Source organism: Shewanella marinintestina (assembly GCF_023283845.1).
GTDB lineage: Bacteria > Pseudomonadota > Gammaproteobacteria > Enterobacterales > Shewanellaceae > Shewanella > Shewanella marinintestina.
In genome coordinates, this window is record NZ_JAKILC010000005.1 from 57672 (window position 1) to 173014 (window position 115343).

Annotated in this window: 104 protein-coding genes and 1 riboswitch (1 of these 105 only partly in view); of the genes, 74 read left to right on the forward strand and 30 right to left on the reverse strand. The window is 41.1% G+C overall.

The features are described from left to right. The 3 genes from sucD to L2747_RS06990 all read left to right on the forward strand — a co-directional run. Positions 1–119, forward strand: the end of a protein-coding gene (gene sucD / locus L2747_RS06980) for a succinate--CoA ligase subunit alpha (RefSeq protein ID WP_220781978.1). It extends 754 nt beyond the left edge of the window; 119 of the gene's 873 nt are visible here — the last part of the coding sequence; its start codon lies beyond the left edge, outside the window; its stop codon occupies positions 117–119. 240 nt (positions 120–359) lie between these two features. Then, entirely contained in the window at positions 360–668 is a 309-nt protein-coding gene (locus L2747_RS06985) for a hypothetical protein (RefSeq protein WP_248998359.1), read from the forward strand. Positions 669–1060: 392 nt separating this feature from the next. Continuing rightward, positions 1061–1990: an AEC family transporter gene (locus L2747_RS06990; protein WP_248998360.1), complete on the forward strand. Its 930-nt coding sequence runs from the start codon at positions 1061–1063 to the stop codon at positions 1988–1990. A 162-nt stretch (positions 1991–2152) separates the two neighbouring features. On the opposite strand, the gene L2747_RS06995 is transcribed toward L2747_RS06990, so the two are convergent. Continuing rightward, a complete protein-coding gene (locus tag L2747_RS06995; protein ID WP_248998361.1) occupies positions 2153–3817 on the reverse strand; it encodes an FMN-binding glutamate synthase family protein in 1665 nt (554 codons plus the stop codon). A gap of 144 nt (positions 3818–3961) precedes the next feature. Here L2747_RS06995 and L2747_RS07000 point away from each other — a divergent pair, with 144 nt between their 5' ends. Next, complete coding sequence (locus tag L2747_RS07000) at positions 3962–4465, forward strand: GNAT family N-acetyltransferase (protein WP_248998362.1); 504 nt, start codon at positions 3962–3964, stop codon at positions 4463–4465. A gap of 85 nt (positions 4466–4550) precedes the next feature. On the opposite strand, the gene fur is transcribed toward L2747_RS07000, so the two are convergent. Then, positions 4551–4982 (reverse strand): ferric iron uptake transcriptional regulator, encoded by a 432-nt coding sequence (gene fur / locus L2747_RS07005; protein WP_220781983.1) that lies wholly within the window; start codon positions 4980–4982, stop codon positions 4551–4553. A 268-nt stretch (positions 4983–5250) separates the two neighbouring features. Here fur and cobB point away from each other — a divergent pair, with 268 nt between their 5' ends. Both cobB and L2747_RS07015 read left to right on the forward strand, forming a co-directional pair. Continuing rightward, positions 5251–5973 carry a Sir2 family NAD+-dependent deacetylase gene (cobB, locus tag L2747_RS07010; protein ID WP_248998363.1) on the forward strand — a complete coding sequence of 241 codons (723 nt, stop codon included), beginning with the start codon at positions 5251–5253 and terminating at the stop codon, positions 5971–5973. Positions 5974–6023: 50 nt separating this feature from the next. After that, positions 6024–6482 (forward strand): AAA family ATPase, encoded by a 459-nt coding sequence (locus L2747_RS07015; RefSeq protein WP_248998364.1) that lies wholly within the window; start codon positions 6024–6026, stop codon positions 6480–6482. Between the two features lie 150 nt (positions 6483–6632). Here the strand turns inward: L2747_RS07015 and L2747_RS07020 are convergent, their stop codons facing one another. Together L2747_RS07020 and fusA are read right to left on the reverse strand one after the other, a co-directional pair. After that, entirely contained in the window at positions 6633–7058 is a 426-nt protein-coding gene (locus L2747_RS07020; protein WP_248998365.1) for a GNAT family N-acetyltransferase, read from the reverse strand. Positions 7059–7336: 278 nt separating this feature from the next. Then, complete coding sequence (gene fusA / locus L2747_RS07025) at positions 7337–9421, reverse strand: elongation factor G (protein ID WP_248998366.1); 2085 nt, start codon at positions 9419–9421, stop codon at positions 7337–7339. Between the two features lie 791 nt (positions 9422–10212). Here fusA and L2747_RS07030 point away from each other — a divergent pair. Beyond that, the gene (locus L2747_RS07030) at positions 10213–11019 is read left to right on the forward strand and encodes a M61 family metallopeptidase (protein WP_248998367.1); all 807 of its coding nucleotides are present in this window, start codon (positions 10213–10215) and stop codon (positions 11017–11019) included. Positions 11020–11065: 46 nt separating this feature from the next. Here L2747_RS07030 and bioA read toward each other — a convergent pair whose 3' ends face one another. Next, a complete protein-coding gene (gene bioA, locus L2747_RS07035) occupies positions 11066–12412 on the reverse strand; it encodes an adenosylmethionine--8-amino-7-oxononanoate transaminase (protein WP_248998368.1) in 1347 nt (448 codons plus the stop codon). 248 nt (positions 12413–12660) lie between these two features. Here bioA and bioB point away from each other — a divergent pair, with 248 nt between their 5' ends. The 21 genes from bioB (at position 12661) to L2747_RS07140 (ending at position 37266) form a co-directional block, all read left to right on the forward strand. After that, entirely contained in the window at positions 12661–13713 is a 1053-nt protein-coding gene (gene bioB, locus L2747_RS07040; RefSeq protein ID WP_248998369.1) for a biotin synthase BioB, read from the forward strand. Between the two features lie 145 nt (positions 13714–13858). Beyond that, positions 13859–15052: an aminotransferase class I/II-fold pyridoxal phosphate-dependent enzyme gene (locus tag L2747_RS07045; RefSeq protein ID WP_248998370.1), complete on the forward strand. Its 1194-nt coding sequence runs from the start codon at positions 13859–13861 to the stop codon at positions 15050–15052. A 49-nt stretch (positions 15053–15101) separates the two neighbouring features. Beyond that, on the forward strand, positions 15102–15872 hold the full coding sequence (locus L2747_RS07050; protein WP_248998371.1) for a methyltransferase domain-containing protein: 771 nt from the start codon (positions 15102–15104) through the stop codon (positions 15870–15872). Between the two features lie 26 nt (positions 15873–15898). Further along, on the forward strand, positions 15899–16564 hold the full coding sequence (bioD, locus tag L2747_RS07055; protein ID WP_248998372.1) for a dethiobiotin synthase: 666 nt from the start codon (positions 15899–15901) through the stop codon (positions 16562–16564). Between the two features lie 660 nt (positions 16565–17224). Continuing rightward, complete coding sequence (htpX, locus tag L2747_RS07060; protein ID WP_220781993.1) at positions 17225–18088, forward strand: protease HtpX; 864 nt, start codon at positions 17225–17227, stop codon at positions 18086–18088. 291 nt (positions 18089–18379) lie between these two features. Further along, a complete protein-coding gene (gene cctA, locus L2747_RS07065; RefSeq protein WP_220781994.1) occupies positions 18380–18727 on the forward strand; it encodes a tetraheme c-type cytochrome CctA in 348 nt (115 codons plus the stop codon). Between the two features lie 500 nt (positions 18728–19227). Next, positions 19228–22194 (forward strand): nitrate reductase, encoded by a 2967-nt coding sequence (locus L2747_RS07070; protein ID WP_248998373.1) that lies wholly within the window; start codon positions 19228–19230, stop codon positions 22192–22194. A gap of 98 nt (positions 22195–22292) precedes the next feature. Beyond that, positions 22293–23249, forward strand: coding sequence for a uroporphyrinogen-III C-methyltransferase (gene cobA / locus L2747_RS07075; protein ID WP_248998374.1), 957 nt, complete (start codon positions 22293–22295; stop codon positions 23247–23249). Further along, positions 23242–24678 (forward strand): glycosyl transferase, encoded by a 1437-nt coding sequence (locus L2747_RS07080; RefSeq protein WP_248998375.1) that lies wholly within the window; start codon positions 23242–23244, stop codon positions 24676–24678. The genes cobA and L2747_RS07080 overlap by 8 nt, the downstream gene beginning before the upstream one ends. Further along, positions 24665–25228, forward strand: coding sequence for an ANTAR domain-containing protein (locus tag L2747_RS07085; protein WP_248998376.1), 564 nt, complete (start codon positions 24665–24667; stop codon positions 25226–25228). The genes L2747_RS07080 and L2747_RS07085 overlap by 14 nt, the downstream gene beginning before the upstream one ends. A 385-nt stretch (positions 25229–25613) precedes the next feature. Continuing rightward, a complete protein-coding gene (gene nirB / locus L2747_RS07090) occupies positions 25614–28223 on the forward strand; it encodes a nitrite reductase large subunit NirB (protein ID WP_248998377.1) in 2610 nt (869 codons plus the stop codon). Then, on the forward strand, positions 28220–28606 hold the full coding sequence (gene nirD / locus L2747_RS07095) for a nitrite reductase small subunit NirD (protein WP_248998378.1): 387 nt from the start codon (positions 28220–28222) through the stop codon (positions 28604–28606). The genes nirB and nirD overlap by 4 nt, the downstream gene beginning before the upstream one ends. A gap of 1 nt (position 28607) precedes the next feature. Continuing rightward, positions 28608–30074, forward strand: coding sequence for a NarK family nitrate/nitrite MFS transporter (locus L2747_RS07100; RefSeq protein WP_248998379.1), 1467 nt, complete (start codon positions 28608–28610; stop codon positions 30072–30074). Between the two features lie 4 nt (positions 30075–30078). Next, positions 30079–31956 carry a bifunctional protein-serine/threonine kinase/phosphatase gene (locus L2747_RS07105; protein ID WP_248998380.1) on the forward strand — a complete coding sequence of 626 codons (1878 nt, stop codon included), beginning with the start codon at positions 30079–30081 and terminating at the stop codon, positions 31954–31956. Between the two features lie 207 nt (positions 31957–32163). After that, on the forward strand, positions 32164–33309 hold the full coding sequence (locus tag L2747_RS07110) for a tetratricopeptide repeat protein (protein ID WP_248998381.1): 1146 nt from the start codon (positions 32164–32166) through the stop codon (positions 33307–33309). A 296-nt stretch (positions 33310–33605) separates the two neighbouring features. Continuing rightward, complete coding sequence (locus tag L2747_RS07115) at positions 33606–34157, forward strand: curlin (protein ID WP_248998382.1); 552 nt, start codon at positions 33606–33608, stop codon at positions 34155–34157. A gap of 128 nt (positions 34158–34285) precedes the next feature. Beyond that, positions 34286–34921, forward strand: a complete 636-nt coding sequence (locus L2747_RS07120; RefSeq protein WP_248998383.1) for a LuxR C-terminal-related transcriptional regulator — start codon at positions 34286–34288, stop codon at positions 34919–34921. Beyond that, positions 34918–35376 carry a curli production assembly/transport protein CsgE gene (locus L2747_RS07125; RefSeq protein ID WP_248998384.1) on the forward strand — a complete coding sequence of 153 codons (459 nt, stop codon included), beginning with the start codon at positions 34918–34920 and terminating at the stop codon, positions 35374–35376. The genes L2747_RS07120 and L2747_RS07125 overlap by 4 nt, the downstream gene beginning before the upstream one ends. A gap of 12 nt (positions 35377–35388) precedes the next feature. Further along, positions 35389–35802, forward strand: a complete 414-nt coding sequence (locus L2747_RS07130) for a curli assembly protein CsgF (RefSeq protein WP_248998385.1) — start codon at positions 35389–35391, stop codon at positions 35800–35802. Between the two features lie 2 nt (positions 35803–35804). Beyond that, positions 35805–36653 carry a CsgG/HfaB family protein gene (locus tag L2747_RS07135; protein WP_248998386.1) on the forward strand — a complete coding sequence of 283 codons (849 nt, stop codon included), beginning with the start codon at positions 35805–35807 and terminating at the stop codon, positions 36651–36653. A gap of 256 nt (positions 36654–36909) precedes the next feature. Next, positions 36910–37266, forward strand: a complete 357-nt coding sequence (locus L2747_RS07140) for a hypothetical protein (protein ID WP_248998387.1) — start codon at positions 36910–36912, stop codon at positions 37264–37266. Between the two features lie 541 nt (positions 37267–37807). Here the strand turns inward: L2747_RS07140 and L2747_RS07145 are convergent. Next, entirely contained in the window at positions 37808–38221 is a 414-nt protein-coding gene (locus L2747_RS07145; protein WP_248998388.1) for a helix-turn-helix domain-containing protein, read from the reverse strand. A 195-nt stretch (positions 38222–38416) separates the two neighbouring features. Between L2747_RS07145 and hinT the strand changes: the two genes are divergently transcribed. The 25 genes from hinT to L2747_RS07270 all read left to right on the forward strand — a co-directional run bounded on the left by hinT (position 38417) and on the right by L2747_RS07270 (position 64097). After that, complete coding sequence (gene hinT / locus L2747_RS07150; protein WP_248998389.1) at positions 38417–38773, forward strand: purine nucleoside phosphoramidase; 357 nt, start codon at positions 38417–38419, stop codon at positions 38771–38773. Next, positions 38770–39273: a PaaI family thioesterase gene (locus L2747_RS07155; RefSeq protein WP_248998390.1), complete on the forward strand. Its 504-nt coding sequence runs from the start codon at positions 38770–38772 to the stop codon at positions 39271–39273. The genes hinT and L2747_RS07155 overlap by 4 nt, the downstream gene beginning before the upstream one ends. After that, positions 39263–39736 (forward strand): PaaI family thioesterase, encoded by a 474-nt coding sequence (locus L2747_RS07160; protein WP_248998391.1) that lies wholly within the window; start codon positions 39263–39265, stop codon positions 39734–39736. Before L2747_RS07155 ends, L2747_RS07160 begins: the two co-directional genes overlap by 11 nt. A gap of 58 nt (positions 39737–39794) precedes the next feature. After that, positions 39795–40184: a YcfL family putative periplasmic lipoprotein gene (locus tag L2747_RS07165; RefSeq protein WP_248998392.1), complete on the forward strand. Its 390-nt coding sequence runs from the start codon at positions 39795–39797 to the stop codon at positions 40182–40184. A gap of 132 nt (positions 40185–40316) precedes the next feature. Further along, positions 40317–40447, forward strand: a riboswitch (TPP riboswitch). A gap of 52 nt (positions 40448–40499) precedes the next feature. After that, entirely contained in the window at positions 40500–42638 is a 2139-nt protein-coding gene (locus tag L2747_RS07170; RefSeq protein WP_248998393.1) for a TonB-dependent receptor, read from the forward strand. 74 nt (positions 42639–42712) lie between these two features. Next, positions 42713–42973 (forward strand): hypothetical protein, encoded by a 261-nt coding sequence (locus L2747_RS07175; RefSeq protein ID WP_248998394.1) that lies wholly within the window; start codon positions 42713–42715, stop codon positions 42971–42973. Between the two features lie 121 nt (positions 42974–43094). Next, positions 43095–43754, forward strand: a complete 660-nt coding sequence (pnuC, locus tag L2747_RS07180; RefSeq protein WP_248998395.1) for a nicotinamide riboside transporter PnuC — start codon at positions 43095–43097, stop codon at positions 43752–43754. Beyond that, complete coding sequence (locus L2747_RS07185; protein WP_248998396.1) at positions 43755–44885, forward strand: phosphotransferase; 1131 nt, start codon at positions 43755–43757, stop codon at positions 44883–44885. A 285-nt stretch (positions 44886–45170) separates the two neighbouring features. Continuing rightward, positions 45171–46016: a DUF6279 family lipoprotein gene (locus tag L2747_RS07190; RefSeq protein ID WP_248998397.1), complete on the forward strand. Its 846-nt coding sequence runs from the start codon at positions 45171–45173 to the stop codon at positions 46014–46016. A gap of 258 nt (positions 46017–46274) precedes the next feature. After that, a complete protein-coding gene (locus L2747_RS07195; RefSeq protein WP_248998398.1) occupies positions 46275–46871 on the forward strand; it encodes an HvfX family Cu-binding RiPP maturation protein in 597 nt (198 codons plus the stop codon). A 228-nt stretch (positions 46872–47099) separates the two neighbouring features. Continuing rightward, positions 47100–47648 (forward strand): NAD(P)H nitroreductase, encoded by a 549-nt coding sequence (locus L2747_RS07200; protein ID WP_248998399.1) that lies wholly within the window; start codon positions 47100–47102, stop codon positions 47646–47648. 180 nt (positions 47649–47828) lie between these two features. Then, complete coding sequence (locus L2747_RS07205; protein ID WP_428848512.1) at positions 47829–48437, forward strand: GNAT family N-acetyltransferase; 609 nt, start codon at positions 47829–47831, stop codon at positions 48435–48437. 454 nt (positions 48438–48891) lie between these two features. Then, positions 48892–49296 (forward strand): hypothetical protein, encoded by a 405-nt coding sequence (locus L2747_RS07210; protein WP_248998401.1) that lies wholly within the window; start codon positions 48892–48894, stop codon positions 49294–49296. A 402-nt stretch (positions 49297–49698) separates the two neighbouring features. Then, on the forward strand, positions 49699–50088 hold the full coding sequence (locus tag L2747_RS07215; RefSeq protein WP_248998402.1) for a hypothetical protein: 390 nt from the start codon (positions 49699–49701) through the stop codon (positions 50086–50088). Positions 50089–50613: 525 nt separating this feature from the next. After that, positions 50614–51300, forward strand: a complete 687-nt coding sequence (locus L2747_RS07220; RefSeq protein WP_248998403.1) for an ABC transporter ATP-binding protein — start codon at positions 50614–50616, stop codon at positions 51298–51300. Then, on the forward strand, positions 51290–52459 hold the full coding sequence (locus L2747_RS07225) for an HlyD family secretion protein (protein ID WP_248998404.1): 1170 nt from the start codon (positions 51290–51292) through the stop codon (positions 52457–52459). The genes L2747_RS07220 and L2747_RS07225 overlap by 11 nt, the downstream gene beginning before the upstream one ends. Next, the gene (locus L2747_RS07230; RefSeq protein WP_248998405.1) at positions 52456–53622 is read left to right on the forward strand and encodes an efflux RND transporter periplasmic adaptor subunit; all 1167 of its coding nucleotides are present in this window, start codon (positions 52456–52458) and stop codon (positions 53620–53622) included. The genes L2747_RS07225 and L2747_RS07230 overlap by 4 nt, the downstream gene beginning before the upstream one ends. 89 nt (positions 53623–53711) lie before the next feature. Beyond that, entirely contained in the window at positions 53712–54893 is a 1182-nt protein-coding gene (locus tag L2747_RS07235; protein WP_248998542.1) for an efflux RND transporter periplasmic adaptor subunit, read from the forward strand. A gap of 101 nt (positions 54894–54994) precedes the next feature. Beyond that, entirely contained in the window at positions 54995–56191 is a 1197-nt protein-coding gene (locus L2747_RS07240; RefSeq protein WP_248998543.1) for an ABC transporter permease, read from the forward strand. A gap of 1150 nt (positions 56192–57341) precedes the next feature. Further along, a complete protein-coding gene (locus L2747_RS07245) occupies positions 57342–58637 on the forward strand; it encodes a sensor domain-containing diguanylate cyclase (protein ID WP_248998406.1) in 1296 nt (431 codons plus the stop codon). A 654-nt stretch (positions 58638–59291) separates the two neighbouring features. Next, a complete protein-coding gene (locus tag L2747_RS07250; RefSeq protein ID WP_248998407.1) occupies positions 59292–59960 on the forward strand; it encodes a potassium channel family protein in 669 nt (222 codons plus the stop codon). Positions 59961–59970: 10 nt separating this feature from the next. Further along, positions 59971–61122: an AI-2E family transporter gene (locus L2747_RS07255; RefSeq protein ID WP_248998408.1), complete on the forward strand. Its 1152-nt coding sequence runs from the start codon at positions 59971–59973 to the stop codon at positions 61120–61122. A 188-nt stretch (positions 61123–61310) separates the two neighbouring features. Next, entirely contained in the window at positions 61311–62384 is a 1074-nt protein-coding gene (locus tag L2747_RS07260) for a DUF2157 domain-containing protein (protein ID WP_248998409.1), read from the forward strand. Beyond that, complete coding sequence (locus L2747_RS07265; RefSeq protein WP_248998410.1) at positions 62371–63516, forward strand: DUF4401 domain-containing protein; 1146 nt, start codon at positions 62371–62373, stop codon at positions 63514–63516. Before L2747_RS07260 ends, L2747_RS07265 begins: the two co-directional genes overlap by 14 nt. Then, positions 63513–64097 (forward strand): GDYXXLXY domain-containing protein, encoded by a 585-nt coding sequence (locus tag L2747_RS07270; RefSeq protein ID WP_248998411.1) that lies wholly within the window; start codon positions 63513–63515, stop codon positions 64095–64097. The genes L2747_RS07265 and L2747_RS07270 overlap by 4 nt, the downstream gene beginning before the upstream one ends. A 161-nt stretch (positions 64098–64258) precedes the next feature. Here the strand turns inward: L2747_RS07270 and L2747_RS07275 are convergent, their stop codons facing one another. The 3 genes from L2747_RS07275 to L2747_RS21475 all read right to left on the reverse strand — a co-directional run bounded on the left by L2747_RS07275 (position 64259) and on the right by L2747_RS21475 (position 68221). Continuing rightward, complete coding sequence (locus L2747_RS07275; RefSeq protein WP_248998412.1) at positions 64259–64579, reverse strand: YdbL family probable chaperone protein; 321 nt, start codon at positions 64577–64579, stop codon at positions 64259–64261. Positions 64580–64602: 23 nt separating this feature from the next. Then, a complete protein-coding gene (locus L2747_RS07280) occupies positions 64603–64764 on the reverse strand; it encodes a YnbE family lipoprotein (RefSeq protein WP_248998544.1) in 162 nt (53 codons plus the stop codon). Positions 64765–64945: 181 nt separating this feature from the next. Beyond that, positions 64946–68221: an intermembrane phospholipid transport YdbH family protein gene (locus L2747_RS21475; RefSeq protein ID WP_248998413.1), complete on the reverse strand. Its 3276-nt coding sequence runs from the start codon at positions 68219–68221 to the stop codon at positions 64946–64948. Positions 68222–68567: 346 nt separating this feature from the next. Between L2747_RS21475 and L2747_RS07290 the strand changes: the two genes are divergently transcribed. Next, on the forward strand, positions 68568–68918 hold the full coding sequence (locus L2747_RS07290; protein WP_248998414.1) for a hypothetical protein: 351 nt from the start codon (positions 68568–68570) through the stop codon (positions 68916–68918). A gap of 94 nt (positions 68919–69012) precedes the next feature. Here the strand turns inward: L2747_RS07290 and L2747_RS07295 are convergent, their stop codons facing one another. Next, on the reverse strand, positions 69013–69861 hold the full coding sequence (locus tag L2747_RS07295) for a D-hexose-6-phosphate mutarotase (RefSeq protein WP_248998415.1): 849 nt from the start codon (positions 69859–69861) through the stop codon (positions 69013–69015). Positions 69862–70312: 451 nt separating this feature from the next. Between L2747_RS07295 and L2747_RS07300 the strand changes: the two genes are divergently transcribed. Together L2747_RS07300 and yjjG are read left to right on the forward strand one after the other, a co-directional pair. Then, a complete protein-coding gene (locus tag L2747_RS07300) occupies positions 70313–72103 on the forward strand; it encodes an acyl-CoA dehydrogenase C-terminal domain-containing protein (protein ID WP_248998416.1) in 1791 nt (596 codons plus the stop codon). Between the two features lie 250 nt (positions 72104–72353). Further along, the gene (gene yjjG / locus L2747_RS07305) at positions 72354–73043 is read left to right on the forward strand and encodes a pyrimidine 5'-nucleotidase (protein ID WP_248998417.1); all 690 of its coding nucleotides are present in this window, start codon (positions 72354–72356) and stop codon (positions 73041–73043) included. Between the two features lie 32 nt (positions 73044–73075). On the opposite strand, the gene L2747_RS07310 is transcribed toward yjjG, so the two are convergent. Further along, positions 73076–73687, reverse strand: a complete 612-nt coding sequence (locus L2747_RS07310; RefSeq protein WP_248998418.1) for a DUF938 domain-containing protein — start codon at positions 73685–73687, stop codon at positions 73076–73078. A 195-nt stretch (positions 73688–73882) separates the two neighbouring features. Here L2747_RS07310 and L2747_RS07315 point away from each other — a divergent pair, with 195 nt between their 5' ends. The 3 genes from L2747_RS07315 (at position 73883) to L2747_RS07325 (ending at position 74989) form a co-directional block, all read left to right on the forward strand. Beyond that, complete coding sequence (locus L2747_RS07315) at positions 73883–74248, forward strand: hypothetical protein (RefSeq protein ID WP_248998419.1); 366 nt, start codon at positions 73883–73885, stop codon at positions 74246–74248. A gap of 34 nt (positions 74249–74282) precedes the next feature. Further along, on the forward strand, positions 74283–74588 hold the full coding sequence (locus L2747_RS07320; RefSeq protein ID WP_248998420.1) for a Fis family transcriptional regulator: 306 nt from the start codon (positions 74283–74285) through the stop codon (positions 74586–74588). Positions 74589–74815: 227 nt separating this feature from the next. Next, the gene (locus L2747_RS07325) at positions 74816–74989 is read left to right on the forward strand and encodes a hypothetical protein (protein ID WP_248998421.1); all 174 of its coding nucleotides are present in this window, start codon (positions 74816–74818) and stop codon (positions 74987–74989) included. A 229-nt stretch (positions 74990–75218) separates the two neighbouring features. Here L2747_RS07325 and L2747_RS07330 read toward each other — a convergent pair whose 3' ends face one another. Beyond that, positions 75219–77405 (reverse strand): M3 family metallopeptidase, encoded by a 2187-nt coding sequence (locus tag L2747_RS07330; RefSeq protein WP_248998422.1) that lies wholly within the window; start codon positions 77403–77405, stop codon positions 75219–75221. Positions 77406–77615: 210 nt separating this feature from the next. On the opposite strand from L2747_RS07330, the gene L2747_RS07335 reads away from it, so the two are divergent. Then, entirely contained in the window at positions 77616–79166 is a 1551-nt protein-coding gene (locus L2747_RS07335) for a dipeptidase (protein ID WP_248998423.1), read from the forward strand. Between the two features lie 410 nt (positions 79167–79576). After that, the gene (locus L2747_RS07340) at positions 79577–81151 is read left to right on the forward strand and encodes a methyl-accepting chemotaxis protein (protein ID WP_248998424.1); all 1575 of its coding nucleotides are present in this window, start codon (positions 79577–79579) and stop codon (positions 81149–81151) included. 131 nt (positions 81152–81282) lie between these two features. On the opposite strand, the gene L2747_RS07345 is transcribed toward L2747_RS07340, so the two are convergent. Further along, entirely contained in the window at positions 81283–83598 is a 2316-nt protein-coding gene (locus tag L2747_RS07345; protein WP_248998425.1) for a TonB-dependent receptor domain-containing protein, read from the reverse strand. A 262-nt stretch (positions 83599–83860) separates the two neighbouring features. Next, positions 83861–84868 (reverse strand): catalase family peroxidase, encoded by a 1008-nt coding sequence (locus tag L2747_RS07350; protein WP_248998426.1) that lies wholly within the window; start codon positions 84866–84868, stop codon positions 83861–83863. Between the two features lie 450 nt (positions 84869–85318). On the opposite strand from L2747_RS07350, the gene L2747_RS07355 reads away from it, so the two are divergent. Continuing rightward, positions 85319–87253: a B12-binding domain-containing radical SAM protein gene (locus L2747_RS07355; RefSeq protein WP_248998427.1), complete on the forward strand. Its 1935-nt coding sequence runs from the start codon at positions 85319–85321 to the stop codon at positions 87251–87253. 96 nt (positions 87254–87349) lie between these two features. Here the strand turns inward: L2747_RS07355 and rihA are convergent, their stop codons facing one another. After that, positions 87350–88309, reverse strand: coding sequence for a pyrimidine-specific ribonucleoside hydrolase RihA (rihA, locus tag L2747_RS07360; protein WP_248998428.1), 960 nt, complete (start codon positions 88307–88309; stop codon positions 87350–87352). A gap of 203 nt (positions 88310–88512) precedes the next feature. Continuing rightward, positions 88513–90228: a gamma-glutamyltransferase gene (gene ggt / locus L2747_RS07365; RefSeq protein ID WP_248998545.1), complete on the reverse strand. Its 1716-nt coding sequence runs from the start codon at positions 90226–90228 to the stop codon at positions 88513–88515. A gap of 414 nt (positions 90229–90642) precedes the next feature. Between ggt and L2747_RS07370 the strand changes: the two genes are divergently transcribed. Then, a complete protein-coding gene (locus tag L2747_RS07370) occupies positions 90643–91845 on the forward strand; it encodes a GNAT family N-acetyltransferase (protein WP_248998429.1) in 1203 nt (400 codons plus the stop codon). Positions 91846–91900: 55 nt separating this feature from the next. Here the strand turns inward: L2747_RS07370 and L2747_RS07375 are convergent, their stop codons facing one another. The 4 genes from L2747_RS07375 to L2747_RS07390 form a co-directional block, all read right to left on the reverse strand. Beyond that, positions 91901–92287 carry a hypothetical protein gene (locus L2747_RS07375; RefSeq protein WP_248998430.1) on the reverse strand — a complete coding sequence of 129 codons (387 nt, stop codon included), beginning with the start codon at positions 92285–92287 and terminating at the stop codon, positions 91901–91903. A gap of 60 nt (positions 92288–92347) precedes the next feature. Then, positions 92348–92968: a LysE family translocator gene (locus tag L2747_RS07380; RefSeq protein ID WP_248998431.1), complete on the reverse strand. Its 621-nt coding sequence runs from the start codon at positions 92966–92968 to the stop codon at positions 92348–92350. Between the two features lie 175 nt (positions 92969–93143). Then, the gene (hppD, locus tag L2747_RS07385) at positions 93144–94184 is read right to left on the reverse strand and encodes a 4-hydroxyphenylpyruvate dioxygenase (RefSeq protein WP_248998432.1); all 1041 of its coding nucleotides are present in this window, start codon (positions 94182–94184) and stop codon (positions 93144–93146) included. An 82-nt stretch (positions 94185–94266) separates the two neighbouring features. Beyond that, complete coding sequence (locus tag L2747_RS07390; RefSeq protein WP_248998433.1) at positions 94267–95427, reverse strand: homogentisate 1,2-dioxygenase; 1161 nt, start codon at positions 95425–95427, stop codon at positions 94267–94269. A 155-nt stretch (positions 95428–95582) separates the two neighbouring features. On the opposite strand from L2747_RS07390, the gene L2747_RS07395 reads away from it, so the two are divergent. Next, the gene (locus tag L2747_RS07395) at positions 95583–96494 is read left to right on the forward strand and encodes a LysR family transcriptional regulator (RefSeq protein ID WP_248998434.1); all 912 of its coding nucleotides are present in this window, start codon (positions 95583–95585) and stop codon (positions 96492–96494) included. A 158-nt stretch (positions 96495–96652) separates the two neighbouring features. Here the strand turns inward: L2747_RS07395 and L2747_RS07400 are convergent, their stop codons facing one another. Next, positions 96653–97060: a hypothetical protein gene (locus L2747_RS07400; protein ID WP_248998435.1), complete on the reverse strand. Its 408-nt coding sequence runs from the start codon at positions 97058–97060 to the stop codon at positions 96653–96655. 452 nt (positions 97061–97512) lie between these two features. Here L2747_RS07400 and L2747_RS07405 point away from each other — a divergent pair, with 452 nt between their 5' ends. After that, a complete protein-coding gene (locus L2747_RS07405) occupies positions 97513–97872 on the forward strand; it encodes a DUF6508 domain-containing protein (protein WP_248998436.1) in 360 nt (119 codons plus the stop codon). Between the two features lie 220 nt (positions 97873–98092). Here the strand turns inward: L2747_RS07405 and L2747_RS07410 are convergent, their stop codons facing one another. Both L2747_RS07410 and L2747_RS07415 read right to left on the reverse strand, forming a co-directional pair. Then, positions 98093–99085: a cytochrome-c peroxidase gene (locus L2747_RS07410; protein ID WP_248998437.1), complete on the reverse strand. Its 993-nt coding sequence runs from the start codon at positions 99083–99085 to the stop codon at positions 98093–98095. A 269-nt stretch (positions 99086–99354) separates the two neighbouring features. Then, positions 99355–99582 (reverse strand): PGPGW domain-containing protein, encoded by a 228-nt coding sequence (locus L2747_RS07415; RefSeq protein WP_248998438.1) that lies wholly within the window; start codon positions 99580–99582, stop codon positions 99355–99357. 586 nt (positions 99583–100168) lie between these two features. Here L2747_RS07415 and L2747_RS07420 point away from each other — a divergent pair. Continuing rightward, positions 100169–100909 carry a substrate-binding periplasmic protein gene (locus L2747_RS07420; RefSeq protein ID WP_371985761.1) on the forward strand — a complete coding sequence of 247 codons (741 nt, stop codon included), beginning with the start codon at positions 100169–100171 and terminating at the stop codon, positions 100907–100909. A 143-nt stretch (positions 100910–101052) separates the two neighbouring features. Here L2747_RS07420 and L2747_RS07425 read toward each other — a convergent pair whose 3' ends face one another. Further along, the gene (locus L2747_RS07425; protein WP_248998439.1) at positions 101053–101460 is read right to left on the reverse strand and encodes a YccF domain-containing protein; all 408 of its coding nucleotides are present in this window, start codon (positions 101458–101460) and stop codon (positions 101053–101055) included. Positions 101461–101805: 345 nt separating this feature from the next. Between L2747_RS07425 and L2747_RS07430 the strand changes: the two genes are divergently transcribed. Further along, on the forward strand, positions 101806–102726 hold the full coding sequence (locus L2747_RS07430) for a pyridoxal-phosphate dependent enzyme (RefSeq protein ID WP_248998440.1): 921 nt from the start codon (positions 101806–101808) through the stop codon (positions 102724–102726). A gap of 224 nt (positions 102727–102950) precedes the next feature. Here the strand turns inward: L2747_RS07430 and L2747_RS07435 are convergent, their stop codons facing one another. Continuing rightward, positions 102951–103124 carry a hypothetical protein gene (locus L2747_RS07435; RefSeq protein WP_220781468.1) on the reverse strand — a complete coding sequence of 58 codons (174 nt, stop codon included), beginning with the start codon at positions 103122–103124 and terminating at the stop codon, positions 102951–102953. Positions 103125–103641: 517 nt separating this feature from the next. On the opposite strand from L2747_RS07435, the gene L2747_RS07440 reads away from it, so the two are divergent. Next, positions 103642–105246 (forward strand): mechanosensitive ion channel family protein, encoded by a 1605-nt coding sequence (locus L2747_RS07440; protein ID WP_248998441.1) that lies wholly within the window; start codon positions 103642–103644, stop codon positions 105244–105246. A gap of 96 nt (positions 105247–105342) precedes the next feature. Here L2747_RS07440 and L2747_RS07445 read toward each other — a convergent pair whose 3' ends face one another. The 3 genes from L2747_RS07445 to L2747_RS07455 all read right to left on the reverse strand — a co-directional run bounded on the left by L2747_RS07445 (position 105343) and on the right by L2747_RS07455 (position 107363). Next, on the reverse strand, positions 105343–106005 hold the full coding sequence (locus L2747_RS07445) for a ChrR family anti-sigma-E factor (RefSeq protein ID WP_248998442.1): 663 nt from the start codon (positions 106003–106005) through the stop codon (positions 105343–105345). After that, positions 105998–106642, reverse strand: a complete 645-nt coding sequence (locus L2747_RS07450) for a sigma-70 family RNA polymerase sigma factor (RefSeq protein ID WP_248998443.1) — start codon at positions 106640–106642, stop codon at positions 105998–106000. The genes L2747_RS07445 and L2747_RS07450 overlap by 8 nt, the downstream gene beginning before the upstream one ends. A 169-nt stretch (positions 106643–106811) precedes the next feature. Continuing rightward, complete coding sequence (locus L2747_RS07455; protein ID WP_248998444.1) at positions 106812–107363, reverse strand: LON peptidase substrate-binding domain-containing protein; 552 nt, start codon at positions 107361–107363, stop codon at positions 106812–106814. Positions 107364–107569: 206 nt separating this feature from the next. Here L2747_RS07455 and L2747_RS07460 point away from each other — a divergent pair, with 206 nt between their 5' ends. Next, entirely contained in the window at positions 107570–108514 is a 945-nt protein-coding gene (locus L2747_RS07460; protein ID WP_248998445.1) for a chemotaxis protein CheV, read from the forward strand. 33 nt (positions 108515–108547) lie between these two features. Here the strand turns inward: L2747_RS07460 and L2747_RS07465 are convergent, their stop codons facing one another. Both L2747_RS07465 and L2747_RS07470 read right to left on the reverse strand, forming a co-directional pair. Continuing rightward, a complete protein-coding gene (locus tag L2747_RS07465) occupies positions 108548–109192 on the reverse strand; it encodes a hypothetical protein (protein WP_248998446.1) in 645 nt (214 codons plus the stop codon). A gap of 150 nt (positions 109193–109342) precedes the next feature. Beyond that, positions 109343–109702 (reverse strand): DUF2750 domain-containing protein, encoded by a 360-nt coding sequence (locus tag L2747_RS07470; RefSeq protein WP_248998447.1) that lies wholly within the window; start codon positions 109700–109702, stop codon positions 109343–109345. A gap of 375 nt (positions 109703–110077) precedes the next feature. Here L2747_RS07470 and L2747_RS07475 point away from each other — a divergent pair, with 375 nt between their 5' ends. From L2747_RS07475 to L2747_RS07495, 5 genes are all read left to right on the forward strand, one after another. Beyond that, a complete protein-coding gene (locus L2747_RS07475; RefSeq protein WP_248998448.1) occupies positions 110078–111265 on the forward strand; it encodes a lytic murein transglycosylase in 1188 nt (395 codons plus the stop codon). 189 nt (positions 111266–111454) lie between these two features. Beyond that, positions 111455–112318: a helix-turn-helix transcriptional regulator gene (locus L2747_RS07480; protein WP_248998449.1), complete on the forward strand. Its 864-nt coding sequence runs from the start codon at positions 111455–111457 to the stop codon at positions 112316–112318. 149 nt (positions 112319–112467) lie between these two features. Further along, positions 112468–112950: an FKBP-type peptidyl-prolyl cis-trans isomerase gene (locus tag L2747_RS07485; protein WP_248998450.1), complete on the forward strand. Its 483-nt coding sequence runs from the start codon at positions 112468–112470 to the stop codon at positions 112948–112950. Positions 112951–113045: 95 nt separating this feature from the next. Continuing rightward, on the forward strand, positions 113046–113264 hold the full coding sequence (locus L2747_RS07490) for a DUF3389 family protein (protein WP_248998451.1): 219 nt from the start codon (positions 113046–113048) through the stop codon (positions 113262–113264). A gap of 1075 nt (positions 113265–114339) precedes the next feature. Next, positions 114340–115020 (forward strand): alpha/beta hydrolase, encoded by a 681-nt coding sequence (locus L2747_RS07495; RefSeq protein WP_248998452.1) that lies wholly within the window; start codon positions 114340–114342, stop codon positions 115018–115020. The last annotated feature ends 323 nt before the right edge of the window (positions 115021–115343 follow it).

The following is a 115343-nucleotide window of genomic DNA, read 5'->3' on the forward strand; positions in this document are numbered from 1 at the left end:
TCGCTGGTGGTAAAGGTACTGCTGAAGATAAGTTTGCCGCTCTTGAAGCTGCAGGCGTAACGACTGTACGTTCACTTGCTGACATCGGTAAGGCGTTACGTACTAAAACGGGTTGGTAATTTCTAACCTCGTGTAAAAAGGCGCTTCGGCGCCTTTTTTGTTGGCAGCAGAAATGTTTAGTAAGGAAGTTTGAGTGTAAAATTTACAAGCCTGCTGACTATTTTTAGATTTTAGTTTCACATTTATGATTCTAACTAGAACTAATGGCGATAAATGCGGCTAATTTAAGCGAAAATATGGCGTAGTTTTAACAATCTGTTATACCTAATTTATCTATAGGGAACTTGTAGGTAACTTTTATGTCTATGGTAAGCGCGAAAGAGTTTTCTGATTGGTTACGATTAAGATTTGGTGATCTTAACGAGGGGGTTGCACTCACTCGTAAAGATATCAATCAGTTAACTGGTCGTCAGAACTTTTCATCAGACTTTGTAAATGATATTCACTTTGAGTTAATGCGTCATGGCTTGGCGTTTGTTACTGATACATCAAGAGAGCATTTTTATCTTGTACCGATTAATAAGCAATCTTGGCGTGACAGATTAGAGCTGCAATTCGAAAAAGAGATTTTCTGCAATATCATTCCACTCAATATCTCCAGTCAGTAGGGCAAGTGAGTAAGGGGTAGCAATACTTGCTAAACCTTCATCTATCTAAAAAATTCTCGTAGTTAGCTCTTTTCTGCTCGCTTCATAGCCCTTGTTAGCATTTATTTGGTTAGGCGTTCATTTCAAGTGAGGTGGGTTGCGTATAGTTCGAGATTTTAGGCGACATGGATGTCACTAGGGTGCCGATACGTATTCCTAAATGCGCTGTGTAATAGCCAAATTTACTCTCAACAAGTGCATCTCGCCAATAGTGCAAGTTGAGTACTAACATTTTACTATTGATTTTGTTAATAAAAGCATACTTTGTTATCATCCCCGTGAAAAACTCATTTCAATTCTTATTTTACCGACGGTTCTAGGAAATCTTAGAAGTAGCAGTAAGGATCTCCGCTATGTCGACGCTTTCAATCATTTTTCCGCTATTGTTTATGGCTATACTCGGCTATGGTTTTACAGCTAAAGGCACGTTTACCAAGGAGCGTATTGCTGGTATTAGTCAGTTTACGTTTTACTTGTCGATCCCCGCCTTTTTGTTTATCAATATGTACCAAGCAGATTTGGCTAAAAGTTTTCAGATTAAAAGCTTAGCGAGTTTTTATCTTCCTGTACTGGTAACCTATTGTATTGGTGGTGTGCTATACGCTTGGCTTAACCGCCAGCGAAAACCTTTACTGGGGCCTAGTGCAGTATTTGGTTTAGGGTGCAGTTATTCGAACACGATTCTCGTAGGCTTACCTGTTATTGTTGGCGCACTTGGCGACGAAATGATTGGTAACGTATTTGCTATTATTACCTTCCATAGTGCACTGTTATTTTCGCTGACACTTTTGCTAGGGCATAAGCAAGATAGGGCCAGTTTTGACTTATGGTTATTGCTAAAGGGAATTGTGTTTAACCCTATAGTATTGAGTTTGTCAGGCGGCTTGGTTCTAAATTTATTGCAAGTGCCTTTATTCGATGATCTAGTCAGTGGGTTAACTTTATTAAGCACCCCAGCATTAGCCTGCGCCTTATTTGTGTTGGGGGCTAATTTAAGTTTTTATAAAATCTCACAAGATTGGCAACTTGCCTTAGCTGCCTCGTTTATTAAGCTGGTTTTATTACCTTTTAGCGTCTATTTGATAGGGCGGTATATATTTGGCTTAGAGGGGGATAATTTGGCGGTATCAGTACTTCTAAGTGCTTCACCACTCGGCGTTAATGCTTATCTTATTGCGATGCAAGTGAAACAACAACAAGCCATTATTGCCAGTACCGTTGTGTTATCGACAATATTATCAGTGATCACGATGAGCGTATGGTTGGCTATTTTGATGTCATAGTCGCTTTGATTTTTAGATTTAAGATTTGGCTTGCTGAACTTTCAATAAGTCGTGCTAGTACTGTTTTGATTCGTGAACCTTTGGACACTTTACTTTGCTTTACTTGCCCAAAGGTCATCACCATGATTTAAACGCATGGGAGCACTGGGAATATAGCTGCAGCTATCTAATAGTTGTTTCTCTATTTACAGAACGAGACAATTCCGCGGGTGAGAGGATATAGACGTCTTCTGAATAAAAGTCTTCAGCTTGCGCCATACTCCACCAGTCATTCCATGGTCCCGCGATCTTTTCACCCTTGAGAAGTTCATTTGGCTTAAGTGGCTCAATTAAACTACCTACAGACATCAATAGTCCATAAGGCGTCCGCCGTTTTAACATGTGAGGTTGTAGTTTTTCAGGACTATCTAATCCCATACTACCTACTAACTCAAAAAAGCTTTTTAATGTATTTTGATGATAATTTTTAACCCGTTCACTTTTTTCACTCACATTAATTGCTTTACTACGAGCAGGATCTTGTGTGGCGATACCTGTCGGGCATAAGTTAGTATTGCAGTGCCTTGACTGAATACACCCAAGTGACAACATCATGGTTCTTGCAGCGTTAACGCTATCGGCGCCCATGGCTATTTTAGCTAGCAGATCAAAACTAGATGCAGTTTTACCTGAAGCAATAATTTTAATTTTATCGCGAAGACCCGTGCCAGTTAACGCATTATGAACGAAATAAACGGCTTCAAGACACATCATGCCTAGGCGATTAGTGAATTCTACTGGTGCGGCCCCAGTGCCACCTTCGGCGCCATCTACGGTAATAAAGTCGGGTGTAATACCTGTTTCTATCATGGCCTTACACAAGCCTAAAAATTCGACAGGGTTACCAAGGCATAACTTAAAGCCTATTGGTTTTCCATTACTGAGTTCTCTAAGCTTAGCAACAAAATTGAGTAAATCTTTTGGTGTTGTGCACTCAGGGTTTACTGCTGGTGATACACAATCAACACCTTTGGGAATATGACGGATCTGGGCAATTTCATCAGTTATTTTAGCCGCTGGTAATACGCCACCATGCCCTGGTTTAGCACCTTGGCTTAGCTTTATTTCAATCATTTTAATTTGTGGCCGTGTCGCCATTGCTTTAAAACTATCAGGATTAAAATTACCCGCGTCATCTCTACAACCAAATAAACCTGAACCAATTTGCCAAACGATATCGCCTTGATGCTTTAGATGATAAGGACTAACGCCGCCTTCACCAGTATTGTGATAACAGCCTGCTTTGAGAGCGCCTAGATTAAGCGATTCTATAGCGTTGGCGCTAAGAGATCCAAAGCTCATGGCTGAGATATTAAAGTAACATGCTTGATAAGGCTGCGAACAATCAGGCCCGCCGATAGTGATTCTTTTCGCTGTATCTAATACCTCTTTTGGGTGCAGAGATTGCCAAAGGCTAAGGTAATTATCTTCAAGTAGGTCTCTTTGAGTACCAAAGGCGATGGTATCTCTTACGTTTTTGGCTCGCTGATATACTAGCGATCGTTGTTCACGGTTGAAAGGAGTTTCTTCTGTATCATTAGCAATAAAGTATTGCTGTATTTCGACGCGATAAGATTCGAGAAAGTAACGCAGGTAAGCAACAACTGGATAGAGACGGTTTAGCGTGTGTGGGCTATGGTTAATATCGTAATAGCCTACCAAGGTGTAGATAAAAGTGAAGGTAAAGATGGCCGTGGGAAATATCCCTGTATTGCTTAGCATATAGTTTATTGCTAACAAGTTTCCTAAGCTGGCAATGATCCAATAGACCTTTTGCATTATCGTCATAAAGCATTCCTTTATTGCTGACTTTTATTTGGCTTAAAGCTATTGAACGCTATCATTGCCATTTAAGCAAACATGTTTTAATACTTTCTAAACTAAACAAAATATGGGTATATTAGAGAGATAGGGACATAAGAGGACATTATTGTGATTATCACAGAAACCGACAGGTTGGTATTACGGCATTTTGAGGAGAAAGATACCAAGGCGATTTTTTTACTCAATAGCATTCCTGAGGTACTGAAATATATTCCTGGAGAGCCAATGACATCAATTGCCCAGGCTGAACAAATTTTTGAAAATGTGATTACCAAAAGTTATCAAGAACGTGGTTATGGTCGCTGGGCGGTAGAACATAAAGCAGATGGTAAGGTTATTGGTTTCTGTGGACCTACATTTATTACTGAGTTTAATGAAGTCGAGTTAGGCTATCGATATTTGCCACAATATTGGGGGCAGGGGATAGGATATGAAGCAGGTGTAGCGGCATTAGAACGATTTCAAGATTATGATATCAATGAAGCTATCGCGCTAATCCTGCTCGGTAATAAAGGCTCTGAAGGTGTTGCACGCAAAGTCGGGATGGCCGAACGCAACAGAGCTAAATTTATGGGCCATAAAGTGAACGTATTTCATAAGGTATTGGCGTAAATATATTGTAGCTAATACTATTTGCAATTATATTTAGAAACAAAAAAACCAGCTTAATGCTGGTTTTTTGTCTAAGGACGCCAATTTATGCGTCGCCGTGATCACACTCATCGTTAGTGCATACACCATATAGATATAAACTGTGATTAGTCAGTTTAATGTTGTGTTTCATTGCTATTTCATCTTGACGACGTTCAATCATTTCGTCTGAGAATTCGATAACTTTACCGCAAGATAAACACACTAAGTGGTCGTGATGATGCTGAGACGAAAGTTCAAATACCGCTTTACCACTTTCAAAATGATGTCGGGTCACAATACCGGCATCGTCAAACTGGTTAAGTACGCGGTATACAGTAGCAAGACCAATCTCTTCACCCATGTCGAGTAACTTCTTATAGAGGTCCTCAGCACTAATATGTTGATTCTCTGGCGCTTGCATCAATTCTAGAATTTTGACTCGTGGTAAGGTCACTTTCAAACCCGCTTTCTTTAGCGCTTGATTTCCATCTGTCATTATTGATCTCTTGATTGCAGAACGATTAGCCATAAGTTAATCAGTTCATTTGTGGGTATTCAATCCATTATATGTGTACAAATTGAAAACTTAAACCTTTGATCTAGCAATAAAGCGTCATAAGCAAATAAAAGGCCTTAACTAGATATAAAACAAGCAATTTAAGCATACTTTTTGTATTGTTATTGCCCATTTATACTAACGCCTAATGTCATATCTGCCTACAAACAGGCAAAATAATAACAAAGACCAACAAAAAGGACTGTAGATGTACCAACAGATTGTAATATTGACAGGAGCTGGGATCTCTGCCGAATCTGGGTTACGTACCTTTCGAGATCAAGATGGTTTGTGGGAAGAGCATAAAATTGAAGAGGTAGCGACTCCTGAAGGTTATGCAAATAACCCTGAGTTAGTGGAAGGTTTTTATAACGATAGATGGCAACAGTTTCATAATGGTGATATTGAACCTAATGCTGGCCATATAGCCTTAGCTAAATTAGAGAAGGAATTTACCGGTGAGCTGCTGGTTATCACCCAAAATATTGATGATTTGCACGAAAGAGCAGGATCAAGACGGTTATTGCATATGCACGGTGAATTGTCTAAAGGGCGCTGTCCTCGCTCGCAACAGACTTTTTTGCTAAGAGAGCCTTTTGGTCCCAAACATTGTTGTACTTGTTGCATCCCGGCTCAGCGTTTAAGGCCACATGTGGTTTGGTTTGGCGAAATGCCTTTTGGGTTAGATAGAATTCAATATGCACTTGATACCTGTGACCTATTTATAGCTATTGGCACCTCTGGGACTGTATACCCCGCAGCGGGTTTTGTTGATACCGCAAATCATCATGGTGCACAAACCGTAGAGGTTAACTTAGTTACTGCTGACCGCCATAGTCAGTTCCAATATCATTTGGAAGGTAAAGCGAGCGAGTTAGTGCCAAAATTGGTTGATGATATTCTTAGCGGGAAAATAATCAGTAATGCCTAATTAAATTGACGTTTGCGGGCTTTAGCAAAATAAGCGTTGGAGTAAAAGAGATGACACAAACAACAAACTACAATGGCATTGCTATTATCATGCGTGGTCTACCGGGTAGCGGTAAAAGTTACTGGGCAGAAGAGTATGTTAAAGCGTTACCAAAGTTAGAACATGCCGAGCAATTCAAAATCTGTTCTACAGATGAGTTCTTTTATCATGAGGGGCAATACCGTTTTAATTCAAAAAACCTTTCTAAGTATCACAAACTTAACTTAACTCGGTTTATTCATGCCATAGCGAATAGAGTGCCAGTGGTTATTTGTGATAACACTAATATGGCGCAGTGGGAGTTTGAAGGTTACTGTGAAGCGGCAAAAGCAGAAGGTTATCAAGTACAGATTCAGCAAGTCGGTGAGCCAAAAGATAAGCAGCATCAACTACTGTGTGCTGATAGAAATAAGCACAGGGTTCCTTTAAGTAGCATCAGCCGTATGGCGAAGGGTTTTGAGGCTATATAGCCGAAAAGATATAAATCAAGTAAATGAGTTATGCCGCTGAAATGTCAATTTTTAGCGGCTATGCTATGTCGCTCAGTATTTGTAGACTGAGCAACTCACTAAGTTGACTCTAATTGATACTTGGCTAATATTGAAACTAATTTTTTTACGCTAACTGAGCTGCTTTCTTAGGCCTATTCGGCTGTAGCCTGAAGGGAAGTTGTCAAAGCGCGTAAATTCTTTAAATCCGAGGTTTTGGTAAAATAATGGTGCTTGCCAGCTTTGAGTCCATAACCATAAACCTGCCAATTGCTGTTCTTTTGCGTAAGTTTCAGCCTGCATCATCAACTGTTTACCAATGCCTTTGCCTCGACAACTTTCATCGACCCAAAGTTCATCTACATACAACCATTGCCATAATAGGTCGGCAGTGAGTGCAGCTATAAGTCCACCTTGTTCATTGGTGACTGTCCAGTTTAACCGCTCCGTTTGATAAGTTGGAGCGCACTGAATTTGGCCGTGTGATTTAAACCCAGCATTAAGCTCTTCTTGTTGGCGGACATTTAATGCTCCATTACTAAAATCTATTTTCAGCATTGCTGATCTCTTATTTATGAGCAAAGCTTATTGGCTATGCTGGACTCTTAGATATTAATAATAAACAAATTATGAATAAAATAAATCAAGAATAGCTCGGAAGAGTCTAAATAGTTATGGGGTTATTGAGAGGCAAGAATGGTGATGGTGTTTTGAGCTAAAGGTTTGGTAATAAAAAATTTTAACTGTAGAAAGGGTAATAAAAAAGCCTATAGATTTGCACCTATAGGCTTTTCGTTAAAGTTTGAAACTCTAAAGAGTCATAACTAAATTAATAGTTACTTCTTAGCAGCTCTTTCTTTAACTTCAGCGATAACTTTCTCAGAAACACTGTTTGGACACTGGCTGTAGTGAGCAAATTCCATAGAGAATTGGCCACGACCAGAAGTCATAGTACGTAGTGAACCGATGTAACCGAACATTTCTGAAAGCGGTACGTCAGCCTTAATACGAACACCAGTAACACCAGCGTTTTGGTCTTTGATCATACCACGACGACGGTTAAGGTCACCAATTACGTCACCAACGTTGTCATCTGGGCTGAATACGTCAACGTTCATGATAGGCTCAAGAAGTTGCGCGCCAGCTTTTGGCATAGATTGACGGAATGCGCCTTTAGCAGCGATTTCGAACGCGATAGCTGACGAGTCAACTGCGTGGAAAGCACCATCTTTAAGTTCGAATTCAACGTCTAACACAGGGAAACCAGCAACAGTACCGGTGTTCATCATGCTAGCGAAACCTTTCTCAACTGCTGGCCAGAATTCCTTAGGAACGTTACCACCAACAACTGAAGATTTGAACGTTAGGCCAGTGTTAGCTTCGCCTGGACGGATAACGTAGTCGATCTTACCGAACTGACCAGAACCACCAGATTGCTTCTTGTGCGTGTAGCTATCTTCGATTTCACGAGTAATAGTTTCACGGTATGCAACTTGAGGCTCACCTACAATTAGCTCAACGCCGTATGTACGCTTAAGGATATCTACCTTAATGTCTAGGTGAAGCTCACCCATACCTTTAAGGATAGTTTCACCTGAGTCTTCGTCAGTTTCTACGCGGAAAGATGGATCTTCTGCGATCATTTTACCGATAGCGATACCCATTTTCTCAGAACCGCCTTTATCTTTTGGCGCTACAGCGATAGAGATAACTGGCTCTGGGAATACCATTGCTTCAAGAGTACAAGGGTGCTTAACATCACATAAAGTGTGACCAGTTTGTACGTTCTTCATACCAACGATCGCGATGATGTCACCAGCTTGTGCGTAATCAAGTTCGTTACGCTCATCAGCTTGCATTTCACACATACGGCCGATACGTTCAGTCTTACCAGTTGCACTGTTAAGAATCGTGTCGCCTTTACGTAGCTGACCTGAGTAGATACGTACGAATGTTAGTGCACCAAAACGGTCATCCATGATTTTGAATGCTAGTGCTTTTAGTGGCTCGTCGATAGAAACTAAAGCAACTTCACCAGTCTCGTTACCTTCTTCGTCAGTTAGAGGCTGTGGATCAACTTCAACTGGGTTTGGTAGGTAATCAACAACAGCATCAAGAAGAAGCTGCATACCTTTGTTCTTGAAAGCAGAACCACAGTATGTTGGGAAGAAAGTCATGTCACGAGTACCGGCACGGATACAACGCTTAATGTCTTCCATAGATGGCTCTTCGCCTTCCATGTAAGATTCCATTAGGTCATCGTCCATCTCAACCGCAGTCTCGATTAGCATTTCACGGTATTCTTCAACAAGATCTACCATGTCAGCTGGAACGTCGTTTACTGTGTAGTTTTCAGCTTCGCCAGTATCATCCCATACGTATGCTTTACGAGTCAGTAGGTCAACAACACCACTGAACTCATCTTCGATACCGATTGGAAGAACCATAACTAGTGGGTTAGCAGCTAGTACGTCTTTAGTTTGCTTAACAACGCGTAGGAAGTCAGCACCCATACGGTCTAACTTGTTTACGAAAATGATACGTGCAACTTCAGATTCGTTAGCATAACGCCAGTTAGTTTCTGATTGTGGCTCAACACCACCAGAACCACAGAATACACCGATACCGCCATCAAGAACTTTAAGAGAACGGTAAACTTCTACTGTAAAGTCAACGTGACCAGGGGTGTCGATAACGTTGAAACGGTGATCTTTCCAGAAACAACTAACAGCAGCAGACTGAATGGTAATACCACGCTCAGCTTCCTGTTCCATGAAGTCAGTTGTTGATTCGCCGTCATGCACTTCACCTAACTTATGGATTTTACCAGTAAGCTTTAGGATACGCTCAGTTGTAGTAGTTTTACCCGCGTCAACGTGAGCAAAGATACCAATGTTTCTGTACTTTGATAAATCAGTCATTTTTCTACTCTATTGGAGTTACGTTCTAAAATTCCGCGCAAGTATAGCAATACTTTTCAATTTATTTTATCGATTTTTATCATTCAGGGCTAAATTAAACGAAATATCATAAAAAAATCACATTTTATAGCCAAAATTAAGGTCGAAAATCTGATAGCCAAGTTAGGAAAATAGCTATCTCTGGCTTTTCTGATAGTTTTTTATCTTAGCTACAGAATAATTGGGTATGCGATTGCGCGAAGCTTGACCCAGTTTAGTCAAATTTGGGCTAAATGGATACCTGTAAACAATGCTTACATCCACTTAAGTTTTGCTGACTAGATAATGATATCGGTTGAAGGTAAAAGGGTAGGGGTTTTAGTTTGGGACGACTGTTTAAGGTGGTGTTTTATTTGCTTTGAAGTAAACGTTTTATGGGGTTTGTACGTATAGATGGTTGATCGTTGATAATAATCGCTGGCTAATCGAGCTTTGCTTTTAAAGCATAAAGAATTTGATTATGTGTCAAATGATTAACTCTACACATTAACGTCACATCGACGAGGTTATAGTTAAAGACTCAGCAGTTCAGACTAAATATAGTGAGTTTTGAGTTTCATGAAGTGATTGATAGAGCCATGTAGTGGACGATAAGCGTTATTGAAATAGAGGCTAAGAATATGGCGAACGTTAAGAGTATCACTAAAGGACCTGCTTGCAGAAGGTTTAATTCGTTACCTCTTGGAATTCGTTTTACGTTCAAAGTAAGCCAAAAGATATTTTGTAGAGCGTTTTTTCTCATCACATTCACTATGTCATTTGCTTTTTTTATACCGGATAAAGTCTTTGCTACAGAAATAGATATTTTAGAGCAAAATATTTCGGATTCAGAAAAAGTAAAATTAAATAAATGGCTTTCTTATGGTGTCGAGGCCGTTACCGAAACATTAGGTGAACTTCCACAAGATAAAATTGAAATTGAGCTTGTGCATAAACGCAGTACTGGCGAACCCGTGCCGTTTGGACAAGTAATAAGAGGTAGCCCTGTGAAAGTTAGACTACAAATTAATGCTTATGCCACTTTCCCCGAGTTTGTTGATGATTGGACGCTATATCATGAGTTATCGCATCTCTACATACCCTACCTTGACTATCCGTCGTTTTGGCTAAATGAGGGGTTTGCTACTTATATGCAATATGTTGCGATGCTCAATAGCGACACTATTAATGCTCATCAGTTTGTTAACCGAGTCAGTAATGGGCTAATAAGAGGAGAGCAAAGAACAAAGCAGTCTCCAGGGCAACTTGCAGAAGTGTCTGATGATATGTGGCGTAAACGAGCATTTAAGCGAGTCTATTGGACTGGCGCTGCATTTTTTATCGAAGTGGATAACTTACTTATCACTCAAGGTCAAAGTATGGTTAAAGTGATAGCAGCTTATACTGAATGTTGTCTTACTGCAGAGAGTACGGGTATCAAGCTGATGCAGGACTTTGATCAAATCGCCAAAACAAGAGTGTTTACTGATACTTATAAACAGTATTATATGAGAACAGATTTTCCGGTTATCACTCAAGCGCAAATAAAGCTCGTTAGCCGTTATTACGCTAATAACTGAGTAGCCTGTTTATAAAGAGCCAATCATTGTTGGCTCCTTATTGATACTAACCGTGACTGATAAAAGCGCTAGCACTCGCACTCGCTTTCGGACTAATTCCCTTTGCAACCGTTTTCATCGCATGAGTCAATTTGCTTAGCTGCTCATTAGTAACGCAGTAAGGCGGCATAATATAAATAAGATTAGAAAAAGGTCTGATCCATACGCCTAGATTAACAAATTCTTGCTGCAGCTCTGCGGTATTTAATGTTGAACTCATTTCAAGCACACCTACAGCACCAAGTACTCGCACATCGTGTACATGTTCATAGTCGATAGCGTCGGCTAACTCTGTTTTTAGTTGCGCTTCAATTGCACTGACTTGAGCTTGCCATTGGTTTTCTTTAATCAGTTCAATACTGGCAATGGCTGCAGCGCAAGCTAACGGGTTACCCATAAATGTTGGGCCGTGCATAAAGACACCTGCTGGCGAGTCACTTACACCTTGTGCGACTTCATCACTACACATAGTCGCAGCTAAGGAAATATAACCGCCAGTAAGGGCTTTACCAAGGCACAAAATATCTGCTTCGATATGGCTATGCTCATAGGCAAACAGCTTACCTGTTCGGCCAAACCCTGTGGCGATTTCATCTAAAATAAGTAACACATTATATTTGTCGCATAATTTGCGCAGCGCAGCTAGATAATCTGAGTGGTAAAAACGCATACCGCCAGCGCCTTGCATTATAGGCTCAACCAGTAACGCCGCTATTTGCTGATGATTGTCTTCAAAAATACTGGCAATTTCATTGAGCTCTTCGGGATCAAACTCACCATCAAATCGAGACTGCGGTGCAGGGGCAAATAGCTGCTTGGTGACTAACTCGCCAAACATGGTGTGCATCCCCCCCTCTGGATCACATACGCTCATCGCGGCAAAGGTATCGCCATGGTAACCATTTTTAATCGTAAGAATTTTCTGCTTGTCGGTATTGGCTTTACCTTGCCAATATTGCAACGCCATTTTCATTGCCACTTCAACGGCAATAGAACCTGAATCGGCTAAGAATACTTTGGTTAATTTAGGACTGGTGAGCTCGACGAGTAGTCGCGCCAGTTCAACGGCGGGTCGATGAGTGATCCCGCCAAACATGACATGACTGAGCTGGGCTGTTTGTTGCTGCATAGCTGCAACGATTTTTGGGTGACTATACCCATGTACACATGCCCACCAAGAACTCGTACCATCGACTAATTTGCTACCGTCTTGTAATTGCAGTTCAACACCTTCAGCAGCAACTACACCATAAGCCGGCAGTGAATTGGCCATTGAGGTGTAAGGATGCCAAAGGTGTTTTCTATCAAATTGAAGGTCGATGCTGTTTATCGTAGACTGGTCTTGTGTGTTCATAAATTAACCGTTAGTAAACCTTTTAATTCCGATGGCGTTGACAGGTTACGGCTTGCAGGTATCCTAAGCAAGCAAAATATTTACTTTTAAAGCTAACTAATTATTTGTAGTTACTTGTTTTTTATATAAAATAGTTTGCACTCTCAAACTCTTGTCAATGCGGTTGTTGGTATAAGAGCTGAGTTTAAATGACTGGTGTACCAATAAAATAAACAATAAATTGAACGAGTGAGCGAAAAGGGAACAAGATGTCTGAAGTACAGCTAAGAAATAACTGGAAGCGCGAAGAGATTGAAGCCTTATTTGCACTTCCTATGAACGATCTTCTATTTCAGGCGCAGAGTATCCATCGCCAAGAGTTCGATCCTAATGAAGTGCAAATTAGTCGTTTACTGTCGATAAAAACGGGTGCTTGCCCAGAAGACTGTAAATATTGTCCACAGAGCGCTCGTTACGATACAGGCCTTGAGAAAGAGCGCCTTATGGCAATGGAAACCGTATTAACAGAAGCACGCAGCGCAAAAGCGGCAGGTGCTTCACGTTTTTGCATGGGGGCTGCATGGCGTAACCCTAAAGAGCGTGATATGCCATACCTAAAGACCATGGTTGAAGAGGTCAAGGCATTAGGCATGGAAACCTGCATGACGTTAGGTATGCTTTCTGCTGATCAAGCAAATACGCTAGCAGATGCGGGCTTAGATTATTACAACCACAATTTAGATACATCACCAGAGTATTATGGCGATGTGATCACCACTCGTACCTACCAAAGCCGTTTAGATACATTAACTAATGTGCGCGCATCAGGTATGAAAGTCTGCTCAGGCGGTATTGTCGGTATGGGCGAGAAGGCAACTGACAGAGCTGGCCTTATTCAACAGTTAGCTAACCTGGAACAGCATCCTGATTCTGTACCCATTAATATGTTAGTAAAGGTTGAAGGCACACCGTTTGAAAAGCTTGACGATCTCGACCCACTAGAGTTCGTGCGCACTATCGCAGTAGCACGTATTACTATGCCTAAGTCTCGGGTGCGCTTATCGGCGGGCCGTGAGAATATGACTGAAGAGTTGCAAGCAATGTGCTTTTTTGCTGGCGCAAACTCAATTTTCTACGGTTGTAAGTTGTTAACAACGCCGAACCCTGAAGAAAATGATGATATGGCATTATTTAAAAAGTTAGGTTTACATCCAGAGCAAGGCATAGCAGCAACGAAAGAGCAAGATGAAGCAATGCTTGCCAAAGCGGCTGCACAGCAAAATAAAAAGCAATCAGCATTTTATGATGCTGGTGCACTCTAGGTATTCTATAAAACGTGAATAAGCCAATAAAGTTCAACTTGTTAAATAGATAGAATCTGAAGCAATCTAACCATAATAGTCATTTATGCCTTACTTACACATTGTGGGGCATAAGGACTAAACGCTTTTAAATTGAGCAAAATCAATGTCAGAAAGTTCCAATCAAGAACAACAGAACGAAACTCTCGCCACTCGTATTGCTAATCGCAATCTAGCACTTCATGAGCAAGGTTTACTGAGAAAACGTACTAATTTAGTACTCGATCCCAGTCAGTCAAACTATTTTGAAGTCGACGCCTTACCCTATGTTAATTTTAGTAGTAATGATTATTTAGGCTTATCAACTTCAAACGTTTTAATAGATGCTCTACATCAAGGTGCTAAAGATTATGGCGTGGGTAGCACTGCATCACCTCTTGTTGTTGGTTACACGGAGGCGCATATCAAGCTTGAAAAAGCACTCTGTGATGTAACGGGGCACGAAGCTGCATTACTATTCTGCTCAGGTTTTAGTGCTAATACTGCATTGATGAAAACCTTGTTTGAACCGAACGATCTGGTTGTTGCAGATAAGTTCATTCATGCATCGGTTATTGATGGTATTCAAGACAGTGGTGCAAAACTAAAGCGCTTTAGTCACAATGACATTGACAGTGCGAAGTCCTGCTTTGAACGTTTTAAACCAAGTGCACTGGTTACCGAAAGTGTATTTAGTATGGATGGAGACATCGCACCGTTAGCAGAGATGTCAGCGCTTTGTCAGCAACATGGTGCATGGTTTATTGTTGATGATGCCCATGGTTTTGGTGTGATTGGTGAAGATGGCTTTGGCGCTACGAGACTAACTGATGATATTAAGATTGATGCGCAATTAGTCACATTTGGAAAGGCTCTCGGTGGGCAAGGTGCTGCAATTCTCGGTAGCCGCGAGTTAGTTGACTTTCTCGTTGCTAATGCACGGCACTATATTTATTCCACGGCATTATCTCCTGCAAGCGCAGTGGCAGCCTTTACCGCATTGACAGTGATAGAGCAGCAACCAGAGCTAAGGGAAAAGCTTAAAGAGAACATCAGTTATTTTCGCGAACAGTGTGAAAGTAAAAATATTGAGTTAACTGATTCGTTAACTGCAATACAGCCTATTATTTTAGGCGATAGTGCTAAAACGATGGCTGTGGCTCAGCGCCTTAAAGAGCATGGCTTTTGGTTAGGTGCAATAAGACCACCAACTGTTCCACAAGGTAGTGCAAGGCTAAGATTGACGCTAAATGCCAATCATTGCCAACAAGATATATCAGCCTTAGTGAATGTGTTGGCTGATATCCTTAATAACGATTAATAATCAAATTAATGAATAACAATATTTTAATTGTTCGGGATCCAATGTTGTGAATAAAGGATCAAATGGGCTAAGTCAGCAAGTGGCGGCACGTTTTTCAGCCGCAGCGGATAATTACCATAGTTATGATGTATTGCAACAACAAACGGCTCAACGTTTGTTAAAGCAAACTGAGGTCAGTGGTCGATTATTGGATATTGGTGCCGGCCCCGGCACATGCTTTGCGCATTTACCAAGCGTTAAGCAGGTCATTTGCCTGGATATCGCCGAGGGTATGTTAAGCACTCTGACTGCGAATTATCCACACTACCAAGCGATATGTGCAGATGCTCAAAACCTGCCTTTGCTCGACAACAGTGTGGACGGCATCTACTCCAATGTTGCTCTGCAATGGTGTCAACAACTGCCTCAAGCAATAACAGAAGCTAATCGAGTGCTAACTGCGGGCGCAGAGTTCAATATGAGCATCGTCGCCAAAGATAGCTTGCAGCAATTGGCTGCTCTGGGTTTTAAAATAAATCAGTTTATTGAACAGAGCACACTGTTAGCGGGCTTTGATAAATCACAATGGGATATTGAGCTGTGTGAAACGCAGGCGATCAGCTTACATTTTGACACTCTGAAATCAATGTTGCAGTCGATTAAAGGAGTTGGTGCATCAATTGTTAAGCAACAACAAGATGTTAACTTGCCTCAGGTCACATTGAGAGGACGTAAAGATTGGCAAGCATTACAAGCTAAGGCAGAGTTGAGCCGAGCCCCAGAGGGCCTTCCTTTAACTTATAACATTTGCTTTATTAAGGCGCGCAAAAAGCGCTAATTGCAGCTGAGCGACTTGGAGATAACATGACATTTTTTGTAACCGGTACCGACACTGATTGCGGTAAGACGCTTATTTCATCTGCATTATTGACGGCTGCCAAAGGCGAAACTGTTGGTTTTAAGCCTGTAGCATCGGGTTGCGCTGAGACAGAAGCGGGTCTACGAAATAGTGATGCGTTAGCATTAATGGCTGCATCGACGATTAAGCTTCCTTATGAAGATATTAACCCTTTTGCATTTTTACCTGCTATTGCTCCGCATATTGCAGCCGAGCAAATGGGCGTACAGTTAGCCCCTAACCGCATTGCGGCTATGATGAAAATGTCTGAATTTGTCGGTGCGGACTTTTGCTTAATCGAAGGTGCTGGTGGCTGGCGTTTACCATTAGGGGACGGGCATTATTTATCTGAAGTGGTGCAAATGATGCAGCTGCCGGTTATTTTAGTGGTTGGTATGAAGCTTGGTTGTTTAAATCATGCATTACTCACTGTGGAAGCGATAAAAGCTGATGGCCTCAACATTGCTGGTTGGGTCGCTAATCAGGTTGATCCTGACATGGCGCATCCAGAAGAAAACCTAGCAACATTAAAAGCGGCAATTACAGCGCCTTTCTTAGGTTTTGTACCACACCTATCGGAAGCAACAGCAGAGCAAGCTGCCAGTCATCTTGATATAAGCGTGCTGGGCTAATACCAATCAGTATAAACATTTGGTCGCTCAGCGAGAATTTAGCGGCTTTGAGGCAAGGTCATTAAATGCTCCTGCATTAATGACATTCACCACATCCATGTGGTTTGCAACGAGTGAAGAGCATAGTTATTCTACGTTCAAGCTCGTTAACACAGCATCAAAGCCGCTAAAACTCGCCATTCTGGAGCGTTTTTGGCTGCCTACTTCTACGTTGAATAACTTCAAAAGGGAGCGACCATTCTTTCAATTATTCGCCTTGAATTAGTTTGCCAAAAACACTCTGAGTAGATCAAATTCTTGTACTGATTGGTATAAATCTTCGTTCGAGCTATCCCTATTAATCTAGTTCAGCAAAGCCTAGTTATGCCGTTTTTCTATGGTGGTTAATTAGGCTTATCTTTTTGTTAAAAAAGATTAATCTCACGTCTTTTACAATTACCCCTGTTAGGCAATTAAATTAATCTTGGGTTAATGAAACCGACCTAGACTTGGCGTCACTTGATATAAAGTGGATTCGAGTCGTCTATTATTGAAGCAATAAGCCATAAATTGAAGCGACAAGGCAAAATTTTTGCCGTCTCCCCTTGAAATCTCGTTTGCCGGACATATTATGTCTTTTAAGAGTGTATATCAGGTACTTTGTATCCTACAGGAGCTTAAATGAAGCGTATATTTTTACTGATTGCCACCAACATGGCGATCTTATTAGTGGCATCAATTGTGATGTCTATTTTAGGTGTTAACACCTCTACTATGGGTGGTTTACTGGTATTCGCTGCGATCTTTGGTTTTGGTGGCGCATTTATCAGTTTAGCAATCTCTAAGTGGATGGCTAAAAAGACTATGGGTTGTGAAGTGATCACAACACCACGTGATAATACTGAACGTTGGTTAGTTGAAACGGTTGCCCGTCAAGCTGAGCAAGCTGGTATTAAAATGCCTGAAGTGGCAATTTATCAGTCACCAGAGCTAAACGCATTTGCGACAGGCCCAAGCAAGAATAACTCTTTAGTGGCAGTGAGTAGTGGTTTGCTATATGGCATGAACCAAGACGAGATTGAAGCGGTTCTAGCCCACGAAGTCAGCCACGTTGCCAACGGCGACATGGTGACATTGACGCTAATTCAAGGCGTAGTGAACACATTTGTCATTTTCGCTGCTCGCGTCGTTGCAGGCATCATCAATAACTTCGTTGCAAGTAATGATGAAGAAGGTGAAGGCCTAGGCATGTTTGCCTATATGGCAGTGGTTTTCGTTCTTGATATGTTATTTGGTATTTTGGCTTCAATCATCGTTGCTTATTTCTCACGTATTCGTGAATACAGAGCGGATGAAGGCGCAGCAAAACTTGCAGGTAAAGAGAAGATGATTGCTGCACTTGATAGATTACGTCAAGGTCCAGAAACTGGTGCAATGCCAGCATCTATGTCTGCACTTGGTATCAATGGTAAAAAGTCTATGGCGGAATTGATGATGAGTCATCCACCATTAGAAAAGCGTATCGCAGCATTACGCGCTAGCTAATATAACGTTTTACTAAACAAAGCGGTTTGAGCTTATAAAGCTCAAACCGCTTTTTTATTGCTCAAAATCAAAGCGATAAATGGTGAAAACGAGCAAATTCCAAGAGTTAATTTGATTGAGCGCACGTTTTGCGAAAATCCACAATGATATGATCTTTCAGCTAAATTAGTTGCGAATTAGATAATGCTTAGCTAAATTAATCTAAGTCGTGCTAAAAAAATAATGATCGCAAGATGAAAACAACCTGACATATAAGTTTTCACTATGTGAACATCTAATGAGGATACAATTGTGAGCAATAAACTACTAAGCGTAATCTTTGGTGCGGCTTTCGCTGCGCTAGCACTATCTCCATCAGCTTTCGCTGAAGGTCAAGAACTTGCAGAAATGCATGCAGAAATGGACGGTTGTGAAGCGTGTCACGCTGACGGTTCTCCATCTGCAGACGGCGAATATGAGTTTGAGCAGTGCCAAGCTTGCCACGGTACATTGGCAGAAATGGACGCAGTTCACCAACCACATGATGGCATGCTAATGTGTGCAGATTGTCACGCGCCACATGAAATGAACGTGGGTGACAAGCCAACTTGTGACAGCTGTCACGATGACGGCCGTACAGCAGAGTCAGTACTTAAGTAATTTTGAATTAATTCAGAATTCTAAATTGAGCCAGCTAAATAGCTGGCTTTTTTGTGGCTAAAATTTGCATATTATATCAAGTCGTTAGGCGCTCAAGTTTTTGAAAAAATTTAAGTGATTACCACTATTTTGCGTGTTAGTGTTGAGCAATTATGCTGCTCTATATCTCGCCATTTTTGATGTTTTTAGCTTATTTACCAACCATCGAAGAGTAGTGAAACGCGATATTACGGCGTGAAATCGCGTATTTACTCCGGCTATTTGTACTAAAATTCACCTTATCCCGCCTGTATTTGTGATTAGAATACGAACTCCCGCCTAAAAAAATACAAGCTGTGTGCGCCTTTAGTGCATATAAATGCACTTTTTTTGGGCGTTATTTAGTTTGTATTCTTATCAGTCACCCTTCAGCAGCAAATTTTTACTATTAAAACAGTTGTTTAAATTTTGGCTTGGTATTTGCTTTATCTCTTATAAGACTTTCATGGAGGAGCGAGCAAATGCCAAGCTGTAGAACCACTTGTGCTTACTGTGGTGTCGGCTGCGGGATAGAGATCCACCGCGGGACATCTGACGAAATTATGCAAAAAGCTTCGATTGTTAAAGCGGATAAGCTTATTCAAAAGGCTAGTTTACCGCAGGCTAACGAGAGCAATCACAAGCATATCGAGCTATGTGGTGACGTAACCCATCCTGCCAATGTTGGTGAGTTATGCCTCAAAGGCATGAGTTTGCTTGAAGGGGTAAAGGTCCCTAATAAACTGCTTTATCCTAGGTTGAACCAAAGGCTGAGCTCTAGAGGCCATGACAAGGCAAACACTGAAACAGTACAAGCCAATGCCAGCAAAACGATTGGCTGGGATGAGGCGATTGATAAAGTTGCATCGAAATTTAACAGCATTATTGCAGAGCATGGCAGTAATTCGGTGGCATTTTATTTATCGGGCCAACTGCTTACAGAAGATTATTACGTAGCAAATAAATTGGCTAAAGGTTTTTTAGGCTGCGCCAATATCGATACCAATTCACGCTTGTGCATGTCTTCAGCGGTAACGGCGCATACTCGCGCTTTTGGTGAAGATGTTGTTCCTGGCTGTTATCAAGATTTTGAATTGGCCGATGTCGTTGTACTTGTTGGTGCCAATACCGCTTGGACACACCCGGTATTGTTTAAACGCATTCTTGCAGCAAGAGAACAAAAGGGAACCAAGTTGGTGGTTGTCGATCCACGTAAAACAGCTACGGCGTCTTATGCAGATCTGCATCTGCAATTACTACCGGGATCCGATCTCGCTTTATTCAATGGATTATTAAGCGCAATTAGTCACTCGAAGCGGCAAAACCTTGATTACATTCAAAGCAGTACCAGAGGGTTTTTAGAAGCAATTTACGCTGTAAGTGCATGTGATTCTCTTGAGAAAGTTGCTGTTAAAACAGGATTGTCGGTTGAGGATATTAGCAACTTTTATCAGCTCTATACTGCAACTGATCCCATCGTTCCAGTCACAAATAAAGTTGTTACAGCCAGTGGTCAAGGTGTAAATCAATCACTCATCGGCACTGACACCAGTAATGCCATTATTAATTGTCACTTGGCAATGGGGGATATAGGTCAACCAGGCTGTGGACCCTTTTCATTAACTGGTCAGCCAAATGCAATGGGCGGACGTGAAGTCGGAGGCATGGCAACTCAGCTTGCAGCTCATATGGGATTTACCTTGCAAGAGCGAAGTCTGCTAAGTGAGTTTTGGCAATCAGAGTCAGTAGTAAAAAGCAAAGGGCTCACCGCGACAGAAATTTTCAGCCAGATGGCGTCGGGGGAAATCAAGGCCATATGGATAATGGGTACTAATCCATTAGTGTCAATGCCCGATAGGGCTTTAGTTAAACGAGGACTTAAGCGCTGTGAGTTTGTGGTGATGTCAGATATTACTGCTGACACCGATACAGCTAAATACGCAGACTTACTTTTGCCTGCCCAAGGTTGGTCAGAAAAGTCTGGAACGGTGACCAATAGTGAACGTACCATTAGTCGTCAGCGTCGTTTTGTTACACCACAAGGAGAATCAAAAGCAGACTGGTGGGCCATTTGTGAAGTGGCGAAAGCGCTTGGATTCAAACAAGGCTTCAATTTTTCCAATAGTCATCAAATTTTTACCGAGCACGCGATGCTTACCGACAAAGTGGTTAGTCACTTTCCCAATCAGCAATATACCTTAGCTGGTCTAAGCAATATTAGCGAGCAGGAGTACGACGAGCTTGAGCCGATCCAGTGGCCTATTGCCAAAAGGTGCGAGCAATTTAATAGCTTGCAAACTAAGGCGTTAGTTAAAGATAAGGCTGAAGATCTGCCAAATAATCTCCTAGAACAAAAAACACTGCAATCGTCTCAATATTTATCTCAAGAACGCTTATATCAAGATGGTCGCTTCTCAACGACCAATGGTCTTGCCAACTTCATCGCGACTCCTTTGTTAGCACAAGAAGTGGATAAAAAGTCTGCGCCAAATGGAATATGGCTTAACTCTGGCAGATCGCGAGATCAGTGGCACACCATGACGCGAACGGGTCATATTGCCAGCCTATCGGCAAGTGATTATCAACCTACGGTTTTGCTTAACCCTTTTACCTTGGAGCAATTGCAGATTGCTTCTGGAGATCTCGTCAAACTTACCGGGCTTAATTCAAATGAAAACATGTTAGCAAGAACGGTTGCTGATGAGGCTATTTTACCGGGTTCAGCTTTCTGTTCGATGCATTGGTCAACTCAATTTAGTAACAGTGCGGGTGTCAATCAGCTACTGGAAAGTCATGTAGATCCTTGGTCTTTGCAACCAGGGTTTAAGCACCAACGGGTGCAAATTGAGGCTTATCCCGTCGTGGTTCAAGGGATCATCTGGGGGACGTCTGTTGTGGATGTCAGACAGCATATTTGGTGTGTAAAGCAAACCATTAATGATGGCGTTTGTCATCATTTTGCGGCGGCAAAGGCTGAGCTTGTTAGTAAAGCATTTAGCGATGTGGTTGGCTTTTCAAATATCCCTGCGCAAACATTGGAGTGGCAGTTTTCAGGTTACACAATTACCTGTTTTCTCAAGCAAGGCTCTGTCATTGGTCTATGCATTAGTGATAGCAGAGAAGTCAAAGTAGATGTTAATGCAGTACAAGCTCTGCTTAATCAGTGCGTTGATAATGATTGGCTTAGAAAGCTATATAGGCTTATTCGAGCGGGAGGGAGTCCGTTAATTTGTGCTTGCAACGGCGTAACCGAAGCTGCGATCTCCGCCAATATGCTTGAGACAATACAAAGTCTTGGCAGTGAGCAACTTGGAGTAACTCAATTGGTAAATGATGCTAAGCAAGCACTGGGCTGTAGCGCTGCTTGTGGCAGTTGCCTTAATCAAGTCACTGAGCTGGCGAGAGCGTTGCTAACGGCCGAAGATCTGGCGACACAGGAGGTGGCATGATGCAGGGAATAGAATTTATCAAGCAGATGCTATTTAAGCCTCTGAGCAATATGAAATTTATTAATCCTGAGACGGTCGAGGAGTTTAGGGATCAAAAATTGACAACTTCTCAACGTAGTGGGCAGCTGAACACTGACGAGTTTTGCTCGCTCAAGCGAGTTAGCGATGAAAAGATAAACACAGAGACAAGAACTCAGCAACTAAAGCAATTTGCTTTACAGTGCCTTAAGAGCACTGAGCAAAATAAAGTCATAAATAACCAACATCAGACTGTAAAAATTGTAGGAGCAGGCTGTGGTGACATTGAGTTACTCACTTTAAAAGCGGCAAAGATGATAACTGAAGCGGATGCCATTGTTTATGACAATTTGGTATGTGCGGAGATTTTACAATTGGCAGCTACTCATTGCCGTCTTATCTACATGGGTAAGCGTTTTGCACAAAAAAGTCGTACTCAAGATGAGATTAACCAAAGACTTTATCATTTGGCTATCTCAGGGGTAAAAGTGGTACGACTCAAAGGCGGCGACCCAAATGTTTTTGGCCGCGGAGGTGAAGAAGCACTATTTCTAGCTAAACGGGGTGTTAAGAGCGAGTTCATCGCGGGTGTCACGGCGGCTTTGGGCTGCGCAGCAAGTAGTGGCATCCCACTGACCCATAGAAAAGTGGCCAGAAGCGTCACCTTTGTCACTGGCAGAATCTGCGATAACAAAAGAGAGCAAGCTGTTATAGATGAATGGCAAGGCTTACTTTCAGCTAATAGCACCTTAGTGTTCTATATGGGTAAAGAGAAGGCATTAGAAATTGCAACGGGATTAATGTTAGCTGGCGCAGTAGGCAGTTTACCTGTTGCTTTTATTACCAATGGTGCAAGGCAATCACAGACAATAAAGTTCAGTCGTGTTGATCAAATGGCGCAAGATGCACTAAGCCTCAAGCAAGCTGGGCCGACACTCATCATAGTGGGAGAAGTGGTCACTATTGGTGCAGAGCTTGAGCATTGCCTGGCGTTTTGTTCACAATCTATTGCAGCTAATGAGAGTCTATATGGATAAAGCAAACCTAAGTGCAGCATCTACAAGCAAGTTACTAATGGGACATATAGGTAGCAGCAAACTCGATAATCATATTGATAAGGCCGGTTATATAAAACTTATTAAGGCGCTGGGACGCGGAAAAAAAGGCTCACGAAGCTTAACCGTTAATGAAAGTTTTCAGCTTATACATGGATGTAAACTTGGCGTTGGTACGACCGCTCAATTAAGTGCGGCGCTTATGTTAATGCGAGTTCGTGGTGAAACTGCCGAAGAGATCGCAGGGGTAACACTCGCGCTAAAGCAAAGCGTTGACCCCCTGTGGCAATCGTTAAATATTACCCTTGATTGGCCCTGTTACGCAGGTAAACGCGATCAGTTACCGTATATGCTCTTCTGTGCCAAAGCTTTGGCAAAGCAAGGTGAGCGAATACTTATCCATGGTGATAATCGTATATTGCGTCATCGTCATCATGTGGGCGATGTCATTCAAGCTTTAGGCATAGCGGAGGTCAACTCAGCTGCTGAGGCTCAAGTTATATTAGACCGCGATGGGCTTTGTTATGTCAATGCAGACAAGCTCACCGTGTTTGCCGATAACTTTAGAGAGCTTCATCAACAATTGGGACTAAGAAGCCTTTATCAAACGGCGATACGTTGTTTGAACCCCGCTAATGCTCAATTAGGCATACGCAGCTATTTTCACAGTGGTTTAGCATCGCAACACATTAAGGTTGCGCAACTTTTGGCGCAGCATGTGCCAGCATCAAGAGTGTTGATTTTTAAAGGTTATCAAGGCGAAGCTGAAATTAACCCAAGGTGCAGTACTAAGCTGTTTATTAGTCCGTGGCAGGATATAGATTCTCAATCTTTTGGCGTTAATGACGCTAATCAGGTGTTAAGCATCAATATACCGACAAGGCTAGATATGCTGCAAGGCGACAAGTTACTTGCTAAACACTTGTGCGCAAACTGGTTAACAGCGTTGGTTGGAAGCAATACACGGGACTTGCCTGCAAAAGTAGATGGTCTTGATTCAATGATCGAAAGTGCTATTGATATAAACGAGCGCATACGTGCAAAGGCTGCCATTGAAAGTACGCTAACCGCACTTAACTTACTAAAAAATCCATCACTTGTCTTAAATGATGCACGTAGCCAGGCCGAGCATTTAACTGATCAAATCTTTGCCTATTTAATTCGAGATATTTGCAGCCTTGAGCAAGTAAATAACCCTGAGCGGATAGACAGCCCTGATCTGATAGATAGCCCTGAGCAAGTAAATAACCCTGAACGGATAGACAGCCCTGATCTGATAGATAGCCCTGAGCAAGTAAACAGCCTTGAGCAGACAGACAGTTCTGACAGTATAAATCGCTCTGAAACCAAGCAATACCAAAAGCTAACGAGTCGTAATAAGCAAGAGGAGCCTGCAAATGCGCATTATTAGCTTTACGGAATCGCAACAAATTAAGTCAAGGTATCGCGGCGAATGCTATGTGAGCGAGTTAAGTCATGCAGGCCATCAACTAGTGCCAGTAACGAGTTTATTAGAATGTGAACGTATTCATTTTGAAGCACAGTCCGATCTGTTGCTGTTAAACCTTAAAAAAATCACTGAGAGTCATTTAGCGTTTATTGCTCGCTTAATGGAATTCTCCCCTGTGAGCTTGATTGTTTGTAGTGAGAAGATTAGCGAAAACCAATTAACTTGTTTACTGGAATGTGGGCGCATAACGTATACGCCGCAAACATTATGCGTGAGCCGTATTAATGCTGTGATAGATCTGGCGTTACTGCGTTTTAAAGCGGCTAATCACACATTATCTAAAATTGAGCATCTTGAGCAGAAATTAGCTACTGAGCAAATTATTTATCAAGCGAAAAGTAAGTTGCAATCAGTTGGGCTTAATGAACAGCAAGCACATCAACAATTGCAGCAATATGCTATGCAGCAGGGAACAAGCCTTATTGCTGTGGCAAAAGCGTTGTGTAAATAGCCTTGCACTGTCGATGTTCTACAATGAACCAAATAAGTGCAAGTAAAGTGAGTCAGTGAGTAAAGTAGAAAAAATACGACAAGATAATAAACATCTTAACTCATTTAAAACAGTTAGTTGCATAATTTTTAATACGGGTGTTTAAGCTGGCATAAGCTTTGCGAAAGATAGAGTGACACGAGCTTAGTAAAATTAGTTTAGTCAGTACGAACTGAGTGACACTGAGTTAGTGATTATAATGCGATTTAAAAATAGCTTGTTATAAAAAGCGGTAATCAAAATTTAATGGATATCGGGCAAAGGCGCCATCTTCTTTAGGGAAGTGGCGCCTTTTTGTTTTTCTAAAAGTCAGTAACTCTAAAACTCTGGAATACGGGGGCGCTAAATGGAACAAACAAAACAAAAACTGCTGGTGGTTGGGAACGGCATGGTAGGCCATTATTTTGTCGAGCAACTGTGCCGTCAAAATATGAGTCAATATTTAGATATTCAAGTGTTAGGGCAAGAACAGATTGCAGCCTATGACAGAGTGCAATTGTCTAAATATTTTGAGGTAGGTAACGCTGATAATTTGATGTTGGCAAGTCAGGTTGAATATCAAGCCAATGGTGTGACACTACATTTGGGCCAAGAGGTCATAGAAATTGATGTGGTTAATAAGCAGGTTTTTACTCAAGATGCTGATTTTAGTTACGACAAGTTGGTGCTCGCTACAGGTTCATATCCGTTTGTTCCACCGATACAAGGCAATGATAGAGCCGACTGTTTAGTCTACCGAACGATTGATGATTTAAAAGCCATTGAACGGGCAGCTAATCGCGCACGCTCAGGTGTTGTTGTAGGTGGGGGATTATTAGGTCTAGAGGCCGCCAACGCGCTGCTATCACTCGGTATCGATACGCATGTTGTTGAGTTTGCGCCACAGCTGATGTCTGTTCAGCTGAATAAAGAAGGTGGTGAGTTGCTCAAGGAAAAAATTGAAGCACTGGGAGTGCAGGTTCATCTCAATAAAGCCACTACGGAGATTGTTGATGGCGAAGAGGCTCGGCATCGAATGACTTTTAGTGACGGAAGTTTCCTAGAAGCTGACATGTTGGTGTTTTCTGCGGGGATCCGCCCTCAAGATAACTTGGCAAGAAAGGCCAATATCAATGTAGGAGATAGAGGAGGGATTATCATTGATGATCAGTGCCTTACTTCTAATGAGGATATTTTTGCAATTGGAGAGTGCGCATTATGGCAACAAAAAATATTTGGATTAGTAGCGCCTGGTTACCAAATGGCAAATGTCGTTGCATCGCAAATCACAGCTGATTATTTACACAATCAACCAAGCCAATTTTATGGCGCAGATATGAGCACCAAACTTAAACTTCTTGGCGTAGATGTGGCTTCGATAGGCGAAAGCCGTGGCTTTGAGAATGCTCAATATGTTGAATTGATAGACCAACAAGCAGGTATTTATAAAAAGTTATGGCTTGATGAAACTGGCTTATACCTAAGAGGAGCGGTACTGATTGGTAATGTTGATGAGTATAGCCACTTACTGAGTTTATATTTGGCCGCAGAGCCTTTAGAACTACCCGCGGTCAGCCTGTTAACTGCAGATAATTCTGCTCCAATTCTATTAAAAGATAACGCTATCGTTTGTTCGTGCCATCAGGTAACTAAATCAGAGATCTGTGAGCAAGTGTTAGCGGGGAATCATACTCTAAGTGATATTAAAAGCTGTACTAAAGCCGCTTCAGGTTGTGGTGGCTGCGCTGCAGTGGTTGAGCAAATTATTGATGATGCGCTAGTTGAGCAAGGGATAGAAACAGAGCAAGGCGTGTGTCGCCACTTTGAATATGATAGACAAGCCTTGTTTCATCTGTGCCAAGTTGAAAGCATTAAAGATTTCAACACTCTTTATCAGCAACACGCTAAATCTGGTGCGTCAAGCTTAGCGCTTGGCTGTGAGATCTGTAAGCCATTAGCGGCGTCGATTTTTGCCACACTAGAAAACGACTATGTGCTTTCAGAGCAACATGTGGCACTTCAAGATACTAACGATGCTTACTTAGGTAATTTGCAAAAAGATGGCAGTTACTCGGTTGTGCCACGTATTGCTGGTGGTGAAATTACCCCTGATAAATTGATTGCGATAGGTGAAATTGCCAAAAAATATAACCTTTACACCAAAATCACTGGTGGCCAAAGAATTGATATGTTTGGGGCGCAATTATCAGAGCTACCACGAATATGGCAACAACTGATCGCTGCTGGGTTTGAAACGGGTCATGCCTATGGTAAGTCGTTACGCACGGTAAAGTCCTGTGTTGGTGATACTTGGTGCCGTTACGGCGTACAAGACTCGGTTAGCTTGGCCATCGCATTAGAGAATCGTTATAAGGGCCTGCGGGCCCCCCACAAAGTTAAAATGGCCGTATCAGGCTGTACGCGTGAATGTGCCGAAGCCCAAAGCAAAGATATTGGTGTGATTGCATCAGAAAATGGCTGGAATCTTTATGTTTGTGGTAATGGTGGCATGCGCCCACGACATGGTGACTTGTTTGCGACTGACTTATCGACAGAGCAGTTGGTCAGTTATATCGATAGGATCTTGATGTTCTACTCGAAAACAGCAGGCAGATTACAACGCACCTCTGTGTGGATGGAATCATTAGCTGGTGGCCTCGAATATCTGCAATCTGTGATTATTAGTGATGAACTTGGACTCGCTGCGGAGCTTGAAGCGCAGATGCAAAAAGTGGTGGCGAGTTACCAGTGTGAGTGGCAGACTAGTTTAAATGATAAACATTTTCTCAGTCGTTTCGATGAGTTTGTCAACCCTAAAGATGCGCCTGCACCAAGTCAAAACCCCTACCAATATCTGCGCCAGCAGAAATTTCCAATCCAATCGCAAGTACAGCGATTTTCTGAAATCACTCAAGCAAATAAAGGGGCAGGGAATATTGCCGTCACTATTTTAGACGAACAGGAGACAAGTCTATGAGTTGGGTAACATTATGTGAAGAAAAAGTATTACCAACGAATCGAGGTGTGGCAGCTTGGTTTTGTGGGAGAGCCATTGCCTTGTTTAATCTCGGTGATAAAGGCATATTCGCAGTTGATAATATTGATCCAGCTACGGGCGTAAGTGTACTTTCAAGAGGCCTATTATGTGAGCTCAATAATGAGCTTTACGTGTCATCTCCGCTCCATAAACAGCACTATCATTTGCAAAGCGGGAAATGCTTTGAAAATTCAGAGCTTAACGTTAGTTGCTTTGAGGTCAAAAAGTACCAAGGTAAGGTAATGGTTCGAAAAAATAAGCCTAAAATAGTGCAAGGTAGACGACCAACAGAGACTAAATCAGCTTTTAGTAAGGAGGCATAATATGACTAACCAAAATTTCAGCCTCTTTAGCTTTAGTGGCAAGATGAAAGTGATGCACTTAAGCTGGATGGCATTTTTTATCACATTTGTTGTGTGGTTTAACGCGGCGCCACTAATGAGTGTGATTGCAGAAAGCATTGGCTTAACTATTGCGCAGATCAAAACCTTATTGATTTTAAATGTGGCATTAACCATTCCTGCACGCGTCATTATTGGCATGGTCACTGACCGTTATGGTCCAAGACGAGTCTATTCTTTGCTATTGGGTTTATGTTCCATTCCTTGCTTTATGTTTGCTTTAGGCACCACGTTTGAGCAACTCGCATTGGCTCGTTTTTTACTTGGGTTTATTGGCGCTGGTTTTGTGATTGGTATCCGTATGGTAAGTGAATGGTTTCCAGCGAAAGAGCTAGGTGTAGCTGAAGGCATATATGGTGGTTGGGGAAACTTTGGCTCAGCAGCTGCAGCCTTTACCTTACCCGCTGTGGCACTGGCTTTTGGTGGCGAAAATGGTTGGCGTTACGCTATTGGTTTAAGTGGATTAATGAGTCTAGCTTTCGCCTTTGTTTATTATTTTAATGTCACCGATACGCCAAAAGGCTCAACCTATTTTAAACCTAAAAGGGCTGGAGCTCTTGAGGTTACAAGTAAAGGAGACTTTGTGTTGCTGGTGGTAATGAAATTACCAATGTATGCCACCTTAGCGCTCCTCGCCTGGAAACTATCACCGGCAGGTGTTGCAATGCTATCTGCAAATATGGTCAATGGGATTTATCTATTCTTATTTGCGATTTTAGCTGCCGATTTGCTACAAACATTTAATGTAAATAAGGCTGTATTTAAAGGCGGCGTTCCCGAATTTGAACGTTACGAATTTAAGCAAGTTGCAGTGCTTAACGTCCTTTACTTTTCAACTTTCGGCTCAGAGTTAGCTGTTGTATCCATGTTGCCTTTGTATTTTGCAGAGACGTTCGAGTTAGGTTTGGCTCAAGCAGGTATGGTCGCATCTTCCTATGCGTTTATGAATTTGATGTCTCGTCCCGGCGGGGGCTGGCTAAGTGATCGTTTTGGACGGAAATCGACACTACTGATTTTGACTGCTGGATTAGCATTAGGTTACTTAGGTGTGGCACAAATAGATAGTAGTTGGGGATTACCTGTTGCTATTGCGATGGTCATGCTTTGCTCTTTCTTTGTTCAAAGTGGTGAAGGTGCAGTGTTTGCCGCTGTGCCGTTAATTAAACGGCGACTAACAGGGCAAATAGCGGGCATGACTGGTGCGTATGGCAATGTGGGGGCGGTGTTTTTTTTAACCGTTTACTCGATGGTGTCAACACAGACTTTTTTCTATGTCATAGCGGCTAGTGCTGTATTTGGTTTTATTACATTGTTTTTTATGGCTGAGCCCAAAGGGCATATTGCGGAGGTCAATGATAACGGTGAAGTCACACTTATTAGTGTGAGTTAAGCAAATGGTAAACCACACTTTTACAGGAAAAAACTGGCCTGTTCGAGAGTCGCTCGCGTTGAAAAAAGCGGGCGACAACCAATCAAGCATTGGCATAAATAAGGCGCAACCTCTGCCGTTTATGCCTGATTCGAATTTATCGCTTTGTGTTGGTCAATATTCAGATAAGGGCGTAAAGTCAGAAAATGAAGATGCTATCGGGATCCGGATCCCTACAGGGCATGTTCTTACAACAAAAGGCGCAGTAGCTGCGATTAGTGACGGAGTTAGTTTAGCGGAAAAGGGCGGCGCCGCATCGGCAATAAGTGTGAGCAATTTTTTAGCTGACTATTATTCAACCCCAGACCTTTGGTCGGTAAAACAGGCAAGCGCTAAAGTGCTAACAGCCTTAAACCGGTGGCTTTACGGATTAGGACAAGATTATCGGGATGCAAGGCGGGGCTATGTGTGCACGTTTAGTGCATTAGTATTTAAGTCGAATCATTTGCATATGCTACATATAGGCGATTCTCGGATTTATCGATATCGAAACGACCGCTTACAAAAGCTATCTAACGATCATATTAGTTTGGTTGGGAAAAGTGATAGGTACCTTGCAAGAGCCTTAGGGCTAGACTTGAACATTGACGTAGATTACTGCTGTTTATCTTTACAAGTTGACGATATATATCTGTTGATGACTGACGGCGTGCACGATGTATTAGCTGATCACGATATCGTAAAGATTATAGATACTCAGCTTTCATCGGCCTCCAATAACGTTAGTGATAACGACTGTGATAACGACTGTGATGTGATTAGCTACCAGCTTGTTAACAATGCCATTATCCAAGGTTCAAAGGATAACGCTAGCTGTCAGTGCATTAGTGTAACGCAATTGCCTGATGCATCAATCGATGACTTGTATAGAAGTTTAACTCATTTACCGTTTCCACCTGCGTTAAGTAAAGGTATGAAGCTGGATGGTTACACAGTGCTTAAAACCTTGTACCAAAGTCAGCGTAGCCAAGTTTACCTTGTTAATAATGAACAGGGTCAGCTGAGGTGCATGAAAACGCCATCAGTTAACTATCAAGATGATGCCGCTTATATCGAGCGTTTTATACTAGAAAGCTGGGTGGGTGAACGGATCAATAGTGCGCAAGTTATCTCGATAAAAGACAGAGGCCAACCTAAGTCTGCTCTGTACTATTTAACTGAGTATATAGAGGGAGTAACGTTACAGCGATGGATGCAGCTTAACCCAAAGCCTGACATACAAGCCGTACTCGCTATTTTGAATCAAATAGAGGCTGGTTTACGAGCTTTTCACCGCAAAGAGACATTACACCAAGATCTGAAACCAGAAAACATACTTATCGACCCAGATGGACAGGTTAAGATCATCGACTTTGGCGCTTGCTACATAAAAGGTATTGCTGAGATCTCAACTCCGTTAGTACGAAATAGTGTTCTTGGTACCGCAGAATATTCAGCTCCTGAAGTGCTGTTACGTTATAACGTGACCCATCAAGCGGATTTATATTCATTAGCTGTTATTGCGTTTGAGATGCTGACAAGTCAATTGCCTTTTAGGGGGAAGCAAGCTGAGTGTTTGTTAGAAACAGATTTTAAGCGCCTGCGTTATACACCTAGCTATACATTAAATCCATTGGTACCTATTTGGATGGATAGCGCATTAAAAAAATCATTACATTTTGACCCTAATGCGCGTCATAACGACATCAGTGAATGGCTCTATGAAATGAATACTCCTGTACGCCAATGGTACCAACCTACCGACAAGCAATCATTTTTTCAAAGGAGGCCGTTGGTGTTTTGGCAAAGTATGAGTGGGTTATTATTGGGCATCATATTGCTATTTGTTATGTTTGGTCTGTAATAGTGTGAGTGTTTTTCACTTTGTATATTCGGGTTGTATGTTTTAGTCTTGACTAAACATACGTGCAGTAGTGAGAATTTTTGATTTCAGCCTACTAGATTGCTTATCTCGATTTAGGGAGTTTACACGGTAGTGAGCTGTTTTTTAGGTTAATAGACAGATCAGTTCAATGCTCGGTTAGATAATAGCTATACAAAGGAATGTTTAATGCGATTAATGTTGATATTGTTTTTTTCGATCTTGCTGCAAGCCTGTCAAGCAACAGATAAACCTCAAATGCCACGCCCAACATTACCTCAGTTAAATTATGCTGCAGAGCTTTTTGATGGTGGGGTACCTGCGCCAGAGGATTTCTATCAGCTAAGTGCGGCTCAAATTAAATCGCTAAATGAATTTGTAGCGCAAGAACATATCGCGAGTTTACCTCGCTACAAACAAGCTTATGCATATCTCAAAAAGCGATTGGTGAACTTTAATTTTCAAGGCGAAAATTATTCCGCGACTGAATCGCTTGAAAATAATGGCGGAAATTGCATGGCTCTGGCAATGTTAACTTACGCTATTGCTAAAGAAATGGATGTGGAATTCAGGTTTCAAGTTATGCATACCATGCCTGTATTACTTGATATTTCGGATGAAATTGCAGCGACCTCTGATCATGTTCGAACCTTTCTATATGAAGCTTCAGAAGACGAATCGGTTGCTTTATTTGGGCGAAGTCGAGTTCAAATCGATTATTTTCCCGATAAATATGATCGAGGCGGTAAGCTAATAAATCAGGAGGAATTCTTAGCAATGTTCTACCGTAATCTAGCAGCTGATGCCATTTTTATCGGTGATTTGAATTATGCTTTTTTGCTGTTAAATAAAAGCTTAAAAATTGCACCTTACTATGAGCCAGCTATAAATATGCAAGCGGTGGTGCTTAGAAAGCTAGGTGATGAAGAGTCAGCAGAAAAGTTATATCGCTACGGACTTGAAATAGCTGAAAATAAAATTACTTTACTGAGTAATTATCACTTTTTACTAGAGTTAGATGGACGAGCAGAGCAAGCTGATAGAATTAAACAACAATTATTGGCACTTGAAGATCAAAGTCCATATACATGGTACCTGCAAGCATTAGATGCTATGTCAAAGCAAGACTATAAGAGTGCCAAGGTTTACCTCAATAAATTTCTACAAAATACTTATTACTACCATAGAGCTTATTACGATTTAGCTAAGGTTCAGGTGATACTTGGCGAATATCAGTTAGCAGAAGAGTCGCTTGCCCTTGCGATGAAATATACAGAGCGTACTCAGGATAGATCATTGTATCAAACCAAGATAGATAGGCTTTCAAACTTGTAAACCATCTACTGACAGAGCATGACTTTGGTATGACATGTTAAAGCTGATTTAAAATAGAGTTTATCTTGAATTTATCATTATCTATATTTAAACCAATGGATTAGGTTGTTTTTCAACTTGTAGTACTAAGCTGAGAAGAATAAAAAGAGATGTAGTACAAAGGTCTAGGTTTGCTGTGGTGAATAGCTAGTTTGTTGTATGACCTTTAATACTCTGGGTTGATGATGAAAATGCACTTTATCGACATAATGACCGCGTTAATTAATTTTGGTCAGTAAAAAGGTTGATGATTTGCAATGAACAATAACAATAGGACTCATGCTTTTTTCAATTCAACCGTAGCGCAATTATGTTTGCTTCTATTTGCATTTATTATTGCCGCAATTTTATCAACGGCTGCAATTGCCCAAGACCTAAGTCAGTTTGATGAACTCAATGGTTATGATAATAAGGCTTCAATAACGCAAAACGGCGACAACCTTCAAGCATCGATCAATCAGCAAGGTGTATCTAATCAAGCTTATGTCAGTCAATTTGGTATTTCTACTCATGTCGATGTAAACCAAGTGGGGGGGAGTAATCGATTAGTCGCCCACCAAAATGGCGCTGAAATAGAGGCTACCATTCTTCAAAGCGGTTTCAACAATACCCTAGTGTCTTCCCAGCAAGGCGCTTATCTCAATTTAGATGTCAATCAACAGGGAAACGACAATTGGGCCTCAGTCTTACAGGTTGGAAATGAAAATAGTGTCACGATTTACCAAAATGGCAGTGGCAATGGGGTCGCAGTAGTCCAGTATGGACAAGGCATAACGACCCAAGTGACTCAAGGGCAAGCGCCAAACTAGTCGCCAGAAAATTCGCTTTACTTAGCCAGCAAACAGAGTCTTCATCGTTTTGATGTTAATTTATGGTTAAATTGTATTACACTGGTGGCCACATGGATGGTGAATTAGAGCAAACACGGAGTTAGTTAATGTTTAAAGTTACACATTGGGTCGTAATCACCCGCTCACATTTATTTGCAGACTTATTGAATACCCGATGGCCGCAAGAGTTTTTAGTTAAATTACACCGGGTCTCACCAGAACAATTCAACGGTGATTTATTAGAAAGCCGAATTACGATCATACTTATCGATTTAGCCACTGTCGACGTGCAAACTGCCTATCAAATTCAAAAACGAGTTGAGAAAGGCAGTAACGTCGCTCGGGTTGTATTTGTACATTTTCCAAAGCAAATCGATGCAAAATTCCTATTACAAGCTTCTGTAACAGCAGGCGTATTCTATTCTGATGCGTCTTTAGAAGACATTGGTGAGGGAATGACTGAAATTGTTAAAGGCAAAGTGCTGATCCCACAAGCATTAATTGAATCTAATATTAATAAAGATGCGGTTACTGATGAGGTTGAAACCCTCACTATTCGTGAGCGTGAAGTATTGCAAGTTTTACGCAGTGGTAGCACAAACATCGATATTGCTAATAAGCTTTTTGTTAGTGAAAGCACCATCAAAACACATCTATATCGTGCCTTTAGAAAAATTGGAGTCTCTAGTAGAGGCCAAGCAATAGCGTGGGCACAGACTAACTTGCATGAAGTTACCCAATGATCCGTTTGTGGGTTTGCTTACTACTTTTGGCACCTTGTATTGCAGCTGAGGAGCTGGTACTTGCCGATCAAGATAAAAAAGCAAAAAGCACCAGTGATATTCCGCCTAAAATTGAAACAGATCTTATAGATGGCTTAATCTTGAATCGAGCAATGACTCGGTTTGGCCACCGATTTTATCGAGAATTTGTGGCTGACTATCGTGATATTGGCGGAATGGCACAACATTCAGGCTTAACCATTGTTGAGCAGGCGACAGCAAGAAGTGGCAGTAAGATTAGTATCTTGCATAACAGGAAGCCTATTTACATTACTGTCGTATCACCGGCGAGTCGTAACATTGATGAACAGGCACTTGCTGCAGCCAAATGGGTAAATCAAAAACTGACACAAAATCAAAAACAAGCAAGTTGGGCACAGTTTTTGGACCCCGACCTAGCACCTGATGAGTTTTAACAAGGAATGTCTATGACTATATCTCTGAAAATAGCGGCTGCTACTGCACTTATTGCAGTGGTTGGTTCTGCTAAGGCGACCCAGTTGATTTATACGCCAGTTAACCCCAACTTTGGTGGTAGTTACTTAAACGGATCATACCTTTTGTCTAATGCTTCAGCACAAAATAAACATACAGGTGGTTCTAGTTATGTACCGCCAACTGCGCTAGATCGTCTTGCCAGTTCTTTAGAATCACGTTTGATGAGTCAATTGTTTAATGATGCAGCAAATGGTGGTGAAGGTTATTTAAAGACTGATGATTTTGAAATTCAAGTCGTCAATCAAGATGGCACCTTGTTAGTACATATTACTGATGTTGTCACCGGAGAAACCACCATTATTGAAGTCGGTGGTATTGTTGATAGTGGCACTGGAGCTGGTTAAAAATGAAAAAGCTTATTCTATTGTTAATATTATTTATTGTATCTGCTTGCTCATCTACCAGTGAACTAGAACAGATAGAGGCCTCATCTAGTTTAATGCCAAAAGGTGAAACATATTACGATTTAATCGGCTTACCTGCTCCCCAAGGTAGTATGGTTGCGGCCGTTTATGATTTTAGAGATCAAACCGGCCAATATAAGCCTATTCCGTCGAGTAACTTTTCCACGGCAGTTCCACAAAGTGGTACGGCATTTTTAGCGCAAGCGCTAAATGATTCAAGTTGGTTCACACCTGTTGAACGTGAAGGCTTACAGAATCTACTTACGGAACGTAAAATTGTGCGTGCAGGGCTAAAAGGCGATGCTGCGAGTTTAACTCAGCTTAATTCTGCTCAAATTCTAATGGAAGGAGGAATTGTTGCTTATGACACAAATATTCGTACTGGTGGAGCTGGGGCGCGTTACTTAGGTATCGGGGCGTCGAGTCAATTTCGTGTTGATAGCATTACTGTCAATTTAAGAGCAGTTGATATACGTACGGGTCGTCTATTGAGCAGTGTGACGACGACAAAGTCAGTTTTGTCTAAAGAGCTAACAGCAGGTGTTTTTAAATTTATCGATGCGCAAGAACTACTGGAATCTGAAGTGGGTTATACCTCAAATGAACCCGTTAGTTTATGTGTTGCACAGGCAATAGAAAGTGCTGTGGTTCATATGATTGCTGATGGCATTTGGAAAAGAGCCTGGAATTTGGCCGATACCCAAGTTGGTTTACAAAATGAGGTCTTAAAAAAATATTGGCTTGAAGCGCATTCGGTAGACAGAGTTCAAGCTAGACTCAACCAAGGTTAGTAGCGCAATGAGTTAAATTGAAAATGATACCGAATTAATATTAACTCGTTATAAAAGGCACTTTTTGTGCCTTTTTTGTTCCCCACCTCAATTTCATCTATCAACTTAAGCTAAATAAAACAATTTTTAACGCGTTATTGGTCTGTATTGAAACAGTACCTTTTACTGTGTAATGTGGTGGTTATTGATTGCGCTATACAGGTGTTTATTTTTGTTGTATGCTTTATCTGTATTCAAGTTTAATAAAGGTGATGACATGAAAACGAAAACAAGGTTGCTATTGAGTGTAATGCTAGTCAGTACATGGGGCTTAGGTATACAGCAAGCTAAAGCTGCAACAGTTGGTTGTGAGCGTTCTGGTGGCATTAAGTGTCAAAAAGTCCGTAAGCCATATCAGCGTAACAAAGTCATAGTTATCCCTAAAAATCACCGCCACTATCATGCTTTTCATTCGCCAATATTAACGACCTTAGGCATCGCCATCGTTTTAGATGCAGCTGGCAATGCTGTAACTGATGATGGCAGTAAGGTAGTCGTGCTAGGTGAGGGAAGCGAAGTTAAAAATGTTTATGAAAAAGATGGTGTTGTCTATTTGATCAAAGAGCTTGGTTAGAATGGTAGCAATCAATGAGTTTAAGTCTCAACTTCCTTTTGTTGATAAAGCATTAACGATTCTTGCGGTATTTATATGCCTACTTGGCTTGTTTAACATCGCTATATTTCAGGTCTCTACATTAAGCATTATTGCACTAATTGCCTCTTTTATTACGGGGTTATCGATATACTGTTTTAAAGTACTAATTATAGGCTTAAGCAAAATGATTTTAGATTCTAGCAATAGAGGTGATTCGACATCAATTAAGCCGCAGCTTGTACTAAGACAAAATAGAGGGATTCATTTTGGGCTGTGTACTTTTTGCAACCAGTTTGAGACTAAGAACACTCTATCCGGGCGCTATGTTTGTTCTGATTGCTATCAAGTTTTTCTTAAAGTGAAGGGGAATACATTATTGTCGAACTTAAATGATAGACCAGCTTTTAAAAAGGCTAGTTAGCTTTATTTTAGAGATAAAAAAGCCGGTTTAACCGGCTATTATTAATATCTTAATGAGTATAAAAGCACTTCTACATCACTTTTAATCATATCGTTAATGCTACTTGTACATTTCGCGTTCTTTATTTAAAAACTCGAAGCCACTCTTCATAAAGGAAAAGTTTTCTTCGTCTGGTAACGAGCGTACCTGGGTCAGCATTAGACCAAAAGCAGAGTCGATCATCAGTCTATCTGACAGCTTTAAATAACTGTAGACCACAGGTCTAAGTACAACTGAAAACTCACCGGTTAGATCTTCAAAACGCCCTTGCACAATCGCTTCGGTATTTTTTACTAACTCTCGCATACAAAGCGCCGCAAGCAAGGCATTTTTATCGCTGAAAGATTGATACTGCGCTGCGCGCGAATATCCCGCCTTTTTATGTACGTCAGACATATTTAAGGCAATCATACCTTTTTCTTTGACTAACTCTGTCGCTGCGTCGAGAAGCGCAGTTTCTTTTTCTGTAAGCATGGCCATATTCCTGCAAATATTTCTCTCATTAGATGTGGTTATCTGAGGAATGTCAACCAGATTGTATATACACCTGTTTAAAGTGTGTACAAATTGTATCGTTGTATTTGATTGAATTCGTAGTTGAATCGACCATCGCCTTGTTAATATTTTCGAGTATACTATGGCTAGTAATTTCCTATTGAGGGCAGATAAATGGCCGAAGAAACCATATTTAGTAAAATTATTCGTCGTGAAATTCCAGCTGATATCTTGTATCAAGATGAGCTTGTGACTGCATTTAGAGACATCACCCCCCAAGCTCCTACACATATTTTAATTATTCCTAACCATTTGATCCCAACAGCCAATGATATTAAGGCATCGGATGAAAAAGCATTAGGTCGCATGATGTCTGTAGCTGCTAAGCTAGCGCAAGAGGCGGGTATTGCGGAAGACGGTTACCGTTTAATAATGAATTGTAATCAACATGCAGGGCAAGAAGTGTTTCATATTCATATGCATTTAGTGGGTGGTCATCCACTAGGGCGAATGCTGAGCCCAAGTGCATGAAATTAGGCAGCGATAAAAAATCTTTAACTGCTATGGCAACGCGTTTTGTTGACCAACTGACACAATGTAGAAAGCTAAAGTTGCAGGTATTAGAGGCCAGTGGTGACCATGTCTTAATGGAGCTGCCTTACGATACTCAGTTAGTTGGTTATCCTGATACCGGCGTTATTCATGGTGGAGTCATTACCACGCTAATGGATACAGCTAGTGGTTGTGCAGTCGTTTGCTCAATCTTCGATAAATGCGATTTGCTTGAGATCTCGCCAACGCTCGATTTGCGGGTTGATTACATGAAGCCTGCTGAGCCCCATAAACCCGTTTATGGTCATGCACAATGTTATAAATTATCGTCAAGCGTGGCGTTTACCCGGGCAATTGCCTATCAAGACTCTATTGATGATCCTATTGCCCACGCCGTTGGCTCATTCATGCGTATTAGTCCTGAGATGGTTGGCGAAGAATTTAGGCAAGCTTTGATGGGAGACGCAAATGAGTTCTAATGAAGCCATGCTTGTTGATGATAGCGCTAAACTAGACGTTAAAAGTATCGTTAAAAAGGCGACTGAGCTCAATGACTTTGGTCATCTACTCGAGCACGTTCCCTATGCTAAATTCATCGGCATGGGAGTTGAGCGTTTTGGCGATGAGTTGGTGTTCAAGTTACCCGCAAAAGATGACAACATAGGTAATCCTATTTTACCAGCCTTACACGGCGGTGTGATTGCGGGATTTATGGAAATGTCGGCGATAGTGCAGTTAATGGTATTTATGCAAACCACTAAGGTGCCTAAGGTGGTCGATTTCTCAATTGACTACTTAAGAGCGGGTTACCATAAAGATAGCTTTGCTGAGTGTAAGATCACCCGCCAAGGCCGGCGAGTGGCCAATGTAAGCATTAATTGTTGGCAAACCAATCGTAAGCATTTAATCGCCACCGCAAGAGCGCACTTTTTGATAGATTAGTGCTAGATTATACAGATAAGCATAAATGCAATGCTAATGAGTAATAAAGGGGATGGATATGAAAAAGGTTTTATTGGGGCTGTTTACCGCATTAATTATTACCGCATGTGCGCCACATACCGCCGGTGTCATGGCTGGCTCTGACGGCCAAGTGCGTGTTGATAACAATAGTTTTGGTAAAGAAGTTCAAGTAGCCAACATCATGGCACGCCCTGAAGGTGGCTTTTTACGTGGTACTGGCACTATTGTTAGCCAAGTTTCTACCGACCTTAGACTGCAATACAAGTTTACCTGGTATGACTTAAACGGTATGACGATTGATGATGAAGGGGTTAGCTGGAAGTCAGTCAAACTTCATGGTAAACAACAGTTGCAGGTCAGTGCTGTTGCACCTAATGCCAATGCGACTCGCTTTGAGCTTTATGTCAGAAAAGCTTTCTCTAATTAGTAATTAAAAGTCGACGAAAGCGACAAAAAATACGTCTGTTAAAAAAACGTCAGTTAAACTGGCGTTTTTTTATGCATAGCGTTCAGGTTTTTTAAGAAGTCTGTCACTGAGTTGTAAAATTCATGTATAATCGCGCTCGCCAAGGGGTGTTAAAGTCTATCAATCGAAAGTTGGATTTGTAGATTTATACTGAGATGTTGCAAAACGAACCCTTTGAACCTGATCCGGCTAATACCGGCGTAGGAATGGGCCACAATTCATTTTCCGATCGCTTCTTTACTGATGCCGGATCTCAAAATTTTACTTTGAGGTCCTATGTTAAATCTAAATTCTTATTCGCCAATTGCCCTCGCGGTAATTGCAGTAATTTCATCTCCCAATGTTGCTGCTAATAGCCAACAAACTTCAACGCCTGACGATATCGAAGTGATGGTAGTTACATCCGATTTTCGTGGTTCAGCATTAGAAAAAATGCCTTCAAGCGTTACGGTTATCGACCAGCAACAAATTGAAGATGAAGGCGCGCAGCATTTCGAAGATATCTTGAATAATATTGCTAACTTCAATTGGTCTGGTGGCAGCTCGCGTCCAAAATATTTTCAAATCCGTGGTGTCGGTGAGCAAGAAGAGTATCAAGGAGCACCTAACTCCTCGGTCGGTTTCGTGGTAGACGATATCGATCTATCAGGCTTGGGCATGGTTTCAAGCATGTATGATTTACAGCAAGTTGAAGTTCTGCGCGGTCCGCAAGGCACACGTTATGGTGCTAATGCACTAGCGGGTCTTATCTACCTTAAGAGTAACGATCCGACAGATGTGTTTGAGCATGGCGCCGAGGTTTCATTAGGTAATGATAACCTACAAACCTTTAGTGGTTTTAGTTCTGGTCCTGTTACCGATTCGGGGAATTTATTATATCGCGTGTCTTTGCAACAACATCAGCAAGATGGCTATCGCGACAACCTTTACCTTGATCGAAGTGATACTAATAATCGTGATGAGTTTACCGGGCGCGCTAAGTTACGTTGGTACGCAACAGACGATTTAGAAATTGATTTAACTCTACTACATGCAAATTATGATAATGGTTATGATGCGTGGACATTGGATAATAACGGTTTTGATACGTTAACCGATGCGCCAGGTGTTGATAAACAGCGCACAACTGGTTCATCGCTTAAGTTCACTTATACAGGAGCCGAGGACTTTGAGTTGACCTCATTAACCTCTTTGGCACAATCAGACACTCGCCACAACTACGATGGCGACTGGGCAAACCCTGATTATTGGGCAAGTCGAGATTGTGACGGTAGCCCATGTGAATATGAATATAACTGGGATAAAAAAGGCGAAAGAAAAACAGTCACTCAAGAGTTTAGATTGTCTTCTACAGAATCTGGTCGCATTTTTGCTGATAGCACTGATTGGTTAATCGGTGTTTATGGTATGGATTTGCAAGAAGATAACGACACTGTTGATAGCTACAGCCAGTTATCTGCCGAATATCGAGCTCAGAATTATGCACTATTTGGTCAATTAGACTCAGATTTAGGCTCTAGCTATGCGCTGTCTGTCGGTTTACGTGTGGAGCGTCGCGATAGTGATTATAGCGATTCTGCAGGTGATGAGTTCGACCCAAGTGAAACGATGTGGGGAGGGCATATTGCGCTGAGCAAAGCGTTAAGTGAAAACCATGAATCATATATTCGTATAGCACGTGGTTATAAAGCTGGCGGCTTTAATATGTCATTGCCAGAAGAAGTCGCGGATAAAAAAGAATATGACACTGAAATCCTCTATAACTATGAGTTGGGCTTAAAGTCGACTTGGTTAGATGGCCAAGCAAACACCAACTTCGCATTATTCTATATGGATAGGCAAGATCAACAAGTTGCCGCGTCTCAGCAATCAACGGTACCAGGGCAAGAAGGTAACTTTATCTTGTTTACTGAAAATGCTGGTAGCTCTCATAACTATGGTGCTGAGCTCGATGGTAATTGGTATGCCACTGATAACCTACAGGTGTACGGTAGTGTAGGCTGGCTTGAAACTGCTTATGGTGATTATCAGTATGAAGATAAGTACGGTACAGTTGTTGATTTGTCGGGCCGTGAGTTAGCCCATTCACCAAACTTTACTTTTAGTTTAGGGGCGACCTACCGCAGTGATAGCGGCTGGTTCGCCAATGTAAACGCCAGTGGTAAGAGCGACTTTTACTACTCAGACAGTAATGAGTCAAAATCAGATGCGTACCAAGTCTTTAACGCAAAGGTTGGCTATGAAGCCGATATTTGGTCTGTCTACCTGTGGGGACGTAACTTGTTTGACGAAAAATACGGCGTTCGTGGTTTTTACTTCGGTAATGAGCCTGATTTGGACTGGGCAGATAAGCAATATATACGCTATGGTGACCCACAACAAATTGGTATGACGTTTAACGTTAAGTTTTTGTAATTGTAGATTTAAATCACTTTAATTCATTAACAATATTATTAAGCCGTCGGTTCAAGACGGCTGAGGTTAGTAAGATGAAATTGACTGCAGAGATCAGTTGTTACCCGCTACAAGATAATTATCTAGAGCCTATTAAATGGTTTATTGGTCGCGTTGACTCTTACGAGAATATCCAACGTGTTACTAATGCGATGGCTACTCAAGTTGTTGGTGAATATAGCGACGTAATGTCAATGCTAGCGATTGAAATGCAAGCAGCCCATGAGAAGTTCGGCAAAGCAGTATTTGTGTGTAAGTTTATTGGTGGTGAGCTAAATTTAAACCATAGCGAGTAAATGGCGACTGTTACAATACACACGCTAAAATGGTCACAGTGCAGTTTTGTTCTGTGACCATTTTTTACAAAATAATAGAACTATTTAGTGATTGTTTACGACTAGATGGAGAGCGTTTTACATGTCTGAATTTTGGCTGACTCTAGTCAACAGCTTTACTAGCGCTTTTGGTGAAGCACAAGCTTTGACCGCGTGGGAAGCTGTAGCCGTATTATTAGCTTTGGCGTACCTTGTTTTTGCCATGAAGGGCAGTATTTGGTGCTGGGCTGCAGCATTCACCAGTACCGCGATATATACCGTGCTTTTTTGGAATGTGGCTTTGTTAATGGAGTCGCTACTGAACGTTTATTATATGGCCATGGCGGTTTATGGCTATTGGATGTGGACAAGGGGAGGGAATAAACATGCCGGTGTTAATATCGTTTCTTGGGGCTTAACGACCCATATTAAGTTAATTAGCGTAACCGCAGCGATTTCTCTAGTTGTCGGTCATTTTATGGCGACGCAAACACAAGCCGCATTGCCTTACTTAGATGCCGCAACGACTTGCTTTGCTGTAATGACTACCTATTTGGTGGCTAAAAAGGTTTTAGAAAACTGGATCTATTGGTTTATTATTGATGCCGTTTCAATTTATCTGTATGTAAGTAAAGGTTTGATGTTAACGGCCGTTTTATTCATTCTTTATTTAGGTATGGTAGTTTTCGGCTACTTTATGTGGCGCAAAACGATGCAACAACAGTCTGCTACAGGACTAAACTTTTCGACAGGTGCTGTATAAGTGCCCGCTTTACTAGCTAAATTAAGCCCATATTTTCAAGAGGCCAACCTGTCAAATATAAGCCTTATTGCGCCTCTAACTCAGGGGTTAAGTAATGACAATTACTATGTGCGAGCCAGGCATCCTAGTCAAGCTCAAGAAGCTGAGTGGGTGTTAAGGCTTAACAGTTGGGCTAGCTCACAGATCTGCAACCGTGATAGTGAAGTAGCCAACTGGCGCTTGGCGAGTGATGCGAATCTAGCGCCAAAAATTGTCTATGTGAGCTTAGGTAATACTTTCTATGTGAGTGAGTTTTTTGCTCAAAATGAGCAAAGCTGCTGGAGTGAGCTAATGGCTGCAAATAGCTCTCACCCTATTAAAAGTACGCGAGAAAGTTGGCCAGGCGCAGAGCGGAAACTTTTACAATTACTAAATGGATTACAAAGCTTACCTTTGCCACATAATGAGATAACACTTGATTCGCAGTGGCACATATACCAAGAACGATTAGCAGGTATGCAAGCAAAGATATTGCCGATATTACAACACGGTAGTCAACGGCCTCGTGAGGTTCCTGAGTCGTGTTTATTAGTGATACTGAAACGTTGGCAGCAGCTTTATACAAACCTGTGCGACTCTGGATGCTCAATTAATAATATGTTGGTCAATTTAGCCGATTGCATGGTAAACCTGCAATATAGTCATCGTGACTTAAACCCATATAATGTATTGGTGGTAGACGATAAATTAAAGTGTATTGATTTTGAATATGCCTGTAGCTCACATCCGCTATGCGATCTTGCAGCTGTTATTGCCAGTCATTCATTATCATCTACTCAGCGGCACTGGTTGATAAGTCAGTATCTAAAAAATAATCCAAATTTAAACCAAACGGCGGACAAGGGTGTGGAGTCTGCAGTTGATCTTTACTGGGTATTTGCAGTCTGTTGGGCGTTACAAATGGCATTTGATAGCTTGCTAGCTGATTTTGATATAGGTTTAGAACTAGAGACCTATTTAACAGAACAAACTGTTTTCGCTAAAGGAGAAGATTCGAATGCTGCAGTACTAAAAAGGGACGATTATCACTCTGTGTGCGAGTATCTAGATTGTGCTGAGCAATACTTTAAACTGATCTCCAGCTGTACATAGTGGTCTATTGATTCCTCGATCTATCCTTACTTTGTTTTATATCTAATATTGCTGTTGTTATTCGCCCGTATAACAATTTGTATCGCTCTGAACTCTCTCCATTGTTCTATGCTAGGTTATAACAATCTATATAGGTATTTAGCGTTCGTTAAAGTGTACTCATCTTTATCATCTCTAGATTTAGTACATTTGAGTCGTTTAACTTCTTATATTGTGGCACTTAACCATTTTAAGCGTTTCTACTTTTGAAAGCCTAAGCAGTCTAATTAATCGAATTGGGGATGTATGAAGAAATGTGCTATTTGGATAACACTCGTTGCTTGCCTTATAGGTTGTTCGACTAAGGTTGGTTATTATTTTTTAGATTGGGCGATTGAATGGAAACTCGAAGAGTATGTCAGTCTTAATGATAGCCAGCAGAGTCAATTTGGCACATTGTTAGATAAATTCTTGCGTTGGCACCGTAGTGATGAACTTGTGCGTTATGAACAACATTTAGCGAAAATAGCAATAGAAATACAACAACAAAGTTTAACACCTAAATTGTGGCGTGAGCATGTGCAACAAGCAAAAGGTCATTGGTTACGTACATTTGAATTTATAAAACCTAAGTTAGTACCTTTGGTTGCTTCATTTAGCGACCAACAAGTTGCGCAAATTATTGCTCAGTTAAAAGTGGATGAAGTTGAATTAAATCAAAAGTATTTAAATAAGGATCAACAAGAACTGGTTGAAATGGCTGACGAGCGGATCACTAAGCGCGTCAAGCAGTGGTTAGGTAAGTTATCTTCCGAGCAGGAGCAAGCTATTCATCAATATAACGTTAATCGCGGTAGTACACTTGATATGTGGCTAGAGTACCGTCACGAGTGGATCCGTTTATTTTCTCAGACGTTGAAAAATCGCCACAATACAGCGGCCCTTTCCCACAGTCTTTCTGTACTAATGACTCAGCCTGATAGCCTTAAATCTGATGCCTACCAAGCTGCACTTGATAAAAATACCAATGAATTTGGCCAGCTGCTTATCTTATTAAACCAACAAGCCACCGAAAAACAAAGGCGCCATTTTCAAAATAAACTTTCCGGATTACAACAAGATTTGATAGAGCTTAGTGAATCGGATGAATAACGGCTTGTGTTTATTTTTAATGAGAATGAAAGTTATTCGACTTTACAATGGTCTATATAGCTAAATCTGTAGCTGACAACTATTTTTACTGTATCGGGTCATTAGCAAAAGGGCCCTGTATGCTATGTCAGACAGCCATCGGCGTCATCAAAGCGATATGTTAAGGCAACTGATTTAGCGCAGCTAAAAATCATATACAAGATTCAATTTAGCGACAAAAGACGCAAGTTTGAGAGAATAACTTTAAGAGGGAAGCACATGCAATTAGTTAAACTGTATCAACGATTATTAGATGGGTTTAAATTCGTTGAAGGCATAGCCCCTTTGGGGTTACGGCTTTATCTTGCACCGGTATTAATGCAGGCTGGTTACAATAAACTATCAAACTTTAGCGATACAGCAGCTTGGTTTGGTAATCCAGATTGGGGGTTGGGTTTACCTTTTCCTGAGGTCATGGTTGCACTTGCCGCGGGTACTGAATTTTTTGGCGGAGCATTACTTATCGTTGGTTTGGCTACTCGGCTTATTGCTATACCGTTAGCATTCACCATGCTAGTCGCTGCTTTTAGCGTCCACATTGATAATGGTTGGTTAGCGATTGCGGATGCTAGTTCATGGTTAGCGAATGAAAATGTTTTAGCCTCTGCGGATAAACTGGCTCGTGCTAAAGAAATCCTACAAGAAAATGGCAATTATGAATGGCTGACCAGCTCTGGCAATTTTGTCATATTAAACAATGGTATTGAGTTTGCGATTACTTATTTACTGATGTTGCTTGCTCTTATTTTTATGGGGGGAGGTCGTTATACCAGTCTTGATTATTATATCGCTAAACGAAACGGTGTTGTTAACTAGAACCTAGCTCATGAGTTAACAAGCGAACTAAGCTATAGCAGTAATATTATTAAAGCATCACCAAAAGAGTTAATTAAGCTAATTAGACTAATGCTTTTCCAAACAAAATAGCTAATTTATTAAATCCCACTAAATAGGTGGGATTTTTTATGTGCGCTTGATATTCTCAAGTGACACTCGAATATGGGTAATCCTTTTTTCGTGAAAATGTTTATAAGGGACAATCATTTGGACGCATTAGAATTATTATTGACTCGTCAATCGACTCCGAGATTAACTCAACCAGCCCCATCACCTATTGAGCTGCAGCATATTTTAGATGCAGCCACTCGCGCCCCAGATCATGCGGGTCTGACTCCATGGGAGTTTATTATTGCCGAAGACGATGGTTTAGCTCGCCTTGGTGATATTTTTGTTAGTGCACTTAAAGCTAAGGGGGCAGATGAAGATTTAATCGTTAAAGCTAAAAATATGCCGCTGCGTGCACCTATGGTCATTACTGTCGTCGCCAAAGTCACCGAGCATCCAAAGGTACCAGAGCTAGAGCAACATCTTGCAGCAGGCTGCGCCGTAATGGCAATGCAACAAGCTGCGTTTGCTCAAGGTCTGGGTGGAATTTGGCGCACTGGAGAGTTGGCTTTTGACGCCAATGTTCATCAATTACTTGGCTTGGAGCAGCAAGATCAGATTGTCGGTTTTCTCTATTTAGGTACGCCAGCATTGAGCGCACCAACTAAAACATTAAAAGATGGTATGACTTTCGCTCGATATTTATAGAAGATTGCAGACAGGTTTAAAGCGCTGAATAGTCCATTAGTGTGGTATTGCTAGCATGTAAGCAGCTTTCAACAGTGATTAAGAATTATCCTTATAGGTGTTGAACAAGTTTCATAAAAGTTAGCTTATAACAATTTGATAAGCATGCTAGCTTAGACAAGCATTTGACAGGAGGTTATGGTGAACAAAGAACTACAACAGGAAAGCTTAACTGGCGAGCATATCGTCCTTGAACCACTGACCCTAGAGCATCAAGCTGCGCTGAGTATTGCTGTCTCTGATGGTAACTTGTGGGAACTATGGTATACCAAGGTTCCCCATCCCGATGACATGAAAAGTTACATAGCTTCGGCATTAGCATCTGAAGCTCGAGGGGAAACACTAGCATTCGTGGTGAGATGCCGTTATTCCGGTGAAGTTATTGGCTGTACCCGTATTTGTCAGTGGTATCAAGAACATCGTCGTTTAGAAGTGGGATATACCTGGTATGCTAAAAGTGCTCAGCGCACAGCTGTGAATACCGAGGCTAAACTACTTCTTTTAAGCTATGCGTTTGAAACGCTTGACGTGATGGCGGTTGAGTTCAGAACGCATATTCAAAATCAAGTCTCGCGTCTAGCAATCAGCCGTTTAGGTGCTAAACAAGACGGTATTTTGCGTAATCATCAATTACTCAAAGATGGCACAATTAGGGACACGGTGGTTTATTCGATTATTGACAGCGAGTGGACGGATATTAAGCAAGGTCTGAAACAAAAGCTACTGAACCATCAAGCAATAACACTTTAATCTCTAGTACTTCGTTAGGTGTAAGCTGCGCCTAACGAAAACTATCCCTAATAACTAAATATCATCATTAAGTCTTATCCCCAATGGCCTGTATCTTTTGAAAGCAATGTAAAAAAGGAGGGGGCAAGATCAATATTTGCTGCTATTGATGATACAAAATCTTCTGCTGTAGTGGTCATGACTTTGAGGTCCATCCTCAAAACGGCAATACTCAAGCACATTATGAGGTGTTGGCATTTAAAAATATGAGACGTTTTTTCGCTATACGCTTGATATTCAATAAAAGCTAAAGTAGAAATATATAAGTTAGCTTATGTTGAGTGACCTATATTAACCGTCTATTGCCAATAGAAACATCATCTATAATGTATATGTTGGTTAAAATTGAGGGAATGTCTACATTTCAATATGAGCTAGATACGAACAGCTAACAAAAATAAAAGGAATATTGTCGATGTTTGCAAAGGTTAATCTCGCCATCTGTGTCGTAAGTGCAAGCTTATTGTCTTTCAATAGCTTCGCGGGAGAAGCTGAAGATGCTTTTGTCGGTGAGCTAGCAGATTGCGCTGCGTACTATCATATTGCTTCTGATGCGATTTCCGCTATGAACGCACCGCAAATGGCGGCGGTAGTTGATCGTTTAAAGGTTTCTGGTGAACAAGCAGAGCAATTGGCTAAGCAATACCATACAGAAGATCAGGTTTCTGCTGCTATTGTCGCCGCAACTGAGAAGCATAGAGCTACAATGCCAAACTCTAAGAGTTTAGGTCCGTTAATGGGTAAGTATAAAGAAACGTGTCAGTCGATAATTGCTCAGCCGGATAAACGTTTGGACTATTGGACCATGACAACCATGTAATTGCTAATAGAGTCAGTTTATCTGCTAGAAGAGGTGAAATAGTGCGTTTTTTTATTCTCGGCAACAGATAGCAAACTGAGAAACAGCATACTGTCAAAAGAGTGATTCAAAAGGGAGTACCTGAAAAGGACTCTCTTTTTATTTTTGCTAACTGCTTTTATGACTAAACAGTCGATTTTGAGACTGATGCTTTGGTTTAATCTTATCAATCGTATTATGTTGCCATCTAACTTTGTAAGAATGTTGGCGGCCAGCCTGTCTCTTATGCAACTAGGCTTTGGTGTTAGATTACTAAGCCATTACCGAGCAAACTAGAAAACCAAATTTTACAGAACGGTTAAAACAGTCACTGTATCTGTTTTAGCCGTAATAGCTAAGTGATTATGCTTAACAGGGGGATAGATGAATATTTATTTACTGATCGCAGGGATGATAGCGGTACTCACTTTTATTGGTCATTTGAGTTATGGGCGCCGCGAATTTTTACAGCCGATGCTGCGGGCAGACTATGACCCTACAGCAAAAGCAATAATGCACTGTGTTTTTCATTATGTGTCAGTATTTTTATTGTTATCTAGCGTAGTACTACTCGCTTGTGCGTTTGCAGCCGTAGCGCTAATGCAAAGTTTTGGCATGTTAATTTTTATTGCGGTTAATTTTGGTCTTTTTGCTATTTGGCAGTTGTATATTGGTTTTATGACAGACGTAAACGTGTCATTTAAGCGCTTATTTCAATGGATTTTATTTGTCTTAATCGCCGTTTTTACTTTAGCCGGAGCGACTCTTGGTTAGCGCTAGGGGAGCTATTAAATAAGCCTTGGTGGTAAGAGTAATAATCAGGTACGAACATATTAATTATTAATTTGCGCGGAGCTATGCATGGAACACCGCGCCATTTATGCAGTATAGCTAAGCTGCATGCAGGCTAAGGTTTTTCTTGGTATTCAGTTGTCGTAAGTGAGTGGATTATAGTTGCTATTTTCGCTTAGGGCAGGCTAGCTTGTATTTTTTACTTAGCTTAAGTATATTGTATTCAATGTTTAAATGGATTGAAACATTATTAACAAGGACTGAAGATGTTACCTATTCATAAACTTTATTTTCCTCCTCAATCACCACTCCTGTTTCAATCATCTTATATATCGAAAAAGATAATTAATCGCTAACGAACATTAGCAAAATAATATTGTCTGACGAGTAATAGATTTATATTATTTTTATTTACAAACTTTTGCAGTGCAACTGGTCAACGGTTATCTTACTTAACGGTATGATAAGCGGTATCGATGATTGTTAGCCCTGCTAAATGAGCCTGTTATGATTAAAGTCCAGCAATTAGCTAAAGAATACCCTATGGGGGATAGCTGCGTAAAAGCGCTGAATGGTGTCAGCTTTTCTATCGCAAAAAATGAGTTTGTTGCCATTATGGGACCGTCGGGGTCAGGTAAGTCAACCTTGATGAATATCATAGGTTGTCTCGATAAACCAACATCAGGTAGCTATAGCTTAAACGAGCAAGAGGTTGCAGAACTTGACGACGATGCTTTATCTGCAGTACGTAATAAAGAAATTGGTTTTGTATTTCAGAGCTTTCATTTATTGCCGCGTCTCTCTGCGTTACAGAATGTATTATTACCGCTGAGATTTGCTGCTGAACCTACACAAGATACCGACTACGCCCATGAACTGCTAGAGCGAGTGGGACTTGGGACTCGATATGATCATCGTCCCAACCAGTTATCAGGCGGCCAGAGACAACGCGTGGCTATTGCGCGCTCGTTAGTCAATCGTCCTGCAATATTACTTGCCGATGAGCCAACTGGTGCGCTAGACAGTAAAACCTCTATAGAAATTATGGCGTTATTTACCGAGCTTCATCAGGCCGGGCAAACCATTATTCTGGTGACTCACGAAGAGGAAGTCGCAGCCTACGCACAGCGGATTATTCGCATGCGTGATGGTGATATCGTTGAGATTGAAGAGCGAGGTAACAATGCTGCTTAATAAGTCTATAAACACTAAGCACTTTGATGTTGATAACGTCGATGTTGATAACGTTAGTGTTAATCGCTCTTTTGCTCACAAATGCCAAGCGCAATATCGCTTGTTAAAGGGGGTTTTCCCCGTATTACTGCTTAACAGTTTTTCTGCAGTAGCGATGGCTAATAATGAGATCGCTGTGAGTACTGATATTCCTGTAGCTGTTGTCGCTAATACAGCCTCTGCAGGTTCAGCAATCGCTACATTACAACAAAAAGATCTGGCGCCGCTATTATTAACTGGTCAGGTAGCTTCGGTGATCTCGCAGCCGTTTGTCGTTCCCAAAGCGGGTGACTCCTGGCGTTATCAAATTCAATGGATGATGCCAGAAGGTTCCCTAGCTGACCCTGGTCAAGTTGTAGTGATTTTCGATAAAAGTGAAATCGATAATCGAATTGAACAGCTTGAAGGCACTTTACTCCGTGTGACTGCTCAGGAGCAAAGTCAAGCTATTGAGCTTAACGGCCAGTTATTACAAGCAAAATTCGACTTGAAACAGGCTAAGCTCGAACTTGAAAAGGCGAAACTCGACGCGGCTATTCCTGCGGAGTTTATTGCTGCTAAAGACTATGCCGATAATCAGTTTAACCAGCTTAAAGCTGAATCAGAATTATCGAAAAAGCAACAAGCTCTGAGCGAGGTTGAAGATAAACGCAGCGCATCTTTATCGCAATTAGCTATTGATAAAAAAAGAGCTGAACTTGAATTATCTCAAGCGCTTTCAGGTCTTGAACAACTCGAACTACGCGCTGAAATCGCAGGACCGGTATTATATGGTCGCGACCCGTGGAGCGATAAAAAATACTCAGTAGGTGACAACGTACAGATAGGCAGGCAAGTCGCTAATATTCCAGCGTTAAACGATTTAGAAGTGGTCGCTTGGGTTAATGAAGTCGATGTCGACCGCATTACTATTGGCGAGCCTGTGCAGTTACGCCTTGATTCACAATCTTCAATTTTATTGAGCGGCAGCATCAATGAAGTCAGCCGACAAGCACGTACACAAGCTGCTTGGGGCAATAGTAATTGGTTTAAAATTGCGATTAAGTTTACTGCCGACGAGCGGGTTGAAATAATTCCCGGTATGAGCGTGTTAGTAGAAGCGGGAGCCAGCTCATCATGAAAAAAACAGCCATAGTAATATGCCTGCTATCGACTCTGTTTACAGGTTGTAGTGACAAAGTCGTGACTCAAGTTGAATCTGGCATATTGGATCAACAAATCGAAGTAACTGGAGAGTTAGTGTCAGCCAATACCGTCAATTTAAAGCCGCCGGCATTAAGACGTGTATGGCAATACCAAGTCAAAATGTTAGCGCCGGAAGGCAGCCAAGTTCAAAAAGGCGATAGGGTCGCTCAGCTTGATACTTCAACCTTGACTCAACGTTTGTCGGTTAAGTCAGCAAATTTGGCCACTACAGTACAAGACATTGAAACCTCTAAATTGCGTAATGCTAAAAAGTTAGAAGAGTTAAAACTTGAATTAGCTGAAGCTAAAATGACTCAAGAAAAAAGTCAGATGAAAGTTGATATCTCGGATGAAACCGTTTCGGTTATCGATCAGCAAAAGTATTTGAGAGATGCGGTGATTGCCAAAGATCGCGTCATTTTGATTAACCAAAAGATCCAGCTTGAAATAAAAGGCGCAGAGCAGCGCATGAAGATGTTAGCCGGCGACCAAAAAAAGTTTGCAGCAGAAGTCGCAGCTCTTGAAAAAGGCATTAAGTCGCTAACCTTAATTGCTCCACGTGACGGGATGGTGGTGTATGGCAATGACCAGCAAGGTAATAAGCTTGCTGAAGGGCAGAATATTTTTGGCGGCGACACGGTATTAAGCATTCCAGATCTGCAACATATGCAGGTCAATATGACGATACCTGAAGTTGAAGCTGGGCGAGTAAAAGTCGGCCAAGCGCTAAAAATCCGTCTTGATGCTAATCCTGAGAAAAGTTTTAACGGTAAAATCATTGAGCTAGGTGCTGTTTTTAGAATAAAGAACCAAGACGTTCCTTTGGTTATTTTTGATGCTGTTGCCAGTATTGATGAAGTGGACTCTGAATTAATGCGACCAGGCATGACGGCCAAGATAAGTATCGATATCGCTAATAAAGCGGCAGAATTATTGTTGTCGTTAGACGCCGTTCATTATGACAGCGGTAAGGCGTATGTGATTAAGCCTGGATTATTTAGTGATAGTAAACAATACGTCAGTTTAGGCGCCATGGGCAAAGAACAAGTTGTTATTAGCAAAGGGCTGAGCAAAGGAGAAGAGGTGTTACTGCCATGATAAAAAAAACAGTAAAGTCCTTTGTTAGTTGCTATAAAGTGCAACAGCAAAAAGAACAAAGTCACAGTAAATTGATTGCTAGTAGCTTAATGCTGAGCGCAGTATTGCTGATGACGGCATGTAGCGATCCTGCTAGCAACGGCGTATTAACTTTTGAAGTGAATCGTTCTGATTTTAAAGTCGATATCCCTGCAACAGGTGAGTTAGAGGCCAGTAACTCCACTACCGTAAATGTGCCGACAGGTCTTCGAGGTCCACAGTCACTGGCGTGGATTATGGATAATTTTAGCAGCGTTAAAGCGGGTGACGTTGTAGCAAGGATGGATGGTACTCGAGAGAGTTTTCGATTGGAGATGGAAGCGCTCGATTACGACCGTTTAGGTCTTGATAGCCAGATCCAATCGCAAAAAGATAAAACCATTGATAAGTCACTGAGCACCGACACAAAGTTAACTGCCCAAGAGCAAGATTTAGCTGAACGCTTTTTTAGTGAAGATGAACGTGTTTATACCAAAATAGATATTATTGATCAGATGCGTAACCAAGATTATCTTGAAGCGAAGATGGATTTTTATGGGTGGGGAATTAGCCAGCATGGCTCTCAAGCAGAAGCTGAGCAAGAGCTGATTAAATTAAAGCAAAAAGGCCATAAAGCGAAAATGAATCGCTATTCAAACAACCTTAAGCAGATGGAGATAGTCGCGCCTCACGACGGCTTATTTGTTGCTCAGCCAGGTTGGAATGGTGCTTTACCTGTGCCGGGAGACATGATGTGGTCGGGGATGGCTATAGGCTTATTACCCGACACTTCTAAGATGCAAGCTAAACTATTTGTACTTGAATCCGAGGCGTTAGGTTTAGCGATAGGCAAACCTGTAACCTTATATCTTGATGCGTATCCAGAGCTCGCGCTAACAGGGACGCTAACGCAACTCGACGCGTTAGCCAAAGCAAAGGAGCAAGATAGCCCGGTTAACTATTTTCAAATAACAGTTAGTCTAGATGAAACTTTGGTTGAAATTATGCAGCCCGGCCGACAGATTAACGCCATGGTGCATGCGCTAGACATCAAAGATGTCATTACTGTGCCTAATCAAGCCTTGTTCCAAAAGTCAGGTGAGTACTGGGTTTATCTAAAAACAGCAAAGGGCTTTGCTAAGCAGAGTGTTACTTTAGGTAATCGCAGTTTAAACCGCACGGTAATAAAAGAAGGATTAGCGCAAGGTGATACTGTTGCGCTTACGACTCCGCCAAAGAGGAATCGAGTATGACCCAGAATAGACCTTTGGCGGATCTCACTCACCTTTCCGCTAACAAAAGCTCAATTCCACTTGCTGTATATTGGGAAGGTATAAAACAAGCTTTTGATGAAATGCGTCATCATAAACTGCGAACTTCGCTGACATTACTCGGCATGATATTTGGTGTTGGTGCGGTTATTGCCATGCTAAGCGTTGGCGAAGGGGCTGAGCGTGAAGCATTAAAAATGATTGAGTCGATGGGTGTAAATAATCTTGTAGTTAATGCTCGTAGCGCTGAAGGTGAAGCACTAAAATCGGAGCGCGAACATAGCATTGGCTTAAGTTTGCGTGATATTGAAAGTGCTCGCGATACTTTGCCATTTGTAGAGAACTGGAGCGCAGAGAAAGACGTTAAGGTTTTCAGTTTATTTAGTTTAAAGGGCCGTAGTGACGCGAAAGTATCTGGTGTTACGCCAAGCTATTTTGACCTGAGCGCATTGCCGTTAGGTGAGGGGCGTACGTTAAACGTTAGTGATGAGAATTATTATCAGCAAGTTGCGGTACTCGGGCCTGAAGCCGCGAGAAGTTTATTTCCGCAGGGTAACGCGATAAACAGCCTTATAAAGGTAAACCATCAGTGGTTTACTGTGGTCGGCGTGCTTTCTGAAAAAGAGGGCAGTAAGTCGAGCATTCAAGGGGTTAAGCTTGGCGGGGAACGAAATCAGGTGTTTATTCCGTTAACCACAGCGTTAAAAAAAATGCAGTTTAACAGTTTAGAAAGTGAGCTTGATGCATTTAAACTGGCGTTGGCTGATGGCGTTGAGCCTTCGTTAGCGGCTAAAAGTTTGCAACATCTGTTGAATCGGCGCCACGGTGGTGAAAAAGACTTCGATGTAGTCGTACCTGCAGACTTGCTTGCACAACACCAAAAAACACAGCAGATCTTCAATATTGTGATGGCATGTGTGGCAGGGATCTCTTTGCTCGTTGGGGGCATAGGTATTATGAATATCATGCTGGCGACCATTCTAGAACGTACTGGAGAAATTGGTTTGCTCAGAGCTTTAGGGGCAAAACGCAAAGATATAGCGCGTCAGTTTTTAATTGAGAGTATCGCAATTTCGGCTACAGGCGGCATTATTGGAATAGGTGTGGGTTTACTATTAGCACTCGTCATTTCATCGGCGGCGGGTTGGCCTGTTGCTTGGTCACCGTTTGCTATTTTATTGGCACTAGGCGTGTGTATGACGATAGGCGTGGGGTTTGGTTTATACCCAGCGAATAAAGCTGCCAAACTGGATCCGATTGTTGCCCTACAGCGAGATTAATGACCGAGGAAGTCATTTCGGTAGCAGTTATACATTAGGGTTGAAATAGCAATCTGTAAGTAACATGACCCGTGGTTTCGCCACGGGTTGTTTTTCAGTGATACACATATGTCTTCGTATAGGAAGAGCGTGTTGACTCATGCAATTTAGACTGGCTTAGTCATATGGTTGATGAACCTGCGTTAAGCATTCAAGTATTTGATTGTTTTAAGTTCTGTAACTCCTCTTGAGTCGAAGTGAAATCAGATGTTTTTACAGTATTGGTTATGGCTGCTCTTTTTGGCTTCAAATCTACAAGCTAATAACGCTTATCAATTAAGTTGTGCTTGCGATTCAAATTGTTCTCCCTGAAAGCACCTGTAACCCATCTTCGTGATTTGCTTTGAGAGGAATACCTTCATTGAGGCAAGGTATAAACCAAGAGATACTCGACAAGCGAGCAAGCCACTTAACCATCAAGCGGCATTTTATTAAGGTGTGATTATTGAGATGCTTAGTAGCGAGGTTATGAACATTAGTTGCCAGAACCCATAGAGTAATGATGTTATGATTTGTTAAAGACCTCGCCTTATTCATATCTATCCTAAATGCGAATGATGATGTATGACAGCAAAGGCGCATATGTCCAAAAATATCGGATAATGCTTCTATTTCATCAACAATTCAGCCGTGTAGATGTTTATCATATACCTTCGCCAGACAAGTAATACACCGAGATTGATAACATGATAAGCGCGTTGTTTCAGCATCGATTAGGGGATATCTTGCAGAGCTCATGATAGCAATTCTTCACTAGCAGTAGTGATCAGGTTACTAAAAATTTTTGAGAGTGGGACGATAGAACAAAGGTATAGCTGTCTTTTCTTTTGGCTCTCTTTTTTCTAAAAGAGGTATGCGTCACAACTTAATAAAGACATTTCCCATCAATAACCTAAATTCGTTAAGCTAGGTCACAATACTGTGAGCGCCTGCGCAAGGTGCTCCCCAAGCTTACTTGCGACGGCACCTTGAGGCTCTAGTGAAACTAAACCGCAAGCGCATAGATGCTCACCTACTTAGCACAATCAAAATTACATTGCTGATTGTCATTGTGTTTTCGTTGGTCAATTTTTCCTTTCAGTACATGAACCTTAAATCGTTCCGGGAAAGCATGGTCGAAACCGCGCTGGAGGAGACGACTAACCACATTCCCAATGTGCTTCGAGAAATTAATAAAAATTACGCTTATACCAGCAAAATATTAGCAGAGCTATATGCCGAAAAGTTAGCTGATGGTTATCAGGTAGATAAACTATTGCTCGAATTGCAAAGCAAGCAACGCGCCATTGGTGTTAAACAGATTGGTTTAGTGGACTCCTGTAATGGCCTTTATCTCGACACCCTTGGTCGAGTTCTTCAGCTTGATATCAGTTCTGCAAGAGATCAGTGGGTTCAAGAGTTTATTGATGGCCAAGCCGACTATCGCTATGCCTTGTACGATCCAGACGAGCTTGAATATGAGAGCCTGTATTCGTTCTACTATGACCATAAGATCAAAGACGACCATGGAAAGACGATAGGGATCCTTGGGATAGGCTTAAACTATGAAGACCTATATCAGCGTATTCAGGGGCTTGATAATAACATTGACATCAGTTTTCTGAATTTAGACGGAGACATTCGGCTGCCCAAAAATAATAAAGGCAAATCAGTATTTTCTTTGTATCCCAATTTATCCAAACAGCAGTTTGACTTAATCCAACAGCAGGACCAAATTTTGTGGAGCAATGGCAACCGTGAAAACTATTTGGTTTATTTTCATTACTTAGCAGACATCAATCGAATTTTACTGCTTAAAATGGACAACACGGATTATTACAATAATTCGAGAAAGCAATACTTTGTCTCATTTTTGATCGGCCTAGCATTAATTTTTACCGTTGCTATCCTTAACCTGTTTTATATTTTCTATCAAAATAAGCGTCTAAATAAGAGTGCGTTTTATGATTTACTTACCGGTTGTTACAATCGTAATTATTTAGAGAACAGGATTAAATTAAGGCCGTTTTGGCGCCAATTGACCCAAGCTCAATGCTCGATGTTGGTGTTTGATATTGACTATTTTAAACACGTTAATGACAGTTTCGGTCATCTAGAAGGTGACAAAATGTTAAAGCAGGTGGCGTCCGTTGTGCGTAACTGCCTAAGAGAAAGCGACCATTTTATTCGCTGGGGCGGTGATGAATTTCTCGTTCTGATTGAGATGCCGCTTCAAGAATCGATGGCTATCGCGAACCGAATTCAGCTACGAGTTGAACAAGAAACGTCCGTCACGTTGTCTCTCGGCATAACCGACATTACCAGCAATGACAGTTTTCAAACAGCCATGAAGCGAGCTGATTCAGCTCTCTATGAAGCCAAAGATAAAGGACGCAATCAGGTTCGCGTCTGCTGTAAAACCTTATAATCCGCTAAAAAATAACACTTGGCCCCCATGAATACAGTTTGAACTCACCGCTAAAATGGTTTCGCAGGAACGTTTTTTTGGTGGAAAGCAACACACTTGAAAAAACTAACTAGGCCCCTTAATAGGTTCACGCTTGTTGATACGAGATTGTTTGTAAAAAATCGCTGACTTTGCGTCTATTAGCAGATTTAACAATATGATTGATAGGATTCGGTGCCATTGGAGCAATAGCTGCGTGGCGCAGATACACTGACACTGCGGTAACGACTATCTTGCATAAAGTACGGGGACAGGTTTAAGGTATTTCAAAGTTAGGTATCAAATGTCTTCCCCCTTAATTTATACAATAAATACACAGTAGTGATACAGCTGAGGTAGTTGATAAAAGGGCGAACAGGTAGCGGGCTTTAACCCATTTTAGAGCATTGCATTGTGTTGTTGCTTGGTATTAAGGATGCCGTTATTCAAAGCTAACGTTCTCGCATATCAATAGACAGCTAATCAATTTTAATACTCTTTACAGCTTAATTAGAGGATAGGCGGTTAAAAAATATCAGCAATTGCAGTTAAACTAAGCTATTGTATTGAAAGTGTTAGCCTAATAACTAATAAGTGTTATGGCGGAAAAATGAGAGCTGACAAGGAATCGCCAGTTTGATAAAAAAAATAATAACTAAACACAATAATTTTTACTATATGACCGCTGCTCTCGTGGTGTTGTTATTAAGTGCTTCTTTAGTTAAATCTGTTGCTGATGGCATGCTTGAATCACTGCTTGATGGGGTTATTGCGATAACCTTTTTAGTTTGTGTGATCAGCCTAGGCGTGGACAAAAGTTGGAAGCGTTTTATGCAAGGGCTGATTGTTGTTTGGCTGATAGCAGCAATGGTGAAACGATTTACCTCTCTTCCTTATATTGATCTCTTTATGCTGATGCTTATGTTTGCTTTTTTTTGGGGGACATTTAGTTCAATCGCTCGGCAAATACTTTTCTCCGGTTCTGTCGATGGCAATAAGGTTGTTGGTTCGATTGCACTTTTTTTGCTACTTGGCCTAATGTGGGCTTTAGTTTATTTACTTATTTTGGCGCTTTCGCCTCTTGCTTTTACTGGTATTGAGCATAGCGCCTGGGGTCAAAATTTTTCTCAAATGGCTTATTTTAGTTTCGTCACTTTAACCACACTAGGTTATGGCGATATCAGCCCAAATACCCCTTTTGCACAAGTTGCAGTTTATATGGAGGCAATTGCTGGCGTGTTTTACATGGCGATTGTCGTTGCTAGTTTGGTGAGTTCAGGATTGGCTCATAAGGAAACCCAATAGGAAGCTTAATATGGAAAACCCTATGCAACATAGTCAGAGTAAGTTGTTTATCAATAACATGATGGAGTCCGCTATTCGGATTGGCTTACTGTTTATATTGGTTGTTTGGACGTACGATATCATTAAACCTTTTGTTATTCCTGTGCTTTGGGGAGCGATTATCGCGGTAGCGCTAATGCCAATGACACAAAGACTTGAGCGTGCGCTTAAAGGGCGGCGTGGCGTTGCTGCCAGCATATTAGCGTTAGCTGGGATTATTCTACTTATTGCACCATTTTGGATTGTGTCGAGCTCTCTTTTTGAAGGGATTTCTCACACAATAGAAGTTTTGCAATCTGGTGATGTTGATATCCCAGGGCCAACTCAAAAGATTGCAGATCTCCCCTTAGTTGGCGATAAGCTATATGAAATATGGGCATTATTTGCCACTAATTTAGAGAAGGCTGTGCTACATTTTTTGCCACAAATTAAAACCGGTGTGAGCGCTGCCGCTGGTATGTTGGGTAGTAGCTTAGGTACTTTGGTGATGTTTATTATTTCATTGGCTATTGCTGGTGGTTTTATGGCTCATGCAGAAAAGTCTGCAGCAGCCGTTAGTACGGTGGCCGTCAAAGTGGCGGGGACTCACGGTGAAGAGTGGACGAGTTTAACTGCTGCGACTATCCGTAGTGTGTTATTAGGGGTTGTTGGTGTTGCCTTTATTCAATCCATCTTAATTGGCTCAGCGTTGTTTACTTTTAGTATTCCGGCTGCAGGGTTATTTACTTTTATTGTGTTTATATTGGGAATTGCACAATTACCGCCGCTGTTAGTGGTGTTACCACTGATCTTTTATGTGTTTTCAACACATGATTCAACGCCTGCAACTATATTTACTATTTGGGTTTTAGTGGCTGGTATTTCTGATAGCGTGTTAAAACCTATGCTGATGGGGCGCGGTGTAGATGTGCCAATGCCAGTTATTCTAATAGGCGCGATCGGTGGCATGTTAACCGCTGGTATTATTGGGTTATTTTTAGGTGCTGTGGTTTTAGCTATATGGTATGAACTATTTATGACCTGGCTAAAAGCAGAAAAAGCATTAAAGAAGCCAGCGGAAGCTGCTGGTGGCGAAGACGATAAATTGGTGAGCGCTCCAGCTCACGAGGGCGCAGACGACTAATTTCGATTGAGTCGGTACTATATGCGGATAAAAAAAGGTGCTATAAGGCACCTTTTTTATTTATTTCAATTAGTTTCTTATAGTGTTTGATATTAGCGAAAGACCGTTTGTGTTTTAATAATCCAAACTGCGTAGTAGATCGCAATCTGCAAGGTCTTGATTTAAGGTCATCACAAGGGAGTTAGTGGGTGAATAACGAAAAATCTATGCTAGGGGTTTGGTTCGAGCATGGCCTTATTTCAAAGGAAGCACAACAGGCAGCATTAACACAAATACACCAAGATAAAACCCGTTTTCCGAGCTCATTGCAATGGCGTTCGCTGTTTGACCTTATGCTAATCTGGTTAGCTGGATTACTTATAGGTTCAGGTATTATTTTCTTTGTTGCTGCTAATTGGCAAGATATGAGCCAGTTTGTGCGTTTTGCGTTAGTAGAAACCTGTTTGTTACTGACCTTATCGGTATACCTTGTTATGCGTAAGCGCGCCTTAAATCGTGGAGACTTACTTGGGTTTGGATATACCACCGCTAATGCGCTACTCCTGTTGATCTGTTTGATTATTGGTAGTTTATTTGCATTAGTTGGTCAAACTTATCAAACTTATCAAACAGGGGCGGATCCATGGCAGCTTTTTGCTGTTTGGGGATTGTTTGTTCTGCCGTTAGCACTCGTCGCAGGAACTGAGCTCTTGTGGCTGCTTTTTGGGCTCTTGGTTAATGCGGCATTATTGCTTTATTTTGATGCATTTCCTGGGGCAGGAGGGCTAGTTTGGGGGGCAAACTCAGCCATGGCATGGTTATTTGTATTAAATCTTGCTTTGCACCTGTCTTGTTTATTTTTAAGCGGTGAGATTACAAATAGTCCAGTAGCACAGTTTACTCATAAACAACGCTTCTTTGCTCCTTTGTTAAGACAATTGACAATCTTAGCGGCGCTTTCAATCGTGACTATATTATCTATTGAAGCTATTTTTGACTGGAAAAATAGCATTTGGTTAATGATTTATTTTGCTTTGATTACTGCAGGTTACTTTCTCTATAACCGATATCTGCAAGATATATTTGTGCTTGCTATTGGTAGCTTTAGCCTAGTGGCCGTAGCAAATAGCTTATTGATAAGAGCTACCTTAGAGGGAGACGAACCTGTTGGTATGTTTTTAGTGTTAGGTGTGAGTATTATAGGTTCCACCACCGCGGTGACCCTATGGCTTAAACAACGTCATAAAGCCTTTAGCCAAGGAGGGCTAAGTGATATTAGTTAACTTTAAAGGACGATTTACGGCTAGTGATAAGATGGCGCAAACAGAGCTTTGGGCTACCCTTGCATCGCAAGGGCTAGTTGATACCGAGCAACCAGATACAGTGGTCAGAAGCCCTTGGTATATCCAATTCATGCAATCGATAGCCGCTTGGGTGGCATCTTTATTTGTTTTAGCGTTTACGGTTACTTTCTTCGGGCTATTTTTTGATGGTCTTGATACGCTTTTTGCGACGTTAGTCGGAGTCGTTTATAACTGCGCTGCGATAGTCATTTATCGTAATAATATTGGGCGGCGACTATTTATCAACCAAATGGCGTTGGCACTAAGTCTTTGTGGTTTATTATCGTTAGCTTATGGCCTTACTGAATGGTTTGATTTTGATAATGGCATAAGTTGGTACTTGGTTTTCTTTAGTGTTTTACTCATGAATTGGCTAATTGTTGAACACTATAGCCATCAGTTCATTACGAGCTTTGGCATGATAGCCTGCGCTGTAGGTGTGAGTTATGAATTGCGGTTGCTCGAGATCTTACCGGCGGTGTTAAGTCTTGGATTTACCATTATTTGGCTTAATGATACGAAGTATGCCGCGTTGCTTTCTCGGCTGAATGCACTAGGGTACATGTTAGCTATTTGGCTAGTATTAATTCAACTCCCGCTTTTACTTGCCGATACGCTTTTATTGCAACACAGTGATTTTCCAATCTTAGCAACTTGGTCTAACCCACTTTCTATCATTACCACATTGATCATTGCGGTGGCTTTATTTGCCAATATTTTAAGGTCATTAACGACTCAGTTAAACTGCAAGCAATCGGTACTCTGTATATTTGGCTTAGTTTTATTGGCGTTGTTATCTTTACCAATGACAGGGCTATTGACTGCGGTGCTGATCTTGATTGTTGGCTTTTATGTGGGAGAAAGAGGTATTTTCATTTTAGGTATACTAGGCGTTATAAGTTTCATTGCTTGGTATTATTACAGCTTACAATTGCCCTTATTAGATAAATCGATATGGCTAATAGCGCTTGGTATAGGGTTACTGGTTGTGAAAGTTGTTTCAAGCAAAGTATTTCCTGCTACTGCTATTCAAGAAGCAACCTCTATTGAAAACGAAGCTGACTGCCAATGATGAATAGTTTAAATACCAGAGCAAACACGACTAACAAACAGCAAAATAAATCTAAGCATAGCTTTGGATTACCACTAAGTGCTTATGTCATTATTGCAACTCTATTGGCTGTGCTTACTTTGGTAAATTTTGATATCTACCAAAAAGAGCAACATCTGCTTAAAGGAAAAGTCATTCGATTAGCATTAGCATCTGTTGATCCTCGCTCATTAATGCAAGGGGATTATATGGTGCTGAATTATGCAATCGCTGCTCAGGTTAGTGCTTTTGTACCTGAGGGGACTACTGACGGAACGATGCAAGTCAAGCTAGATGAAAACCAAGTTGCAAGCTTAATTAGTGTCGATGAAATCCCGCTGACGACTTACAGTAATATTGTGGCAGAGGCTCAAGCTCTAACAACGATGTCTATTCAATACCGTATTCGCAATCATCAAGTCAAATTTGCTAGTAATGGGTATTTTTTTGAAGAAGGACAAGGAGAGCGTTACGAGCAGGCCGAATATGGTCAATTTAGAGTAAATGAGCAAGGTAGCCTTTTATTGGAATCGTTACTCGATAACAGCTTTAACGTGCTTTAAAGCTGGGAAACCCCAAAGCATAATAGGCTTGGTCGGTACAATATTCTTGTCGCCGATAATGAATGTATCACGGTATAGCTTTGAGCACACAGTAATTAAAATAGGCTAAAGTAAAATGCCGTTAAAAAAGTTAAACGGCATTTAGTTGATGCTTTGAGGGGTTACTTTTTAATCCACTTACCTGACTGGTTTTTTATGTAGTGGCCTTTTTTAGTCGCCTTGATTGCTTTCTCAGCGGCTAACTTGGCCACATCATTTACCGAAATTCGATTCTGTTTTGCTATTTTTTCATAGTGAGCTTTGCGTTTGGCATTGACTGAACTGACAACGGCTTTGGCATCTGCAGAGTTTTTGACTACGCCTAAATAGCCATTTGCTTGTTCGCCGACTAAACCTTGAGCTTTGGCATCTTGCAAAGAAATAGCAAAGGCATTAAAGCTGAGAATAAGACTCGCAACCAGTAAAAGAATTTTTGACTTCATGGGGTTCTCCTTAATGGCTCTGCTTAGAAAAGTTCATCGTTGGCGAGTAGTTGATCTAGCTCTTTATCGACCTTGATCTTGATTTCATGCTCAATTTTTACATTGAGGTTAATCACAATTGGTTTATCAGGTGGCTCAATTTTGACAGTTGGGCTGCAACCGACTATGGCATACATTGCCAGCATTATGCTTAATAAAATTTTCGGGCTGTTTACCTGAGAGCCTGATATTTTCAAGCGTTGAGCTATAGAGTTTCGTTTTATAGGATCATGCAATGCTTTCATTGGCTTATCCTTTCCTTAAGTGGCTTTCTAAACGGTTTTGTAACAAGGCAATTGATAAGTGACTCAATGCGCTAACTACAAGCTATTTCACTGCTTTTTCTATCTGATTTTGCAAATTATCACCAATCTGCAAACTCCTAAGTAATTGGATCATATTCTCTTCTTGAGAATAGTTGAAGTGAATCGGTCGTTCAACACCTTGACTGCGGCCTTTAACATTAACTTTCAATGTCGCATCACCTGCAGCTGTCATATCAAAGGTACTTGAAAGCTCTGTGTAATCTAAATGTTCTAGCGTTGCAAAGGCAAACTCTAGGTAAGGCTGGCTTTGGCGCATCTGCTCAACAGCTGGGTTATTGCCTATAGCGATCAAGCCGCCAGGTGCCCGTGCGGCAAGCTTACCGCCGTTGACACTGGCTTTGCCAGCTTCTAAACGAACGGGTAAAACTCCATCAAAAATGCCATCTGCATAGACTCCAGTGAGTGGTTGCAGCGCCAGTAACTCTGCTAGATCTATTCTCTGCAGTACAAAATAGGCAGAAGAGGGCTTATTTAAGTTTACTTCAAATTGAGGGATAAGCAGCTGCCCACCGAGTAGATCGCCCTTGGCCGTGAGGTTAACAGAAGCTTGTTTGACCCCGAGTAGCTGTTGGGCTAAGGCTAAATTTTGCTGATTTGATTCAGAATCAGCTCCTGACTGAGCTCCTGACTTAGCCCCTGAGTCAGTTAACGGCGCTACTTTTGATTCACTGCTAAAGGCAACTGCTGCCTCTGCGTTTATATCTGTAATTAACACACCGGGATTAAAGGCTTTTAACGATAAAGTGACGTTATCACAGTTGAATTGGCTAGCTCGTTTATGGTCTTGGTTTTGCTGCCAATTAAACTGGCATTGGGTGTCCATATTGCCACCTTCAAAAGGTAACAAGTTAATACTGCCCTTAATGTCATTCACTTTTGGGTCAAAAGTTAATTCAAACTGTGTGCTTTTATTTTTACTCAGCAGGTAATGCATGTTTATTTCTGCATTACCTTGGATCTCAAGTGCATCAGGTAAGCTATCTGTCTGACTGAGAAAACGAAGAATGGGTGCAAATTCACTATTAAACTGCCAATCTCCGACTAATGTAAATGGGCTAAAGTTAGCGGCTGACGTGAGGAATTGATGTTGGCTGTTAAACAGCAGGTCATTAATTTGCCAGACTTCTTCGCTAGTGAGTTGGTGTTTATTTAAGGCGAGTGATTGCGACAATTCTATGTTATCGAAGTTGAACAGCTTTTGTTTAGTATGTTTTTTACGTTTAATGGAATGACCTTTGTTTACCCTATTGCCTTGAGCATAAGTCGTTTTATCAAGACTGAGTTGATTTAAGTTTAGGGTAAATTGATTGCTTAATTGATGGTCTAATATTTGGCTCAATATTGACTTAGGCGGTTTGCCATTCAATAAGTTAGTGGTTAAGTTCAGTGATAATGGTGCTAAAAGTGCCAAATCGGCGTTATTCAGTGCAAGCTTGTAGGTTTCATCTGCGGTTGAATCTAAGTTATTTTTTAACGCGAGTTCGCCTGCAAGATTGGTTAATTGGTAGCTCACACTCGGAATTGTTAGGTGAGTATCGCCTTGCTCATATTGATAAGTTAATGGCGAATCAATATTGATTTGGGTCTGCCCAATGCGGGTTAGTAGCTGGGAATGGTTTTGACGTTTAGCTACAGTTGGCTGATTATTTTTAACGCCGCTGATTACAGATATTTTGGCATCTTTGGCTATTTGGGCTTCTTGGGCAATTAAGGTTGGGTGGCGACTGATACTTATTCCCTGGGTTTGTTGTGTCGATGCTGGTTTAACGTTAATTGCGTAGGTAAGCTCAGCCTGATTTTTACTCACACTCACATCGCCACTAAGTTCAAGTAATGCGCTGTCGATTTCTACCTGATAGGGAAGTTTTTGTAAGGTTGGCCATAGTTGATTAATGATTATTGGCTGCTGGTGGTGCGCGTTAAGTTGCCACTGGCTAGATACCGTAAAGTCATTAGTTGCGAGTATTTGATACGCCGTATTATCAAGCTTGAGTTTTGCATCAATTTTACTGTCTATGATGGCAATCTCAATTTCAGGCATTAACAATGAGTTTGTGGCTAATTGATACGTTAATGCTTGGTTGAGGCTTATCAGTAACTGAGGCGAGCTATGATTGTTTCGCTTAAGCGCTTGATAGAGATTTAGCAGCGCAGCTTCAAAGGGCTTGTCATTAAGCTTATTAATGATTTGGGTTAACTGGCTATCTTGTTTATTTGGCGCTGTCGTTTTAGCTGCAGTTTTTGTCGTAAACGTCACAGGCAGTTTTAAGGGGGCTAACGTCAGCTCTGGCTGTGCAATATTGCCATTGATAGCAAACTCAATCGAGTCAGGGGACTCTGCACTTTCAGTTGTTGCTACTAAAGCAACGGGTTGTAGCGTTAGGTCCGCTAAATCCCCAAGCGTAAGGCTGAGCCCATGTAAGTGGTGTGTAGATGTTAGCTGCGCAGTTTTGAGATCAAGTGCGAGCTGTGAGTCTAATGTCGCTTTAAGACTCAAATTTTTATCGTCGAGGGTTTGTACCAAATCATAAAGTGGCGTCAGCAGGCTATGTTGTACCTGCGTTGAGGATTCTTTGTGGCTTTTTCGCAAGAGGGCGCGTTCGCTGGCGGCTAACTTGCGAGTGAAATCCTGTAATAAGGTTAGATCTATGTTGGATTTAGCTTGCCAGTTTTTGTCATCAAGTTCGGCAGTTAAAGTGAGTAGCCGTTGTTGATTTACATCTATTCGGCTAGAGAGCTCGCCGGAATTATTCAAACTAAGATCATGCAGGGTTAAAGATAGCGCCGCGTCTTCAATGCCTTTTAGCGTGATGTGAGTTTGTTTGAGCTTAATATCTGGCAATGCATCAAAGTTAAGGCCGATGGCAGGGCCTGTTTCATTCGGTGCTTTATCTGAAAGCATTAATGAATTTAATGAGAGCCTTACCTGTACATTTTCAACCGATAACGCCTTTAAATCACTGACATTAAAGGCCCAAGGTTTTGTGTTTTTATCAAAGACTAAGTTGAGGTCATTAAGGGTTATATCCGTGTTATCGACGGTGAGTTCAGCGCTGGTTACGTGCCATTGGGTTAAGCTTTGTGGTTTGAAGCTAAGTTGGTGTACTTGGGTGTTATAGGCTGATAAAAACTGATTTGCGACATCGATTGTGACTCTTTCATAATACCTAAGCGCCACAAGACCGGCGATAGCAACAAGCGCTACTAGGCTGATAAAGGAGAACGCTAAATATCGGGTGGCTTTCTGTCGCCAGCTTTTTGGTACTGCCTGTTGCACTCGCAAGGTTCCATCTGTTGTGAGCTAAAACCGCAACCATTATTGATTTTTAGCTAGCTTGCTGGCTTTTAGTATAGTCAGACGATTCTAACACCTTAACTTAATACCTGAATAGATGAACAAGGAGACTGTTATTTCGACAAGGTCATGTTTTTCAACAATGACAATCTTGTGAGTTAGCTCAAATAACCGAGTGTTGTTTTTTATATTTATCGTTACATATTGAACCATTTGTTACTGACTTGCTCAATATTGAGCGGCGTGTCGCTGTTCTTTTGGCTAAAGCATTTTTATTTCGTTTAGGAATGCTTTAGCCAGCAGTATTTAACAGAAAAAGAGGTTCACATTGAAAAACTTAGGCTGGTTGTTAATTTTTATTCCCGCGCTTTGTACTTGCTCATTAGTCTTTATGGTCATCTTGCATTATTTTCATATTATCGAAAGCACCGAGATTTTAGTTGGTTTGATGTTTTCATTGCTGGCGCTGAATCTAATGGGATGTGTGACGATAGGATTAAAAACCTCAGGTAATCTTCCTTACCTTCTATTTGGTAATCTATTGTTCTTCATCATTTTTGTTTTTTCGATTGCCACTGTAAACACTCATGATTGTCAACATCACGAACAAAAACAGAATAGCCAACTAGATACACCTGTCTTAGGTCAACAGCTTGATTTGGACTTGGCTAGAGAATGATTTTATAAGTAATAAGTATTAAATAATTGGCGAGTAACGCATTTATGATAGCCAGAAAAGACAATGTTTTACTGGCTATCACAACAGAAGAGGCTTACGCTTTCCAGCGAATATGTGTGGTTAGCGTATGACTTTCATTAGGTGCCAAGACCACTTTATCTTCTAATACGTTTGCAGCCTCTAGGCAAACCATCGTCAGGTAGTCATCGCTATTGAAGCGAGATAACCGCGCTGATTTATCAATCCATGGATTCCAAAGTACAGCACTCTTGCTATTTTCGCGGCTGACTTCGATTACACCATCAGGAGTATGAAGCTCTTGTACATTGCCTAGTTCAGTATAAACTCGATCGGTTTCTCGGGTGAATTCAACTTTGTCATTTTCTTGAGTGAAAGGACCTTGACCAAACTCTATATACTTAGCACCCTCAAAACCACTAGCTTGTAGCTGATGGATATCATTGATTGGAAAATAAGTGTGCAGCGCCTGAGTTAGGCTAACGTCATAATCACTACGGTTGGTATTCACTAAGCTGACTGAGAGGCGGTCGCTTAGCGTAAATAACAATTCAACATCGGTGTCGTGAGGCCAGAACAGCCTATCTTCTTCACTGATGTTTAGCGTGAACTTAAGATCAACAATTTGGTTGCGCATTTTTACCGACTCAAGCGCCCAAATACGAGTGCGAGCAAAACCATGCTGAGGAAAATCAGGGTTTTCGTTCATGCCAAACCATGGCCAACAAACTGGAATACCACCGCGGATCCCATTGCCAGGAGAATAGTCATCAGCGCTTGAAACCCAAAGCAATGGCTTTTGGCCAACAGGTTCAAAGAAATCAATCTGTGCACCTTGCATAAAGATCCTAGCTTTACACAAAGGTGTATTAACGTCGACGTACTCTAATCCATTAGCATGTTTATTAGTGGTGACGGAACCCATGAGGTGTTGTCCTTTCAAAGCGTTATCACGATATAGTTGAGCTAGCTTACCCGTTTTTTGAAAACGACATAAGCCTTCTTTTAACCGGATTTGCGGTAATGCTGTTCTGTTGAACAAACAAATGCCGCATCAGGTTAAGATTTAGCATTATTTATTTACCGATTGTGCACCAGGCTGGCGTATTTAACCTTTAGCTATAGTCATTCAGTTTACTTTACAATTATTTAAAGACCGTGCATGTGGTGAATATAATCCGCTTTTAGAGCTTAGTGAGAAAATATTTGTTGGTCATTTCTAATAACGTTCTCTAATCCTAATTTGATTTTTTAATGTTTGCTCCCTTGTTGTTTTAACTAAAAAATTGCTGTGTTTTTAGCCAAACTTAGTTATGGTGGTTAAAAGGTGGTCAGAGCACCGACCATTAATGATAAGAACTAAAAGGGACGATGTTATGCCAATTTACCAAGCACCAATCCGCGATTATCAGTTTGTTTTAAATGAGCTCTTAAATATATATCAGCAGGATGAATTGAAAGGTTTTGATGAGTTTGACCCTGAGCTGATAGATGCGGTGCTGCAAGGTGTAGCCGATTTTACCACTGATATTATGCTGCCACTCAATGGCAGTGGTGATGTTGAAGGTTGTCGCTTGGTTGACGGAAAAGTCATAACCCCCCAAGGCTTTATCGATGCATACCAGCAATACGTTGATAATGGTTGGGCAACGTTAACCTGTGACCCTGAATTTGGCGGCCAAGGTTTACCTGAAGTAGTCGGTGTGTTTGCAACCGAAATGAAAACTTCAACTAATATGGCTTTTGCTATGTATCCTGGGCTGACTCACGGTGCTTATGCCGCGATTCATACTCATGGTAGTGATGATCTAAAAAGTAAATATTTAGAGAAATTAGTCAGTGGTGAATGGACTGGCACAATGAATCTTACTGAGTCTCATTCGGGCACGGATTTGGCATTGTTGCGAACTAAAGCGATCCCTCAAGCGGATGGCACTTTTGCTATAACTGGTGAAAAAATCTTTATCTCATCAGGCGATCATGATTTAACTGACAATATTGTACATTTGGTATTAGCAAAGCTGCCTGATGCACCTGAAGGGGTTAAAGGCATTTCGTTATTTGTGGTGCCTAAAATATTGATTAACAAAGATGGCAGTTTAGGCGATCCAAATACGCTTTGTGCAGCGAGTTTAGAACACAAAATGGGGATCCATGGTAACTCAACCTGCGTGATGAATTTTGATGGTGCAATTGGAGAGCTGGTAGGTGAGCCGCATCAAGGGCTACGAGCCATGTTTACAATGATGAATCAAGCAAGATTAGGCGTTGGACTGCAAGGGTTAGGTGTATCTGAAATTGCTTATCAAAACGCACTTGCTTACGCAAAAGATCGTATTCAAGGTCGAGCACTAAGTGGTGCTAAGCAGCCCGAGCAGGCGGCTGACTCTATTTTGGTGCATGGGGATGTGCGCCGAATGTTATTGTCGCAAAAGTCATTTAATGAAGGCACTCGAGCATTAATGGGGCAACAAGCGCTTTGGCTAGATGAATCTGAAAGGCATAGCGATGACGAGTGCGCTAAAGTGGCATCCAAACTTGCCGCATTATTCACGCCGATTGTAAAAGGTTTTGTCACAGATCAAGCCTTTAAAGCTTGTGTTGATGCACAACAGGTATTTGGTGGACATGGATATATTCATGAGTGGGGCATGGAGCAATTCGTACGTGATAGTCGTATCGCAATGATTTATGAAGGTACTAATGGCGTACAAGCTTTAGATCTTGTTGGCCGTAAGTTGTTGTCAGATAAGGGAGAGGCACTGCAAATATGGTCCTTAGAAGTCAAGTCTTTGATAGAACGTAATAGGGGCACTGAAGAGATGAAGCCATACCTTGCTGGTTTAATGGATGCTGCTGGCGACCTTGAAAAGGCCACTGCTTACTTAACAACAAACGCAGCTAAAAACCCTGATTTAATAGGAGCTGCGTCTATGGCCTATATGCAAATTTTAGGGATCGCTGCGCTAGCATGGATGTGGACTCGAACCGCAGAAAAAGCAATACAAACAATAGCAGCAGGTACTGAAGAAACGGCCTTCTATCAAGATAAGCTCAATACTGCTAAGTTCTTTATGCATTATTGGGGGGCGAAAACTCGCAGTCTGCGTAAGCAAATTCAATTAGCTAGTGAAGACATTTGCGGGTTTGATAATCGTGCTTTTTAATCGTTAAGATTATTTTCCTTGCTGAGCACTCTTGCAGATATAAGTCGTAAGAGTGCTTTTAATCAATAATCTATTTTAACATCCTTTTTAAAGCTAGAGTTCTGCTCTATATACCTTTTAGTGATTGCAGTTAGACATCTCCCCCTTATCTAAGCTAACCTTGGCGCACCTTACGAACTAGCCTTTATGGGCCATAGTTTTATTAAATACAATTAGCAGCAATGGCTGTATTCATTTAATTAGGATAGACATGCAGTATAAATGGGTACTTTTTGACGCTGATGAGACCTTGTTTCATTTTGATGCTTTTCAAGGCTTACAGCTGATGTTTTCACGATTTGACGTAGATTTTACTCGTCAAGATTTTGCGCACTATCAAACGGTGAACAAGCCTCTTTGGGTCGATTATCAAGACGGTAAACTAACCGCCAAACAACTACAAAATATTCGTTTTGAAGAGTGGGCAAAAAAGTTAACGGTATCTACTCAGCAGCTTAATAGTAGTTTTCTTGCCGCAATGGCAGAGATCTGTCAACTTCTGCCTGGCGCACAGGAGTTGATCGATGCGCTAACGGGCAGGGTTAACATGGGAATTATTACTAACGGTTTTACCGAGTTGCAAACTGTACGCTTAGAAAAAGTTGGTTTAGCTAACTGTTTTTCGCCATTAGTCATTTCAGAAGAGGTTGGTCTCGCTAAGCCTGATGTGGGAATTTTTAATCACGCATTGAGTTTGATGGGTGACCCAGACAAAGAGTCGGTATTGATGGTTGGAGATAACCCGCATTCAGATATCTTAGGAGGCATAAATGCTGGTATTCATACTTGTTGGCTAAACAGTGATGGCTCTGAACAACCTGCAGGAATTAACCCTAATTACCACGTAAGTTCTTTATGCGAACTACGAGAGCTCTTAACGAGCAATAAGTCTTTTAAATAACAGACTTATTGCGTAAGTTAATTGTTTGAATATCAGACGTTTTTTTCGAAGTGAAGTAAACGATTGTTGGCAGGCATAGGATGATCTGCTTTGAGTTTTAGCCCTTGTTCTATTGCAAGCTCAGTTATCCACTCTATGTCTCTAATTGCACTTTTAGGGTTTTGCTCTAGCAACCATTGATCAAAATTCCGATTACTATCACAGGTGTATTGCCCCTGATAATTAAAGGGGCCGTACACACAGAGTTGTCCACCAAGGCTTAAATGTTCACCTAAGCCTTTAAATAAATCTTGCACCATAGCTTTAGACATAATGTGTAAAGTATTCGCGGTAAAAATCCCATCAATAATCGGCAGTTCGAGTTTTTCTATAGGCCAAGCTTGGGTCACATCAAGTACTAGTGGCGGACGAAGATTCAAGCTAGGTTCTGCTGTAAGCCACGCATTTATTCCTCTATGATTAAAGCTTTGATCGCTGGTTTGCCAAATTAAATGCGGAAGCAGTTTAGCGAAATACACTGCATGCTGACCTGTACCACTGCCTATTTCAAGCACTTGGCTTGATTGGTTAAAGCAATGTTCGAGTACCGAACCAATGGCATATTTATTATTTTCACAAGCTTGAGAGTAAGGTAATGAGCTCACAGGTAATGCTTTGTTATCGGGTGTTATTAGTTGTTTTACCGCGTCTGCCGTATAAATTCAATTGCTGTGTAGATATTGGCTCCTAATCATCATTCTAGATATAATTAGAAGAGGTTGTGGGGAATTAGCTTTAGGTATCACTATAAAAAAGAGTTAATATCTAGCCTCTATTTTGCAGATAACAAGGCAAGTATTTTGGCTTTAGAACACAATGAAATAGTTTCGTTACTAAGCGAACTTGAGTGCAGAACAAACTTCACTATCAAGAAAGTTACCGAGTACATGTTGCCTAAGCTAAAAGAGCCATTTTATCTTTACCTAGATGGTAAGCAGGCGCAATTGGTGATCCGTCCGGCCTATGAAGTTTTTATAGCTGACTTTGCCGAATTAGATGGAGTTAACCCTAAAGCGCAATATTGTCATTATTCAGAAATGACAAGGTTTCCGAAGCGTGTGCAGAAAAGCATAAACGGTATTCACTATGGATTAGCCTTTAGTTTTGACAGTAAAGAAGCACTTAAAGTGTTTATTGAAAAGCTAATAGTCATCAATCAGGGATAGTGGCTAACAAGAGAAATTTTTAGTGGAGCAACGGGTGACGAAAACAGACAAAAAAATCGATAATGCTATCCGTATTGCGCTGACCTCAATATGTGAAAGTGCAAAAAGTGAGATCTCAGGTTTTAAATGGCTAAGTCACCAAGTTAATTTTGCAAAAGTGAATCAAACTCTAACAATACGTTTTATGTTTGATTCACATGAGGATCTAAATAAAGCGAGAGCTGAAGGGCTAATAAGCAAACTGATTGTCAGTACTGAACAAGAGTTAGCGCTTGATAATATTGTCCTCGCCAATGCTATGAAACAATGCCGTTTTGAAGTGTTACCAAGCAACACTTAAAAGTAATATTGTTTGTTTAGCAGCAACTCGCTCTGGACGGGCATTTAAAGGATTTAAAGTTAACGATATCAAGTGAGTCAATATATTGGGGTTGAGTGAGCGGTCTTGCTGAAACATTTATTCACCAAATGTATTACCAGCTAGTAACTTAAATTGGTTTACACTATAGCTATAATACAAATTGAAATTCGTTACCGGATAGTTTGTTGACAAGGAGTCTCATAAATATGGAGCCTGAGAAGGTCTCGGCTGAAGAGTCGCTAAATGATGCTGATTTTGAAGCTTTGCTATCAGAACTAAATCGTAAGCGTATACGCTCATTTGTTTTTGTTATTGGTTTAGTCGCTGGATTGCCGGCCGGATTTTATGGTGCGCGCTGGATTTATCAGCTTTGGCAATAGAACAACTTTACTCAATAAAAAGCGATTAAACTTGGTGTCATTTGAAATAATACAGCTCCCGCTAATTTAAGAGAGCTTTTTGTTATTGATAGGTGCGGTATAGTACAGGACTGGTCATAAGCAGTATTTTTATCAAGTTATACGCACTGGTGGAAGCTTAACCTAGATATGAAATAAAAAAGACACGCAATATGCGTGTCTTTTTGTTATCTGGTTTTAGTGGCTAGGTTTATTTTGCAAGTAAACCACGGCTACGTAGTAGTGGCTCAATGCCCGCTTCTTTACCGCGGAATTGCTTGTAAAGTTGCATAGGATCTTCACTGCCACCTTGAGACAAGATGTTATCTCTAAAGGCATCAGCTGTCGCCTTATCGAAAATACCATTTTCTTTAAAGGCTTCAAATGCATCAGCGCCTAAAATATCAGACCAGATGTAGCTGTAGTAACCTGCAGAGTAACCGCCTGAGAAAATATGAGAGAAGTATGTACTGCGGTAACGCGGTGCGATCTCTTCAATCAACCCCATTTTGTTTAATGACTCAGCTTCAAATTTTGCAGCATCTTTTGGCATAAAGTCTGTCACTGTGTGCCAATCTAAATCAAGCTTAGTTGCAGCCATGTATTCAACGGTAGCAAAACCTTGATTGAACTTGCTTGCTGCTTGAATTTTTTTAACCAACTCTTGTGGGATCACTTCGCCAGTTTTGTAATGCTTAGCAAACTGCGCGAGCACTTCAGGTTGCGTCATCCAGTTTTCCATCACTTGAGATGGGAACTCAACATAATCGCGTGGTACTGAAGTCCCTGCTTGCGAGCGATATTCAACATCTGACAACATACCGTGTAGTGCGTGGCCAAATTCATGGAATAGGGTACTTGCTTCATCAAATGTAAGCAGTGCAGGCTCATCGCCAACTGGACGAGGGTAGTTAAGCACGTTGACGATAATAGGCTTAGATTCAACGCCGTCCATATTGTACTGCTGACGGTATGAGTTCATCCATGCTCCGCCACGTTTGCTATCGCGGACAAAGTAGTCACCCATAAAGATAGCCATTAGTTCACCATCTTTGTCGTACACTTCCCAAGTACGTACCTCGTCATTGTACTTAGGCAGATCTGTACGCTCTTTTACGGTAATACCAAATAAACGGTTTGCCGTGTAGAACACTCCTTTTAACGTGTTCTCTAGTGAGAAGTAAGGGCGAGTTTGTTGCTCGTTAAAGCTGTATTTAGCTACTCGGATTTTATCTGAGTAGTACCACCAGTCCCAGCCCGCTAATTTAAAGTCGCCGCCTTCTGAGTCGATAAGCGCTTGCATGTCTGCCACTTCAGCTTCTGCTTGAGCAAGTGCCGCAGGCCATACTTTGTTAAGCAGCTCATATACATTTTCAGGTGTTTTTGCTGTGCGTTCTTCTAGTACAAAGTGTGCGTGAGTTTTGTAACCCATAAGTTGCGCACGTTCGGCACGCAGTGCAGCCATCTTAGCCAGAATTTTCTTGTTATCGTTAGCGTTATCATTATTGCCACGCTCAACATAACCCTTATAAAGCGCTTCGCGAAGATCGCGGTTGTCTGCATAGGTTAAAAACGGAGTAATAGATGGACGAGAAGTCGTGAATACCCATTTTCCATCATGGCCACGCTTAGTTGCCGTTTGTGCAGCAGTATTGATAACATCTTCAGGTAAGCCTGATAGATCCGCTTTATTGTCGATGACCAATTCAAATGCGTTAGTTTCGGCTAACAAGTTGTCGCCAAACTCTAGACCTAACTTACCGATTTGCTCGTTAAGCGCACGGAGCTTAGTTTTATCACCTTCGCTTAAGTTAGCACCGCCGCGGGTGAATGATTTATATGTATCTTCTAAAAGTTTAGCTTGAGCGACGTTTAAATTTAGATTGTCGCGCTGATTGTAAACAGCTTTTACTTTTTGGAATAAAGCGTCGTTAAGCAAAACATCATCACTTGCAGATGACAGCATAGGCGATACTTGTTTTGAAATTGCTTGTAATTCTTTGTTTGTGTCAGCACCAGTTAGGTTATAAAACACGCTAGCTACTTTCGTCGTTAGCTCACCAGAAAATTCCATCGCTTCGATAGTGTTTGCAAACGTTGGTGCTGCTGGATTGTCGATAATCGCTTGGATTTCAGCCTTATGTTGCGCTATACCGGCTTTAAAAGCAGGTAAATAATGCTCAGGCTTAATCTTTGCAAAATCAGGGATCCCTAAATAGGTATCGTAAGGTTTGAAAAATGGATTGTTAACGTTGTTTTCAATAATCTGTTGGGCGACAACATTTGGTGCGACTTGTGCTTCTGCGCCTGTATTTGTTGTATTTGATGCGCTACATGCGGTAAGTGCGAGTGCTAAAGCAACTGCTGACACGATTGGTTTGAGGGTTAATCCCTTCATATTTATATCCCCGAATTTGCTTGTGTGAAAAATCGCCACATAAATTACGCTGGCGTTAAGCTCTTTAAATATCATGGTTATTGGTGTTAAATCTATTATAAAGCTGGAAACTTTGTAACAAAGCGTTCAGTTAGTCATTTTTTACACATTTTGACGGTTTTTTTATGGCAAACTCCGACTTGTAACATTAATAATAACAAATGGAATACCATGAAATTACCTACCCTTGTTTTTGTCACTACTATAGTGTCAACGCTAACAACTGCTTTCTTTTCTGTTCCTGTCCTTGCGGTTTCACTAACCAGTGATGATGTGGCAAATTATGCTGTAGACACCTATTCAGAGCCGATGGTAGCTAACTTAGCTAAATTAGTGGCTTTTGATACGACCGCAATACCTGGGAAAACACCTGACACAAACCCACAATTTATCGGGTTTAAAGCAGAATTAAAGGCCTTGAGTACCGAGTTAGGACTGGATTTTAGTGATCATGGCTATGTGATGTTAATTGGCTTAGGTGATAGTGAAAATAAGCTAGGGGTAATCACTCACGGTGATGTGCAACCAGCCGATCCAGCGTTGTGGCAACAAAGTCCGTTTTTGTTAGATTCGACGTCAGAGCCAGGAAAGCTCATAGGCCGTGGCACCGAAGATGATAAAGGAGCAATAGTGACCGCAATGTATGCGATGAAAGCTATTAAGGATAAAAGCATTGCACTTAATCGACGCATAGAGTTAATGGTCTACATGGCTGAAGAGTCAGATTGGCAGCCACTTAGAGAGTTTCTAAAGACTTTTACTCCAGCTGATATCAATATCACTATCGACGCTGAATACCCTGTAGTAACTGCAGAAAAAGGCTGGAGCCAAATTGCGTTTACTTTGAATAACCCTCAGGCAAAGACCAATGTAGAGCAGGTAAATCGAAATGCTGATCCTGCTAAGTTAACTTATTTCTCTGGTGGCGTGTTTGCCAGTCAAGTGCCGCAGCAAGCCGTAGCAAAGCTCATTAATGTCGCTCCCGAACTACGTAATAAGTTAGAAGCTCAAGCGAAGCTCCAAGTACAAATGGATTACCGTTTCGAGCAGCAAGGTAATTTGTTAACCATTTATGCCGATGGCAAGTCAACACATTCATCGACACCAGAAGATGGAGTGAATGCCGTGACGCATCTTGCAGATGTATTATCAATCCACTCTTGGCCTCGAACAACGGCATCGCAGACGCAATTATTTATTAGTGAAATGGTGGGTTTAGGCCTATATGCAGAGCAATTTGGTGAGATTGCTTATAAAGATGACTTTATGGGGAATATGACTCTTGCTGCTACGGTGGTTAAGCAAGGTGATTTAGGTACCCAAATTACCTTAAACCTAAGACGCCCTAAAGGTAAATCGGCAGAAACCTTGGATAAACAAGCTTTGAGCGCTATGCATTTATGGCAGGGAAAACATCAAGTTAGCATATCTGGGTTAGAAACTTATTGGGGTAAACCGATGGTGATGGAAGGGGCTCCTCATTTAGAGACATTATTGACCGTATTTGAACATTATACTGGGATAATTAATCCACAACCCGTTTCAATTGGTGGCTCAACCAACAGTAAACTATTCCCAAATGCACTCAGTTTTGGGCCAGCGATGCCAGGTGTTGAATATACGGGTCATAGCGAGCATGAATTTATTACTTATGAGCAATTTATGCTGAATTTGAAAATGTATACCGCAGCGTTTATTGAATTATCGACTGAAGGTAAGTAGTTGTAGCCAGTTGTAGGGAAAGCGCTAATACATTCAGGTTGGCTGCACTTTTACTGTTCATATACTCTTTGTCTATTTATTGATAGTGGGTACTTCTAAACGGCGCTAAGTAATTAGCGCCGTTTCTCTTTGCGCTTACATATAAAAGACGCTCCTTTAGATACCTACCGAGTATACGATTGCTAAATTGAGGACATTTATAATGTGCTTTTATGGATTATATATCGCGAAAATAACAAAGCGTTTGTAGCGGTTACCATAATTAAGATTTTTACCCAAATTGTGCTTGCTGATCCGTTTTAGATAATTGGCATTACTCATTGATTATTAACGTGATAGTTATCAACCCTTTTTCAGTGTGCTTCTGTAACAATAGCGCACCATTTTTATCCACGATAAGACCCAATAGTATGCGAAATAACCAACCTGTGACTCAGACAGAAAAGACGCTCACCGACAATTGTATTTTACTGTCTACAACAGACTTGGCTGGTAATATTAAATATGCAAACGAAGGTTTTATTAATGTAAGTGGGTATAGGTTTGAAGAGTTACAAAAGCAGCCACATAACTTAGTTCGTCACCCTGACATGCCTTCTGTGGCATTTAAATCACTTTGGGATAAAGTAAAATTAGGAAAGCCTTGGGTTGGTATCGTTAAAAATCGAACCAAATCAGGCGATCACTATTGGGTGAATGCGTATATCGCACCTGTCTATGAAAACGGTAAAATTCACGAGTATCAATCGGTACGACGTAAAGCAACCCCTGAGCAAATTAGTCGCGCCGAGCAGATATATCAAAGTGTAAATGCAGGCAAGCAACCGAAAGCCCTAAAAAAACCTATTTTGAGCTTCACCTCTAGAATATATAGCTTGATGATTTGTACTGTAATAGCTGCTGTGTTATTGGCTCAATATTCACCTTTAATAGCCGTTATTGTGGCGAGTATGATTGCCACTTTGGGCCTAAGTATATTATTTAAGCCATTTAATCGCTTGGTATTACAAGCCACTAGGATTATAGATGATCCACTTGCAACAGGGGTATTTACTGGCCGCCAAGATGAAATCGGAAAAGTGGGCTTTGCTTTACAGTTTTTACTAACAGAAACAGGTGGTGTTGTTGGCCGAATGGCAGATTCTGCGGGCTCAATTGAAAGTTTAAGCGCTAGTTTAAAAGACACTATTGGCAGTACCCGTGAGCGTGCAGATAGCCAAAACCAGCAAACGAGCCAAGCAGCCACCGCGATGGAAGAGATGAGCGCTAGCTTTAATGAAGTGAGTCAAAATATTCATAGCGCAGCGAGTGAAATGTCGGTAAGTAATCTGTCGGCAGAGAAAGGCCATGAACTGCTTGAACGTGTAGTGCAATCAATTAATCAGCTAAAAGAGGAAGTGGCTAACTTTGCGACGGTTGTGGCCTCTATTGAGCAAGATAGCCAAGATATCAATAATGTACTTGAAGTTATTCGTGGCATTGCTGAGCAAACTAATCTCTTAGCATTAAACGCGGCTATTGAAGCGGCAAGAGCGGGTGAGTCAGGGCGAGGTTTTGCTGTTGTAGCCGATGAAGTGCGTCAGCTTTCTAGTCGTACAAGCGAATCAACGGCCCATATTGAAACCATTGTGAGTAAGTTTAGGCACAGTACAGCGATGGCAGCCAAAGCCATGGAAATTGGTCAGCAAAAGGCTGAGCAATCAGTCGATCTCGCCAGACAGGTGGATGAGTCTTTTGAAGCTCTACGTGATTCGATTAAAAAGATGAATCTCATGAGTGATGAAAATGCTTGTGCCATGACCCAGCAAACCACAGTTGCAAATGAAATTAGCCATTCGATACAAGTGATCAGTGAGTTGTCATTGGAAAGTTTGCAGCAAACCCAAGATGCTGCAGAGCGGGGCGAGCAAGTATTGCGTTTATCTGCAAAAACACATCATCTGTCTCAGCAGTTTTGGGAACAAAGCGTGCAGCGTAAAATATAGCTAAATAAAGCTAAACGTCAGGTAAAGGCGCAGCTTTTAAAGCTGCGCCTTATTATAGGTAACCGCATTAGCCGTAAGTTACAGCACTTACATAATGACTAAAGCCGGCCTTTAAATAAGAGGCAAGAAAATTAAAACTTATAAGCGACACTGACTCGAACATCTCTACCAGCAGCTGCAATACCATCGCTCATATAGGGTTTGTAGTACTGATTAGTAATATTCTTTACAGTTAAATACGCTTCCCAGTTATTGAGTGCTCCAGACTCGCCAGTGAAAGCAATATAGAAATCTTGAATAAAGTAGGCATCGGTTGCCTGATCTGTTCTAAAACTGCTGGCAACAGGCATATGCTCTTCAGATTTACTGTCATACCATTTTCCGCGCCAAGCAACCATTAAGTCATTAGTGAGGTAATAACCTAATTTTAGCCCTATGTTAGTCGGAGCTAAGTCTGCAAGATATTCATCTTCACCGCTAGAGTCTTTTAAGCTGCCACTATGTTTGCCTGTAATATAAGAGGCATCTAAATCTGCAAACAAATCATGATAACGATAATTTAAGATTAGATCGGCTCCTTTATTATAGTACCCATCGAGATTGGTGTTATATCCTTGTGCTTGCTCCACAGAATTAACTCCAGATCGTTTTGCGACATCATTCTCACCTTTGTGATAGTACAAGGTGACTTGGGTAGAGAGCACGTCATCATTGGTAAATATGTCGTTATTGACTTGAGTGAGCCCGAGTTTATAAGCATGTAGGCGTTCTAATTCAAGATCTCGGCTAGACGTGATGGCTTTACTCGCCTTTGCGTATTGTACTGTGTAAATATCATCAATAACTGGCGCCTGAAGTGTATAGGCGTAGTCGAAACTCAATTGTGTCTCATCACTTAATTGATAGTTGATACCTAGTCGCGGGGAAAAGCCTGAATGTGAAACCGCACTATAGTCGTGCCCAGCCGCGAAATCATTATAGTCTGATGCCAAATTACCTTTACCTTCACTACGTATATGGTCGTATCTAAGAGAGGGTTTAACTAATAGATCATCCGTTATTTGATAATTAAACTCCGCATACACGCTGGATGTTTGCTGTTTTCCGCTAGGTTGATAATAAGGCGTATACAAACCAAAGTTTTTGGCTTCTTTTTTTTCGTATGTCTTGTTATAGACTAAAGAATCACGGTCGGAGCTTAAATACTGAAGTCCAACTAATAGGCTGCTATCCCCAAACCAGCTGGTATTATTAATATCAACGAATGAACGTTTGTAATCAAGCCACGACTCATGTCCAAAGTTGCCTACAGAAACATACATTTTCTCCCATGCGATATCTGGGCGTACCCAGTGGCGCTGATTATCACTGGTTGATATGACCAGTTGAGTGTCAATCCAATCGTTACTCGGTGTGTAGCGATAATTTAATGCATAATTAGTATCTTGATAGGTATTATGAGCCGTTGTTGCGTAAAGAGCTGTTTCGTAATCCCCATATTTTTTAATGTTGTAATCGCTAATTGTTGGCATTTGACCGCGACGGTTAGCCCATGGCTTTTGACCTTCGTCTTTATAATCAGTCATAGATAAAGACATTAAATGCGCGCCATAATCAAAATCAATTTTAGCGAGTAAGCTGTTTTGTTGGTATCCGGAGTAACGGAGCTTAGCTTCATTGCCGCTATCAAATTCAACAGGTTCACCCTCATCGGCAATATTGTCACCCCAAATACCATTACCTAAAGTTGTGTCATTTGCATCTCTATAGGTGTAGTTTACGATGGCTGAAAGGTGTCGATTTAATTGACCATATAAACTGATCAAGCTGCGCTTTTCGTCGTCATTATCGCTATATCCGGCTTTAAGTCGTGCGCCGAAATGCTCGCCGGGTTTTAAAAAGTCTTCAGCACTTTTGCTGGTTACATACATTGAGCCACCAAATCCACCATTCCCAGATCGAACATCGTGAGCGCCTTTAATTACCTGAACTTGTTTAATTAAGTCAGGATCGATAAAGAATGAGCCATAGCGATACTGCTCAAAGCCTAATGGAGCATTATCTAAATACAAATTAAGATCTTCTTCATCACCAAAGCCCCAGACGTTAATTCGTTCACCACCAACACGTGTACCACCATCTATATTTATACCTGGAAGTTCATCAACGAGTTCTGCAAACTGGGTTGATTGCTGTTCTTCAATCTCCTTCATGGTGATAATCGCAGTGCCGGGTGGTGTCAATTTTAGTTGTCGCGGGTAGGCTCTGCCTGTTACTTCGATCACTTCTATCGCATCAACTTTTGGCGCACCGAGTACTTTATTTGCCGCATTTACCCTGGGTTTTTGTCGCTCTAACGGCTCAGTAGTGGTTTGTGCATAGACATGGGATTGAATTGACAATGTAAGAAATGATAATGAAAACAGTTTAATAGTACGTGATAACACCGGAGTATTCTCATTGATAAGAAAAGATGGCGGCGAGTATAAATGAAAAATAACTAGATGATAATGATTATCATCTACAATTTACATATGAAGATCTTATGTTACAAATGTCGCAATATGGCCTAGTCATCAGTGTTAAAGAGAAGGTTACGCTAATGCGAAGTTAACTTGATAAAATGCAGTACTCAATCGAGAAAGTCCTAATTATGGGATTAAGGAGCTGGGAAACACTTTATAGCCAGCTCCTTTTTACCCGCTAGCCTTAAAAACGTCTGATAAACGATTCGATATAAGCTGGGGTACGGGCATTTAAAATAGGATCTGCCGAAGGCGTAATACCATTGGGTAGCAATAAAGGATTAAAAATACTTTTATCACATTGTTGTACGCTCGTTTCTGCGTCACGTTCGCCATTAATAATTACTTGGCCAACTAATACTCTTTGTCGAGATTCTGGCCATACTATGGTTGGATCATTTATTTTGTCAGTATCTTTTGCCAACTTGATATATAGATCCCAAATAGCTGGTGTGTTGTCTATTCGGTTAAGTAATTCGTTTTGCAAAAAATCATCTGTTTTTTCGTCAAGTTGTGGTTTTGATAACGGAGCAGAACCGGCGACTGGCTCGAATATCCAGCGTCCTGCTACTTGGGCGTTGTCCGGTGTATTGAATAAGAAACTATTCACGCCAAAGTATCGGCTATTTGCATAGCTGGCACTTGGTGAACGTTGGCTTACATATTCGAAAAACGTTTTGGCATCGGGTTTATTATCAATAAGCCACTGCTTGCCTTGTGCTCCTTGTTTAACTTTGGTTTGAAATATAAAGAAGTCTTCCAAGTTTTTAGCAAAAAACACTTGTGCGTTAGATGTGACAAAGTTAAGGCTTTCTTGGTCGCCATCGATTTTTAGGGACATAAAACGTCCTGAACCTTTGTCCGATGCATGAGGATTGGTGCCCCCGAGTGAGAACCGGGCCGTGACGTTTATTTGTTGTTGGTCTAAAAATGGAATGTTGAATTGATTTTTAATATCGGCTGCGGGGGTAAACGTTCCTGAAGTGCAGAAACCTTTAGCGTGATTGCGTAGTTTTACTTTTTTACCTGCTTCACGACTCGCTGAATCGAGAGTGCCATTAACCGCATCGACTAATTCTGGGATAGACTTTTCTGCGGCAAAAGTTGAAATAGGAATTAGTGCTAGGCTTGAAAAAATAATGGCTTGTATTAATTGATTTATTTTTGTTAGACGTTTATTTGTGAACTGCATAATGTGAACTCTTAAGTTGATTTACCATAATAGAGAACGGTAATAATAAAAATATCTTTCAATGCCTGAGCATTTTATTTGCATATGATTGTCATGGTTCGAAAGTCATTATTCGGAGATATTGACTAAGCGAACACAGAGAAGCGAGATCCTCTTTGCGCTGTAAGAGGCTAATAAAAAAAATTTGTAGTTTAACGCTTGAAAGTCGTGCATTTAGAAGCGGTGTTATGTGCTTGCTATCTCAGCACTATAATGGCGTGTTGATAATTTAAGCTGGCACAGACTTATTTGCGGGTTTTTATCTGGTGCATTTGTTAGAATCCCCCATTATTTTTTGGCAGTAATAATAGCTGCCACACTCTGTGGATGTTTTGACCCGATTTTTGTTGTTCAGTTATTAATGTTTACATTCAAACAGAGTATTTTGGTTTTACTATTTAAAGGCAGGTTATGACCGTTCTTCTAATGACTCCACCTATGACCCAGCTGAATACGCCTTATCCGGCTACAGCCTATTTGACTGGTTTTTTACGCTCTCGAGGTTATGAGGCGGTGCAGCGAGATCCTGCTATTGAGCTTTTTCTTGAAATGATGACAGCGCCTGCGCTTGAGGTGATTCGCCAGCATGTAGAGCAAAATTTCGAGCAGTTTGAAGATGATGAATTACCTGAAGTCATCTTTAACTTTTTGGCTGAGTTTGACCGCTACCATTTAACAGTAGAGCCTGCTATTCGCTTTTTGCAGGGTAAAGATCCCAGTCTGGCTATGCGGATTAACTCTCGCCGATTTTTACCCGAAGGTCCAGCGTTTGACACCATAGCTCAAATGGAAGCCGTGTCGGGCGATGTTTTGCAAGCTGCGTTTGGTAATCTGGGGGTACAAGATAAAGCCAAATATCTTGCTACTCTATTTATTAATGATTTATCTAACGTGATCACACAAGGTGTTGACCCGTATTTTGAAGTGAGTCGCTATGGTGAGCAACTTGCCGCGGCCAACCCAAGCTTTGATAACCTCTACAACACTTTAATGGATGAGCCTAGCTTTAGTTCAGAAATTTTGGAGCAGTTGGTTGAGCAATATTTAGAAGAAACGCAACCGAGCGTGGTGGCGTTAACAGTACCTTTTCCTGGCAACATGTTAGGTGCGTTACGTATTGCACAAACGTGCAAGGCGATTAACCCAGAACTCCCAATTGTAATGGGGGGCGGCTTTATAAATACTGAGCTGCGTGCTTTAAAAGATCCTCGGGTCTTTGAATTTGTCGATTTTATCTGTCTTGATGACGGTGAGCGTCCATTTATTACGCTTCTTGAATATTTTCAGGGACAGCGTGAAGTTGACGATTTAGTTCGAACTTATTTCCTCGCTGAAGACGAAAACGGTGAGGCATATGTTCATTTTAATGAAAACGCGGAACTCCATGATATTCCACAAACTGATGTTGGCGCACCAGTCTATGATGGTTTGCCGCTGGATGAGTATTTGTCTTTATGTGAAATGCTAAATCCAATGCACCGTATTTGGAGCGATGGACGCTGGAACAAACTGACGATTGCTCATGGTTGTTATTGGCGTAAATGTAGTTTTTGCGACGTAAGCTTAGACTATATTGACCGATTCGATGCGGCTAGCGCCGATGTGTTGGTGGATCGAATTGAACAGCTTATCGAAGAAACCGGTGAAACAGGTTTCCACTTTGTTGATGAAGCTCTACCGCCAAAGCTGTTGTTTACATTAGCTAAGCGACTAATCGAACGTGGTGTTGTGATCAGCTGGTGGGGCAATATACGCTTTGAAAGAACCTTTAGTGAGGCACGTTGCCAATTACTGGCTGACTCAGGTTGTATCGCAGTCAGTGGCGGTCTTGAGGTCGCATCAGATCGTTTGTTGAAGCTAATGAAAAAAGGTGTAAGTGTTGAGCGTGTTGCCCAAGTAACCAAAGCGTTCAGTGATGCGGGGATCTTAGTCCACGCTTACTTGATGTATGGCTTCCCAACACAAACTGAGCAGGAAACCGTGGATTCACTTGAAATGGTACGTCAGATGATGAGCCAAGGTTGTTTCCAGTCGGCTTATTGGCACCGATTCGTAGCTACAATTCATAGCCCTATTGGCATTAATCCTGAGCAGTTTGGTATTACGCTTAGCGAACGACCAGAGATTTTATTTGCAGAAAATGATGTCGACTTTACCGATCCAACCGGTACTGATCATGAAATGCTGGGTGAAGGTTTGCGCAAGGCTATATATAACTATATGCATGGGATAGGTTTTGACCAGCCGATGAGTTTTTGGTTTAACCAGAAAGTGGTTAAAACACAGATGAAAAAAGATTTGATCTCAAAAGCGATTAACAATTTGATTGTCAGTGCTGAAGATTAAACTGATGTGCAATAGATTAATGATTAAAAACTGACGTTAAAAAGCCACTTTCAGCTAAGAAAGTGGCTTTTAGTTATCTCTCATCAAATCGAGTGCTTAATTATAAGCTTCTAAACATTCAACAATTAAGTCAACGAAGCCTTGTCTATCAAGTTTACACAGCACTTGAGTGTTATGCGGATTGTTGGTGAGTTGATAACGGTCAACAACGGTCATACCTTGGGTGTATTCACCTTTAGTTTCAACACCAACCCAGCAATCGTATGAGGTAAATAACTCTGGCTTTAATAACCATGCGATAGTACATGGATCATGCAAGGGCGCGCCGTCAAAACCCCACTTTGGATCTCTATGATAAATCATAAAGAAATCGAGTAGCTCGGCGACGCACTTAGCGACTGGGTTTGGAATAACACGAATACGCTCAATGTCTTCATCCATGATTTGCGCTTGGTGAGTGATATCAAGGCCGCACATGGTTATAGGCACCCCTGATTTAAATACCATATCAGCGGCTTCTGGGTCGACAAAGATATTAAACTCAGCTGCAGGTGTCCAGTTGCCAGCTTCCGCGGCACCGCCCATTAATACAATGCGCTCAATTTTACTGTGCAGTTCAGGGTAGGTCGATAAAAATAGAGCAATATTGGTTAGCGGGCCTGACGGCACAAGCGTCACAGGCTCATGACTCTCACGTACTTTTTGAGCCATGAGCTCGATACCTGAAATCGCTAATGGTTCAAATGCTGGATCGGGTAGTTGGGGGCCGTCTAAGCCACTCTCGCCGTGAACATTGTCGGCAATGATCAGTTCGCGTGCTAATGGCTTAGGCGCACCAGCAGCAACAGGGATATCGTGACGCTCGAGTAGAGTCAGGATCCGCAGTGCATTATTTAAGGTCTTGTCAGGGGTTTGATTGCCCGCGCTGGTGGTTACTGCTAGTGGCTTTAGTGTTTGGCTGCTCATGGCTAAAATCAGTGAAATAGCATCGTCATGACCTGGATCACAATCTAGAATAATTGGTTTTGCTTTTTTTGTCATTGTTGTAGGGTTCATTACTTCTCCGCATCGTCGCGTTTTATTAGATTGTTGAATATCCTAGGTTTTAAATCTAAATAAAACTGTGACTGAGTAATAGTTTTAACGATTGAGATAATTGTTTACATAAGATTACTGCTGAATAAAAAGGCCCGAACGCTATTGTAAGGGCCCAATTTATATTCATTGAATGGCGTTAAGCTCTGGCAAGGTTAGGTGGCTTAGTAACCAGCTGTTTCACTACCTGCGCGGCGTGGATCGCTTGCTCCGAAAATACCTTGATCGGTAACCATAATCGATTGAGTAGAGCCAATAGCATTACTCACTTTTATCGTATGACCTTTTGCTTCCAATAAACTAAGCGTGTCTCGATTTAATGTATGTTCAACCCGTAATGTATCGGGCAACCATTGATGGTGCACTCTTGCTGCATTCGTGGCTTCGGCGATATTAAAGTCATGATCAATTACATTCATGATGATCTGCATGGTGGTAGTAATAATGCGTGAGCCTCCTGGGCTTCCGGTAACTATGTAGGGTTTGCCTTCTTTCATTACAATGGTTGGGCTCATAGAGCTTAATGGTCGCTTATTGGCTTCGACTGCATTAGCTTCTCCACCAATTAATCCAAAGCCATTTGGCGTGCCGGCTTTGGCTGAGAAATCATCCATTTCATTATTGAGTAAAATTCCGGTGCCTTTTGCCACTAAACCTGAACCATAACTGAAGTTAAGCGTGTAAGTATTTGAAACTGCGTTGCCCCATTTATCAACAACTGAATAATGGGTAGTTTGATTACTTTCATAAGGAGCAAGTTTTCCAGGCTTTATCTCGTTACTTGGGGTGGCTTTATTTAGTGATATTTGTTTGGCGAGTTGCTTTGCATAATCTTTGCTGAGAAGCGCATTTACCGGGACGTTGAAAAAGTCAGGGTCGCCAAGATATTCACTGCGATCAGCATAAGCACGCTTCATTGATTCGGTCATTAAATGCAAGGTTGCTGCTGTGTTATGCCCAAGTTCATTAACAGGGTAGTTTTCGAGCATATTAAGCATTTCGATAATGTGAATACCACCAGACGATGGCGGCGGCATTGAGACTACTTGATAACCACGGTACTCACCAGTGACTGGCTTTCGCTCAACGACCTTATAGTTTTTTAAGTCATTTAAGGTCATGATCCCGCCCGCAGTTTGCACGGCGTTAACCAACTTCTTGGCGGTTTCACCTTGATAAAATCCTTTGCTACCAGATTTAGCGATAAGTGACAAAGAGTGGGCCAGTTCCGGCTGCTTTAAAATTTCGCCTATTTGGTAATCTGAGCCATCGGCTTTGTAAAAAATTTCAGCTGAACTTGGCCATTGGGCAATTCGGCGTTTAAGCCCGGATAGTGATGATTGCAGATCGGGTGTCACTGCTATGCCATTTTTAGCCATGTTAATCGCTGCAGTTGTTACTTGCTGCATGGTCATGGTGCCGTACTTTTCGAGCGCTAGCTCCATACCCATTACAGTCCCGGGTACTCCTGCAGCCAGGCCGTGTTCACGGCTGAGCTTTTTGACGGGGTTGCCGTCGGTATCAAGAAAAATATTTTTGTGAGCTGAGCTTGGCGCCATTTCACGATAATCGATGGCAATGGTTTTATTAGGTTTTGCAAGGTGAACCAGCATAAAGCCGCCCCCGCCAATATTGCCAGCTCTTGGCAGGGTTACCGCTAAGCTAAAGCCAACAGCTACAGCAGCATCAACTGCATTTCCCCCTTGCTTTAAAATCTCGACTCCAGCCTGAGTCGCTAAAGCCTCTTGACTAGATACCATGCCATGTTTTGCCCAAATGGGCTGCGCTGTAGCCCTGTGGCTATAAATAGAGGCTTCTTTTGCTTGGGCGGGTAATGGAGAAATTGCAGTAATGGCTAGCGTGGTTAATGGAATTGCCATTGAAATGGCGAAGGCTAATACCTTAAATGACTGAGTGCTTAGCGAGCGGGGGATATGAGGTCTTGAACAATGAAGTTTAAGCTTGAGAGTCTTAAGGGCGCGCATGTTAAATCCTTGCAATGGTATCAGGCTAAAATGTGGCAATACTATGATCTGCTAATACTAAAACCGATTAGCATTATTGTTATCATCTGCAGTAAATAGTTATAGTGTTGTGATTACTCTGCAGATAAACGCAATGTGACGTTTATTGTCGGTAAATGCAAGCTTAGCTAAGCTCAATCAAATACCGAAACAACTATGCATTATTGTCAGGTCACAGCATACAGTTAGAAAAGCTAATATAACCAATTGTTTGCCATTAAAGATTAACAGCAAGTTTCAAGGAGAGGTCATTGACGATGGGGGAGTTCGGTGCAAGCAAACAGTGATTTGAATAGCCTAGATTATGAAGTTGAACTGGTTGACGCTATTGCTAAGATCCCAGCGAAAAGCTGGAATCGTTTAATGGCTGATGACAACCCATTTAATCAACATGAGTATTTAGCAGCGCTTGAATTTAGTGAGTGTGTTTGTACTAAAACGGGCTGGACGCCACTGCACTTATTGATAAAGGAGGTTAATACTCACTGTGCTAAAGACACCATCGTTGCTGTTATGCCGCTGTATATTAAGGCTCACTCCTATGGCGAGTACGTATTTGACTGGGCTTGGGCGGATGCTTTTGAGCGTCATCAGCTAGCGTATTATCCCAAGCTTCTATCAGCAGTTCCCTTCACGCCAACAACAGGAAAGCGTTTAGGGATTGATAAAACGAAAACGCAGTCAGAGCAGCATATTATTTGGCAATTAGTGGCTAATACTCTCACACAATGTTTATCCGAGTATGATTTTTCAAGCTGGCACTGTTTGTTTTTACCCAAAGCACAATTTGAACAACTCTCTCAAACCAATAGCTTGCAACGGTTGAGCACGCAGTTTCACTGGTTTAACCGTGATTACACCGACTTTGATAATTTTTTAGCAACGTTAAGCTCCAGAAAGCGTAAAGATATTAAAAAAGAGCGTGCAAAAGCCAGTCGCGCAAACTTGAGCTTTGAATTTATAGAAGGGCCAGATATTACCACTGAGTTATGGCAGCTTTTTTACGCTTGTTATCAGCAAACTTATGCTAAACGTTCAGGGCATTATGGGTACCTTAATTTGGTTTTTTTTGAAACTTTAGGCACCACATTAAACGATGCGGTGATCTTACTTGTGGTGCGGGATAACGAGCAGCGAATCGTTGCGTCAGCTTTATACTTCAAGTCTGCAACACATCTGTATGGCCGCTATTGGGGGGCATTGGTTGACATTGACGGATTACATTTTGAGGCTTGTTACTATCAAGGTATTGAGTATTGTATCGACAATAGTTTGCAAGTATTTGATGCTGGCGCTCAAGGCGAACATAAGGTGCCCAGAGGGTTTGAGCCTATTGCGACTTACTCAAACCATGAGATAGCGCATCAGGAATTTAGACAAGCGATCCATAGCTTTACTTTGCAAGAAGCTGAAAACATCAAAATCTATATGCAACAGCTTAAGCAGAAGCTACCTTATAAATCCCTCGACTAGACGGCAAGGGATTATAACAATAGCGAGTTAGGTAAATAGATTAGAGCTTGTGCATCTAATAGCCATGAGCTCGGGTGCCCAGTTGCTGCTGAATTGATGCAGACAGCTTGTAGATCCATTTATTATAATTACGGTGAATTTTTCCATTGTCGTAATCTAAATTGGTGCTGGATACATAGTTAATATTATAAAACTTATCATCATAAGTTATTTGTACATGAGCTTTGTGAGAGCGCACTGTAATATAAGCATCAATTGTATTACTGCTTGCTACGATAGGCGTCCAGCCCTTGGCTTTACAACCCTGAATAATCGCTTGTTCAATGCTGTGTGCGCTATTGGTAGGGATAGGTTCATTATTTAATTCTACAATCGGTGTTGATGTACAACCCGATAGATATAAGCCTGCAACCAAGAGTAACACCAGTTTGATAGACTTCATTGAATACACCTTATTATTGATGAGTTAGAACAAATTAGCCGCTATGACTGCAATATGCAGTTATACGGCTGCAAGCCAAATCCCGACAAATATCATTAAGCTACCAGCAATACGGTTCATCCATTTGATGTTATCGCCACGGCTTAAAAATATCCGCAAACTTTTGCCACCCGCAGCATACGCCATCATGCTCACTAATTCAGTAAATAAAATAATGCTCACAAGTGCCATAAGCTGCGGCGCCACTTCGCGCTCTACATTAATAAAAGGTGGTAGCAGTGACACCATAAACGCCCAGCCCTTGGGGTTAGCAATTGCAGTAAAAAACCCTTGTGAAATAAGTTCTAAGTTACCAACACTCGGTGTTTGCTGGCCTTCAATGATGGCCATCTTGCCTTTTGAACGCCACATGTTGACGCCAATATAAACTAAATACATTCCGCCTACCCATTTCAAAATAGAGAAAATGTCAGGGTAGTTGAGCATAACACTGGCTACGCCCATTACAGCGGCCACAGCGACTAAGGCAACTCCAACAAGCTCACCAACCATCATCCAAAGGGTACGGCGAAAGCCAATGCTCATACCCAATGTCATGGCGAGGGTCATACACATTCCAGGTGTGATAGAGACGAAAAAAAATGTCGGTAAAAAAACGGCTAATAAGGTTAAATCAGGCATGGTGAGATCAGTGCTTTTGGATGATAATGGGCTAAAAGAGCTTAGCCTTTGAAAGGCCACAGTGTAGAGAAAAACACAGGTTGAGGATAGGTCAGTAAACATAAAAACCCGCTTTTAAGCGGGTTTTTATGTTAGAAAAGCGGTTTTAGCTAGCTCGTATTAGCTATGAGTGAGTTTACAGCACACCACGACGCTGTTGATCGCGCTCAATTGATTCAAATAACGCGGTAAAATTACCTTCACCAAAACCTAAATTATTTTTACGTTGAATGATCTCAATGAAAATTGGACCAAATAGATTTTTCGTGAAAATTTGCAGTAAGTAGCCGTCTTCATCACCATCAACCAAAATTTGGTGATGCTTGATACGCTCACGGTCTTCGGTCACTTGTGGTAGCTTTTCAAAGATGGTGTCGTAATATTCTGGAATGATATCCAAGGTTTGAATAGACGAGCCTTCCATTGCATCGAGTGAGCCCACGATATCACGGCTTCTGAACGCTAAGTGCTGTACACCAGGGCCATCATATTCACGTAAATACTCATCAATTTGGTTTTTATCGTTGCCTTTACCTTCGTTAATCGGGATACAGAAACTACCATCTGGTGAACGCAGCGCATAAGAGATAAGAGCTGTTTGTGAGCCTTTAATGTCAAAGTAGCGTACTTCAGTAAAACCGAAAATGTCTTTGTAGAAGTTTGACCAGTATTCCATCGTGCCCTTGTAGACATTATTGGTTAAATGGTCGACTTCCATAAAGCCTTTCTCTTTAGTGATGATCTGCTCTTGTAGATCTTCAAAGTCTTTAGCATAGATATTGTCGGTTTCACCGAAGGTATCAATAAAGTAAATGAGGCTATCGCCAATACCGTAAATTGCTGGGTATGGCATATCTTTAGCTGCATCATCTGCAGGTTTTGCACCGCGGGCAACAGCGCCTTCAAATGCAAACTGTGCGTCTTCAACGCGCCAACCCATAGAGCAAATTGCCGGGCCATGGCTTTTAGCAAACTCTGCTGAGAATCCCTTACGCTCAGTATTAAGCAAGAAGTTAATATCGTTTTGTTTGTAGTACAAAATCTCTTTAGACTTTGATTTTTTTAGCAATGAAAAACCGAAATCGATAAATACTTGGTGCATAAAATCTTGTTCAGGCGTTGCAAACTCAGTGAATTCAATACCGAGTAAGCCTAGTGGGTTTTGTTCGCTTGCCATTGTTATTTCCTCTGTCAATTTGTTACTACAGACCAGCCACTCTTGGGTGACCTAATGCTTGTATTAAAATGGGTAAAACCGTTTAGTTTTCAATCCAAGAACGGTTGTAGTCGATACTCATGCAATGCTTTACATGTTCAGTGAGTTGCAGTGGTGCGAAGGTATCAACCATCACTGCATATTCATAAGTTTCAGTTTTGCCTATAGACGCTTCAGTGCGACCAGGTTGCGGTCCGTGTGGCACACCTTTTTGATGTAATGTCATATAGCCAGCTTCAATACCTGTGCGACTCATAAAGTCGCCATCGACGTAATAAAGCACTTCGTCGCTGTCGATATTGTTATGGTAATAAGGCGCGGGGATTGACTGTGGGTGGAAGTCGTAGGGGCGAGGTACGAAGTTACAAATAACAAAGTTATGTGCTGTAAATACTAAGTGATCTGATGGCGGTAAATGAATTTTCCCCACCTTAGGCGCATATTCTTGAATATTGAATGCCCATGGATATACACAGCCATCCCATCCGACTAGATCAAATGGGTGCCACTCTAGTGAAGTTTGTTGGTATTTATCGCCAAATTTGCAAACTAATGGAAACTCGCCTTGCTCTACAATGGCATCTTCTAATACGGGCGTGCGGATATCGCGTTCGCAATAGGGAGCTGACTCAAGCATTTGGCCATATTCGTTTCGGAAATGCTTTGGTACTTCGACCATGCTTGATGATTCAACCACAAACAGGCGTACGTTTGCGTAATCATCAAACTTTAATTGATAAATGGTGCCACGGGGAATAATAAGGTAATCCCACTTCTTTACAGCGAGGGCGCCGTATTCACTATAAAGTGTACCTTGACCTTCATGAACAAAAATGACTTCATCTGCGTAGGCGTTACGGTAGAATTCGTTAGTGTCTTCAGTCACATTCGCTGTGTACATCGCCACATCGTTATTAAAGAAAATTTTATTACGGCTATTGAAGAAGTTACCTTTACAATCGGCTTTCTTAGTATCGAGCTTATAGTTTTGTACCAACGAGTCTTGCCATACTTCTCCATGAGAGAGACTATAAGGACTCACTGATAGTGCCTTTGTCGGCATATTATGGTGATACTTATTTGAATAAATATTTGAAAATCCATGAGTTGAAAACAACTCTTCACGATACAGTTCACCATTGTCTTTTTTAAATGTGATATGTCGCTTTGTCGGAATATTTCCTTGCTTCACATAAAATGGCATATTCGCTTTCCTTCGTTGTACTCGGGCACGTATTTCAGTGTAAATGTGATCTATCTTCAATTTAGTTGCTTAAACAAACAAAAAAAAGAATAATAATTGCTATGACATCATCTAAAAAATAGATGGTAATTTCAGCTTTACGCTAGGGAAGCATTATGCGGATTGATGTTGATGCATTTAAAGTATTGCAGATATTAGTGGAAGAGGGCAGCTTTGCTAAGGCTGCGGAGCGTTTACATAAGGCGCAGTCCGCGGTGAGCTATCAAGTGAAAAAGCTCGAGCAGCACCTTGGTGTAAACCTTTTTTGTCGCGACCAATATCGTGCGGAGTTAACTCCTGAGGGGAAAGTTATTCTGGCGGAAGGCCAAAGGTTACTGCAATACCTTGCTAACATTGAACATTTAGCCAGCAAGTTTAGTGAAGGCTGGGAACCAAAGTTAGAGTTGGTGATTGATGATGCTTTGCCGATGAAGCCTATTATGCGCGCGCTAAAACGTCTGACCGAGCTACAAATTCCGACTAAAGTGCAGCTTAACATGGAGTTTCTAGGTGGCGTCCAAGAAAGATTTGAACGCGATAGTGCAGACTTAATGCTAGTAAAGGATTATCGCACAGGTCCAAGTTATCGACCTCAGGCATTACCAGAGATTACTAGTGTTTTAGTGGTCGCTGCAGATCACCCGTTAGCGACAGAGAAGCAATTGAGCCTATTTGAGTTGCAGCGGCATGTAGAATTGACGATTGAAGATTCATCAATCAATAAGCATTACCGAGATGAAATGCAGTTTGGTGGAGATAAGGTATTTTATCTGTCAGGCTTTGTAATGAAAAAGAATGCGCTATTAATGGGGCTGGGGTTTGGCTGGATGCCCGACTTTTTAATTGAAGCTGAACTAAAAAGCGGTGAACTTGTTGAAGTCGACTTTATGGGAGGCAATCGTTATAGCTTTACTCCACAGCTAGTTTCAACCATGGAAAGACCGCTTGGGCGTGCAGGTCGTTTGTTTACCGATCTTATCATGGAAGAGTTTAACGCAGAGTTGAACTCTACAATGGATACTAGATAGTTAACCGCTATATGTTACTCGCAAATTGATATAGGTAACGAGAACCCATATTTAACGCGCCAATATCTCCAATGAAGCGGCTGCTAACTAATATCTGTTACCTGTGATCAAGCTAGGTACGGGATCTTCTAGCTGTTTTTTGATACTAAACTGCGAGGCTAATTATTCTTAACTAAGATATTGATGATCTCTCGTGTTTTGTGATTGATTTTAATCGGAGTATTATCGATATCAATGACGATATTGCCATTCTTATCTATAGGCGAGTTAATTTTTCCTCGAGAGTAAAGCTCATCACTTAGCCTATCTCCTCGTTTTAGTTTCTTTTGCCAGCCAGGTGGTAAGGGCTCTCCATGAGCTGCTTTTTTTTGTAAGCCGTAAGGTAGTTCTTTGGCTGGTTTGCCTTGGCCTTTATCATGTTTATCATTTTTTGCGTATGCACCGATGGCTAAAAAACTACTGCTAAGCAATGATACAAAGAATATTCGTGTTAAATAAGTCTGTCTCATAACGTTAACTTTTGCGAATGAACCTTGTGACAAGTATAGGGCATATTTTTTGTCCACAGTCTCAGGTTCTGTCTTTGTAAAGTTGGTGTCACCGTGAGAGCATCATACTCGTGGCAAGAAGAGATAATGGACATTAGTGGCTTTGATCTGTGAGTACATATCGCATTTTGCAAACCTAGATGCAAAGCACATTGTTAATGTGCTTTTTACCTTGGTATTCATTGTTATTTGATGCCTCAATCTCGGTGAGTTTTTATTAAATATTGCATTTTGTAGGTAAAAATCATTTTGGTACATACGGTCATAACAGTCTTACTCTGGAGGTTAACGTATTTAATTTGTTTTATTACAGTGATTTATAACAGAAGCGAACGTTAAGTTTGTGTTCAGCTTGTCTCCATTAGACTAGCTCCATTAATAATTGGTACGTGCAATGCATAGCAAGCATGTATACGACTAGTGAGTTAATCACAAGTGCATGTCGGTACTGATTTGAATGGAGATTTACAATGAACAAGAATACTTCAAAAGGTTACACGCCAAATTTGTACGCTAAATATGCCAGTGATCTGAAACTCGATAACCAAAATGTATCGGATATGCGCCTACAAGAGTTTGTCACTGACTTAGATCGTTGCGGTATGCTTCTTGATGAGTTCGAATGGGATGAATGGTATCAAAATAGCCATATGGTTGATCGCCCTGAATACATTGGTGATGCGTCTATTTATGAATGTCAGTTGTTATTAACCGCCATGTCTCGAATTGACCGTTTTAGCCCCGGTATACTAAGTAATATGCGCCGGCAAGGTGTGCTTCTTGCAATTATTGAACGTTTTCAAATATTGCATTATAAACAAGTTGGTTAAAGGCTCTGTTATTGGATCTTAGCTTAATGGCTTATGTACTATCGCTAATATTGCCACTGAAGGTATTAAGGCTTATTTGGCTTTATTGACTAATTTTAAAGCGTTTACAAATTCAGCCGTAGCAATGATGTTTATAGGGCTGCTAGTTAGCAGCGAACAATGTATAGAAATAAAAAGAGCTGCAAATATGCAGCTCTTTTTATTTTTCAATACAAATCGATCAATCTGCGAAAGGTACTGGGCGAGGTGTGTTTTTATTAGATGGTGGCAAAATTGGTAACACAATTTGTGGTTGCTCACCTGTCAAAGAGTTTAAGAATGCGACCATCTCTTTAACTTCTTTGTTTGAAAGCTTTTGACCCAATTGAATATCAGCCATGGTATTTACCGCTTCTTCTAAATCCCACACGCTACCATCATGGAAGTACGGGTAGGTCAGTTCGATATTACGCAATGTTGGCACTTTAAAGACAAACTTGTCGGCTTCTTTGCCTGTTACGCCTTTTCTGCCTTCCGCTGGGTTGTTGGTGTGGAATGGTTTGACTAGGCCCATCTTCATGTACATGGTGCCACCAACAGCAGGACCGTTATGGCAGCTCACACAACCTTTATCTTTAAATAATTGGTAGCCAGCTTTCGCTTGTTCGGTAATAGCCGCTTTGTCGCCTTGAAGGTATAAGTCAAAAGGTGCGTTAGGGGTTACCAAGGTCTTTTCGAACTCAGCAATAGCATCAGTGATCATATCTATGTTGATCTCTTTTGAGTTATAAACATCGGCAAAACGAGCTTGGTAAGCAGGCATTGAACGTACTGTATCGACAGCAAGATCGTGAGTGAAGCCCATTTCTTTAGGGTTAGCAATAGGTCCAGCGGCTTGTTCTTTTAGATCCTTAGCGCGACCGTCCCAAAATTGTGCTAGACCATATTCAGCGTTAAGCACGGTTGGTGAGTTAATTGGACCTTGTTGCCAGTTATGGCCAATAGAGGTCGGTAGCGCATCAACACCACCAGTTGAAATGTTGTGGCAAGAGTTACATGAAATAAAGCCCGATTTCGACAATCTTGGTTCGAAGAATAGCATCTTACCAAGCTCAACCTTTTCGGGATTAGTGATAACGGCTGCAGGAATGATTTCGATAGGTTCGTTAGACGCGTTAGCACCAATTGATAAAGTAGAAAGCAGAGCAATGGAGATTACATTAAGCTTATTCATAATAGCCTCAACTAAACATTATATTTTATAGGGTTAAATCAATGCAGCAATAATAGAGAGGTTTAGGAATATAAGATAACGCTTTGTTTCGATTAGGACTATCGTGGATTTGGATTAATTAAATGAGAGCTATATCGCAGACTTACTACCTAATGATAGGTAGGGTGGCAGTTAAGTTTGTTAGGCTGGGTGTTGAACTTTGCACTTTATTGAGGATAACTCTGTAAAGGCGATTCATAGACTCGATATAAGATAAACTTTAAAGACAACTACTTTTTATTTAGTTTGCGCATAAGTATTTTTCGGTCAAGCCAGCGAGCGGTTTTATTCATATGAGCTTGACTTTTCTTTAGCCAATGACGGGCCCAAGTGTACTCTAAACTTAACACTGCAAGGCCAATGGGCAGTAGCAACCAAGCCGGGCCTGGAAGAATAATTAATGCGGCGCCTAGTATTGTTAGGCTACCCCCAATTATTGTTATTAGTAGTTTCCGCATATTATCTCCTTTATCTATTTCATTACCCTAGATAAGCAAGGGTTTGAACCCTGTGCAAAAGCCTGTTCGAGAGGCAAATTTCTAACTTGTTCTATTTAAACCAAATGTTATTTAATTAACTTACATGTTTAATTGGTTGATAGAAATTTCATGTTAGAAATTAGCTTATTCAGAGTTACTTACCAGTGTAAATCAAAGTCGGTCGGTAAGTTTGACTTAATTGTAACAAGGACTAACAAGAAGAAAGGGGCTTGCTGATATCGGCGATAATGACTCATCATTTCACCTCAATTTACGCATTGAAGCGACCAATCAACTTATCAATTTAACATCTATTGATAAAACTTTTGCTTTGCATTACTGCGATCCAATTTTAGTTAACATATGCTGAAAGCTACTTATGCGATTTTTCGTAAACGCCCGCGATTTTGGCGTTATTAGCGAGGTTGACTAAAATCTTCTGTAGGTACATTAAATATAGATTGACTGGTATGAATTTAATAAAGAGATATTTTCTACTGCAGGCATTAAGCACGTGTTAGCCCAAGCTATTGTTTGCTATAGATATGGTGTTTATAGAAGACAGTTGTTAATCAAGGGACTTAAGTTTTTATGTGCCTTTTGTGTACTGAGTTTTTCATCAGTAATAAATGCTGAAACACTTTATTTAACCTCGCTGCATTGGCCTCCTTATTCTGGAGGACAGTTAAAAAATCAAGGCGCATATATCGCCGTTGCTCGCGCGGCTCTTGAAGCCGTTGGGCACACGTTGGTTGTCGATTTTTATCCTTGGAGCCGAGCTGTGAGGATGGCCTCAAGAAATGACTCAAAATACCTTGGTTACTTACCTGAATATGCCTATCCAACAGAAAAGTTCCTGTTCTCTGACTCAATGGGCCGCAGTGCTTTAGGCCTCGTAGAGCAAAAATCTCACCCTATTAGCTGGACGCAGCAGAGTGATTTAAATCATTACACGATTGGCGTAGTGCAAGATTATATCAATACATCAGAATTTGATGCCATGGTGACACAGGGAACACAGCCTTTTGAAGCTGTTGCTTCGGATCTTCATAATATTAATAAAGTGGGTACCGGACGTATTGATGCCGCGATTATTGATGAACATGTGCTAGCTTATATTTTGGCTCAGCCAAATATGAAACACTTAAAAGGTAAACTTCAATTAAATAAGAAACGTTTAACTTACAAAGAGCTTTTTGTCGCTTTTAAGAATAATGAGGCAGGTCGCAAATGGCGTGAACGTTTTAATCAGGGCTTAGCAAAAATTGATGTACAAAAGATAGTCGCAGATAACATGGATAAATAGTTGATTTTGATGAGTGGTAATACTTGAATTAACTAATTTATCTGATACTCATTACCAACGATGCCTAGGTTAATAAAAACAACAAATACGATTAGCACTAACATAAAGGTGGATTTTCTAAGTGCTAATCGCTTAAGTAAAGATTAGGCTTTTGCGACTACAGTCTGGCCTATCGGGGTTAAACTTAAGATAGCAAGTTTTAAATGCTGTAAAGCAAAGGGGATCCCGATAATCGTAACCGCACATGCTAGGGCATGCGCAATATGACCAATTGCAAGCCAAATACCAAACAATAAGAACCAGATGATATTACCTACCATGCCAAATGCACCTGTACCTAAATCATTGTTACCAGTTAATGCTCGGCGGTTCATTGAATCTTGACCAAAAGGCCAAAATGCCATTTCACCAATAACGAAACAAGCACGGCCAAAAGGAATGCCTATTATGCTAATAAAGCACAGCAGACCTGCTAACCACCAAGCTAAGCCCATAACAAAGCCACCCAAAATAAACCAAGCAATATTAAACACTAAACGTAATACAGCCATTTAAGGCTCCTTTTTCTCTTCTTGCCACTACGGCAACTGCTATTAGTGCTTGCGATTTTTGTGCCAAGTAGAACCGCGTGATACTCAAGGGGTTCATAGAGTGCTGTCAAAAATGAGTTAGCACTTTTTACTAATTATTAGCGATATTACTCATTATCCTTTAATCATAGTTAATTTATTCGAGCCACAGAGAGCCAGGCTAAGCTTAAGTCAATCGGTGATAAAATATGTGCTTATGGCGGTTGACTCACATCTTTGAGATTTCGATATCGCTTCGATGTGATTACAATAGCGCTAATAATAGTTATTTAAGCGATCATTGATCCAGCGCTAAGTGAGCAGCTTGTGTTTGTAAATTCCCCTGTTGAGAGTATTGAGTTTAACGGTAGGCATATTTTCGTTAAACGTGATGATTTATTAAGTGAGACTTTTTCGGGTAATAAAGCCCGTAAATTTGCTTATTTTCTTGAAAATGAGTTCCCAGGTAAATCCGTTTTGATTGGCCATGGCTCTCCCGTGGCTAATTCACTGTACTCTATGTCTGCGTTAGCAAAATTAAAAGGTGTACAACTTGAGTTTTATGTCGACCATATAGCAGAACAAGTTATTAATTCTACTGTTGGTAACTATGCTGCGGCGGTAGTCAATGGCGCAAATATCATTGATATTTCGAAAATGGCCGACAGGCAAGAACGCAGTGTTATTGAGTATATTGAGCAAAAAGTACTACCGGAGCGAGACGATTGTTTGTTTGTACCAGAAGGTGGTCGCTGTGAGTACGCGCGATATGGCGTACATCATTTAGCACAAGAGATCATAACTTGGTCTCAAGCGCATAATTTGCTTCAGTTGTCAGTTTTTTTGCCATCAGGTACCGGTACAACGGCGGTGTTTTTGAATGAATATTTTGTACAGCATGCACCGGGTATCCAAGTTTTTACCTGCGCTTGCGTTGGTGACCGTCAGTATTTGAAGCAACAGTTTAACCTGCTTGTAAGCGATGCTAGTATGCATCCGCATATTGTTGAACTCGACAAAAAGTATCACTTTGGTAAGTTGTATCGTCCTTTTTACGATATGTATTACAAGCTTTTGATGACTGGGATTGAGTTTGAGTTACTCTATGATCCATTAGGTTGGATGTGTGTTGAAAAGCTACTGGATAGTGGGTTAAAGCAACCAATGCTTTATATTCATCAAGGTGGGTTATTAGGTAACGCGACTATGCTGCCTAGGTATCAGCGAAAATATGATAGAGCGCTTTAACGACAGTTCAGGAATTTATGTTGGTAAAAGGAATATTAAAACTGATATTGATTCCATTTGGTTAGGCTGGATACCGACTAAGGGTACGGCCTAAACCAAATGAATGCGACTAAATAGCTGAGTAGATGTTTCAGTCCTATTCGTTTGCCTATGAAGACAAACATTCGATACGGGTGAGAGGAGGTGTATCGAAGAGTCAGATATTGCGTATATAAATAATTAGCTTACTTGTTGCTAGAAAGTAACCATTTCATAAAGTTAAGCGCTTCAATACGCTTCGAAAAGGTTTGTTTGTTTTTGCCTTGACTGTCGGTAAAGGCTATTGATGTTTTGTTGACTGAAATTGAGTCTACTGGGAAGTTAACGGTAATTTCGTGTCCATTTACTAGGTATGACATATGGTCACACTCCTTCTATTTTAAGCTGCCCTTTATAAGGCTGTGCTTTATAACAATAAGATATCCTTAGCATTTTTGCGAAAGATGAATTTTAAGTTCTATTTGAGACTACTCATCTTTGGCTACTTATACAAGTGACTTATATCTAAATATGTGTATAAAAATGTCTGCTTTGTCGCAAAATTAATACAAATATCAATACAAACTGCTTAATAGTAAAGCATATGCTTGTGACAGTAACATGACTGCCAAAAAAGATGATTTAACCTGTGAGATAACGCTTATGTGGGGATCAAACGACGAATCGTGGATTTTACAAAAAGGCGGTGACTTCTATCTAAAAGGGTCTATCTTAAAAACTGAGCGAATTATATGCGGCAGGGAAAGATTGTCAAGAGATTATTTGGAATCAACGTGAATTTTTTATTTTAATCAAGTGTTAACATCAGGTTAAAGATTGCTAGAATGAACAATACTTGCGATCAGCGCAAGCTATAGTCCTGTTAATGGAGTATTCATGTTACGAATTATCTCGCTACTTATTCTATTCAGCGCTTTGCTGCTTTCTTTACCTGCATCAAGTTCTAGTGTGTTGTCAGCTACAAAAGAAACACAGCAGACTGAACCGCAAACACTGGCTGTTAAAGAGGTATCTTATGATTATCAAGATAGTCTCTTTAGAGATACGCCTAGAGGTGCGTTAGCAGGCTTGTTTGAAGCTGCGTTTGAGCAAAACTATGACAAAGCCGCAAAATATTTAGACTTACGTTATCTGCCTGACGATATGGATGCTGATCTTGGTCCTGAATATGCAAAACAGCTTATTGCTATCATTGAACGTAATATATGGGTTAATTTACAAGAGGTTAATGATACTCCTGAGGGAACTAGTGGCGATCAGCTGCCAAATTACCGTGATGCATTTGGTCGGGTTGAAGTAAAAGGTAACCACATTACCCTGTTGTTACAAAAGGTGCCTAATAAACAATTAGGTTCTATCTGGAAGGTGTCAAATGCTACCGTTGCTAAAGTCCCTTTATTATATAGCGAGCTGGGTTATGGACCGGTCGTTGAGTGGTTTGTAAAGCATGTGCCTGCAGGACACTTATTTAAATTAAACCTATGGGAATGGGCTCTACTTGGTTGCTATTTTATTTTAGCAATGCTGGTGGTTATTCCTATTACCTGGATTGCGAAAAAACTGATATTACGCAGCGAGTATCAATATAAAGCCGATGTAGCACATCTGGCTGTCGGGCCTTTTCGTTTTCTTGTCGCATTATTGCTAGTAAGAGCATGGATGGCGCATACCACCTTATCTGCTAATGTGATAGCGGTAGTTAATACGGGGGTATTGCTGTTAATCGCAGTGGTGTGGTTCATTTGGTCACTGACAGATGTCATTCAAAATAGTTTGCGTTTGCGTTGGATTAGCAAAGGTAATAGCCAAAGTGCATCATTGTTACGGCCTCTTGCAAATTTCACCCGAGTGATTTTAGTTGCGCTTGCTGTATTGATTTGGTTAGAGCATTTAGGATTTGATGCCTCCACTATTTTAGCAGGACTTGGAATTGGCGGTATAGCCGTAGCTTTAGCATCGAAACAGTCTATTGAAAACTTTATAGGGACTATCACTCTATATTCATCAGCCCCCATTAAAGTAGGCAATGTTGGTAGGTTTGGCAGTATTACTGGTACGGTTGAAGAGATTGGTTTGCGTTGCACTCGGATCAGAACGATTGATCGCAGTGTCATTAATGTGCCTAACGCGCGCTTATCTGAAATGGATATTGAGAATATCTCAGAGCGTGAAAAAATCCGTCTGAAAACGGATATTCGCTTGGATTATCAAACGAGCGCTGAACAAATACATCTTATTATTGATGATATTCGAGCTTTATTAGAACAACATGAAAAAGTAGAAGAAAGCCCTTTGCGGGTAACGTTTAAAGGGTTTGGCTTATATGGCTTGCAGTTAAATGTATTTGCTTATATTGGCACAACTGACTTTGCAGAATTTCAATTGGTATCTGAAGAGCTGCACTTTGGAATTATGAATGTAGTGAGTAAACATGGCTCACGCATTGTACCAGTGGTGCCGGTAGCGGCAGCCCAAAGTTAGTTTGCATTGCAAAGGGAAGAATATACAAATAAAAAGGTCGCGAATGCGACCTTTTTTAACAGAGCTTGATTTGTGAGGCCAAATGTAGCTGGCAGTTTAATATATCAACTCACCAATCGGGTTTAGAATTTTACTAATCCCTTTGGTAAAGTGCAGAGGCGCATCAACTACTGTATAGCATAGACAGCCATTTAGGGTTTTTGGTGAATGTTGATGTGCAGCATCGAGCTCAATGAAATCCCCAGGAACATACTGGCTAAATTCATCTTCAAAATTACCATCTAATAGTAGGGTGATCTCTCGTCCAGTGTGAGTATGTTCAGGGATCTCGCCATTAGCATCGATATGCAACAAACTAGAACGAGCATTGTCATCATCAGCATCCAAACGCATACGACTGATTTTACCGAAGCCACTCCAGGATTGATCTACTTGCTGAGTAAATGCCTTTGGTAAGCTGTATTGATTACCTTTTACTTCAACAACGGCGCGTGGAGTTGGTGGATTAAAGGGTGCAACTTCTAACTGGGTGATTTGATTAAGCATATCGCTGAAGTCAATATTAGCAAACGTGTCAACAGCCACCGAGACTTCAGGTTGTAAATTCTTCTGAGCGAGCTTTTCAGTCATTTTAGCTACTTTTTCATTACAGATCGGGCAAAGTTCACAATGAGCAGAAACCGCAGTAGCTAAACCAAGATGAAGTTGTCCGTTAACGTGTTGCAAAAGCATTTCGTCTTTTGGATGGTATTTAATCATAGTGTTTCTCCAAAATACTTCTCAGTTTGACGAGGCCTAATCTGAGTCGCGACTTTATAGTACCTAACGGGACGCTTAATTTGCTGGAAAGTTCCTGCTGGCTTAACTCTTGTAAATAGATGCCTTTCACTACTTGCCTTTGTAGCGGTGGCAAGGCATCAACATGCTTGAGTAATTTGGCTGTAAGTATATGGTCTTCGTGTTCAGTTGCTTCGGGAGTTTCGAATACAGGCCAAATATCGTCACCAAAGGTGTCTTCTTTGTTATGCTGGACCTTGCGTAGCATATCAAAACAGCGATTACGCATAATGGTAAACACCCATGTTGTAATCGCACCTTTGTCTGCGTCAAACAAATGAGCTTTGGTCCAAACTGTGGTCATGGTTTCCTGCACTAGATCCATTGCCGAACCTTGGCTAGCCAATTTTTGATTACCAAAGTTTAAAATTTTGGGCGCAAAATAGCTGAAAAGCTCAGCATATGCGGACTTGTCGCGGTTATTAGCCACATTAACTAAATGCGCAGTCAGCTCGGTTAGCAAGGTGTCTGGTTTATTGTCATCCATAGAGTGCTTATTTTGCCTGTTGTAAGCTTTATCATAACCACTTTGGCGACATTGTGATTGAATATTTTGCATTATTCCCACTTTTGTTATGGAAGGCGGAGCCGTTCTGTGCCGAAACGTGTTACATCGATACGTAGCTTTTAAACCCTTGGATCACTTTTATTGTGATTTTGTTTTGTTCAACTAAAATAGCGAGTTCTGAATGCAGTTGATAGGCTGCGATAAAGTATTGTTGACGGCGTTACTTTAAAACATTGCTCAACATGGTTAGCGCGAGTTGATGGTCTTTGGCTGCTATGCAGTGTTGTTTCTCTGCTGGAGTAAGAGGTAAGATCTCGATCCATCGCTGGCAAACCCAAGTTAAGTTGTTAAAGTCATCTAATGTATATTGGCTTAGATGCTCTGGATATTCGGCTAATAGGTCTTTCAAAATTGTGGTGAATTTCTGTTGCGCTGCAGAGATAGGCTGAGACTTCCAACAAGGGACTAAAGTAACGTTACCTCTTTTTAAGCCATCCTCTTCAATAATATAAGTGCCTAATTCGAACTTTTCTATTCCGACGATTGTTACCCCTAATAAACCGTCTTCTAAGGTTTCAAAGTCAACTATTTTACATCGCGTCCCCATGGGCAGCAGTGTTTTTCCGTCTTCTGCTAACATACAAGCACCAAAGCCTGAGTCATTTTGTAATGACTCTTTCACTAGTCTTTGGTATCTCGCCTCAAAGATCCTCAGCTTGATAAAGCCATCGGGCAGAATACATATTTGCAGTGGAAAAAGCGGTAGTTTCATAATACTTCATTCGGTAGTGGACTGGTGATGGATACGCTGAACAAGACCGACGCGATCAGTTTATTTATGCCTTTTACTGATGAGTTGGTTTGTCAACAACATGGCATTTAATGATGGCTTCAAACTAAATTTGTGGCATAGGTACATGATTAAATTGTTAAATCGTTATAGTCTTAGGGAAATATAAAGAATTTTAAGGAGCGCTAATGACTCAGATGTTGGCAAGTGTCGATCAAAGGACCAAGTTAGTTGGTGAGAATCGGCTTGAGTTATTGTTGTTTCGAATTAGTGCAACTCAGCTTTTTGCGATTAATGTTTTTAAAGTTAAAGAGGTTGTAAAGGTTCCGCCTTTAAGTACTATGCCAGGCAGTCATAGCAGTATTATTGGCGTGGCAAATCTTCGCGGTTTATCGATACCCGTAATTGATCTACGAAAAGCCATCGGTTTTAGAGCTTCGGTAATACACCCAGAAAGTAACCTTATTGTGACTGAATATAATCGCTCGGTGCAGGGCTTTTTGGTCGATAAAGTCGAGCATATTGTTAATCTAACGTGGGGTGATATCCTGCCACCACCTAAGACTGTAGGTCGTGATAACTATTTAACAGCAATTACTCGTATTGAATATCAAGACAAACAAGAACTAGTGTCTATTATTGACGTTGAGAAAGTACTGGCGGAGATCATTCATTATGATATTCGTTTGTCTGATGGTGTTTTAGATGAGCAGTTATTACCACATATGTATGGTCGAAAGGTGTTAATCGCTGATGACTCGGCAACAGCAAGAAGACAGGTACGTGAAACACTTGAACAATTAGGTTTAGAAGTGATTGAGGTATCTGATGGTTTGATGGCGCTGAAGCAACTACAGCAGTGGTGTAATGAAGGTAAAGTGATAACTGATCATATTTTAATGTTAATCACGGATGCTGAGATGCCTGAAATGGATGGTTATAAGCTAACCCATGAAGTGCGCAGTGATAAACGTATGGCGGATTTGTTTATTACCTTAAATACGTCGTTAAGTGGTAGTTTCAATAATGCTATGGTCGAGAAAGTCGGCTGTAATCGATTTATATCGAAATTCCAACCAGACTTACTCGTAGAAGTTGTACAAGAGAGGCTTAAGCAAGCGTTATCGGTTTAGATATTCTGAGATTATCAGTGATAGCACGTTTGATTAGTTCGCGTGCTCTTCTCTTAGATCATTTAACACCTGTTTCTTAAGTTCTGGTACGGCAGCAATATTAATCTGGGCAATACGTACAGCAAAACCGAACCTATCTTTACCTACAATCGCGATGACATCTTCTAAGAAACGCTTATCTAAAACGAATTGTTTTGCATAGAACTGAATGGCTTTGCTCACCGAACTATAACTCACACCATCAAAGCTAAAGGATGCATCATAGCCATAGTCGTCAATCAGGACTCCATTGAGGCTTAATGGCCAACCGCTGTAATTGACTCGGTCTCGCGCAATTTCGTACATCATCCACGCACTTTTTTTAAATCCGCCAAAAACTTTGTCTTCAAACTCAGATTCTTCAAGTTCTTGCTTGGTCCAATTTACCCCAATAGCTAAGTGCTTTTCATAAATGCGCATCAACTCGTCCTTTACTGCCATTTTACAATCCCAAATTGATGTGAGCTTATGTTGTTTAGCGAGTTTAAAGCACTCTTTACAGCAGGGAACAGTTAACGATGAGTGAGGCGTATAAGTTTCTTTCAAATAGCTCAATTGTTGGTTACTCGGCTCACCACAGAACCAGCAACAATGTCTACGATCAAAGGGGATATCGATTAATGGTGCGAGATCTAGCACAAATGGTTTCCTTTTTTAGCCCTGTGATGCACTGGGCATGGTTTACTACCAAGCAAAAACACGAGGAGCGTAAACAAGAAAACGCACAATGGGTTAGATTGTGCGCTTTGGTGTAAAGGTTGTTACTTCATCACAGAAGAATGAGATTGGTTACTCTTTTTCAACGTCTACAAGTGAAGTTGCTAGTACGATAGGATCAACTTCTTGACAGTCATGGTCGGCAATCCAGTCAACACCAATCAACACGCCATCGTCATTTAGATCGCTAACCCAGAACTCTAGGAATTCTTCTAAGGTAATTGCAACCGCTGTGTAACCTTCCCATTCGTCAGTGCAGTGGCTTTTTGCTTGCGCTTCTTCAGACCATAAAGGCATCACGTCCGTGGCTTCATATTCAGAAGAATCACAAACTACCCAGCCTTCGCCGCTTTCATCTTGTAGGCCCCAAACAACTTGAGATAATTTTACGTTGTTGATGAAGCTTTCTAATGCAGGAGTCATTTCAGTCATGATTAATCTCTTGTTTGGTTAGGTATAAATGAGGCTTTACTCAATGGCTAATAGTCTGCATTTGGCTTAGCATTTTAGCAAGTCATTTAGCGTATTTATCTACCGAGACAAAAGCACTATCGTTAGTAAGGATTATAGGTTTAGGTCGCTAATTAGCCAATTGAAACACAATCATCATTTAGCGGTAATAATTAAGTTAATTTAGTCTATATTATGCAGCTATCATAGTATGATATTTTACAAAGGCTTTAGCATTCATGCCTCATCGCCGGCGTTGGTGATTTATTCAACCAAGGAAGTTAACTAATTTTAAGGTAGAGTTAATTAAACCGCGTCACTTTATACGTTACAGTCATCATTTTTGGGAGTCTTCTATTGTTTAAATCAATCCCCCTGGCTACAGCGCTTCTTCTAACGAGTTCAGCAACACTCGCGAACGAACAGCCTAATTGGGCCACATGTATCGCAGACCTACAAAAAACGGCAAAGTCTGAAGGTTTATCACAACAAACGATTGATACCACTCTTGCCAATGTTAAATTTGTGCCAAGAGTGATAGAGCTCGATAATAAACAACCAGAGTTTAGTCAGTCTTTTGAAAATTATTTTACCAAACGCGTTACTGACTGGCGAGTTGAACAGGGACGTAAGCTTTATAAAGAGCATAAAGTTCTGCTAGATAAGCTTGCAAAAGAATACGGCGTGCCACCGCAATATCTGCTTGCGTTTTGGGGGCTTGAAACTAACTTTGGCTCTTATAAAGGTAAAATGCCTGTATTGGACTCTTTGGCTACTTTAGCTTGTGATCCCCGTCGTAGTCGCTATTTTACCCAAGAGTTGATGCAAGCTCTTAAGCTAAAAGAGCGTTACAATTTTGCCGAAACAGATATGGTTGGCTCTTGGGCTGGTGCTATGGGGCATACCCAGTTTATGCCGTCAGCTTACGCCGAGTATGCTGTAGATGGTGATGGCGACGGAAAAGCTGATTTATGGAATAGCACCACAGACGCATTGACGTCAGCTGCTCACTTTTTGCAAAACTTAGGATGGAAACGCAATGAACGATGGGGTAGGGAAGTGACACTACCCGCTGACTTTTCGTACACGCATCTTGGTAAGGCCGAAGCACAACCATTAACACGTTGGGCTGAGCTTGGGATCAAGCAAACTAGTGGTTTGCCGTTGAGTACGCCAGATATGCAAGCAGCGCTTTACTTACCATCTGGCCATACCGGCCCTGCTTTTCTAGGTTATGACAATTTTGATGTAATTATGCGCTGGAATCGCTCTACATTTTATGCCATAGCTGTAGGTCATCTTGCAGACAGAATTAATGGTGCGGTGGCATTAAAAGTGGCTCCACCTAAAATGCCAAACCTTAGTCGCGCTAGAGTTAAAGAGTTACAAATCCAATTGAATGATCGTGGTTATGATGTCGGTAAACCAGATGGTATTTTGGGCTCTAAGTCTGTTAAAGGTTTGCAAGCGTACCAAAAATCACAAGGTTTAGTTGCAGACGGATACCCTGATGAGTCTACATTTAAGGCTTTGAATGTTAAATAACTCACCTTATATGCAAAGCTTTTATACAAAGGTTGTCGCTGTAGGTTAGTCAACAAAATTTAAGTGACACTTGAAATTTGGGCTACTAGGTAAGACATAGAAGATGCAATCATAAAGATTGCATCTTTTTTATTGGTCACTTAAATTAGAAACCGCATCGGGTTAATGAATTAAGTTTATGGGGTTTACATGGATGATTTAACACACGCTCAGCGACAACGTTTAGCGTTTATTGATTTTAGTTTGCAATATTTTGGTCAAGTATCAAGACAAGATATGATCACTAAGTTTGCAACAGGTCTTGCAGCCGCTACCCGTGATTTTCAGCTATATAAAACGCTTGCACCAGACAATATGCAATTAGTCCATCAAACTAAGAGCTATCATCGTCTTAATTCATTTAAACCATTATTTACTCATCAACCTGAATCAATTCTACACGGCCTAGCAAAAGGCTTTGGTGATGGGTTATCTCATCCTGTACAACCCAGTGAGGTTTGTATAGATGCTTTGCAACTTATACACCCTGACACAGCGGTTATTGCAGCGTTAATGCGCGCTATCCAAGATAAAAAAGCGGTTGAGATAACATATGTATCGGTATCATCTGGTGAGAAGTTACGCCAAGTAATTCCTCACGCTTTGATTAATAATGGTCAGCGTTGGCATGTGCGAGCATTTGATCGCGCTAATAGTATTTTTAGCGATTTTGTTGCGACTCGAATTAAGTCTATCTCGCTAAGTCCAACAGTTGTAGAAGCATCGGAGTGCTGTGATAGTGATAGGTTTTGGCATCAAGATGTTCAGCTTATTCTGGTGCCACACCCATCGCTAAAGCATCCAGAAGCTATTGAATTAGATTATCAAATGCAAGATAAGCAGCTTGTGTTAACTTGCCGAGCTGCATTGGCCGGTTATCTGTTGCGCCAATGGAGTGTGGATTGTTCGGCTAAACATCAAATAGGTTCGGGTGTTTGTCAGCTTGCATTAGCAAATCATCAGGTACTAAAGCTGATAGAAAACTTGTCTATTGTCCCCGGCGCTAAATACTAACTAAACACACTCTATGTGGCTATAAGCCCTATAGTTTATTACTTTAGAGTTTATCGCCTGCTCATTTACGTTTGGGTAATGCAATAACAGTAGAGCGCAGCTGTCGGTTTTGGTAAGCTGCTGCCACTAAATTAGAGTTAAGGAATACCATGAGTATTAAAGACGATTCAGTTGTGCAGTTCAACTACACATTGCGTGATGAGCAGGGCGAAGTTTTAGAAACTAACGAAGGGTTAGACCCAATTGCTTACTTACATGGCCATGACAACATGATGCCAGGGGTTGAAGATGCTTTAACGGGTAAAGATGTCGGCGCTAAGTTTTCAGTAACTTTACCTGCAAGTGAAACTTACGGTGAACGAAATGAAGATGCTGAACAGCGTGTTTCTGTAAAACATCTGCAAGGTGCAAGTGTGTGGAAGCCTGGCATGCGTGCGTTAATTAATACCGATCAAGGTCAACGCCAAGTAACCATCCTTAAAGTGGGTAAATTTATGGCAACGGTTGATGTAAACCATCCGTTAGCTGGCAGAGAGTTAACTTTTGATTTAGACGTTATCGATGTCCGCGACGCTACCAGTGAAGAGATTGCTCACGGCCACGCACACGGTAAAGGTGGTCACCACCACTAAGTTTTATTCAGTATTTATATACTGTTGATTAAGCCCAACGATGTTGGGCTTTTTAATTTTTAGCTGATTTTGTGTTAATTAAGAGTCTATAAAGCATGATTATCGCGTTTTCTGCAGGCAAAATTATTCTTACACCTTTTGAAGTTCAGGTGCGCCTTGATAATGGATGCCAGTTATATGCCATGGTTGATGATGTGAAGTGTCATGATGATGCGTTGATGTTAGTGGCAGATGCAGGCGCCGTTCGCTGGAATATAAAACTAGATACAAGCGAACAACTGCAAGAGATCAAACAAGAGCTAGGTATTGGGTAGAGCGTAAGCGGAAAGATGATTTTGATAAAGTTGTTCGGGGACAATTTTAGCAAGTTAAATTCTGCCTTAAACGGTGGTTGCACTCAGTAAGTGTAGAATATTTATGTGCGTTATAAACGATCTCCTGTCTAAATGGATGCATTTCGAATATCTATAGCTAGGAGGTTCACTTGTACAATAATAGAGATAAAAATACATCACTTAGGGAGTCTAACTAATAGAATCCTTAAGATTTGTCCCTTTAGGAACGATGCGTGTGGGCTTAATCGTGTCATGGCTAAAGTAATTGTGCTGCTTAATATGTTCAAAATTAACCGTAGCTGCCACACCTGGTAGTTGATAGATGCCTTTATGTAACGATAAAGGTTTGGGTAATTGATAATGCGTTTTTATCTGTTTTAAAACGCTCAACGGACACAGCATCAAATCGAATCAATGTGGTAAATAATCTTAGATCTGCCTTGGTAAGCTTATTGCTTGTTAAATATTGCGCAGCTTTCAAACTTATCTAACACATCAAAAAGACTATCATACGCATCATGATACGCGGCTTATGTAGTTGCAAATCCCGCCCGATAAACGCCATTATTGATATTGGAGTATATAAACTCATTTAACTCATCAATTTGCTGCTGCAAATGGGGAGGATAAAAGTCGTGTTTACTTGTCGTTACAGAGTTAAACTCATTATTTAGCATACGAATAATTTCTGAATGCTCGTTGCTAACAATTGTCGCCGTATGTTTATCCCAAAGTACTGGAACGGAAGCCCTACCGTTATAATTTGCATCTGCAATCCAATATACTTGATAAAGATAATCTGCCTGATTTATTGGATCGCTAGTCGCTCACTCAATATGGCTAGCGAATGTACTTTGCTTTGAGCCTGCAAACTCCCGTCATTAGTTAGTATATGTGGTTCAATCACGGAAACAGTAACAGCGGATTTCATTCTATTTTTTATAACAGGATGAACACAGACTATCGAGATTTACTTACACTGGCCAGTGGGATAACCAGCAAACGACTGGTATGATCGTTCTATCAAAAAATATCTAAATAACAAGAGAAATACATGTCTGACTCTATGCTTGAACGTATAACTATTGAACCTAAAGTACCTGCTAAAGCCTGTGTAATTTGGTTGCACGGATTGGGAGATTCTGGTGCTGGCTTTGCGCCAGTTGTACCTGCATTAGGATTACAGGCCGATCATGCAATTCGTTTTGTTTTCCCTCATGCTCAAGAGCAACCGGTTACAATTAACGGCGGCTACGTAATGCGAGCGTGGTATGACATTAAAAGCATGGATCTACACGATCGGGCTGATATGGCTGGCGTAAAACAAAGCGAGCAACAAATTCTTAGGTTGATAGCAGAGCAGATTTCTAGCGGTATACCAAGTGAAAACATCGTCTTAGCAGGGTTTAGCCAAGGTGGGGTCATGAGTTTGTTTACGGCATTGAGGTTACAAAAAAAATTAGCTGGAATTATGGCTTTGTCTTGTTATTTACCAAGCGGCGACTCTTTGCCTGATGCGATTACTGATGTAAATCAAACCACGCCTATTTTACAGCACCACGGTGTTGATGATGAGGTCGTTCCGCTAAATGCTGGCCAAGTTGCCCACCAATTACTTAGCACTGTAGGTTTTAATTGTCAGTGGCAAGAATATAAGATGGGTCATTCAGTTGTTCCTGAACAGCTTCGCGATATTTCAACTTGGTTACAAACAGTGCTTGATCACGTTAAATAAATTAATTTGGTCATATTTTTGTATTTTAAGGGCGATATAAATCTTGTCGCCTCGTTCTGTTATTGAAACAATCTCCCGTAAAAACCACTGTTAGCCAGCTTATTGTTTTTCCGCAACTTTAATTATTCCCCTTTGAACCCAACTTGCTTATATAGTGATTTAAAAATAAGCATTATTAATCATTGTTTGTTTATAAAGACACCGAATGGCATAAATTGTATATAAAAGAGTCGTTTAGATCACGATGTGTAATAAATGTGACACAATTTCTGCCTAAGCTTTGCTAAGATGTCGTCCAGCAAAAGGAAATGATGCTTTTTGCT

Bases quoted from the DNA above. Each gene is read 5' to 3' on its own strand.
- L2747_RS07275 (WP_248998412.1), bottom strand. From the start codon at position 64,579: ATGAAGTCAAAAATTCTTTTACTGGTTGCGAGTCTTATTCTCAGCTTT.
- L2747_RS07215 (WP_248998402.1), top strand. From the start codon at position 49,699: ATGAATATTTATTTACTGATCGCAGGGATGATAGCGGTACTCACTTTT.
- L2747_RS07295 (WP_248998415.1), bottom strand. From the start codon at position 69,861: ATGGGTTCCGTCACCACTAATAAACATGCTAATGGATTAGAGTACGTC.
- L2747_RS07030 (WP_248998367.1), top strand. From the start codon at position 10,213: ATGTCATTTGCTTTTTTTATACCGGATAAAGTCTTTGCTACAGAAATA.
- yjjG (WP_248998417.1), top strand. From the start codon at position 72,354: ATGCAGTATAAATGGGTACTTTTTGACGCTGATGAGACCTTGTTTCAT.
- L2747_RS07350 (WP_248998426.1), bottom strand. From the start codon at position 84,868: ATGCAGTTCACAAATAAACGTCTAACAAAAATAAATCAATTAATACAA.
- L2747_RS07245 (WP_248998406.1), top strand. From the start codon at position 57,342: ATGGTCGAAACCGCGCTGGAGGAGACGACTAACCACATTCCCAATGTG.
- L2747_RS07210 (WP_248998401.1), top strand. From the start codon at position 48,892: ATGTTTGCAAAGGTTAATCTCGCCATCTGTGTCGTAAGTGCAAGCTTA.
- L2747_RS07340 (WP_248998424.1), top strand. From the start codon at position 79,577: ATGCGAAATAACCAACCTGTGACTCAGACAGAAAAGACGCTCACCGAC.
- L2747_RS07255 (WP_248998408.1), top strand. From the start codon at position 59,971: ATGGAAAACCCTATGCAACATAGTCAGAGTAAGTTGTTTATCAATAAC.
- L2747_RS07115 (WP_248998382.1), top strand. From the start codon at position 33,606: ATGAACAATAACAATAGGACTCATGCTTTTTTCAATTCAACCGTAGCG.
- L2747_RS07140 (WP_248998387.1), top strand. From the start codon at position 36,910: ATGAAAACGAAAACAAGGTTGCTATTGAGTGTAATGCTAGTCAGTACA.
- L2747_RS07490 (WP_248998451.1), top strand. From the start codon at position 113,046: ATGATTATCGCGTTTTCTGCAGGCAAAATTATTCTTACACCTTTTGAA.
- fur (WP_220781983.1), bottom strand. From the start codon at position 4,982: ATGACAGATGGAAATCAAGCGCTAAAGAAAGCGGGTTTGAAAGTGACC.
- L2747_RS07440 (WP_248998441.1), top strand. From the start codon at position 103,642: ATGTTACGAATTATCTCGCTACTTATTCTATTCAGCGCTTTGCTGCTT.
- L2747_RS07170 (WP_248998393.1), top strand. From the start codon at position 40,500: ATGTTAAATCTAAATTCTTATTCGCCAATTGCCCTCGCGGTAATTGCA.
- L2747_RS07195 (WP_248998398.1), top strand. From the start codon at position 46,275: ATGCAATTAGTTAAACTGTATCAACGATTATTAGATGGGTTTAAATTC.
- fusA (WP_248998366.1), bottom strand. From the start codon at position 9,421: ATGACTGATTTATCAAAGTACAGAAACATTGGTATCTTTGCTCACGTT.
- ggt (WP_248998545.1), bottom strand. From the start codon at position 90,228: ATGGCAATTCCATTAACCACGCTAGCCATTACTGCAATTTCTCCATTA.
- rihA (WP_248998428.1), bottom strand. From the start codon at position 88,309: ATGAACCCTACAACAATGACAAAAAAAGCAAAACCAATTATTCTAGAT.
- L2747_RS07355 (WP_248998427.1), top strand. From the start codon at position 85,319: ATGACCGTTCTTCTAATGACTCCACCTATGACCCAGCTGAATACGCCT.
- L2747_RS06985 (WP_248998359.1), top strand. From the start codon at position 360: ATGTCTATGGTAAGCGCGAAAGAGTTTTCTGATTGGTTACGATTAAGA.
- L2747_RS07410 (WP_248998437.1), bottom strand. From the start codon at position 99,085: ATGAATAAGCTTAATGTAATCTCCATTGCTCTGCTTTCTACTTTATCA.
- L2747_RS07460 (WP_248998445.1), top strand. From the start codon at position 107,570: ATGACTCAGATGTTGGCAAGTGTCGATCAAAGGACCAAGTTAGTTGGT.
- L2747_RS07485 (WP_248998450.1), top strand. From the start codon at position 112,468: ATGAGTATTAAAGACGATTCAGTTGTGCAGTTCAACTACACATTGCGT.
- L2747_RS07155 (WP_248998390.1), top strand. From the start codon at position 38,770: ATGAAATTAGGCAGCGATAAAAAATCTTTAACTGCTATGGCAACGCGT.
- L2747_RS07390 (WP_248998433.1), bottom strand. From the start codon at position 95,427: ATGCCATTTTATGTGAAGCAAGGAAATATTCCGACAAAGCGACATATC.
- nirD (WP_248998378.1), top strand. From the start codon at position 28,220: ATGAGTTGGGTAACATTATGTGAAGAAAAAGTATTACCAACGAATCGA.
- L2747_RS07425 (WP_248998439.1), bottom strand. From the start codon at position 101,460: ATGGCTGTATTACGTTTAGTGTTTAATATTGCTTGGTTTATTTTGGGT.
- L2747_RS07335 (WP_248998423.1), top strand. From the start codon at position 77,616: ATGAAATTACCTACCCTTGTTTTTGTCACTACTATAGTGTCAACGCTA.
- L2747_RS07380 (WP_248998431.1), bottom strand. From the start codon at position 92,968: ATGCCTGATTTAACCTTATTAGCCGTTTTTTTACCGACATTTTTTTTC.
- L2747_RS07080 (WP_248998375.1), top strand. From the start codon at position 23,242: ATGGATAAAGCAAACCTAAGTGCAGCATCTACAAGCAAGTTACTAATG.
- L2747_RS07270 (WP_248998411.1), top strand. From the start codon at position 63,513: ATGATGAATAGTTTAAATACCAGAGCAAACACGACTAACAAACAGCAA.
- L2747_RS07415 (WP_248998438.1), bottom strand. From the start codon at position 99,582: ATGCGGAAACTACTAATAACAATAATTGGGGGTAGCCTAACAATACTA.
- L2747_RS07045 (WP_248998370.1), top strand. From the start codon at position 13,859: ATGTCAGAAAGTTCCAATCAAGAACAACAGAACGAAACTCTCGCCACT.
- htpX (WP_220781993.1), top strand. From the start codon at position 17,225: ATGAAGCGTATATTTTTACTGATTGCCACCAACATGGCGATCTTATTA.
- L2747_RS07450 (WP_248998443.1), bottom strand. From the start codon at position 106,642: ATGCAAAATATTCAATCACAATGTCGCCAAAGTGGTTATGATAAAGCT.
- L2747_RS07375 (WP_248998430.1), bottom strand. From the start codon at position 92,287: ATGAAGTCTATCAAACTGGTGTTACTCTTGGTTGCAGGCTTATATCTA.
- L2747_RS07395 (WP_248998434.1), top strand. From the start codon at position 95,583: ATGCGGATTGATGTTGATGCATTTAAAGTATTGCAGATATTAGTGGAA.
- L2747_RS07120 (WP_248998383.1), top strand. From the start codon at position 34,286: ATGTTTAAAGTTACACATTGGGTCGTAATCACCCGCTCACATTTATTT.
- L2747_RS07220 (WP_248998403.1), top strand. From the start codon at position 50,614: ATGATTAAAGTCCAGCAATTAGCTAAAGAATACCCTATGGGGGATAGC.
- L2747_RS07330 (WP_248998422.1), bottom strand. From the start codon at position 77,405: ATGAAGGGATTAACCCTCAAACCAATCGTGTCAGCAGTTGCTTTAGCA.
- cobB (WP_248998363.1), top strand. From the start codon at position 5,251: ATGTACCAACAGATTGTAATATTGACAGGAGCTGGGATCTCTGCCGAA.
- L2747_RS07235 (WP_248998542.1), top strand. From the start codon at position 53,712: ATGCTGAGCGCAGTATTGCTGATGACGGCATGTAGCGATCCTGCTAGC.
- L2747_RS07015 (WP_248998364.1), top strand. From the start codon at position 6,024: ATGACACAAACAACAAACTACAATGGCATTGCTATTATCATGCGTGGT.
- L2747_RS07070 (WP_248998373.1), top strand. From the start codon at position 19,228: ATGCCAAGCTGTAGAACCACTTGTGCTTACTGTGGTGTCGGCTGCGGG.
- L2747_RS07300 (WP_248998416.1), top strand. From the start codon at position 70,313: ATGCCAATTTACCAAGCACCAATCCGCGATTATCAGTTTGTTTTAAAT.
- L2747_RS07145 (WP_248998388.1), bottom strand. From the start codon at position 38,221: ATGCTTACAGAAAAAGAAACTGCGCTTCTCGACGCAGCGACAGAGTTA.
- L2747_RS07125 (WP_248998384.1), top strand. From the start codon at position 34,918: ATGATCCGTTTGTGGGTTTGCTTACTACTTTTGGCACCTTGTATTGCA.
- L2747_RS06990 (WP_248998360.1), top strand. From the start codon at position 1,061: ATGTCGACGCTTTCAATCATTTTTCCGCTATTGTTTATGGCTATACTC.
- pnuC (WP_248998395.1), top strand. From the start codon at position 43,095: ATGTCTGAATTTTGGCTGACTCTAGTCAACAGCTTTACTAGCGCTTTT.
- bioA (WP_248998368.1), bottom strand. From the start codon at position 12,412: ATGAACACACAAGACCAGTCTACGATAAACAGCATCGACCTTCAATTT.
- bioD (WP_248998372.1), top strand. From the start codon at position 15,899: ATGACATTTTTTGTAACCGGTACCGACACTGATTGCGGTAAGACGCTT.
- L2747_RS07435 (WP_220781468.1), bottom strand. From the start codon at position 103,124: ATGTCATACCTAGTAAATGGACACGAAATTACCGTTAACTTCCCAGTA.
- L2747_RS07455 (WP_248998444.1), bottom strand. From the start codon at position 107,363: ATGAAACTACCGCTTTTTCCACTGCAAATATGTATTCTGCCCGATGGC.
- L2747_RS07105 (WP_248998380.1), top strand. From the start codon at position 30,079: ATGGTAAACCACACTTTTACAGGAAAAAACTGGCCTGTTCGAGAGTCG.
- L2747_RS07240 (WP_248998543.1), top strand. From the start codon at position 54,995: ATGCGTCATCATAAACTGCGAACTTCGCTGACATTACTCGGCATGATA.
- L2747_RS07405 (WP_248998436.1), top strand. From the start codon at position 97,513: ATGAACAAGAATACTTCAAAAGGTTACACGCCAAATTTGTACGCTAAA.
- L2747_RS07445 (WP_248998442.1), bottom strand. From the start codon at position 106,005: ATGATTAAATACCATCCAAAAGACGAAATGCTTTTGCAACACGTTAAC.
- nirB (WP_248998377.1), top strand. From the start codon at position 25,614: ATGGAACAAACAAAACAAAAACTGCTGGTGGTTGGGAACGGCATGGTA.
- L2747_RS07085 (WP_248998376.1), top strand. From the start codon at position 24,665: ATGCGCATTATTAGCTTTACGGAATCGCAACAAATTAAGTCAAGGTAT.
- bioB (WP_248998369.1), top strand. From the start codon at position 12,661: ATGTCTGAAGTACAGCTAAGAAATAACTGGAAGCGCGAAGAGATTGAA.
- L2747_RS07495 (WP_248998452.1), top strand. From the start codon at position 114,340: ATGTCTGACTCTATGCTTGAACGTATAACTATTGAACCTAAAGTACCT.
- L2747_RS07135 (WP_248998386.1), top strand. From the start codon at position 35,805: ATGAAAAAGCTTATTCTATTGTTAATATTATTTATTGTATCTGCTTGC.
- L2747_RS07100 (WP_248998379.1), top strand. From the start codon at position 28,608: ATGACTAACCAAAATTTCAGCCTCTTTAGCTTTAGTGGCAAGATGAAA.
- L2747_RS07020 (WP_248998365.1), bottom strand. From the start codon at position 7,058: ATGCTGAAAATAGATTTTAGTAATGGAGCATTAAATGTCCGCCAACAA.
- L2747_RS07165 (WP_248998392.1), top strand. From the start codon at position 39,795: ATGAAAAAGGTTTTATTGGGGCTGTTTACCGCATTAATTATTACCGCA.
- L2747_RS07225 (WP_248998404.1), top strand. From the start codon at position 51,290: ATGCTGCTTAATAAGTCTATAAACACTAAGCACTTTGATGTTGATAAC.
- L2747_RS07175 (WP_248998394.1), top strand. From the start codon at position 42,713: ATGAAATTGACTGCAGAGATCAGTTGTTACCCGCTACAAGATAATTAT.
- L2747_RS07190 (WP_248998397.1), top strand. From the start codon at position 45,171: ATGAAGAAATGTGCTATTTGGATAACACTCGTTGCTTGCCTTATAGGT.
- hppD (WP_248998432.1), bottom strand. From the start codon at position 94,184: ATGGCAAGCGAACAAAACCCACTAGGCTTACTCGGTATTGAATTCACT.
- L2747_RS07325 (WP_248998421.1), top strand. From the start codon at position 74,816: ATGGAGCCTGAGAAGGTCTCGGCTGAAGAGTCGCTAAATGATGCTGAT.
- L2747_RS07160 (WP_248998391.1), top strand. From the start codon at position 39,263: ATGAGTTCTAATGAAGCCATGCTTGTTGATGATAGCGCTAAACTAGAC.
- hinT (WP_248998389.1), top strand. From the start codon at position 38,417: ATGGCCGAAGAAACCATATTTAGTAAAATTATTCGTCGTGAAATTCCA.
- L2747_RS07280 (WP_248998544.1), bottom strand. From the start codon at position 64,764: ATGCTGGCAATGTATGCCATAGTCGGTTGCAGCCCAACTGTCAAAATT.
- L2747_RS06995 (WP_248998361.1), bottom strand. From the start codon at position 3,817: ATGACGATAATGCAAAAGGTCTATTGGATCATTGCCAGCTTAGGAAAC.
- L2747_RS07480 (WP_248998449.1), top strand. From the start codon at position 111,455: ATGGATGATTTAACACACGCTCAGCGACAACGTTTAGCGTTTATTGAT.
- L2747_RS07110 (WP_248998381.1), top strand. From the start codon at position 32,164: ATGCGATTAATGTTGATATTGTTTTTTTCGATCTTGCTGCAAGCCTGT.
- L2747_RS07130 (WP_248998385.1), top strand. From the start codon at position 35,389: ATGACTATATCTCTGAAAATAGCGGCTGCTACTGCACTTATTGCAGTG.
- L2747_RS07230 (WP_248998405.1), top strand. From the start codon at position 52,456: ATGAAAAAAACAGCCATAGTAATATGCCTGCTATCGACTCTGTTTACA.
- L2747_RS07470 (WP_248998447.1), bottom strand. From the start codon at position 109,702: ATGACTGAAATGACTCCTGCATTAGAAAGCTTCATCAACAACGTAAAA.